This is a genomic window from Paraburkholderia caledonica (assembly GCF_000383275.1).
Lineage (GTDB): Bacteria > Pseudomonadota > Gammaproteobacteria > Burkholderiales > Burkholderiaceae > Paraburkholderia > Paraburkholderia caledonica.
The window spans coordinates 1-114901 of record NZ_KB911052.1 but is presented as its reverse complement, the minus strand read 5'-3'; the positions used below and the strand labels follow the sequence as shown (position 1 = coordinate 114901).

Sequence of the window (114901 nt, the reverse complement as noted above, 5' to 3'; positions counted from 1 at the left end):
ATGTCAGCTGCACCATTGCCCGAAATGTTGATCGAGCCGTTCGGATCGACGATCACGCCCGAACCATTGGTCGAGTTGCCGGAAATGTTCGCCGTGCCGTTATCCGTCACGTTCACGCTGCCGTCGATGACCGCACCGTTGCCGTTCGTCGAGGTGCCGTTAATGTCAGCTGCACCATTGCCCGAAATGTTGATCGAGCCGTTCGGATCGACGATCACGCCCGAACCATTGGCCGAGTCACCGCTGACGTTCAGCGTGCCGTTGTCCGTCACATTCAAGCTGCCGTCGATGACCGCACCGTTGCCGTTCGTCGAGCTACCGCCGATGTCAGCCGCGCCGTTACCCGAGATGTTGATTGAGCCGTTCGGATTGACGATCACACCCGAACCGTTCGTCGACTGCCCCGAAATGTTGACGGCGCCGTCGGCCGCGACGTTCACGCTACCGTTGATAACCGTCGCATCGCCGCTGTTCGAGTTACCGGAGATGATCGCTGCGCCGTTGCCCGACACGTTCAGACTAGACGAATCCGATACCCCGGTTCCCGTGTTGGAGTCGCCGTTGATCGTCAGCGTGCCATTGCCAGACACCGAGTTGGGCGCAGTAATCGTCACTCCAGGCCCGCTGTCCGAGGTGCCCATAACGTTGACCGCTGAATTGCCCGAGACATTCGCGCCGTAACGTTCCCATACGCCGTCCTGCGTGCCGGTTCCGACCACGTTGACCGTGCCGTTGTCCGTTGTCGTGGTGTTCGGCATGATCACGCCGTGGCCTGCGGTGCCCGTACCCGTCATATTGATGACGCCGTCGCCCGACGCCGTTGCCGCGCCCTGGTACCACAGACCCGACGTTCCATGCCCGTTCATATTGATGTGGGCAGTGTCCGTGGCCGTCGACTGCCAGGCACCTTGCGCACCCCAGCTCGTATTGGAGTTGGCGTCGAGGTTGATCGTCGCATTTTGCGACGCGAGAAGAGCACCGTCGTAGTCAACGAAACCGACGCCTGTGTTCGAAGATGCCTGGATGTTGACGGTGGCGTTGTCCGAAGACTTGATCTTGGCACTGAAAGTATAGCCGGATGCGATAGCCGTGGAATCGATGCCAACCCCCGGCCCTGTTTGGGATGTACCGGAGATGTTGAGCGTTGACGACTTGTCGGCGACCGCATTGCCAGACACGTACACGCCGAGGCCACTGTTGCTCACGCCGGTGATTGCCAGCGTACCGTTATCCGTAACGGACACACTGGAGGCTGTGGACATACCGGGCCGCCCAATCGAGACACCGTAACCAGCAGTCGAGGAGCCCGTAATGCTCATCAAACCGCTGCCCGTCTTCGTGAGGCTTGCGCCCGGAGTCAGGCTTACGCCCGTACCAGCGTTAGACGTGCCGGTCACTGTGAGCGTGTTGCTGCCAGTCGCGGTGAAGTCTTTCGCGAACGTAACGCCGGCACCTGCGTTGGCTGCGCCGGTAATGGAGCCACCGCTCACATTCGTCCAATTACCTTGCAGATACACCGCATTCGCACCGGCCAGACCGTTACCTGCGGTCGAGTTGCCGCTGATGGTCAGCGAACCGCCGTTTAGGTCGTAGCTGGCATTCGCGTTGTCATGCACCGTGCCGTTGCCGAGATGACCTGCGTCGGCAGTTGCATTCAGGCTCAGCTTGCCCGAGGTAGAAGAGATCGCGCCTTGCAGCGAAATACTGCCGTTGGCGATCAGCGTGAGGGTGGCATTACCGCCTGCGCTCTTGGTGATGTCCGCACCCGACTCCTGCACGATGTTGCCGGTGGCCGTGCCCGAACTCAGCGTCGTGATCGTCACGTCCGTGCCGCCGTTCAGCGCACTGTTGATCGCACCGTTATTGACCTTTGCGGTGTTCGTCGAGGGCGTGAACGTACCGCCCGCCACCGCCTCATTGGCGTTTGCCGCCGTGGTGATGTTCACGTCCGTCGGATCGATCAGCCACTCGCCTGCCTTGCCTTCCGGCGCGGCCGCGCTCACCTGACCTTGCACGTCGAGGCTATGACCCGACGTTTCCACGAAGCCGCCGTTGCCATGCGCCGAACCCGCGTCGATCTTCGCGCCCGCATCCACTTGCGTGAAGTTCGCGAACTGCACGCCGTCCTGCAGCATGGCCGCCGCTTGCGTGCCGTCGAGCTTATGCAGGCTGTCGCCGCCGACAATCACCTTACCGCCTTGCGTCGCGCCGCTCGCATCGATCGACGCATTGCCGAACACGCCCACGCGGTCACCCGACAGCACCACCGTGCCGCCCTGGCCCGCTGCGTTCGACGCGTCGATCTTGCCCGTTACCGCGACATCGCCCGTGTTACCGGCATCCGCGACAACCGTACCCGCGCGCACCACACCCGACAGGTTCACCACCGTGTTGAGCAGCGTGTTGCTACCACGCGCGGTCAGCAGCACCGTGCCGTTCTCTGCCTTGATGTTGCCGCTGTTTTCCACCAGCGCGTTCGCCGACGCGTTCGTCAGCGTCAACTGGATGCCCTGGCCGTTCGGCAGCGCAACCATCGCGCTGTCACCAGCGGCGAGCGCGACCTGGCCGCCTTGTGCGGTGGTGATAGCGCCGCTGTTGCGCACCTGGTCGCCCATCAGGACGACGTAGCCTTGCGCATTGATCGCGCCGTCGTTTACGACGCTGCCATTCGTTCCCGTGGACTTCAGCGAGAGCGGGCCGCCTGCCATGAACGCGTTCGAATCGACCGACTTGGTCGTGGCCAGCAGCGAGCCGACGTTGACCACCGAGCCTTTGCTGAACAACACGCCGTTCGCGTTCTGAATCAGCACCTGGCCGTTGGCGAGGAGCGAGCCTTGAATGTTGGAAGCACCACCGCCCGTCACGCGGTTCAACGCCTGTGCTTGCGCGTTCGGCTGATTGAATTGCACGGTATTGCCCGTGCCAACGTTGAACGAATTCCAGTCGATCACAGTACGTTGCGTACCTTGATTGACGGTCATCGTGTTGGTGTTTTGCGAAATGCTCGCCTGACCTGCCATCACCTGGCCGTTGGTGGGCAGCGACTGCGCGCGGCTCACCGACGGTTGAAATGCGACGAGCGCGACGGCCATGGCGGTCATCGTGGAAACGACGCCCAGTTCGCGGCCCGAAGGCCCCACGCCGGCGCTTTCACCTGCTTGCTTACCTTGACTCGCGACGTTTTCCGCAACAGCGACGAGCATGCCGAGACGTTTGCTAAATACCCGGCGGAACCGATTCTTGTTCATGAAAGACTCATAATTAAGTTGGACACACGACAACCGCGCACTGCGGCTCGACATTGAGCGAAGCTGGGCTATGGCCGTCGTGCTTTGCTAATGTTCGACGTTGAGAATATGAGATGCGTCCAACAGACAGAATCAGACGAGGACTAAAAGCGTCTCTTGCGGCGGCAGGCGTTTGCAGACAAACGTGGAGACAATGCGGCGCGCTTCGGCCGTATAGGCGGGCTTGCCGTCTAGCAGCCTGGCGGCGAGAGAATGGAAGAGCCCGTGGGGCGCTTGCGCGATGGACGCAAGCAAGAGATTCGATGAGAAGCGAGTCCGCCGATATTAGCGGCGAAGGATGCCGCGCACGGACAAGCGCGGCAAACCTGCCGCACCACAATTCAGAAAAGTCTTAACCAACGCGGCAGGGTTCAGCGCCTGAAATCGATGAGGAAGCGGAAATTTAGGATGCCCACAGAGTGTGCGGACCGCTTCCAGGGAGCGCGCTTCACGCATTCATTCTTGCAGCCGAGCGGCGGGGAATGTCGCGTCGCTGAAGTCAAGCCACTACGTTACTTGTCACGCCGCGAGCGACACTACCCGCAGCGAGACATGCGAACAATAAGTCATCCGACACGCTACGCGTGTGACTCACATCAGAACGGCTTGATGACCACCAGCGCGACCGCAGCCAGCATCCCAAGCACGGGCAGTTCGTTGAACATCCGATACCACTTGTGCGTGCGGCGGTTCTGCCCGCGCTCGAATGTCCGCAGCAACACGCCGCAGTACGCGTGGTAAATCACCAGCAGCGCGACGACGCCGACCTTCGCATGAATCCAGCCCTGTCCTTGTCCGATTCCCACGACGAGCCAGAGCCATAACCCGCAAATGAGCGCCGGCACGGCGATAAACGACATGAAGCGAAACAGCTTGCGCGCCATGATCAGGAGACGCTTCACCGCCGCCGGCTCGGTTTCCATCGCAAGGTTGACGAAAATGCGCGGCAAATAGAACAGACCGGCGAACCAGGAAGCGACCAGAACGATATGAAACGTCTTGATCCAGAGCATCGGATGTCCTTGGGTGCGTGTTGAGTGTTGTAACCAGCGTGTCGTGGTCAGCCTGTGGTGACAGCCTGTTGTGACCAGCGGCGGCAATCATGGCGGCCATCCGTCGCGACGCACAGTGACCGACGGTCGCGGCAACGCCAGGAGGTGTAGACAGGCGGACAAACGTGGCCGCGTTGCACGGCCACGCTTACCATTGAATAGCGCTTATTGGCGCCCTTCGCCATGTCCGAGCACGACGTACTTCAGCGACGTCAAACCTTCCAGCCCCACCGGGCCGCGCGCATGAAGCTTGTCATTTGAGATGCCGATTTCGGCGCCAAGACCAAACTCGAAGCCGTCGGCGAAACGGGTCGATGCATTCACCATCACGCTTGCCGAATCCACTTCGCGCAGGAAACGCATGGCGCGGTCGTGGTCTTCGGTGACGATCGCGTCGGTGTGTTGCGAGCTATAGGTATTGATGTGCTCGATCGCCGCGTCCAGATCGTCGACCACCTTGATCGCCAGCACCGGCGCGAGATATTCGGTGCGCCAGTCATCTTCCGTTGCATCGACCAGCGGGCCCACGCCCGCGCCGGCCAGCACCGCACGCGCCGCCGCGTCCACGCGCAACTCGACTTCTTTCTCGCGATACAGCTTGCCAAGAGGCGGCAGCACCGTCGATGCGATACCACGCGCGACGAGCAGCGTCTCCATTGTGTTGCAGGTGCCATAACGGTGCGTCTTGGCGTTGTCGCAGACCGTCAGCGCCTTCGCGAGATCCGCGCGGTCGTCCACGTACACGTGACAAATGCCGTCGAGGTGCTTGATCATCGGCACTCGCGCTTCGTTCATCAGCCGCTCGATCAGACTCTTGCCACCGCGCGGAACGATCACGTCGACGTACTCGGTCATTGTGATCAGCTTGCCGACCGCGGCGCGGTCCGCGGTCGCGACAACCTGCACGGCGTCCTGCGGCAAACCGGCAGCTTCGAGCCCCTCGCCGATCAGCTTCGCGAGCGCCGTGTTGCACTCCAACGCTTCCGAACCGCCGCGCAGGATCGTGGCGTTGCCCGACTTCAGGCAGAGTGCGGCGGCGTCGATCGTCACGTTCGGACGCGATTCGTAGATGATGCCGATCACCCCGAGCGGCACGCGCATCTGCCCGACCTGAATGCCGCTTGGCCGGTACTTCAGATTGCTGATCTCGCCGATCGGGTCGGCGAGCGCCGCGACCTGGCGCAGGCCTTCGACCATCGTTTTCAGCGCTTTGTCCGACAAAGTCAGCCGGTCGATGAAAGCCGCGTCGTGGCCTTTGTCGCGTGCCCGCGCGAGGTCACGCGCGTTGGCTTCCTTGAGCAACGCGGCGTCGCGCTCGATACCCGCTGCGACCGCCGCGAGTGCCGCGTTCTTCGCGGCCGTCGACGCCCGCGCCATCGCACGCGAGGCCTGGCGGGCGCGGCGGCCGAGGTCGGTCATGTACTGGTCGATATCCATGTGATTCTCGTGATGGCGCGCACGTCGACGTGCGGCGCAAAGGCTGATTAGCGAATGATTCAACGATTGTAAGTCGGGGCAACGCGCTCTGCTTGCGATGGTGGCCAGCGCTATCTATGCCGCGGAAGCCGCCAATCTTCAGCACGCGAAGCCAGGCAGGGTAAAGCGAACTCGTGGTCCGGACGGTTTAGCCGTCCGCCAGAGCCGCGGCGCTCGTCACCCCTGCTTGTGCCCACACCGAATGTGACCACGGCCTGGCCCGCATGACCGGATCACGCCGGCCTGCGTGCGCCCGCTGCGGCCCCGGCTGCGCCCCGAGGTCGCGGCGGCGGAACAGGCGCCGTTTTCGGCGACGCGACCGTCATCGCGAGTTCAAACAAGCCGTGCCAAGGATCGGGCGGCGGGTCATTGCGATGATTGCCAGGCGTGCCACCCGACAAACCCTTGACCTGGCGATCGAGCCGCGCCGCCAGCGCCAGCGCTTTTTCCAGCGAGGCCTCGGTAACGCGTGACAAAGCCGGCCCGATCAACCGCTCGCGCGGACCCCACACGCGGTTTTCGCGCACCAGCATCGCGAGCGGTTTGCCGGCCGCGACGCCGCGTTTGATGCGCAAAAGCGTACGCAATTCTTCGACGACCGCCCACAGCACGAGGACCGCCGCTTCGCCTTCGCCGCGCAGTCCGTCGAGCATGCGCGACAGACGGCCGACGTCGCCCGCGAGCATCGCCTCGTTCAGCTTGAACACGTCGTAGCGCGCGACGTTGAGCACGGCGTCGTGAATCTGCTCGAAACTCAGCGAGCCGGCCGGATAAAGCAAGCCGAGCTTCTGAATTTCCTGATGCGCCGCGAGCAGGTTGCCTTCGACACGCTCGGCGATAAACGCGAGCGCGCGCCGCCCTTCTTCCCCAGCGGCGACCCGCTGGCCTTGCGCCGCGAGCCGCTGGCCGACCCAGTTCGGCAACTGCGCGCGCTCGACCGGATCGATTTTCAACGCGACGCCCGCGTCGGCAAGCGCCGTGAACCAGGCGGATTTCTGCGTGGCCGCGTCGAGCCGCGGCAGCGTGATCATGGTCAACACGTCGTCATTGACGGCGGCCGCCAGCGCTTTCAGCGCATCTGCGCCTTCCTTGCCGGGCTTGCCCGAGGGAATGCGCAGTTCGACCAGTTGACGGTCACCGAACAGCGACATCGACTGGCTCGCGCCCAACAGCGAACTCCAGTCGAAACCGCGCTCCACGGTGAACACCGAGCGATCGGTGAAGCCGGCCGCGCGCGCCGCCGCGCGAATCCGGTCGCACGCTTCCTGCGCGAGCAGATGCTCGTCGCCGTACACGACGTACAGTCCGGCGAGTCCCTTGGCGAGATGCGCTTCGAGCGCGTCAAGTCGCAGTTGCATGGCTATGTATTTCTCAGATCCCGTCGACGCCCGCGCTCACAGCGGCGGCGGCGGCAAAGGCGCGCGCGGCACGACGGCCGGCACCTGCTCGCCCGGCGCCGGATGCAGCGAGCGCACGCTCGACAGACGGCGCGTGAGCTGGTCGATCGCGTCGTTTTCCATATCGGCGAAGAGGATGTCCGACTCGGCGGCTTTCGCTTGCGAGTACTTGTCGCTATAGGTCATCGCGCGGTTCAGTGCGATCACGCTCGGCGGAATCAGCACCGTGCCGTCCTTGCCGATCAGCGAGTAGTTCATGGAGAGATTCAATTGATACTCTTCCACGACGCCCAGCGAGTTCAGCGTCAGCGTGCTGTAGCCGCGGCCTTCGGTAATCTGCAGCGTAGCGTCCGCGCTGGTCACCGAGTTCACCACGACCGTGTCGCTGCCGCCTTGCACCATGCGCGCGAGCCGCGCGTTCGCCGATGCCGAACCGCCGGCGACGAACAGGCGCTTGAACGCATAGTCCTGCTGGCCGCGCAATTGGAAGCCGCACGCGGACAACATCAATACGCTGCAAGCCAGCGTCAAAAAAAACGATCTGCGAGTCACATTGGCTCCTGGTTCGCAGTGGGTTCCCGGCGAGAGGCACGCGCCGCCGCACGCGACGGCGCCATGCCTGTTGACAGATGCTGCTGGATCGTCAAACGACCACGTTCACGAGGCGGCCCGGCACCACGACAATCTTCTTGGGCGCCTTGCCTTCGCTGAATTTCGCGACCATTTCGTGGGCGGCCGCCAACTGCTCGATCGATTCGCGCGACGCGTCTTTCGACACCGTCAGCGCGCCGCGCACCTTGCCGTTCACCTGCAGCACGAGTTCGATCTCCGATTGCTCGAGCGCCTTCTCGTCGACCTTCGGCCACGGCGCGTCGAGCAGCGAACCGAACTCGTCGGCGTAACCGAGTTCCTGCCACAGCTGAAACGTGAGGTGCGGCACGACCGGATACAGCACGCGCAGCATCACACCATAAGTTTCGCGCAGCACAGCAGGCTGCGCGCCCTTTGCGCTGTCGAGCGCGTTGAGCATTTTCATCGCGGCCGACACGACCGTGTTGTACTGCAAACGCTGGTAGTCGAAGTCAGCCTGTTTGAGCACGCTGTAGATTTCGCGACGCAGCAGTTTGTCAGCGTCGGCGAGTTGCGCGGCGTCGAACTGGCCGCCTGCGCGCAGCGCAGCTTCGTTCGCGTGACCGAAGCTCCACACGCGACGCAGGAAGCGGCTCGCGCCTTCGACGCCCGAGCCCGACCACTCCAGCTGCTGCTCGGGCGGTGCGGCGAACATGACGAACAGACGCGCGGTGTCCGCGCCGTGCTGATCGATCAGCGATTGCGGATCGACGCCATTGTTCTTCGACTTCGACATCTTCTCGACGCCGCCCAGCACGACCGGCAGGCCGTCCGAGTTCAGCACGGCACCGACCGGGCGGCCTTTGTCGTCGAACGAAACGGTGACGTCGGCCGGGTTGTACCAGGTTTTCTTGCCCGTGGCGTCTTCCCGATAGTAGGTTTCGTTGAGCACCATGCCCTGCGTGAGCAGGTTTTTCGCCGGCTCGCCGAACTTGACGAGACCGAGGTCGCGCATCACTTTCGCCCAGAAGCGCGAGTACAACAGGTGCAGAATCGCGTGCTCGATGCCGCCGATGTACTGGTCCATCGGCGCCCAGTAGTCGGTGCGCTCATCGACCATGGTCGGTGCGCCCGGCGATGCGTAGCGGTAGAAGTACCACGACGAATCGACGAACGTGTCCATCGTGTCCGTCTCGCGTTTGGCCGCGCTGCCACAGGTCGGGCAGGTGCAGTTCACGAACGCTTCGGACTTCGCGAGGGGATTGCCCGTGCCGTCCGGCACGAGGTCCTCGGGCAGCACGACGGGCAGGTCTTTTTCCGGCACCGGCACGTCCCCGCACTCCGGGCAGTGGATGATCGGAATCGGCGTGCCCCAGTAACGCTGACGCGACACGCCCCAATCACGCAGACGCCACGTGATCTGCTTGTCGCCCAGACCCAGCGCCTTCAGGTCGGCGGCGATCGCGTCTACTGCCTGTTCGTAGTTCAGGCCGTCGTACTTGCCGCTGTTGACGAGCGTTCCGCCCTTCTCGCCGTACCACTCTTCCCAGGCCTGCGTCGAAAACTCCTTGCCTTCGACCGCCACCACCTGCTTGATCGGCAGACCGTATTTCTTCGCGAACGCGAAATCGCGCTCGTCGTGCGCCGGCACGCCCATCACCGCGCCTTCGCCATAAGTCATCAGCACGTAGTTGCCGATCCACACTTCGACCGGTTCCTGCGTGAGCGGATGCTTGACGAAAAAGCCGGTGCGCATGCCCTTCTTTTCCATGGTCGCGACGTCGGCTTCGGCCACGCCGCCGCGCTTGCATTCGTCGATGAAAGCCTGCAGTTCCGGCTTGTCTTGCGCGAGACGCGTGGCAAGCGGGTGCTCAGCGGCGACCGCGGCGAAGGTCACGCCCATGATCGTGTCGGCGCGCGTGGTGAACACACGCAACAGCTTCTGTTCGCCGTCGATTTCATACGGGAAACCGAAGTTCACGCCGAAGCTCTTGCCGATCCAGTTCTGCTGCATGATCTTCACGCGCTCGGGCCAGCCGAGGCCTTCCAGATCGTTCAGCAACTCGTCTGCGTACTGCGTGATGCGCATGTAGTACATCGGGATTTCGCGCTTCTCGACGAGCGCGCCCGAGCGCCAGCCGCGACCGTCGATCACCTGCTCGTTCGCGAGCACCGTTTGATCGACCGGGTCCCAGTTCACGGTGCCGGTTTTCTTGTACGCGATGCCCTTTTCCAGCATCTTCAGGAACAACCACTGGTTCCACCTGTAGTAATCGGGGCTGCAGGTGGCGACTTCGCGCGACCAGTCGATCGCGAGGCCCATGGACTGCATCTGCTTCTTCATGTAAGCGATGTTGTCGTAGGTCCACTTTGCCGGCGGCACGTTGTTGGCCATCGCGGCGTTTTCCGCCGGCATGCCGAACGCGTCCCAACCCATTGGCATCAGCACGTTGTAGCCGTTCATCCGCAGATAGCGGTACATCACGTCGTTGATCGTGTAGTTGCGCACGTGCCCCATGTGCAGCTTGCCCGACGGATACGGCAGCATCGAGACGCAGTAGAACTTGGGCTTGTCGGTGGTTTCCGATGTCTTGTACGCGTCGATGGCGCGCCATTGCCCTTGCGCGGCGGATTCGACGTCGGAGGGAACGTATTTTTCGTGCATGGTGTGATGGGATCGCTGGGTTCGGTGCTTCCGCACCGGCCGCTTGGTGCTTTTGCTGGATGAAATGGCGTCGTTTCCCGTACTGCGGGGAAAGGGCTGATTATACCGTTCGCGGACGGCTGCGCCGCGTGGCGAGCGCCCGCGCGCCTACTGCTGCGCGCCTGGTGGCGGTGGGTCGGTCACGAACCCGATGCGCTCAAGACCGGCCTGCTGCGCGGCGCCCATGACCTGCGCGATCGCCTCGTAGCGCGTATTGCGCTCGGCGTGCAGATGAATTTCGGACTGGTCGGCCTGCTTGCCGGCTTGCGCGAAGCGCCCGCGCATCTGGTCGAGCGTGATGACGCTGCCGTCCCAATAGAGCTTGCCCGCGGCGTCGATTGAAAGAGAAATGGTTTGCGGCGTTTCGCGCGCCGGCGCCGACGCGACCTTCGGCAGATCGAGCCGGATCGCGTGCGTGAATAAAGGCGCGGTAATGATGAAAATCACCAGCAGCACCAGCATCACGTCGATCAGCGGCGTCATGTTGATCTCGGCCATCGGTGCAGCCGTCTGCCTTTTCTCCAGTCCGCCGAACGCCATGCCGCCTCCTATGTCGTGACGCGCGCCTAGTGCCGATTGCGCTTATTGCCCTTAGTGAGTCGTGGCCTGCGGACCGCGCACCGGCGCTTGCGGCTGGCCCACGGGCGCGCACACGTACGAGTGCAGGTCGTGCGCGAATCCGTCGAGTTCTTCCGACAGCTGCCGCACGAGGCGCCCCAGCACGTTGTAGGCGAGCACTGCGGGAATCGCCACCACGAGACCGAAGGCCGTCATGATGAGCGCCTCGCCGACCGGCCCGGCGACGTTCTCGATCTGCGCCTGACCGCTCGCGGCAATGCTGCCGAGCGCGTGATAAATGCCCCAAACGGTGCCGAGCAGGCCGACGAAAGGCGCCGTGCTGCCCACCGAAGCCAGCAGCACCTGGCCGAATTCGAGCCTGCGCTGCGACGCATTGAGCGCCTGACGCAGCGCGCGAACCACACGCTCGCTGCGCTCGACGCGCGCAAGCAGTGCGCCGGGAATATCGACTTCGGCTGCATGGAGCGCCGCTTCTGCGAGCGGCGCGAAAACGCGCTCGCGGTCGGCGCGCTTCAATTCGGCGACACCTTCCGCGAGGGTCGGCGCCTGCCAGAAGCGCGCGACAGCGCGCGTCGCCTGACGTTTGGCCCGCACCAGCACCCAGGCCTTGACGATCAGGAAGCACCAGCTCGCAATCGACATCGCCAGCAGCACATAAGCGACGCCATGCGTGATCGCGTCGCTCGTTTGCAGGTAATGGATGATGCCGCTGCCGCCTGCCATTTGATTTCGCCGGGGAAAAGTGAGTTCGTGCGGATAAATAAGCCGCGCGCGCCGCGTTTAGCGCAGGCCGAGCACGTCTTGCATGTCGAAGAAGCCGGTCTGGTGGCCTTCGAGGAAGCGCACGGCACGCAGCGCGCCCTGCGCGTACGACAGGCGGCTCGCCGATTTGTGCGTGATTTCAATGCGTTCGCCTATACCGGCGAACAGCACCGTATGGTCGCCGACGATATCGCCGCCGCGGATCGCCGAAAATCCGATCGTGGACGGATCGCGCTCGCCGGTCACGCCTTCGCGGCTATAGACCGCGCAGTCGTCGAGATTGCGCCCGAGAGCGTTGGCGATCACTTCGCCCATTGTCAGCGCGGTGCCCGACGGCGCATCGACCTTGTGACGATGATGCGCCTCGATGATCTCGATGTCGTAGCCGGTCGCGAAATGCTTCGCGGCGTACTCGAGCAGCTTGAGCGTAACGTTCACGCCCACGCTCATATTCGACGCGAACATGATCGCGATGTTGTCCGCCGCGGCGCGCAGTTGCGCCTTCTGCTCATTGTCGAAGCCGGTCGTGCCGATCACCATTTTCACATTGTGACGCTGCGCGGCTTCCAGATGCATCAGCGTGCCTTCAGGGCGCGTGAAGTCGATCAGGTAATCCGATTCCGCGAACACACGTTCAATGTCGTCGGTCAGCATCACGCCCGTCTGTTTGCCGAGAAAGGCGCCGGCGTCCTGACCGAGTTGCGGAGAACCCGCACGGTCGAGCGCGCCCGACAGCGTGGCGTCGGAATCGTTGAGAACGGTTTCGATGAGCATGCGGCCCATACGGCCCGATGCGCCAGCAATCGCAATTTTCATGGCTACGAGGGTTCGAATGACACAGCCCGGCAGAGGCGGGCAAAAGCGGCGGCGGGCAGCACGCCCTCGCACCGCGCGGGACTGGAACAGCAGAGAATCCGACGGCGCCGCGCGAAGCCCGAAGCGACTTTGGAGTGACACTCCACGGCGGGCGAATGCGCAGCGGCCGTCTTAAAACAAGGACAGCGCTATTACTGGCTCGTTCCCGAAGTGGACGGCGTGCCAACCGGCGCGTTCTGCGTCGGGCCGCTGCTTTGCGAGCTCGTCGGCCCGACCGGATTGTCCTGCGACGACGGCGATTGCGGCGGCGGTGGACGGTGGAACTGGAACTGCGGCTGACCACCGGACGTCGGGCCTTGCGGCGGGATGCCGCCGGCATTCGCGGTCGGAGCGGTTGAGCGCACCGACGACGGCGTGTTACGCGACGGCGCTTGCACCGCATTCGTCGCACGATTCGCGGCTTGAGCGGCTTCAGCGTTCGCGTCGGTAGACGGCGCGGCCGCTGCGGCAGCACCTTCGACGGACGGCGAACGCGCGGTGTCGACCGTGACCGGCGCCGTGGCTACCGGCGCGCTTGCCTCGCCCGTGCTGCTCGCTACGTTCGCCGCAGCGGCCTTCTTACCGCGCTTGTCACCGTCGATCTCAGCGAGCAGTTCGAGGTTGGACGGCAGATCTTCGCCGCCGCTCCAGCTGGCGACGCGATCGCCGGCGAAATTGACCACGAAGTCGCGCTGCTGCACGACGTTAGTCGAGCCGCGCTTGAAATAGAACACGTAGTCCCAGCGATCTGCGTGGAACATGTCGGCGAGGAGCGGCGTGCCCAGCAACTGACGCACCTGTGCGCGCGACAGGCCCACCTGCATTTGCGCAGCGGCTTCTTTCGAAACGAAGTTGCCTTGCACAACGGTAATCCGGTACGGCGTGATGCTTTGAGCAACCCGCTGGGTGAGGCTGTCGTACGTGGAACATCCTGCAAGAATCGCGACAGCCGCAACAGCGGTCAAGGTACCCCGCATGCGGCTCCCCCGGTAGATCAGTTGAGATTTTGAAATCATTTCACTCACCGTGCGGGCCCGCTGACGAGCCGCGCGAGTTTCATTCCATCGAAGATGACCAGAACGGCAAAAACACATTACTATGAGAGCCCAGCATTGTACTCTAGGGATCCCTTGTCATGACCAATCCAACCGATCTCAAGAACATCGGGCTCAAGGCGACCCTTCCGCGCCTCAAAATCCTCGAGATTTTCCAGCACAGCCCGGTGCGTCACCTGACGGCCGAAGACGTGTACCGCAACCTCCTGCACGAGGAGCTCGATATCGGTCTTGCCACCGTCTATCGTGTGCTGACGCAATTCGAGCAGGCCGGCCTGCTCTCGCGCAGTAATTTCGAATCGGGCAAGGCTGTCTTCGAGCTGAACGAAGGGTCGCACCACGACCATCTGGTGTGCCTCGATTGCGGCCTCGTCGAAGAATTTTTCGACTCCGAAATCGAGAGTCGTCAGCAGTCCATCGCGAAGGAACGCGGCTTCAAGCTGCAGGAACACGCACTGGCGCTCTACGGCGCCTGCACCAAGGAAAACTGTCCACATCGCAAGCATTGACGCGGTGCCGGCCGTGTCGGGGGGCGCGGTCGAACAATCAGCAATCAGCAGAAAAATGGCCCGACCGGGTTGAATCGGCCGGGCCATTTTTTTTGGTCGGGCGAATTTCTTTGCCTGAAACGCGGCGGCGTCCGGCGTCTATTTCGACACTCGGCAGGCGTAAAAAAGCCGCTCCGAAGAGCGGCTTTTTTTGCGAACCGCGCTAAACCGAACCGCCGACGTTACAACGACGGCGTCCGGAAAAGCATAGAACGGCTTACTTCGCGTTAGCGAGCGCCACGGCCGTGTCCAGCATGCGGTTCGAGAAGCCCCACTCGTTGTCATACCAGCTCGACACCTTCACCAGGCGGCCCGACACCTTGGTCAGCGTTGCGTCGAACGTCGACGAAGCCGGGTTGTGGTTGAAGTCGATCGACACCAGCGGCGCGTCGTTGTAGCCGAGGATGCCCTTCAGCGCGCCTTGCGACGCTTCCTTCATGATCGAGTTGACTTCCTCGACCGTGGTGTCGCGTGCGGCGATGAACGACAGATCGACCACCGACACGTTGATGGTCGGCACGCGAATCGCGTAGCCGTCCAGCTTGCCGTTCAGTTCCGGCAGCACCAGGCCGACAGCCGACGCAGCGCCCGTCTTGGTCGGGATCTGGCTATGCGTGGCCGAGCGCGCGCGGCGCAGGTCTTCGTGGTACACGTCCGTCAGAACCTGGTCGTTCGTGTACGCGTGAATGGTCGTCATCAGGCCGTTCACGAGGCCGATCTTGTCGTTCAGCGGCTTGACGAGCGGCGCGAGGCAGTTCGTCGTGCACGATGCGTTCGAGATCACCGTGTCCGATGCCTTCAGCACGTTGTGGTTCACGCCGTAGACGATCGTTGCGTCGACGTCCTTACCGCCCGGTGCCGAAATGATGACCTTCTTCGCGCCGCCCTTGATGTGCGCGCTTGCTTTTTCCTTCGTCGTGAAAAAGCCCGTGCATTCCATTACGACGTCGACGTTCAGCTCGCCCCACGGCAGCTCAGCCGGGTTGCGGTTGGCCAGCACGCGGATCTTGTCGCCGTTCACAACCAGGTAGTCGCCGTCCACCGACACTTCGCCGGGGAACTTGCCGTGCGCGGTGTCGTATTGCGTCAGGTGAGCATTGGTCTTGGCATCGCCCAGATCGTTGATGGCGACGATTTCGATATCGTGCTTCTTGCCGTTTTCATAGAAGGCGCGCAGCGTGTTGCGGCCGATCCGGCCGTAGCCGTTGATTGCAACGCGAATCGTCATGATCTATCTCCTGATGACTAAAAAAATACGTTGATATTCGTCTGACCGGCTGCGTTGCCGCGCGTTCGTGCTCCTGCTTCAGCCGTGCGGCAACGCTTTGCTTCAGATCAGCCGAGTGCGGCTTTGGCCGTCTCTACCACGTGTTCGACGGTGAAGCCGAAATGCTTGAACAGCACGCCAGCCGGGGCCGATTCGCCGAACGTGTCGATGCCGACCACGCCGCCTTCCAGACCCACGTACTTGCGCCAGAAATCCGTCACGCCCGCTTCGATCGCGACACGGCGGACGCCTTGCGGCAGCACGCGTTCGCGGTATTCCGCATCCTGCTTGTCGAACACCGTGGTGGACGGCATGGAGACGACGCGCGCCGCGATGCCCTCGCGCGCCAGCGGCTCGACCGCCTTGAGCGCCAGTTCGACTTCCGAACCGGTGGCCATCAGGATGATTTTGCGCGCAACGATCTCGTCGTTCCAGTCGCGCAGCACATAACCGCCCTTCTCAATGTTAGCGATCTGCGCGTCCGTGCGCTCCGAGAACTGCAGGTTCTGACGGCTGAAAATCAGGCACGACGGGCCATGGTGTTCGACCGCGTGAGTCCACGCCACCGCCGTTTCGACGGTATCCGCGGGACGCCACACCTGCAGATGCGGAATCAGACGCAAGCTCGCTACGTGTTCGACCGACTGGTGAGTCGGGCCGTCTTCGCCGAGACCGATCGAGTCGTGCGTGAACACGAAGATGGACGGCGCCTTCATCAGCGCGGCGACACGCAGCGCGTTGCGGCTGTAGTCGGAGAACGTCAGGAACGTGCCGCCGAAAGCCTTGAAGCCGCCGTGCAGCGCAACGCCGTTGATCGCGGCGCTCATGCCGAACTCGCGCACGCCGTAGTTAACGTAATTGCCTGCCGCGCGGCCTTCGCCGTTCACGCGAACGGGCTTCGCGGCCTTCCAGTTGGTCAGGTTCGAGCCGGTCAGGTCGGCCGAGCCGCCGAGCAGTTCCGGCAGCACTGCGGACAACGCCTCGATGGCCTGCTGCGATGCCTTGCGCGTCGCGACCGTTTCGGCACGCTCGTTCGCGCCGGCGATGATCGCCTTCGCCTTTTCCTTCCAGTCAGCGGGCAGTTGCTTGCCCATACGACGCGTGAACTCAGCCGCTTCTTGCGGATATTTCGCCGCATAAGCCGCGAACGCCTTATCCCAATCGGATTCGAAACGCGCGCCCGCTTCCTTCGCGTCCCACGCTGCGTAGACTTCCTGCGGAATCACAAACGGCTCCCACTTCCAGCCGATGGCCTCGCGCGTGGCCGCAATTTCCTTGTCGCCGAGCGGCGCGCCGTGCGAGCCGTGGCTGCCGGCTTTGGTCGGCGCACCTTCGCCGATCACGGTCTTGCAGCAGATCAGCGTGGGTTTGTCCGATTGCTTGGCCTTCTTGATGGCGGCGTCGACTGCGTCGACATCGTGGCCGACCACGTTCGGAATCACGTTCCAGCCGTACGCTTCAAAGCGCTTCGGCGTGTCGTCGTGGAACCAGTGCACCACTTCGCCGTCGATGGAGATGCCGTTGTCGTCGTAGAACGCGATCAGCTTGTTCAGCTTCAGCACGCCCGCAAGCGAACACGCTTCATGCGAAATGCCTTCCATCAGGCAGCCGTCGCCGACGAACACATACGTGTGGTGGTCGACGATCTTCGCGTCGGGCTTGTTGAATTCGGTGGCGAGCAGCGACTCCGCGAGCGCCATGCCGACCGCGTTCGCCAGACCCTGGCCGAGCGGGCCGGTGGTCGTTTCGACGCCCGGCGTAATGCCGTATTCCGGGTGGCCCGGCGTCTTCGAATGCATCTGGCGGAAGTTCTTCAGTTCGCTGATCGGCAGGTCGTAGCCGGTCAGATGAAGCAGCGAGTACAGCAGCATCGAACCGTGGCCGTTCGACAGAACGAAGCGGTCGCGGTCCGCCCATTGCGGGTTCTTCGGATTGTGGCGCAGATGGCGCGACCACAGGGCCACGCCGATTTCGGCCATGCCCATTGGCATGCCGGGGTGCCCGGAATTCGCTTGTTGAACGGCGTCCATGGACAGCGCGCGGATTGCGTTGGCCATCAAGGAAGTGGGTGCGGGAGACGGGGTCGTCATGTCGAGTCCGGAGACAGAGTCAGAAAGCGGTGCGCGCTTGAGGCCCGGAAGCTCGGCGGCCAGTCCGCTTCGGCGCACGGTGCGGCGCCGGAAGACGCGAAACGGGCAGAGCAAACGGACAAGGCTGAAAGCGTGCCATTCTAACAGAACGTTGTCTCCCTCCCTGTGCGCAAAGCCGCATGGCGGGCGCCGCCCGGTGCCTCCAAAGAGCCGCTGACTCGTTCCGCATCGTGGGGCGCGCGCGAGACCGTGCCGCGCGTCGCCCTTACAATCGGGCAGCGGAAACCAACCCGTTCACACTGGGCAAACCATCTTGAGCGCTACTTTGCTGTTCCACCCGAGTCCGGACGCTGTCTACGGATTCCCGGACGCGTCGTTGATCGCACGCGTCGATTCGCCGTATCAGCGCATCGAGGTGTGGGATACGCGCCAGCTCGGCCGGATCTTCACGCTCGATGGCCGTCCCATGACGTCCACCGGCGACGAGTTCATCTATCACGAGTGCATGGTGCATCCGGCGGCGTTGGCGCATCCGGCACCGAAAGCCGCGCTGGTGCTGGGTGGAGGCGACGGGGGCGCCGCGCGGCAACTGCTGGCGCATCCGGGCATTGAAAGGATCGTGGTCGCCGAACTCGACGAACAGGTGGTTCGCCTGACCCACGAGCACATGCCCGAAGTACACGGCGGCGCGTTCGACGATCCGCGCGTCGAACTCGTGATCGGCGATGCCGCGCATTTCGTGACCGCGGCCGCGCAGGCACGGTCTGCGCAGTACGATCTGGTCGTATTCGATCTGACGCCGCCGGACTCGCCAGCGGCCGGCCTGTACACGACCGCCTTCTACAGTCAGCTCAAGCGGGTGATGAGCGCGAACGCCGTGTTGTCCGTCCATCTGGGCTCGCCCTATTTCCACGCCGAACGCATTTCCGGCCTGCTGGGCGATCTGCGCAGCGCGTTCGCGGTCGTGCGCACCATGAACACGTTCGTTCCGCTATACGGCTCGTTGTGGATGATGGCGACCGCCAGCGACACGCTCGATCCTGCCGCGCTGACGGCGGATATCGTGGCCGAGCGCCTCGCCGTGCGAGGAATCGACGCACGGAAGCACTACAGCCCTGCCGCGCATGCCGGACTCTTTACGGCATCGCCGTCGGTGCAAGATAAACTAGGTCAATTCTTAAAGCCGTCGCACTGACGCACGGGCAAAATGCACGGCTTCGCCGGATTGCGCTATCTCTTTGCCGATGCGCAATCCATTGCCGGAGGCCCGGCATGCGCCCAATAACCCTAGATCTGGAGAACCCCATGACCGCCTCCCGCCCAGCCGGTGTGCCCTGGTTGACCCCCTATCTGACGGTACGGGACGCGCGAGCCGCGAGTGCCTTTTACACCGCGGCATTCGGCTTCGAATTGCGGGATAGCGTGCAGGACGACGGCGTCGTCATGCATGTCGAAATGACCTATCAAGGTCAGTTGATCGTGATGTTCGCGCCGGAAGGCGCGTTCGGCTCCACCGCAAAAACACCCCGCAGCGCGGGCGCGATCGCGCCGCAATCATTCTATGTCTACGTCGACGATGTCGACACGGTTTACGCCCGGGCGCTTGCCGCCGGCGCCAAATCGTTGAGCGAGCCACAGGACCAGTTCTGGGGCGACCGCTTCGCCCAGGTCGAGGATCTGGACGGCTACCGTTGGGCGCTCGCTCGCCACCTTTCGTGAACTAATGAGTATTTTTCTGATGCCTCGCTTCTTCGTCGGTACGCCTCTTTCGCCCGACGACATCATGCAACTTCCCGATGACGTCGTACGGCACGTCCTCGTGCTGCGCTTGCAGACCGGTGACTCCATAGTGCTTTTCAACGGTGAGGGCGGCGAATACAGCGCCGAACTCGTCGCGATCGAACGCCGCACGGTCACCGTGAAGGTCGGCGAATTCCGCAATATCGAAGTCGAGCCGCCGTATCGGCTCACGCTCGCTCAGGGCATAGCAAGCGGCGACAAGATGGACTGGCTGATCGAAAAAGCCGTCGAACTCGGCGCGTCGACCTTCGTCCCGTTGACCACCACGCGCAGCGTCGTGCGTCTGAACGGCGATCGTGCGCTTCGGCGGCATGCGCACTGGGAAGGCATCGTGCGGGCGTCGTGTGAGCAATGTGGACGCAACCGCCTGCCGACAGTCATGCCGGTACGTGAAATCGCCACCTGGCTCGCCGCAATGCCGCGCGTTCCCGCAGAAGACGAACTGCGCATTCTGTTGTCGCCACGCGCGAGCATCCATTTTTCAGCGCTGCCCACAATTCCGCCGAAGGGGCCTGTCACCGTGCTGGTCGGCCCCGAAGGCGGCTTTTCCGCCGCGGAAGAAGCCGCCGCGACGGACCACGGATTTCAGGCGGTTGGGCTCGGACCGCGCGTCTTGCGCACCGAGACCGCTGGGATGGCGGTTCTGTCCGCACTCGCGGCGGCGTGGGGCGGCTGGTGAGGCGGTGATTGAGTTGGTGCTCGTGGGCTCTATGGCGTAGGCAGCCGCAACGGCAGTGATCGAAGGCGACGCCGGCGCGACCGGCACAGCACCACCAATGCCACTGACACCGGGCTCAAGCCCAATCCGCCAAAAGCAAAGGCCCGCCAGTTGGCGGGCCTTTGCGATTCCGGCTATGGCTGAACTCAGGCGTTCGGCTCAAAGCATTCAGGCGAACGAATAAAAGACGCGGAACGCAACCTTGCGCTCGGCCCAGAATTCGGCCGCTTCGCGAAACACGTCGAGCAGCGTCTCTCGCCCTTCCTTGTCGAATTTCTGCGCGACGGGCAATTGCTCGAGCACGATGACGAAGCCGGGCTGGGCTCCGGCCTTATGAACCAGGTCGGTCAGGCAATCGTAGAGCGCGTCATAATTCTTGCCGAAATGTTTCGGAAACAGGAACGATGTAGCGATGGTTTCCAGGACTTCCTGCTTGGACTGCGCGTTTGCGCAATACGCGTAGAGAAAGTGCTGTCCGAGTCGATTCGCCTCGTCGGCGAGATCCTGAACGCGAAACGCGCGGATCGACTGTACGATGTTCGGTCGTACGGTCTTGAAAAGACTCATGGGCTCCTCGTTCGATGAAACCACACTGTCAGCTTCGCTCCGGTTCTCACGGCCCTGCTCGCCGGCGCGCATCTTCATGACGCGCTGGAAAAGATTGCCGTCGCCGGCCGCGAAAAGATCCGTCGCGACTCCGGTGTCGTGCGCGTAGACGTTGTCGCTCATGCCGTTCATCCCGATGTCATTCAACAATACGATTAAAACTGGTGTAATGGTCGTCCGAGTAGTAACAATTGTCGGTTCGCTTCAGCGGACCTCCGCAGACGATGCGACGCGCCCCGCGACTACGTGAACGAGGCGTGGGAACGGTGTATTCGTGGTAAAAGCCGCGCCGGTTGGGCGGCAGCAACCGTTCGCGGTTGCCGAACACGACGCCGTCCTTTTCATACGGGTAAGGCCCGCCAGCGGCAATCAAGTTCAATGTATTGACCGCCTCGCGGGGCAGCTGCGCCGCCGCAATGGTGCCTTGGCCCTGTGCATTCGTGCCGGTGGGTGCCGGGTAATTGCGCGCGATGGCGTGAGGCACGGGGCCGCAGAAAACGCACAGCGCAATAGCACTGATCAGCACGCCCTTGATGCGCTGCCATCTGCGTGCCATTACCAAGTTTCCCGGCTGTTAGATCACGAGTTTTACGACCATGAAAGTCGTAAGGGTATCGCTAATGGTCCCCGGAATCAACGTTCGCCGGAGTCGCAAAATGATCCGATTCGACGCGAAAGCCCCACCAGCAGTGCTTTGACGACTTTTGACACAAAATTTATCCAATGCGCGCTAACATTAGCTCAACCAAGCAAAAGAAGCAGCAACACCGGCTTTTCCACACGGAAGGCCGGGCGCTGAGTTCTTGCAAGGAAGTCTGTTGTTTGCCGTTTTGGGCGGCTATCCCCTGTTCGCCCTAAGGCGTGCCCGTTGCGGGCACGCCTTTTTTTTCGTTGGACGAGGCCGGCAGGAGCCGCCGGCAAGTTTCTACGCCAACTGCGCTGGCGGAAGCCGGCGCCGGTCAGCGTAGACAGACCCTCAGCGGGCCGCGATCACATCCGCAACCAGCAGCGCCGTCATGTTGACGATGCGTCGAACCGTCGCGGAGGCCGTCAGCACGTGCACGGGTTTTGCCGCGCCCAGCAGCATCGGGCCAATGGCGATGTTGTTGCCCGCCGCAGTCTTCAGCAGGTTGTACGAGATGTTGGCGGCGTCGATGTTCGGCAGCACCAGCAGGTTGGCATCGCCTTCGAGCGTCGAGTCGGGCAGCACTTCGCGTCGCAAATTGGCATCGAGCGCGACGTCGCCGTGCATTTCACCATCAACCTGCAATTCGGGCGCGCGTTCTTGCAGGATCGCGAGCGTATCGCGCATTTTCTGCGCGGTCGGCGCATTGCTCGAACCGAAATTCGAGTGCGACACCAGCGCGACCTTCGGCTCGATACCGAAGCGGCGCACTTCCTCGGCGGCCATGATCGTGATCTCGGCCAACTGCTCCGGCGTCGGGTCCACGTTCACGTGCGTATCGACCAGGAAAATCTGGCGATTCGGCAGCACCAGCGCGTTCATCGCGGCATACACGGCGCAGCCTTCGCGCTTGCCGATCACCTGGTCGATAAAGTGCAGGTGGCGGTGCGTCGTGCTGATCGTGCCGCAGATCATGCCGTCCGCCTCGCCTTTTCTGACCAGCATCGCGCCGATCAGCGTGGTGCGGCGGCGCATTTCGAGCTTGGCCATCTGCGCGGTGATGCCCTTGCGGGACATCATCTTGTAATACTCCTGCCAGAAGTCGCGATAACGCTCGTCATGGTCCGTATTGACGACCGTGTAGTCCTGACCCGCGACGAGACGCAGACCGTAGCGCGCAATGCGCTGCTCGATCACGGCCGGACGGCCAATCAGGATCGGCTTGGCCAGCTTTTCGTCGACGATGATCTGCATGGCGCGCAACACGCGCTCTTCTTCGCCTTCCGCGAACACAATGCGCTTCTTCTCCGGCTCGACGCCGCGCGCCAGCTGGAAAATCGGCTTCATCGTCGTGCCGCTGTGATACACGAACTGCTGCAGATGCTGCTCGTATGCGTCCATGTCCTCGATCGGACGCTCGGCGACGCCCGAATCCATCGCGGCCTTCGCCACCGCGGGCGCGACTTTGACGATCAGACGCGGGTCGAACGGCTTCGGAATCAGGTACTCCGGACCGAACGAAAGATCCTGAATGCCGTAAGCCGTCGCGACGATGTCGCTCTGCTCCTGGCGCGCCAGTTCGGCAATCGCATTGACCGCGGCGATTTCCATTTCCCGCGTGACCGTGGTCGCGCCCGCGTCCAGTGCGCCGCGGAACAGGAACGGGAACACCAGCACGTTGTTCACCTGGTTCGGGTAGTCGGTGCGGCCCGTGCACAGCACGGCGTCCGGACGCACTTCGAGCGCCAGTTCCGGCAGGATTTCCGGCGTCGGGTTAGCGAGCGCCAGAATCAGCGGCCGTTCTGCCATCTGCTTGACCATCTCCTGCTTGAGCACGCCGCCCGCCGACAGGCCGAGGAACACGTCCGCGCCGCCAATTGCCTCTGCGAGCGTGCGTGCCTCGGTGTCACGCGCGAAGCGTTCCTTGTCCGGGTCCATCAGTTCGACGCGGCCCTTGTAGACCACGCCGGCCAGATCCGTGACCGTGATGTTTTCGAGCGGCAGCCCGATATCGACCAGCAGATCCAGACAGGCCAGCGCCGCTGCGCCCGCGCCGGAGGAGACCAGCTTGACGTCCTTGATGTCCTTGCCGACGACCTTCAAGCCGTTCGTGATCGCCGCCGCAACGACGATGGCCGTGCCGTGCTGATCGTCGTGGAAGACCGGAATCTTCATGCGCTTGCGACATTCGCGTTCCACGATGAAGCAGTCCGGCGCCTTGATGTCTTCGAGATTGATACCGCCGAACGTCGGCTCGAGCGCCGCGATCACGTCGACGAGCTTGTGCGGATCGGACTCGTTCAACTCGATATCGAACACGTCGATGCCGGCGAACTTTTTGAACAGCACCGCCTTACCTTCCATGACCGGCTTGGATGCGAGCGGGCCGATATTGCCCAGGCCGAGCACCGCCGTGCCGTTCGTCACGACGCCGACCAGGTTGCTGCGCGCCGTAAAGCGCGCGGCATTCAGCGGGTTCTCGACGATTTCTTCACACGCGAACGCGACACCTGGCGAGTACGCCAGCGCGAGGTCGCGCTGGTTGATCATCTGCTTGGTGGGGGCGATTGCGATCTTCCCGGGGGTCGGGAATTCGTGGTAATCGAGGGCGGCTTCGCGGAGTTTGCTATTGACGGGAGTCGACATAAGGCGGGCTTCGAAGTGCGGATTAGAATAGATGTTCGACGGCATTGTAGCCCCAATTGCCGGCCCGATTCCTTCAATACGGGTACAACTGCCGAGACTGAAACGTAGCGAAAGGCAGTCGTCCCTTCACTTTTCCTCACAATGCTTTCAGAGTTTTCGCTGATTGAACGTTTCTTCGCGCGCCGCGCAGCGGGCGAGGCGTCGGCGGCCCCGAGCGGTTCGCTCGGCATCGGCGACGACTGCGCGCTGCTCGCGCCGCGCGCGGGCGAAATGCTGGCGATTTCGACAGACATGCTCGTGGAAGGCCGCCACTTCTTCGCGGATGTCGATCCCGAGGCGCTCGGTCACAAGGCGCTCGCCGTCAATCTGTCGGACCTGGCCGCGATGGGCGCGCAACCGCAGGCGTTCACGCTCGCGTTCTCCTTGCCCAGGGCCGATGAAACGTGGCTCGCCGCATTTAGCGAAGGACTCTTCGCGCTCGCCGAGCGTCATGGCTGCGCGCTGATCGGCGGCGACACGACCGGCGGCCCGCTGAACCTGTGCATCACCGTGTTCGGCAGCGTGCCGCCGCAAGCCGCGCTGCGCCGCGACGCCGCTCGGGCAGGCGACGACATCTGGGTGTCGGGCACCCTCGGCGACGCGCGCGCAGGCCTCGGCATCCAGCGCGGCGAGTGGACCGCCGATGCCGACGACGCCGCGGCGTTTCGCCGCGCGCTCGAGCGCCCGGAGCCGCGCATCGCGCTCGGGTTGGCGCTGCGCGGCGTCGCCCATGCGGCGCTGGATATCTCGGACGGGCTCGCCGGCGACCTGAAGCACATTCTCGATCGTTCGAATATGCGGGCCATTGTCGACGCCGACGCAGTGCCGCGTTCGTCCGCATTGCGCAGGCTGCCGCTCGACGCGCAGCGGCGCTGCACGCTCGCGGGCGGCGACGACTACGAGTTGTGCTTTACCGCGCCGCCGGCCGCGCGCGACGCCGTTCAGGCCGCCGGCCACAAGGCGGGCGTGCCCGTCACGCGCATCGGTACAATAAGCGCTCTCCGAACGGCGGCCGACCGCCCGGCGATCGACTGGCGCGACTCTGCCGGCGCGCCGCTCTCCCTGACGTTGCAAGGCTTCGACCACTTTCATGCAGACTGATCGCCCGCTCACGCCCGCCGACAATCTTGTCGGCGGTCAGCCGCCCAAGCCGCAGCGCCCTCAGCCGCGCCGCGCGACCGCGCGCTTCATGCTGTCGCACCCGCTGCACATTCTGTCGCTCGGTTTCGGCAGCGGCTTGTCGCCGATCGCGCCTGGCACAATCGGCACGTTGTTCGCGTGGGCCTCGTTTGCCGTGTTCAGCCGCTATCTGACCGTGATCGAGTGGGGGGTGCTGATCGGCGTCGGCTTCGTGGGCGGCATTGCGATTTGCGGCTTTACCGCCAGGAAGCTCGGCACTGACGACCCATCGCCGGTCGTGTGGGACGAAATCGTCGCCTTCTGGCTCGTGCTGCTGATGGTCACGCCGGTCACGCTGACAGGCCAGTTCTGGGCGTTCATCGTGTTCCGTTTTTTCGACATGGTGAAGCCGCCGCCCATCAGCTATTTCGATCGCCGGCTGAAAGGCGGTTTTGGCATCATGTTCGACGATCTCGTTGCCGCGTTTTTCACCTTGCTCGTGATTGCGCTCTGGCGCATGTCCGTTTAACCGCTCCGCCCCGTTCCGGATTGACGCCATGCCTACCGATTCCGTCGTTCACCAGCTCGCGATCCGCGTGAGCAACCGCCTGCGCGACGAGCGTCTGATGCTCGTCACCGCCGAGTCGTGCACGGGCGGCATGGTCGCGACCGCGATCACCGACATCTCAGGCAGCAGCGGCTGGTTCGAGCGCGGCTTCGTCACGTATTCGAATCAGGCCAAGAGTGAAATGATCGGCGTGCCCGCGGACATGATCGAAAAGTACGGCGCGGTCAGCGAGCAGGTGGCGCGCGCGATGGCGGAAGGCGCGCTGCGCAACAGCCGCGCCCAGGTATCGTTGTCGATCACGGGCGTCGCCGGGCCGGGCGGCGGCACAGAGACCAAGCCGGTCGGCATGGTGTCGTTCGGCTGGAGCAACCGGCTGCATACGTCGGTCGAAACGAAGATTTTCAAGGGCGACCGCGAACAGATTCGCGTGCAGGCCGCGGCGCACGCGCTGCGCGGCGTGCTCGCGCTGCTCGACGAGCGCGAACATTGAGTTTGGTTGAAGGCGGGAAGACGATGTCCGATTCGCACGCAGCCAGAGACGAACTGATCCGTCGCTTCGATCTGAAGCCGCATCCGGAAGGCGGATTTTTCAGCGAGACCTACCGGTCGGCGGAGCGCGTGAGCCGCGCGGGCGGGTCGGCCGAAACGCGTTCGGCGTCGACGGCGATCTACTATCTGTTATGCGATGGTGCGCATTCGGCGTGGCACCGGATCAAGTCCGACGAGGTCTGGCATTTCTATGCGGGCGAACCGCTGCACGTTCACGTGCTGGACGAGTCGGGCGCCCTCGTTACACATCGGCTCGGCAACGCGTTGACTCATCGCGGCACGGTGTTTCAGGCTGTGGTGCCCGCCGGTTTGTGGTTCGCCGCCGAATGCGCGGATCCGGCGACGTTCGCGCTCGTGGGCTGCACGGTAGCGCCCGGTTTCGAGTTCACTGAATTCGAACTTGCGGATGTGGATGCGTTGAAAGCGCAATACCCGCAGCATGCCGCGCACATCGAGCGGCTTGGGCCGGCTGCGGACTAAGCCAGCCCATGCACCAACTCACTCCGTGATTCAACGGAATGCGTTGATCCGGTCGCGCGTCTCCATGGCGGCCTTCGCTGCCGCTTGAGCGAAATCCTCGCCCTTGCCTGCATAGATGATCGCGCGCGACGAGTTGATCAGCATGCCCGTGCCGTTGGCGGTGCGGCCCGCGTTCACGGTCGCCTGCACGTCGCCGCCCTGCGCGCCGATGCCGGGAATCAGCAGCGGCATATCGCCGACAATTCCGCGCACCACTTCGATTTCCTTCGGGAAAGTCGCGCCGACCACCAGCGCCAACTGGCCGCTCGCATTCCACTTTTCCGCCGCCAGTTGCGCGACGACCTGATACAGCGGACGGCCCCCCGTTTCCAGGAATTGCAGGTCTGAGCCGCCCGCGTTCGACGTGCGGCACAGTACGATCACGCCTTTGCCTTCATGCTGCAGATACGGCTCGATCGAATCGAAGCCCATGTACGGATTCACCGTCACCGCGTCCGCCTGGTAGCGTTCGAACGCCTCGCGCGCATATTGCTCCGCAGTGCTGCCGATGTCGCCGCGCTTCGCGTCGAGAATGACCGGCAAGCCCGGGTGATGTGCGTGAATGTGCGCAATCAGCTGCTCGAGCTGGTCTTCCGCGCGATGCGCCGCGAAGTAGGCGATTTGCGGTTTGAACGACGACGCGTACGGTGCAGTCGCGTCGACGATCTCGCGGCAGAAGTCGAAGATCGCGTCGGCGCGGCCGGCAAGCGCGCCCGGAAACTTGCTGGGCTCCGGATCGAGGCCGACGCACAGCAGCGAGTTAGTGCGCTGCCACGCGTCGTTGAGTGTCTGGATGAAGTTGGACATGGTGGGTCTCGCGGCGAGCCGGTAGTCGGAAGAGGCGCGTATTTTACCTGTCCGGCGTGGGCGGCGCGGCTCGCCTCGCTTCACTCGCTTCACTGTCCATCGCTCCGTCCAGCGCGAGCCCCTCGAGACTTCGCGAGCGACCGGACCGCGCTCTATTGCCGACGCCGCGATCCTCGCGCGCCCGGCATCGAACGCAAACCGGTACGTTCAACGGTAAAGCGGAACGTCCGCACGAGTTGCTCGCCACACCCAAGCAACGTCATGCCGTTTTCGCATGCGCCGCCGGCAAGATTCATCGCGTTGATCGGATGATCGACGGGCTCGAAACAGAAGAAATCCTCGCCAGGAGGCGTGTACAGCACATAGTAATCGGTGTCGGCGGCAATGTTCAGCGACAGCCGGCGCTTGGGCCACACCACGGCCGCCTGTCCGCTCCACCCAGTGAATGCATGATTGACGATGGTTTCTGGCAGCGGATAAGCGACGCCGAACTGCCAAGCCGGCGGCGCCTGCACGTGGCGGACCGGCAGCCAGTCATCGCCGGCGAGCCATAGACCGCCTGCTGCAGCCGACAACTCGGTGTCGCCGTCGCGCACGAAAAACGGATGCACGCCGAGCCCGAAAGGCAACGCCTCGCGGCCCGCGTTCTCGATTTCGAGCGTGATGACGAGCGACGGGCCGTCCAGCTTGTAGGTCTGAGCCGCGCGAAACGCGTACGGCTTGCCGTCACGGCGATCGAGCGTGAGCCGCACGTTCTCCCGGTCTGAATCGACGACATGCCACGCCGACTGCCAGCCGTCGCCGTGGATTGGAAACGGCTCGTCCGCACGATTGCACGCCACGTCGACGCGCCGCCCTGCGAAATTGAAGTGCCCGCCGCCGATCCGGTTCGAATACGGCAGCAGCGGATAACAGGCGAGTTCGTTCGGTTGCGTGTCGGCGGCAACATGGCGGCAGCGACGAAAAATCGGCGTGAGCGCGCCGTCGTCGCGCCAGTCAAAGCGAGTGATTCCGCCACCCAGCGTCGGTGCAACGTCGAGACGCAAATGCGCATTGGCGAGCGTGATGCATGCGACGTCGCCGGCCGAGGTCTCACCGACCGCTACCGCCGACGTGCTTGGCCCCGGCAACACCGGATTGGCCGCCGCCGCGAGTCGCGAGCGCCGGCTCTGAGCGCTTTGTGATGTTTGGGACGAGGCGGAAACAGGATTCGCAACAGTCATATCTGCTCCTTCGAGAGGCTGGGACGTTGCCGTCGTGGCTGACGGGTGCTGTCGGGCGATTTTCTTGAACAGGTCGCCTCTGGTCCAAACTGCTTGCTGCCGTTTTGCGCGGAATGCCCGGTTGTTGCTGGTTTCTGTCAAGCACGGCTCGTCACTGCAGCCGCGCGCTTCCGGTCACTGCATCGACTGCGAAGCTGCGTCATTCTGCGCTACGCTGGCGCGCCCTGGAACACCGGCTCCGGCAAACCGCGCCGCGCAGGTGTCACGATGAACACGCCGCCCGCCCGCAAATCGCCGGCGAGCGCCGCTGCGTCGAGACCGACGCGCGCACTCGTGATGTACAGCGTGCCCAGTTGCGCGCCGCCGAGCGCGACGCAACTCGGCTGCGCCGTGGGTACTTCCACGCGCTCCGTTTCGACACCGTCGGCGCCGTAACGCACGACGCGTCTGCCGCCCCATTGCGCGTTCCACAAGCCGCCATCGCGATCGACAGTCGAGCCGTCGGGCTCGCCAGTGGCGTCGGCGAGGCGCACGAACAGCCGGTCGTTGGCGATGCCGCCGTCCGCACGATAGTCGCACGCGCGGATCTCACGCGTGGGCGAGTCGCAGAAATACATCGTCGCGCCGTCGGGACTGAACGCGATGCTGTTGGAAATGGCCGGCGCGGGCAGCGGCAGACGCTCCAGCGACAGGTCGTGATTGAGCCGGTAGAACCCGCCGATCGCCTGCAACGGCGAGCCTTCGTCTTTCGTGCCGAACACAAAACGCCCCTGACGGTCGCAGCGGCCGTCGTTCACCCGCGTATTCATACCCGCTTCCACATCGACGATGTGCCGCGTCTGTCCCGTCGCAATGTCGAAAAAGGCCAGCTGCGAGGCAAGGCCAAGCAACAGGTAATGCGGATCGGCACACAGCGCGAACGTGGCGAGACGTTCGGGCATCGGCCAGAAAGTGCTCCGGCCGTCGCTCGGGTCGTAGCGCCACAAACGCGCGCCTTCGATATCCGTCCAGTAGAAGCGGCCGGTTCTCGCGCACCATGTCGCGCCTTCGCCCAACGTGCACTTGGTGTCGAGCAGCAGCGCCGCGCTTTTCGCAGGTTGCGCACCGGCGTCAGGGCGCACGCTTGCCGTCATGCCCAGCCTCCGTCCACGACGATGTCCTGCGCGGTGATCATTCTGCTGTCGTCGGCGGCGAGGAACAGCGCCATGCGGGCGAGGTCGTCCGGCATGAGTTCCGCGTCGATGCACTGCCCTTCCTTGATCGCACGGCGGCCCGCGTCGTCGAGCCAGAGGCGTTTCTGCTTTTCCGTCATCACCCAGCCCGGCACCAGCGTGTTCACGCGAATGTTGAAGTGCCCCAGGTCACGCGCGAGACCGCGGGTCAAACCCTGCACCGCCGATTTCGACATCACGTACACCGGATAACCGCCGTTCTTCAACATCCAGCTAATCGAGCCGAGATTGATGATCGAACCGCTGTTCGCCGCTTTCATGTCTTCCATCACCGCTTGCGCGGCAAAGAACTGGTGACGGATGTTCACCGCGATGCCCGCGTCGAAAGATTCGCGCGTGACTTCGCCGATCGTGTGACGCTTGTCGTTCGCTGCATTGTTCACGAGCGCCTGGATCGGGCCGAGGGCCGCTTTCACGTCGGCGATCGCTTTTTGCAGCGCGTCGACGTCGGTCAGATCGCAGGGCAGGAAAAGCGGCTTGTGCTTCGAGTCGCCGAGTTCATCCGCCAGCGCTTCGCCCGCGGTTGCGTCGATATCGAAGAACGCAACGCGCGCGCCCTGCGCCGCGAAATGCTCGACAAACGATGCGCCGATACCGGTCGCGCCGCCCGTAATCAACACCGTGCGGTCGACAAGACTAGGGTAGCGCGCGAATGCGCTGTTCGCGAGACGCTCGTTTGCATTGGCCGGAGACGACATCGTTCGATTCCTTTTTGAGCGAGATGGTTAAGCCGCGATTAGTCGCGCGAACCGCGGTTCTTCAACTGGTCGAGCAGCACGGCTGCGAGCAGGATCGCGCCACGCACGAGGTACTGATAGAACGCATCGATGTTCATCAGGTTCATCACGTTCTCGACGGTGCCCATGATCAGCACGCCGATCACGACGCCGGAGATCGTCGCACGCCCGCCGAGCAGCGACACGCCGCCGAGCACGCATGCCGAGATCACGTTCAGTTCGAAGCCTTGCGCGGCATTCGGCTGTCCCGACGTGATCCGCGACGCCAGGATCACACCTGCGAGCGCGGTGACGGCACCCTGAATCAGGAAGATGTACACGCGCGTGCGCTCGACGTTGATACCCGCGAGCCGCGACGCTTCCGGATTGCCGCCGATCGCAAGCGTGTTGCGGCCATACACGGTCTGATTCAGCATCACGCCGAACACGATAAAGCACAGCAGCGTGCCCCAGATCGGCAACGACACGCCGAAGAAGCTCAAGCCGCCCAGCGCAATGAACGTATCCGACGACACACCCACCGCCTGACCGTGCGACACGATAAAGCCGAGGCCACGCACGATTTCCATCGTTGCGAGCGTGGTGATCAGAGCGTTGATGCGCAGATACGCGATCACCGCGCCGTTGACGAAGCCGATCACCGCGCCGGCCGCCACTGCGGCAACGATCGCGATAAACGTATTGTCGGTCGCGTTGAGCACCATCGCGCACAACACGCCGGCGAACGCGACGGTCGATCCGATCGACAAGTCGAAATCTCGCGACGCGAGACAGAACATCATCGTGCACGCGACCATGCCGATCTGCGAAATGGACAGCGCGAGGCCGAGCATGTTCTCGATCGAGAAGAAGTGGTCGACGGTCAGCGACATCGTCACGAACATCACCACGAAGATCAGGATCAGGCTGTACTCGGTGATTTGCTGCCACCACTTCGCCTTGTCGCTCGTCTGCGGGATCAGCGCCTCAGCCGCGCTCTTGGCGGCCTGTTGCGCGAGGTTTTCTCTAGCTTGCATGATGAAGACTCCTCCCGTTCCCCACGGGTTGCCGGACTTTCGTCCAATGATGTTCAGGCCGCCTGTTGAGCGGCAGTTCCGGTTGCGGGCAGTGCGGTCGAGCTTTGCGGCAACGCGAGGCTCAGCACCGCTTGTTCCGTTGCATCCTTGCGCGACAGTTCGCCGGCAATTCGGCCCTGGCGCATCACGACGATGCGGTCGGACACGCCCAGCACTTCGGGCAGTTCCGACGAAATCATCACGATCGCGCAGCCGCGTTCGGCAAGCTGGTAAATCACGTTATAAATTTCGTGCTTCGCGCCCACGTCGATGCCGCGAGTCGGTTCGTCGAGAATCACGACCTTCAGATCGGGTTCGGCGAGCCAGCGCGACAGAATCGCCTTCTGCTGATTACCGCCCGAAAGAAAGCGGATCTTCTGGCGGCGGCTCGGCGTCTTGATCTTCAGCAGCTTGATGAAGCGGTCCGCGGTTTCCGCTTCTTTCTTGCGATCGAGGAAGACGCCCGCGCGCAGATAGTGACGGCGGCAACTGATGTTGATGTTCTCCGACACCGTCGCCATCGCGACAATGCCTTCTTCCTTGCGGTCTTCCGGACACAGCACGATGCCGTGGCGAATCGCTTCGCCGGCGCTTTTTACCCGGATCGTCTTGCCGTCGAGCACTAGTTCGCCGCCCTTCTTATGCTCGGTGCCGTAGACGAGATGCATCAGTTCGCTGCGGCCCGCGCCCACGAGGCCGAAGAAGCCGACAATTTCGCCGCGCCGCACTTCGAAGCTGGCCGGCTGCGAAAGCGCATGGCCTTCGATCGCCTTCGCCGCGAAACGCACTTCGCCGAGCGGCCGCTCCGAATAGTTGTAAATGTCCGAGATCTCACGCCCGACCATTTCGCTGACGATGGTGTCGCGCGACACGCCTTCGAGCGTGGGATGCGAAGCGATCTTGCGACCGTCACGGAAAATCGTGCACGCGTCGCAGAGTTCGTAAATTTCGTCCATGCGATGCGAGATGTAGATCATCGCGCGGTTGTCGGCGCGCAGATCGCGCACCAGCTTGAACAGCACTTCGGTTTCACGATGCGACAGCGAACTCGTCGGTTCGTCGAGCGCGATCACGCGAGCGTTGCGCAGCAATGCCTTGCAGATTTCCACCATCTGCCGCTGCGCGATGGAGAGCTTGCGCAGCTTCGCGTTCGGATCGAGCGCGACGCCCATTGCTTCGAGACGCTCACGCACGAAGCGCTTCGCGTCGCGCTTGTTGACCCAGCCGAACGAATTCGGCAACTGGCCGAGCAGCAGATTTTCCGCGACGGTCAGATCGGGCACGTACTGCAATTCCTGGTGAATCACCGCGATACCCGCCGCGATCGACGAAGCCGCGCTCGTAAAGCGCACTTCTTTTCCGTCGATCATCACGCGGCCCGAGTCGGGCTGATATTCACCGCCGAGTATCTTCAGCAGGGTCGATTTCCCTGCGCCGTTTTCGCCCATCAGGCCGTGCACCTGGCCGACGTTGACGTCGAAGGACACACCGTCGAGCGCGCGCACGCCTGGAAAGACTTTGCCGATATTGTCAAAACGTAGCGTCGCTGACACTTCGCCTCCTCGCTGTTTCATCTCGACCGCGCCTCGCTGGGCGTCGTACTTCGACACCTGCAACGCACGGCCTATGTCCTGTTGCTCATGTTCCGTTTCAGTTGCCGGCGCGCGCACCGTAAGCGACGCGCCGGCAATCCTTCATTGCAGCGCGCGTTACTTCGAAGCAAGCCCCATCTTCTCGCGCACTTCACCGACGTTCTCACGCGTGGCCAGCATGCCGGTCGTCAACGTGAGCGGGGGCGGCGCCTTGCCTTGCGTGATCCAGTCGTACATCAGCGTCGCTGTTTCTTCGCCGTGGCGCTTCGGGCTGATGATGACCGTGCCGAAGAAGCCCGTCGGGTTCGGCTTCTTGAACTCGTTCAACGCCGAATCCGAACCGCCGATACCGATGCCGATCATGTTGTCGGCCTTGAAGCCGCGCCCTTCCGCTGCGCGCACCGCGCCGAGCACGCCTTCGTCGTTCAGCGCGTACGCGACCCAGTGCTTGAACTGCGGGTTCTTCGTCAGCGCAATGTTGGCGGCGTTGAACGCGTTTTCCGTGTCGGTTTTCGCTTGCGGCGCGGCGATCACGTTCGCTTTCGGGAAGCCGGCGGCGAGCAGCGCGTCGGTCGCGCCGCTCGTGCGGTCATGCGCGGTCGGCAGTTGTTCGTAGGTCACGTCGATCGCGCCCACGTCCTTCATGTCCCAGCCGCGCTTCTTGATTTCTGCGGCCAGACCGTCGCCGACCTGCTTGCCGATGTTGTACGCCGAGATGCCCATGTGCGGCACCGACGCGATCGGCTTGCCCGCGCCGTCGACCAGGCGGTCGTCCACCGTCATCATCTTCAGGCCGTCGGCTTTCGCTTTGGCGACGATGCCCGGTCCGAGCTTCACGTCAGGCGTGCAGATCACGAAGCCTTGCGCCTTTTGCGCCGACAGGTTGTCGATCGCGCTCATCACTTTCTCGCCCGACGGCGCGCCGATCTTCACCAGCGTGAAGCCCTTCTCCTTGGCGGCAATTTCGGCGAACTTCCACTCGTCCTGGAACCACGGTTCTTCCGGCTGCTTGACGAGGAAACCGATCTTGACCGGATCGGCGGCTTGCGCGACCGGCGCGTTGAAGACCACACCCGCCGCCGCTGCTGCCAGCGTGAGGAAAATTCTACGTTTCATGTTGCGTGTCTCCTGACTAATTGATAACGAGAAGGTATCGGCCGCGTCTTCTTGTACCGGTTGCGACACACGCGGCCAGCGCGTCGTCCGGTGAAACGGTGCTACGTTTTTCTGGTTCGCTTTGTACTGCGTTTCTTTTTTTCTTTACTGCTTGTTTGTTGGCAGGTTGCTGCCCCCGGTCGCCGGCTCAATCGTGATAAAGCACGGAGCGGCCGCCGTCGACGGTGATACACGTGGCGTTGATGAACGGCGCTTCATCCGACGCGAGAAACACCGCCGTCATCGCTACTTCTTCCGGGCGGCCGATGCGTTTCATCGGCTGCAAATCCATCGTCGCCTGCCGCGCGGCGGCCGGGTCCGGCTGTTCGTTCCACCAGTCATGCGTCAACTGGGTTTCGATGTAGCCAGGCGCGATTGCGTTGACCCGCACGTTGCGCGGCGCGTACTCGATGCCTAGCGCGCGCGTGAGGCCAATCACACCGTGCTTCGCGACCGGGTACGGAAAACAGCCCGGAATGATCTTGAACGCATGCGTCGACGCGATGTTCAGGATGCTGCCCGCGCCGCGTTCGACCATGCCCGGTAATACTGCGCGGCAGCCGTTCCAGACGCCGTCGAGATCGACCGCAAAGCAGCGGCGCCAGTCGTCGTCGGTCATGGTCAGCGGGTCGCAAAACACGTTGATGCCCGCGTTGTTCACCAGCACGTCGAGCGGTCCAAGCTTTTTTTCCGCTTCGCTCACCGCGTGCTGGACCGAAGCCGATTGCGTGACGTCCGTATGCACCGCCAACACGCGCGCCCCGGTTTCCGAACTGATCTGCTGCGCCGTCTGCCGCGCCGTGTCGATGTCGAGTTCGGCAAGCGCCACCGCTGCGCCTTCGCGCGCAAACGCAAGGGCAATCGCCGCGCCGATGCCGCGCCCTGCGCCGGTGACCAATGCGACTTTGCCCGCCAGGCGTGTCATTTCTTCACACCCGCGCGCGCAACGCGCAATCCGTTGATAAAGGCTTTCGCGTGCGAAGCCGTCACCGCCGCGCTCTGGCCCGGCTTATAGAGCGCAGAGCCGAGACCGAAGCCGTTCGCTCCGGCGCTCAGAAACGGTCCCATGTTGTCAGGTGCGATGCCACCGACTGGTACGAGCGGCACCTGCGCCGCGATCACCGCGCGCCAGGCCTTCACCACATGACAGCCGAGTTGTTCAGCCGGGAACATCTTCAATACGTCCGCGCCGTTTTTTAGCGCGATGAACGCTTCAGTCGGCGTGGCGACACCGGGCGCGCAGGCCATGCCTTGCGCTTTGGCGGCAACGACCACGTCCGGATCGCTGTGCGGCATCACGATCAGTTCACCGCCGGCCGACTTCACGTCCTTGACGAAACTCGGATGCAACACCGTGCCCGCACCGACGATCGCATCGGCGGGCAGCGCCTTGCGGATTGCCGCAATGCTGTCGAACGGCTGCGGCGAATTCAGCGGCACTTCGACGATGCGAAAGCCGGCTTCGTACAGCGCCTGTCCGTGCTCCGCCGCATCGGCGGGCGTCACGCCGCGCATGATCGCGATCAGCGGACATGCCTCGAACGCCGCGATCAAACCCGCGTGCGGCATGTACGGAGCGGGCAGATTGATGTGAGGTTGCATGTCGGTTCCTTGTTTCGTGGATGGCGGCGCGCTGCCTAACCGGCCTGCGCTGCACGGGCGGCCGGATTGACGAGCCCCGCCTGCGACGCGACGCGCCACAGGCCGCGCTCGGTCGCCTGCTTGACGAGTTCGGCCTGCGTGCAGCCGAACCGCGCGAGCGCGACGCGATAGCGCTCGCACAACGCTTCGTTGCCGATCAGGCGCAGGCTTTGACCCGCGAGCGAGCTTTGCTGCTGCTTCAGTACGGTTTCGAGGCCGGCCAGTTCATGCCCGATCAGCAGACCCGATAGGTAGTCCGGCTGCTGCTCGGGCGAAAGTTGTCCTGTTAGACCGAGCGTGCGCGAGCTGAAGACCGTCGCGAGCACGCCCGCCTGTCCCTTGTCGCGCGCGATGTTCACGCCGCGCAGAAACGCTTCGGAATCCGGACGGTCGGGCGTGACCATCGTGCGGCCGAGAATCGTGTGTTCGCGCAATGCGCCGAATACTTCGCCCGTCATGAACGTATGGAAACGTTCGATACGCCCGGCCTGCACCACCGCCCACTTCGCGTGCGTGCCGGGCAAGCCGATCAGCGCGCGATTGCTGCTGTCCGCGTCGCGGGAATCCTCGCTTAATGCGCCGAAGATCTGCGTTTCTTCGCCGCGCATCACGTTGGGCAGCTCGCCGCGTTGCAGCACGCCGGGGATGATATGCAGTGTCGCGCCGCAAGCCGCCTTCACGCGGACGATACCCGCCGCGAGCGCATCCGCATTCGCGGGCGCATCGACGTAGGGCGCTTCGAGCCAGCCTTGCGCGCTGCCGACCATGCCCGCAGCAATCACGGGCGCGCCGGGCGCGGCTTTGAGCCAGGCGCCGCAGGCGTCCTCGAATGCGGCGTCGAAACCGCCCTGCTCCGCGCTGCGAGGCAGGTTCATGATGCCGGCCGTCGATGCGCGCGTCGCGAGCACCTTGCCGGACGCGTCGTAAAGATACGCGCGCAGCGATGTGGTGCCCCAGTCGAGCGCGATCAACGCTGCGTGACTATTCGCTTCGGCGTTTGCTTCGGCGTTTGCTTCGGCGTTTGCTTCTGCGTTTATTCCGGCGTTTGCTGGCACGCCGGCCGCGGCGGCGCCGACCGCCACCTGCGCGTCCGACGGGGTGGGAGAACCCGCGTGTTTCATCGCTTGATCCTGCGGGTTGTGGGTTGCGGGGCGCGCCAGCCGAGTTCTTCGGAGATCGCGCGCGCTTCGCGCTGCACGACCGGAATCAGCTCGTCCATGCGCTCGAGCGACATATAAGGGATCGTGCTGGCCACCGACAGCGCCGCGACAATCGCGCCCGACGCATCGCGCACCGGGGCCGCGACGCAGCGAATCGACGCTTCGTTTTCCTCGAGGTCGAACGTGTAGCCGCCGGCGGCGTAGTTCGTCATGCGCTGCATGAAAGTCTGCGCGTCGGGACGGTTGTCGGGCTTAAAGGTAACGCTGGCGAGCGCGCGTCGCGATGCGTCAAATAGCGACTGCCAGTGCTCCGGCGTGAGATCGAGCATCATGGCCTTGCCGATACCCGTCGACGCAAGCGGCATCCGGTGACCGACGCGTGAGCGCATCTCGAGTCCGCGCGTGCCGGGAATCTTGTCGATGTAAAGCACGTCGTCGCCATCGCGCACGCCGAGGTGAATTGTGTCGAGCGTCTGTTCCGCGAGCGATTCGAGATGCGGGCGAGCGACCGCGGTGAGCGGCATCTGTTCGAGCGCGATGGTGCCCAGTTCGATCAGCTTGGGGCCCAGCAGATAACCGCCTTGCACCTGACGCAGGTAGCGCGCCTGCACGAGGCTGCTGACCAGCCGATGCGTGGTGCTGCGCGTCGTGCCGAGCGCGGCGCCGAAGGTGCGCAGATCGCGCACGCCGGCGGCGGCGGCTTCGAGAATCGCGAGGCCGCGCAGAAGCGTCTGCGTGCCGGCCTGTTGCGGCGTGATGTCGAGCAGCGTGCTCGGCAACGCAATTCCATTGACCACGGCGGCGGGCTGAGGCGTGGCGCGCGGCGCTTTGGCTGCGGGCGCCGTGCGCGGCGTGGCGCTAGACGCGTCATGGTCGGCGTGTGGCGCCAGTTCGGCTTCGGCTGCGCTTTCGGCGTGGTTGGGCATCGCTTTGTTCATGGCGATTCGCTTTTCGGTGGATTCTGCGCTTACAGCGCGGGGCCGGAGAGCGGGCCTTGGGTGTGCGCGGCGGCGTGGGCGCGGGGGTGCTGCCTGAGGGCTTTGGTAGGCATGGTTTGGCTTGTCTCCGGTTTTTTTCGCTGTCGCAGAATTTTGGGTTTCTGCTGTTGGAGTGGATTGTAGGGGGGTTTTTGAGAAAGCTCCAATATGTGATTTGTGTGGTCAGATAATGGGATTTGGTGTTGCCGCGGCTGGTGGGGTGGTGTTGGGTCTGGTGTTGAGGACCTTTGGCCTTTCCTTGATTTCGCGGCGGTCTATTGGCGTTGCCCCTGTGCGGGGCGGCACTTACTTTCTTTGCACGCCGCAAAGAAAGTAAGCAAAGAAAGCGGCTTCACACCGCTAGCTCATAAGTGGGTCCCCTGGATTGGAGGGGGCAGTGGTGCATCTGGAATCTGTGCTCTCGCACACTCCGCGCCGGTGACAAGGCAGTCATACCTCCCGCCTTGCACTACGTGCTCGTCGGATACGTCCGCTTAACATCAACGGCTCGCGATTGGCGCAGTCGCCGAGCGCAGGCAGTGACGTGGCGAGACAGACGGCAAGATGGGAAATGGAGAAAGGGAGAAAGAAGTTTGAGCGGTCGGCGGTTCTAAGAACGACCGCTGCGGCGCGCGAAGCGTCGCCGGAAGAATGACTGCCTTGTCACGGGGCGGAGTGCGCGAGGGCACGGACTCCAGATGCACCACTGCCCCCTCCAAGCCAGGGGACCCACTTATGAGCTGGCGGTTTGAAGCCGCTTTCTTTGCTTACTTTCTTTGCGGCATGCAAAGAAAGTAAGTGCCGCCCCGCACAGGGGCAACGCCAATAGACCACCGCGCATTCAAGGAGAGGCCAACGGGGTCAAAAACAAAACACCGCAAACAAAAACCTACTCGGGCAACTCAGCCGCCCCCATCCTCCGGGCAATCACCCGAGACCTCTGCGCCAGATACGCCGACCCGCGATGCTCGTCGTAATACTTCGGCTGCTGCAGCATGACCGCGAGCCGCGCCGACTGCGCCGCTGTCAACCCGCTCGCCGGCGTCTTGTAGTAATAACGCGCCGCCGCCTCGGCGCCATAAACGCCATTGGCCCACTCAACAGAATTCAGGTAAATCTCGAAGATGCGCTCCTTGTTCATCAAGGTGTCCAGCATCCACGTGATGATCAGCTCCTGCGCTTTGCGTATATAACTCTTCTCGCGCGACAGGAAGAGATTGCGCGCAAGTTGCTGCGTGATCGTCGAGCCGCCTCGAACGATTTTGCCCTTCGCCTTGTTGCGCTCCCACGCCTGCAGGATCGCATCGGTTTCGTAGCCGTTGTTGTTGACGAAGTTCGCGTCTTCGGAGGCAATGATCGCCCGCTTCAGATTGCGCGAAATCTGGTCGTACGGCACCCACGTGTGCTGCATCGAAAGGCCAGGTTTTTCCTGCGACAAGCGCCACGCGTCGGAGCGCATGTAAGCCGTCGAGCGCGGGTTCACATAGTTCCACACCGCAATCTGCGCGAAGTAAAAGACCTGCGTCGCGAGCCACGCAAAGACGACCACGGCGACAAGATAAACGATCCATCGCGCCGGACCTGGCCGGCTCGTGCGTCGCGTGGCTGTCATCGTAGTGTCGGTCCTCGAGTTCGTGGGGCGTCTGACGAAAGCTGTCTAAGAATGCTGTCTCAAGCGTGCGACGGCGCCGTCAGCAACGCGCGCAATTCGGCCAGCACAGGAACGCTGTCAGGCCGCACGCCGCGCCACACGTAAAACGATTCTGCCGCCTGCTCGACCAGCATGCCGAGGCCGTCAGCCCCGCGTGCTCCGAGCTTTTGCGCGTGCTCCATGAACACCGTCGGATGCGCGCCGTACATCATGTCGTACGCAAGCGTGCCGTTGCCGAACGCGCCGTCGTCGCATTCCGGCAACGATGCCTCCAGACTGCCCGCAGTGGCATTCACGATCACGTCGTATGCGCCCGGCTCTATCGCTCGCGCGTTGCCGCCGCTCAGACGGCATGCGACGCCGCTCGCGGCTTGTGCAAACTGATCGACCAGCGCCTCGGCCTTCGCGGCCGTCCGGTTGACGATGGTCAGCGTATGCGGCGCGCGCTCCAGCATGGGCAGCACGACGCCGCGCGCGGCGCCGCCTGCGCCGAGCAACAGAATGCGCGCCCCTTTCAACGACACGCCGAGATTCACCTCGATGTCGCGCACGAGACCGAAGCCGTCGGTATTGTCGCCATACACGCCGTTCGGATCGATACGCAAGGTATTCACCGCGCCCGCAGCGGCCGCACGCGGCGACAGACTGCTGGCGAATGCATGCGCGTCGAGCTTGAACGGCACGGTCACGTTCAGCCCGCGCCCGCCTGCTTCGATGAAGGCGCGCACGTGCGGCACGAAAGCGTCCACCGGCGCGAGCAACGCGCTGTACTCGACCGGCTCGCCCGTTTGCGCGGCAAACCGGCTGTGAATGAACGGCGACTTGCTATGGCCGACCGGATTTCCGATCACCGCATAACGGTCTTTCATTTCGACCCCGCTCATCGACCCGGTTCCGTGATGCGCTGCTCGGCGGCGGCATCGCTCGAACCATTGTCGTTATCGGCGCTGTCCGCCGAGCTTGCGCCGCTTTCCGCGCCGTCGACATCGGCTTCCGCTTGCGCCTCGGCTTCGCTTTCGGCGCTTTCATCGGACGCTTCGACGAGCTCCTCTTCGCCCTCTTCCGCTTCGTCCGTGTCGTCGGCCTCATCAGCTTCGGCGCCGCTCGTGACGGTCGGCGCGTCGAGCACATGCAGAAGACGCACGGACGCCTCGACGGTCAACTCGTCGATCGACATCACCTCCATCTGGAGACGCGTGCCGCGCGCATGCACGCCGAGCCCCGGCACATGCAGCAGCAGCGGAATCTCTTCCAGCCGCACGAGGTCGCCCTTTACGACGGACGCCACCACCTGCTTGCGGTTTTCCTGCTTCAGCCAGCGCAGGCACCAGAAATATTCCATGCGACGCTGATGATCGGCGTACGCGCTGTACGTGTCGTCGAAACCTTGCACGACGGCGAACAGGTCGGCATCTTTGGGCTTGAACGGGGCGGCCAGCTTCGCCGTTACGCCGTGTTGGACGCAGGCGAGCAACTGCCACTGGTTCACCAGGTCGACGTAACGGCGCAGCGGCGACGTGCTCCACGCATATTGCGTGACGCCGAGCCCTTCGTGCGGCGCGGCGTTCGTCTGCATGCGGGTGCGCTTCGGGCCGGTGGGCGCGCCGAACGCGCGCTGTGTGCGATAGATGCCCGGCACGCCGTGGTCATGCAGAAACGCGCCCCATGACGAATTCGCCAGGATCGCCAGTTCGGCGACGATCGTGTCGAGCGGCGAACCGCGCCGCCGCGGCGTGATCGTGATGTGCTCGCCTTCGACGTAGAAGTTGAAGTCGGTATTCCTCTGCACCTCGCGGCGCAGACCATAACCTGCGCGCGCAGCCTGACGCTTCTCGAACAGCGCCTGCGCGAACGGCCACAAAACGGCGATATCTTCCTTGTGCGGATAGTCGCCCGTGCCCGCGGCGAGCGCCTCTTCGGTGACCAGTTCGTCGAGCGTGTTGTGACGCAGATTGTTCTTCACGAACACGCGCTCCGCACGCGTTTCGCTCGCCACGATCTCCTGCGTCTCGCGATTGACGATCACATACAGTGAAAGCGCCGGACGCAAGCCGCCTTCGGCCAGCGTGAACGCTTCCACCACGCTATCGGGCAGCATCGTGATCTTGTCGCCCGGCATGTAGACGGTCGACAAACGCGTGCGCGCTATGGCGTCCACCTCGTCGCCACGTTGAATGCCGAGCGCCGGCGCCGCGATGTGCACGCCGATCCGCACGCGACCGTCCGCGAGATGCTCGACGGAAAACGCGTCGTCGATCTCGGTGGTCGTAATGTCGTCGATGGAGAACGCCTGCACGTTGGCTTCGGGCAGATCGTCGGGCACGCTGCCGGGCGTGACAGGCGGAAAGCCGGTGCCGTGCGGGAAAAACTCCGACAGGAATCTGGCCTCGTGCAAAGCTCGCGCCGACGGGATAGCGCCGCATTCGAGCATCAGACGCGCTTGCGAAATGCCGCGCGCGGCCGCAGCGGCTTCGAGCGCCTTGTATTCGATCGTGTTCTTGTCGGGCTTGGTGAGCAACGCGAGCGCCGTCTTGCCGGTGAACGCCTCCGGCAAGCGGCCGGCCTTCAGTTCCTCTTCATAGCCTTGCTGCACGAGCGCCTGCTGACGCTTACGCTCGAGGCCCGCGAGCGCCATTTTCAGCTGCTCCTGCGGCGCGCGTTGATACATGCCGCGGCCCTTGCGGCGGAAATACACGGGCGCACCGTGCATGCGCAGCACCAGCGCCGCGCGTTCGATTGCGCCGAAGCGCTCGCCGAAATATTCCGCGCCAAGCGTGGCGAACGGAAATTCGTCGTCGGGCGCGCATTCCCACAGGAAGTCCAGGTCAATCTCCTGCGCAACGGCGTCGGCCTGCTGCATCAGTTCGACCGCACCCGGCTTTTCGAACTCGATCAGCACGTCCTTCGCGCGCACCTTCGCGCGCCGGCCGCCCGGCAACTCGACCTGAAACGCATCGCCTTGGCGCGACAGCACACTGCCTGCCTTGAAACTTCCCGATTCCTCGAAGAAAACGTTCACTCAATACTCTCGTCTGACTTGCATCCGCCGGCGTGCACGGCACGGCAACGTATTCGTGATAATGGATCCGCTGCGCACGAGGCGCGCGCTGGCGGCATGAATCTAATAGTTGGCTGCGCTCCTGCTGATGGGGCGGTGCCATTTCGTCGGCGGCTTCGGTTTCGGGCCGGTTCTGCGAGCTTTCAAGCCCGCTCGCAACCGCACTCAGCGCTCAACTTCACTCCCCGCTCCGCACGCCTACTGACCGTCAAGCAGCCTCGCGTGGCGCCGGCGGCTCGACGTCTTCTGCGTCGCAAAACGCCAGTACGTCGTCGACATAGTCGGCGAACTCGCTGATCGCGTGGTCGCTCCCTTCGATCAGCGTAGTGCGCGCGCCGCGATAGTGCGCGAGCATTTCACGATAGTCGAGGACTTCGTCGCCGGTCGCAGCCAACAAATAATAACGTTCGGGGCGCGTGATGGACGTCACACTGAGCGAGCGCAGTTCGTCAAGATGATGCGGTTCGACGACGATGCTGCCGCCGCCGTGCCACAACGGCTGTTCGCCGAGATAGGCGCTCAAATCGCGCTGCGGCACGACCGCCGGATTCAGCAGCACGGCCGGCCAGCCGTGCTTTTCCGCCAGATACGTGGCGAAGTAGCCGCCAAGCGAACTGCCGATCACCGTCACGCGCTTTGTACCGGCGGCGGCCACGAGCGCCTCCGCGAGCGCGACCGTCTCAAACGGCGAGACGGGCAGCATCGGGCAGCACCATTCGTCGCTGCGGCCGAGCTCCACGAGCCGTGCCGCGAGCACGCGCGCCTTGAACGAATTGGGCGAAGAACGAAAACCGTGCAGATAAAGGATCACGAAGCGCCTCTCGCGGACAGGGCGTCGAGCAGTTTCTGATGCACGCCGCCAAAGCCGCCGTTGCTCATCACCAGAATCTGATCGCCGGGGCGCGCTGCGTGGACCACGGCTTTGACGAGCGCGTCGAGATTGTCGAAGGCTTGCGCCTTGCCGCCGAGCGGCGCCAGTGCTTCGCCCAAATTCCAGCCCAGCGCGTCACGGCCGCTCGGTGCGCCGTAGCCGAACACGAGATCGGCGTCTGCGAGACTTGCCGGAAGTTGCGCCTTCATCACGCCGAGCTTCATCGTGTTCGAGCGCGGCTCCAGCACGGCGAGAATCCGCGTATTGTCGCGGCCCACACGCGCCCGCAGGCCAGCCACCGTGGTGTCGATCGCGGTTGGGTGATGAGCGAAGTCGTCGTACACCGTCACGCCGTCTACGCTGCCGCGCACTTCCATGCGCCGCTTCACGTTGCGAAAGCTCGACAGTGACTTTGCGGCCTGCGCCGGCGGCACGCCGACATGGCGCGCGGCGGCAATCGCGGCGAGTGCGTTCATGCGGTTGTGCTCACCCTGCACCTGCCACTCGACCACGCCGACGCGCTCGGCGTTGTGATACACCGCAAACCGTTCGTCGACGGGCACACCGTCTTCCGCGGGCAGCGTTTCCCAGCCGCCCTGCACGCCGAAACGCTCCACTTCGCTCCAGCAGCCGCGCGTCAGCACGCGTTCGAGCGGGTCTTCCCGGCCGTTCGTCACGACACGGCCGATGCGCGGCACCGTGCGGATCAGGTGATGAAACTGCGTCTCGATAGCCGCCAGATCCGGGAAGATGTCGGCGTGATCGAATTCGAGGTTATTCAGAACCGCGGTCTTGGGCCGGTAGTGCACGAACTTGGACCGCTTGTCGAAGAAGGCCGTGTCGTACTCGTCGGCTTCGATCACGAAGAAGCTGGAATCGGTGAGCCGCGCGGAGACGCCGAAATTCAGCGGCACACCGCCAATCAGAAAACCGGGATTGAGACCCGCGTCTTCGAGCAGCCATGTGAGCATGGAACTGGTCGTCGTCTTGCCGTGCGTACCGGCCACCGCGAGCACCCATTTGCCGTTCAGCACGTGTTCGCCGAGCCACTGCGGGCCGGACACATACGGCAGGCCACGGTCGAGAATCGCTTCCATTAGCGGGTTACCGCGGGATACCACGTTGCCGATCACGAACAGGTCGGCGTTCAAACCGTTCAACTGGTCCGCGTCGTAGCCCTCGATCAGACGGATGCCTTGCGCCTCGAGCTGCGTGCTCATTGGCGGATATACGCCGGCGTCGCAGCCCGTCACCGTGTGGCCCGCGCCGCGCGCGAGGACCGCGAGACCGCCCATGAACGTGCCGCAGATACCGAGGATGTGGATATGCATAAGCCTGTCGTGCCGCGCGGGCGTTTTTTCCTGAAGGGCCCTTACCTGGCGGTTCGTGCCAGGCCCCCGAAGGGGCAAGAAAACTTGTGGGGCGGCCCGGCGTTTTCCTGAGAGGGATGGGAGAGCGGCGAGCGGCCAAAAGAGCCGTCCGCGAAGGACGTCATTGTAACCGACGCCTCCCGAACCCCTAAGCGGACTCGCCCGCTTTGGCGACGCCCGGCAGCCGGCCAGCGCCGCCGGAAAGGGCTGTCATCAATCTCTAGTATGATTGACGCATGGTTCGCAAATCACATTTTGATCCGCAGCGCGTGCGCGAGGAAATCGCCATTGCGGCTGCGCGCCTGATCGCCGAAGACGGTCTCGACTATGCAACGGCCAAGCGCAAAGCGGCTCGACAAGTCATTGGAGAAAGCCGGATTGCCGGCGAATGGCTGCCTGATAACGATCAGATCGAGGAAGAAATCCGCGAATATCAGTCGCTCTTTCAGGGCGACAGCCAGCCGGCGCTGCTGCGGCGCCTGCGCGGCATCGCTGTCGAATGGATGGAGCGGCTCGCACCTTTTAACCCTTATTTGACGGGCGCAGTGCTCGGCGGCACGGCCGGCGAGCATTCGGACATTCATCTTCAGGCGTTCTGCGACAACCCGAAAGAAGTAGCCATCTACTTCCTCAACGCGAACATTCAATACGACGTCTCGGAAACGCGCCACTTTGCGGGCCGCGGCTACGTCGAGACGCTGAGCTTTCTGTGGCGGCCGGCGAGCGAAGGGCGCGACTCGGAGCCCGTAGGCGTTCATGTCGCGCTTTATGAGGCGGACGACCTGCGCGGCGCAGTCAAAGCCGACGCTCGTGGACGCACGGCGCGCGCGAATCTCCAGACCGTCCAGTCGCTGCTTGCAGCAGGCGGCGTAGCGCCTTCACCGAACTAAACACATGATGAACAGCAGACGCATTTTGATGGCGGCGCTCGTCGCCGGTGTCGCGGCAGGAAGCGGCGTCCTCGCCAATTACTGGCTGAACGGCGACGACGGTTTGACCGCGACCGCTCACGCCGCCGGTTCGGCGTCGAAAGAAGGCGCTGTTGCCCAGCTTTGGGCGGCCCCGGTGACTACCGCCGACGGCAAGCCCGGCTCACTTTCCGTGCTGAAAGGTCGCCCGATCGTCGTCAATTTCTGGGCTTCGTGGTGCGGGCCGTGTGTCGAGGAAATGCCCGCGCTCTCGCAACTTCAGCGCGATTACGCGAAGAAAGGCATCCAGTTCGTCGGACTTGGCGTCGATTCCGAGAAAAATGTGCAGGCTTTCCTGCAAAAAGTGAAGGTGGCCTACCCGGTCTATGTGACGGGGTTCGGCGGTGCCGACCTCGCGCGATCGTTCGGCAATACGGCGGGTGGCCTGCCGTTCACCGTGGTGATTGACGCAAAGGGCAACATCCGCTCGACAAAATTAGGCCAGATCGATCCTGTCGCCTTAAAACAGACCCTCGACGCGCTGTAAATTTCTCAATCTTTTGACGGCGGTTTTGCGGAGAAAGGCACAAAATTCGGAGCAAATCCGCTGGAATTGCGAGAAATTAGGCGACCGGCGCCCTACTCCGATCGGCTCCCGAACGCTTCGTCCGTGCAGGAAACTAGACAAGTTTCTCTAATCAGCGCTAAAGTGCGCCCAATTCCACGGAAAAAGAAGCGACCATGACGCGACTGCTGGTACTGCACGGCCCCAACCTCAACCTTCTCAGTACGCGGGAACCCGAGGTTTATGGCCGCGTGACCTTGCCGCAGATCGATCAGGCACTATCCGACCGCGCCGCCGACGCCGGCGTAGAACTCGCGTCGTTCCAGAGCAACCATGAAGGCGCTCTGGTTGATCGCATCCAATCCGCCCGGACAGAAAAAACCGATTTCATCCTGATCAATCCGGCTGCGTACACGCACACGAGTGTCGCCATCCGGGACGCTCTGGCGGGCGTCGGCATTCCGTTCGTCGAGATTCATCTGTCGAACGTGCATCGTCGTGAACCGTTCCGGCATCACTCGTATTTTTCCGACCAGGCTGAGGGCGTGATCTGCGGCCTCGGCTGGAAGGGTTATCTGTACGCACTCGAATTCGCGCTCGACCGGCTGGCCGCCGGTTCGTCGCGGGGCTGAAATACAAACACGTCTAATTTGCGCCGGCCGCACACGCGCCGGCACTCCACGCATTGAAAAAAGGGGCTTCCTGATGGATCTACGCAAACTGAAAACTCTGATCGATCTCGTGTCGGAGTCCGGCATCTCGGAACTCGAAGTGACCGAGGGCGAGGGCAAGGTTCGCATCGTCAAGAACGCGCCGCCGGTTTATGTGCAGCCGTCCGCTTCGTACGCGCCGCAATACTCACAGCCGGCCCCGATGGCAGGCGGTGAAGCGCCCGCCGTCACGGCGGCAGGTGCTCCGGCCACGCCGGCAGCCGCCGCGCCGCAAGGTCATGTCGTGACCTCGCCGATGGTCGGAACGTTCTACCGTGCTCCGTCGCCGGGCGCCGACCCGTTTGTCCAGGTCGGTGACACGGTCAAGGAAGGCCAGACGATCTGCATCATCGAAGCAATGAAGCTGCTCAACGAAATCGAGTCGGACAAGTCCGGCGTCGTGAAGGAAATTCTCGTCGAAAACGGTCAGGCGGTCGAATACGGCCAACCGCTGTTCGTGGTCGGCTAACGCGGCGCCCATTGCGCCCCCGCTGTGCGCATGCCGCCCCGCGCGCCCGTTGCATTCGGCGCGCGCCCGATCCTCTGAGGCAGCCGGTGTTCTGAGCAACCCGGCGCCCATTGATGAGTCGAAAACCCGCTATGTTTGAAAAAATCCTTATTGCCAATCGTGGCGAGATCGCGCTTCGCATCCAGCGCGCCTGCCGCGAACTGGGCGTCAAGACGGTCGTCGTCTATTCCGAAGCTGACAAGGAAGCCAAATACGTCAAGCTCGCCGACGAAGCCGTCTGTATCGGCCCGGCACCTTCCAATCTGAGCTACCTGAATATGCCGGCGCTGATCAGCGCGGCGGAAGTCACGGACGCCGAGGCGATTCACCCCGGTTACGGCTTTCTGTCGGAGAACGCCGACTTCGCCGAACGTGTCGAGCAATCCGGCTTCACTTTTATCGGTCCGCGTCCGGAAACCATCCGGATGATGGGCGACAAGGTGACCGCCAAGCAGACCATGATCAAGACCGGCGTGCCGTGCGTGCCGGGTTCTGAAGGCGCATTGCCGGAAGATCCGAAAGAGATCGTGAAAATTGCGCGGCAAGTCGGCTATCCGGTCATCATCAAGGCCGCCGGCGGCGGCGGTGGCCGCGGCATGCGCGTCGTTCACACCGAAGCGGCGCTCGTCAACGCGGTCAACATGACGCGCGAAGAAGCCGGCCGTGCGTTCGGCAACCCGCAGGTCTACATGGAAAAATTCCTGGAGAACCCGCGGCACATCGAAATCCAGGTGCTGTCCGATTCGTTCAAGAACGCAGTCTGGCTCGGCGAGCGCGATTGCTCGATGCAGCGCCGTCACCAGAAAGTGATCGAAGAAGCGCCGGCACCCGGCATTGCGCGCCGTCTGATCGACCGCATTGGCGACCGTTGCGCGGATGCGTGCAAGAAGATGGGTTATCTTGGCGCCGGTACGTTCGAATTCCTGTACGAAAACGGCGAGTTCTACTTCATTGAAATGAACACGCGCGTGCAGGTCGAACACCCCGTGACCGAACTGATCACGGGCGTCGACATCGTCCAGGAACAGATCCGCATTGCGGCAGGTGAAAAGCTCGCGTTCCGTCAGCGCGACATCGTGTTCAAGGGCCATGCGATCGAATGCCGGATCAACGCTGAAGATCCGTTCAAGTTCATTCCGTCGCCGGGACGCCTTACGTCGTGGCACATGCCGGGCGGTCCCGGCATTCGCGTCGACTCGCATGCCTACAATGGCTATTTCGTGCCGCCGAACTATGATTCGATGATCGGCAAGCTGATCGCTTATGGCGCCACACGCGAGCAGGCAATCAAGCGGATGCGCATCGCGCTGTCGGAAATGGTCGTCGAAGGAATCCAGACGAACATTCCGTTGCATCGCGAGCTGATGCTGGACGCGAAGTTCGTCGAAGGCGGCACGAGCATTCATTACCTCGAAAACCGGTTGGCCGCGAAGCTGCAGGCCGCGCCGGAAGAAGCGTAAGTCATGAGTTACCGGGAACTGGTCGCTGAATTGGCTCGCGAGCATGCGGAGGAATTTTCCGACGCGCTGCTCGAGTTGGGCGCGTTGTCCGTATCGGTCGAAGATGCGGACGCCGACACGCCCGACGAGCAGCCGCTTTTCGGCGAGCCCGGTCTCACGCCCGACCGCACCGCCTGGCAGCGTTCGCGCGTGATCGCGCTGCTCGCGGCGGAACATGAACCGGCGGTGCTGCTTGCCGCCGCTGCGAACGAGGTCGGCCTTCCGGCGGCGCCGTCGTTCACTGTGCGTGACGTCGAAGAACAGGATTGGGTGCGTCTCACGCAGTCGCAGTTCGATCCGATCCCGATCGGCGAGCGCATCTGGGTCGTGCCTTCGTGGCACGACGCGCCGGACCCCAACGCGCTGGTGCTCGAACTCGATCCGGGCCTAGCGTTCGGCACCGGCAGCCATCCCACCACGCGTCTGTGCATGGAGTGGCTGGAGCAATCGGTGAAGCCCGGACAATCCGTGCTCGACTACGGTTGCGGCTCCGGCATTCTCGCGATTCTCGCGAAAAAATGCGGCGCCGATCCGGTGTACGGCATCGACATCGATCCGCAAGCGGTCGAGTCGGCGCGTCATAACAGCGAGCGCAACCGCGCCGAAGTCACCTACGGTCTGCCCAACGAATGCCCCGCCGGCGAGTTCGACATCGTCGTTGCCAATATTCTGTCCAATCCGCTCAAGCTGATGGCCTCGATGCTCTCGTCGAAGGTCAAGCCGGGCGGCCGCATCGCACTGTCGGGCATTCTGGCGCGCCAAGCCGATGAAGTCGCGCAGGTGTACGCGCGATGGATCGACATCGGCGTATGGCGCGAACACGAAGGGTGGGTATGTCTGACGGGAACACGCCGCGAAAGCCATTAGAATAAGGCGTATTGTCCAACCAACGGCCCCTCGGCTAACCGGCTCAATATGCTTCTGGCGACGCGCTGTCCCTTCTGTGAAACCGTCTTCCGCCTGCAACCGACGCAGTTGGCGCTGCGCCGCGGCCTCGTGCGTTGCGGGCAATGCCATGAAGTGTTCGACGCATCCGGCAGCCTCTTCGACATAAGCGAGGGCGGCGACTTCTCCACCGCCAGACAGGTCTCCGCAGCCGCGGCAATCGAAGCGCTCTCCGGCGTGCGCCCGAGCGGCGCAGACTTCAGCCCCGCCGCCTGGGATCCCTGGGCGCCGCGCCCCACGCCGCTCTTCGAGGAACGCTTCCGTCATAACGCACAGAACGTCGCGGCCCAGCCCGGCTACACCGGCGCAGGCACCGCTGGCGCGCCTGGCCATGCCGCGACGGAGCCCACGTTGCCACCCGGCGCATCCGGCACGGCGACGCCGGCCGACCACGAACCGCTGCTCGCGGACGCGCCGCTCGAACCCTTCGCCTATGAAGCGGAGCCGCCCGCAGAAGAAGCACCTAGCGTGTGGCACAAGACCGAACGCCCTTCCGATTTTCCGATCGACGAACCGGTGCTCAACGAGTCGGCTGCGTTCCATGGATTCTCCGATAACGAACCGCATTTCGGAACGACCGGCGTAGGCGCGGCCGGCCTCGGCGCAACGCATCCGCATCCCTATTCCGCCAATCCCGCCGATGCCGATCTGCGCGGGCCGACCCGCGCGGCTGCGACGCCGAGCGGTGAGCCGTTCTCGGTACAGCCGCCGCTCGGCGACGACATGGATCCGTTTCCGGTCACGCGGGAGACGCGTGCCGCAGAACCACGGCGCCTCGCATGGATCGTCGGCGGATCGGTGGCGGCGGTCCTGCTCATCGTCGCGTTGCTCGCGCAACTCGCGTGGTGGCAGCGTGAGACGGTACTCGTCTATCTGCCGGGTACCCAGGCGCTGTACGCGAAGGTGTGCGCGTCGCTCGGCTGTCAGCTCACCGCGCCGCACGACATCGACGGCTTGCAGGTAGAGCCGTCCGATTTGCGGCAAATCGACGGGCCGCACAAGCTCGAATTGCGGATGCCGCTGCGCAACCGCTTCAACGTCGCGCTGGCCTATCCGGCGATCGAACTCACGCTTCTCGACGATCAGAACAACGTGGCGTTGCGCCGCGTGCTGTTCCCGCAAGACTACGTTGCGCCGGGTACGCCGATCGCAGCCGGCCTGCCGCCGCACATGACGCAAACCATGATCGTGCACCTCGATACCGGCAACGCTGTCGCCTCCAATTTCCGCGTACAGATCTTCTATCCGTAACGCATCCTTGCGCGCCCCGCGTCGAGCGGGCGCGTTCACCGTCATCACAGACGAACTTTCGGAGCACAACAACATGAGTCAAGTCACGCTGGGTGGTAACCCGATCGATGTAGCCGGCACTTTCCCGTCGGTGGGTCAGAGCGCTCCCGCTTTCTCGCTGGTCGGCAAGGATCTCAAGCCGCTGTCGCTCGCCGATTTCGCCGGCAAACGCAAAGTGTTGAACATTGTCCCGAGCCTCGACACGCCGACCTGCGCGACGTCGACCCGCAAGTTCAACGAAGCCGCTGCGAAGCTGAGCAACACGGCAGTGATCGTCGTGTCGGGCGACCTGCCGTTCGCCGCGTCGCGCTTTTGCACGACGGAAGGCATTGAAAACGTCGTGACGGCGTCGACCTTCCGCGGCCACGAATTCGCGCAGGCGTACGGCGTCGACGTGACGAGCGGTCCGCTCACGGGTCTCACGGCGCGCGCGGTTGTCGTGATCGACGAGAACGACAAGGTGGTTCATGCGGAACTGGTCGACGAAATCAAGAACGAACCGAACTACGACGCAGCACTTGCCGCGCTGAAGTAAAACCTCAGCACCCGAAGACTCCGGCGCCGCGCTTCACGCGCGGCGCTGTCACGTCCTCACTACCTATTCTTCATTTTTTACAGGACGCTCGCCTTGGCTACGCTGATTTGCGGCTCGCTCGCCTACGACAACATCATGACCTTCGAAGGCCGCTTCCGGGAGCACATCCTGCCGGAGCAGGTCCACATCCTGAACGTGAGCTTTCTCGTGCCGACGATGCGCCGCGAGTTCGGCGGCTGCGCGGGCAATATCGCGTATTCGCTGAACCTGCTGGGCGGCGACGCGCGCATCATGGGCACGCTCGGCGCGGTCGACGCCCAGTTGTACATGGACCGGTTCGCGCAACTCGGGCTATCGACGGAAAACGTGCTGGTCGTGCCGGGCACCTATTCGGCGCAGGCCATGATCACCACCGACCTCGAAAACAATCAGATCACCGCGTTCCATCCGGGCGCGATGATGCAGTCGCACCTGAACCGCGCGGACGAAGCGAAAGGCATCACGCTCGGCATCGTCGCGCCCGACGGCTACGACGGCATGGTTCAGCATTCGGAGCACCTGGCCGCGGCGGGCGTGCCGTTCATCTTCGATCCAGGTCAAGGATTGCCCCTCTTCGACGGTGCTGCACTGCGGCGCATGATTGAACTTGCGACTTACGTAGCTGTCAACGATTACGAAGCCAAACTTGTGAGCAACAAGACAGGTTGGTCGATCGAAGAGATCGCCGGCAAGGTCGAAGCGCTCATCGTCACGCTCGGCGAACACGGTGCGCAGATTCATCACGCGGGCGGCGTCGAAGAGATTCCGGCCGTCAAGGCACAGCAGGTGCTGGACCCCACAGGATGCGGCGACGCGTTTCGCGGCGGCTTGCTGTACGGCATCGAGAACAAGCTCGGCTGGGCGACCACCGGCCGTCTCGCGAGCCTGATGGGCGCGCTGAAGATCGAGCATCAGGGTCCGCAAAACTATGCGCCTACCCGGGCGCAGATCAACGAACGGTTCAAGCAGGCGTTCGGGTACGACCTGCCGTAATACCGAAGCTATTGGAGTTAGGGAATGAGAATAACGAGTCGCCTGATAGTGGCCACCTTGATCGCCGGTTCGCTGGCCATGTCGGGGTGCGCATACAACAGCAGCTCTGCCGACGTTTACACGGCGTCGCAGGCACAGCGCGAAGAAACGGTCCGCATGGGCACGGTCGACAGCGTGCGCGCAGTCAAGATCAGCTCGAACAACGGTCAGCCGAGCGGCATTGGCGCAATCGGCGGCGGCGCTCTCGGTGCAGTGGCGGGCAGCACTATCGGCGGCGGCACGGGCTCGATCATCACCGGGATTATTGGCGGTCTGGCGGGTGCGGTGGCCGGCAACTCGGTCGAGAACCGGGTGGCCGTGCACGACGGTCTGGAAGTTACCGTGCGACTCGATAACGGCGACATCCGCGCAATCACGCAAAGCTCAACCGGCGAGATCTTCCGTGCTGGCGAGCGCGTTCGGCTTCTTTCCAGCGGCGGCGTTACGCGCGTCACGCATTAAGGTTCCCCTCTCGAACGGCCAGGCATAACGCGGCCGCGTCGACCTCACACGCATGCCCTCCCCTGTGCATGCGTTTTTTTTCGCCTGCGCGCAGTGATTGCATCCGGGCGTGCCAACGCTCCCCGTTATGCACCGACGAAAAAAAATCCCGTCGCCGGAAACCGGCAACGGGACCCTGACCGAGTAGCACTCGCGAAGCTACGTTGAGCGCCACTCAATCATTGGACGCATCGTGCGATGCGTCCATGCACTCCTACTTCTTACTGACCTGCTAACTGCCCGAGTTACGGACGGCTGCCCGTCGGGAACGGCCATGCCGCTGCCGGGTTCAGCGCGGTCTTCACCGTCGCCGCCGGTGCGCTCGAAACAGAAGTCGCAGCGGGTGCAGGCGCAGCCTTCTTGGCGACAGCCTTCTTCGCAGGGGCAGCCTTCTTCGCAGGAGCAGCGGCCTTCTTCGCAGGAGCAGCCTTCTTGGCAGGCGCAGCCTTTTTAGCAGCAGCCTTTTTCGCAGGCGCAGCCTTCTTGGCGGCAGCCTTCTTAGCAGGCGCGGCTTTCTTCGCAGCAGCCTTCTTCGCAGGCGCGGCCTTCTTGGCTGCGGCCTTCTTAGCCGGTGCAGCCTTCTTCGCTGCGGCCTTCTTCGCCGGTGCTGCCTTCTTCGCTGCGGCCTTCTTAGCCGGCGCTGCCTTCTTCGCTGCTACCTTCTTTGCCGGTGCGGCTTTCTTGGCTGCAACCTTCTTAGCCGGTGCAGCTTTCTTCGCTGCTACCTTCTTAGCCGGTGCTGCTTTCTTTGCCGCGACCTTCTTGGCCGGCGCTGCCTTCTTCGCTGCTACTTTCTTTGCCGGTGCTGCCTTCTTCGCCGGAGCTGCCTTCTTTGCTGCGACCTTCTTTGCTGCAGGCTTCTTAGCGGCGGCTTTCTTTGCAGTTGCCATCATTTTCTCCTTCAGGTTTTCAGATGAGAGTCAGTTCAAACTACACCCTTCGTCAAAACCCGCTTCCCGCGGACGCTTCTCAGGGCGCGCGCTACGAAGCGGGCTATTCATCGGCGTACGCAGGTGCCGCGCGCTTACGCTAATGAATGCGGTAAGGCGCGCCGTGCCCGAAGGCACCGCGCGCCAAATGTCATCGGTGTTGGGTTTCAACACCGGTAATTGCTTGATCGAGCCACCGGCGATAACGCCGGCGACTTTTTCCGGGGGGAAGTTTGCCCATCCCACTGAAGGGTTCGCAAAGTGCCTGTCATGTTTGTGGGCCGCGAAGGCACGCGGCGCACCGGGCACGCTTTGCATCAGGCGGTTCAGCTCCTAAACATAATTGCCGCGGCCGAGGCCCACGGCATCCCCATCGATGAATGCATCTACGACACGAACCCGGATCACTCCCAGGTCAGCGCGCCGCCAGTCTGATATTCGATCACACGCGTCTCGAAGAAGTTGCGCTCCTTCTTCAGGTCGATCATCTCGCTCATCCACGGGAACGGGTTTTCCTCGTTCGGGTACAGCGGATCGAGACCGATCTGCTGGCAACGGCGGTTGCAGATGAAGCGCAGATAACTCTTGAACATCGACGCATTGAGGCCGAGCACCCCGCGCGGCATCGTGTCTTCTGCGTAACGATATTCAAGTTCGACCGCTTGCTGGAAGATCTCGCGGATTTCCGCGCGGAACTCAGCCGTCCAGAGTTGCGGGTTCTCAAGTTTGATCTGGTTGATCAGGTCGATGCCGAAGTTGCAGTGCATCGACTCGTCGCGCAGGATGTACTGGTACTGTTCCGCGGCGCCCGTCATCTTGTTCTGACGGCCGAGCGCCAGGATTTGCGTGAAGCCGACGTAGAAGAACAAGCCTTCCATCACGCAGGCGAACACGATCAGGGAGCGCAGCAGCGTCTGGTCAGTCTCGAGCGTGCCGGTCTGGAAACCCGGATCGGTCAGCACGTTGATGTACGGAATGAGGAATTCGTCTTTCGCGCGGATCGAGGAGACCTCGTGATACGCGTTGAAGATTTCGCCCTCGTCGAGGCCGAGCGATTCGACGATGTACTGATAGGCGTGTGTGTGGATCGCTTCTTCGAACGCCTGGCGCAGCAGGAACTGGCGGCATTCGGGAGCCGTGATGTGGCGGTAGGTGCCCAGCACGATGTTGTTGGCGGCGAGGGAGTCGGCCGTGACGAAGAAGCCCAGGTTGCGCTTGACGATGCGGCGCTCGTCTTCGGTCAGCCCGTTCGGGTCTTTCCAGAGGGCGATGTCGCGCGACATGTTCACTTCTTGCGGCATCCAGTGGTTGGCGCAACCAGCCAGATACTTTTCCCAAGCCCACTTGTACTTGAACGGCACCAACTGATTCACGTCAGTCTGGCCGTTGATGATGCGCTTGTCGGCGACATTCACTCGCGCTTCTGAAACTGCAGCAGTTCCAGCAGCATGAGCAACGGTAGCAGCGGGAGCGACAGCGATGTCGTTCGCGAAGATGTCTTGAGCCGAGGGAGCATGAGGAGCGGAACGCGTTCCGACTTGCGAACCGACAGCCGGTCCCGCAGCGTTGCGCAACACGTTCGGTTGCGTAGCGCTCGAGGGAGTTACGGCAGTGATCTCGTCATCCCAGTTGAGCATAAATGTCACCATCAATTTAGAACGGTTTGTACCATCTTTTCACGAGCGATAAAAGAGTCCACTCGCGAAAAATCCTGTTTTCGATTCGCGTTGCTACGTTCATACAACACTTTGTTCAACAGACTGTGTGCGTTGCCTCGTATGAAGCAAGTTGAACGTGTGTCGTCGAGGTGCTTCGCGAGTTCGAAGAGCAACGCGTTGAAGCGTCGTTTCGCTGCTCTATCTATCTGTATTGCGGAGTGCGTTTGCTGTGTCTTGCACTTCTCTGCGAGTTGCCGGTTCGTCAGCGCTAGCGAGATGAAGTTCAATGCAATGCGTGGCGATGCGTGTGGCCGACTGCGTTGTTCGCCCTATCGGTCGAAGCGTTGGGTCGCGCGCTCGGATGTTGTCTCGCGCGCTTCGTGAAGTGCCGACTCGTTGCTTCGTTGCCTGGCTTCGTTGCTTCGTCGCCCGACTTCGTGCCTAAGCTTCGTTGCGTGGATGCTTCGCTTCGTTGCGTCGATGAGCGGTGCGGCCTCGCTGACTTCGTCTATCTTGCTTGCCGCACCGCTCGTCGGTTTATATCTGCTTCATCTCTATCAGGTTCGTTGATCGCTGCATGCGGGTCTTTACCTGGAACCCGTCAGCAAGCAACGAACCCGCTTGCTGCTCGACGCTTACTGGCAAGCCTCGCATTCGTCGAAGCCAGGGTCGCCCGGACGCATCATGCAGACGGGACCGTCTGCTTCGGGCGCCGCTTCGACTGCGACTGCCGACGCTGCCGCTGTTGCTGCCGTTGCTGCCTGAAGGCCACCGCCATTGCCGAGTGCACCACCGGCACCGCCGCTCGCGCCGAAACCGCCTGCCGCGCCACCGCCGACACCACCCGTGCCTTCACCGCCGCCCGAGCTCACTGCGTTGAGCGCGCCGTGAGCGACCGTCGACTTCTCGACGTGCGTTGCCGCCATCGTGCGGAGGTAGTACGTGGTCTTCAGACCGCGCACCCATGCAAGCTTGTAGATCTCGTCGAGCTTCTTACCCGATGCGCCGCCCATGTAGATGTTCAGCGACTGCGCCTGGTCGATCCACTTCTGACGGCGCGACGCCGCTTCGACGAGCCACTTCGGATCGACTTCGAACGCGGTCGCGTAGATCGCGCGCAGGTCGGCCGGGATACGGTCGATGCGCGAGAGCGTGCCGTCGAAGTACTTCAGGTCGGCGACCATCACTTCGTCCCACAGGCCGCGCGCCTTCAGGTCACGCACCAGGTAGTCGTTGACTACCGTGAACTCGCCCGACAGGTTCGACTTCACATACAGGTTCTGGAACGTCGGTTCGATACAAGCCGACACGCCGATGATGTTCGAGATCGTCGCCGTCGGCGCGATCGCGATGCAGTTCGAGTTGCGCATGCCGTAAGTGGCGATGCGCTCGCGCAGTTCCGTCCAGTCCATCGACTCGCTGGAATCGACTTCGACATAGCCGCCACGCGCGTCGGCCAGCAGCTTGACCGAGTCTTGCGGGAGGATGCCGCGATCCCACAGCGAGCCGCGGTAGCTGGAGTAACGGCCGCGTTCTTGCGCCAGTTCGGTCGACGCGTAGTAAGCGTAGTAGCAGACCGCTTCCATCGACGTGTCGGCGAACTTGACCGCTTCTTCCGACGCGTACGGCGTGCGCAGCAGATGCAGGCAGTCCTGGAAGCCCATGATGCCCATGCCGACCGGTCGGTGCTTCAGGTTCGAGTTACGCGCCTTGGCAACTGCGTAATAGTTGATGTCGATCACGTTGTCGAGCATGCGCATTGCAACGCTGACAGTGCGCTTGAGCTTGTCGTGGTCGAGTGCGAGCGTGCCGTCGGCCTGTTCCTTCAGATGCGCGACGAGGTTCACTGAGCCCAGGTTGCAGACCGCGATTTCCGAGTCGCTCGTGTTCAGCGTGATTTCCGTGCAAAGGTTCGACGAGTGGACGACGCCGACGTGCTGTTGCGGCGAGCGCACATTGCACGGATCCTTGAACGTGATCCACGGGTGGCCGGTTTCGAACAGCATGCCGAGCATCTTGCGCCACAGTTGCGCCGCGGGCACCTTCTTGAACAGCTTGATCTCGCCGCGCGCGACCTTGTCTTCGTAAGCCGTGTAAGCCGCTTCGAACTCGGCGCCGAACTTGTCGTGCAGGTCCGGGCAGGTGGACGGCGAGAACAGCGTCCAGTCGCCGCCTTCCATCACGCGCTTCATGAACAGGTCGGGAATCCAGTTCGCCGTGTTCATGTCGTGCGTGCGACGACGGTCGTCACCGGTGTTCTTGCGCAGCTCGAGGAACTCTTCAATGTCCAGGTGCCACGTTTCCAGGTACGCGCACACTGCGCCCTTGCGCTTGCCGCCCTGGTTCACGGCGACAGCCGTGTCGTTGACGACCTTCAGGAATGGCACCACGCCTTGCGACTTGCCATTCGTGCCCTTGATGTGCGAGCCGAGCGCACGCACACGCGTCCAGTCGTTGCCGAGACCGCCGGCAAACTTCGAGAGCAGCGCGTTTTCCTTCAGTGCTTCGTAGATGCCGTCCAGGTCGTCGTCGACCGTGGTCAGGTAGCACGACGACAGCTGCGAGCGGCGCGTGCCCGAGTTGAACAGCGTCGGCGTGGACGACATGAAGTCAAAGCTCGACAGCACGTTGTAAAACTCGATCGCCCGCGCTTCGCGGTCGATCTCGTTCAGCGACAGGCCCATTGCGACACGCATAAAGAATGCCTGAGGCATTTCGATACGCACGCCGTCGTGGTGCAGGAAGTAACGGTCATACAGCGTCTGCAGACCGAGATAGCCGAATTGCAGATCGCGGTTGTTGTCGAGCGCGGCACCCAGGCGCTTCAGGTCGAACTGCAGCAGCTTGTCGTCGAGCAGCTCGGCTTGCACGCCGCGCTTGATGAACTGCGGAAAGTACTCGGCGTAACGCTCGCCCATTTCGGCTTGCGTGACTTCTTCTTCGAGAATCTCGCGGCGGATGGTGTGCAGCAGGATGCGAGCGGTGACCTGGCTGTAGGCCGGATCTTTTTCGATCATCGTACGTGCAGCCAGAATCGCCGAGTCGTAGACCTGGCTCATCGGCACGCCGTCGTACAGATTCTTCACCGTTTCCGCGACGATCGGCTCCGCGCTCACCGCGTCACCCAGGTTCGCGCAAGCGGACTCGATAATGCCGCGCAGTGCAGCGAGGTCGAGCGGACGCGTGACGCCGTTGTCCGTGACCGTGAGGCCCGGCGTGCCGGCGGCAGCGTGATCGTCATGAGCGCGCGCCTGCGTGCGCTTCTCGCGATACAGCACGTACGCACGTGCGACGTTGTGCTCGCCGCCGCGCATCAGCGCGAGTTCGACCTGATCCTGAATGTCTTCAATATGGAACGTGCCGCCGTTCGGACGGCTGCGCAGCAGCGCGCGCACCACGTTCTGCGTCAGTTGCTCGACCAGTTCACGCACACGCGCCGACGCCGCGCCTTGACCACCGTTGACGGCGAGAAATGCCTTCGTCACGGCGATGGCGATCTTCGACGGTTCGAACGACACCACGCTGCCATTACGACGGATCACCTTGTAGTCGGCGTACGTCGCTTGCGGCGCGAGCGCTTGAGTGCCTTGTGCCTGGCCGAACGCCTGGCCAGTCGGTGATCCCTCATACCGGGTCGTCACGTTGTCGGTGGTTTGCATGTGCAAAGCTCCTGGTCCTGGAAATGTTGCGGCGAGTGCCGCGGATTAAAACGAACGCTGCGCCGCCGCGTGCGCAAGCGAGGAGGTGCAGGAAAAAGACCGGCCTGGGCGGCTGGCGGGATGCGACTGCGATGAAGCCTGATTCGAATTGAAAACGGTCTTCGTCGTATGTGTCGCGATCACTCTCAGCCCCTTTCCTGATGCTTTTGGTTGCCGCCGGCTGGTCAGGTCCGGCTGCGCTGCAGGATTATTTTTCGCTGCCTGGAATGCTTGCGGCGCCGTGCTCAGAGAGCGGGGCGCCGCGACTTGTGCACGTAGTTATGCACTCGGTTATTCACACAGTTATACACAGGACACACAATATCTAGTGCGTAACTGAATTTGTGGCACCAAGTATAGTGGAGATTCGAGACAGGTCAAACGGTTTTATTTGCTTTTGAAGTCTTGACTTTTGCACCGCGCGGCGCGAAGCGCTCCACCTGCAGAAGCAGGCAGAGCCTCGCTCTGCGGCTCACGCGCGACGTCGCGCAAAGTGCCGTTACAGCGCTCTGGAAAACTTGAGATAGGGGAAATACCGATCCGCCAGCAACGTATCGCGTTGCAGACGCGCCCACTCGAAATGTGGTCCTGGATCAGTCTTGCGACCAGGCGCAATGTCGGAGTGCCCGGCAAGCGCTTCGATCGGATAACGAGCCGTCAGCGCACTGACGAGCGAGCCGAGCGTGCGGTATTGCGCCGCCTCGAAAGGAGTCGTGTCACTGCCTTCCAGTTCGATGCCGATCGAGAAATCATTGCAACGCTCACGGCCGAAAAAGTTCGATGGGCCCGCGTGCCACGCGCGCTCATTGCACGACACGAACTGCTCGAGCGCGCCGTCGCGATGAATCACGAAGTGCGCGGACACCCGCACGCCGCGCAGATGCGCGTCGTAATAAGGATGCGCGTCACAATCGAGCGTATTGAGAAACAGTTCGGCGATCGCCGTGCCGCCGAACTGGTTAGGCGGCAGGCTGATGTTGTGGACCACGATCAGAGTCGGCACCGCGCCTTGCGGCCGTGCTTCGAAATTCGGCGATGGCAGCCTGCGCGCTTGTGCGACCCAACCGTCTGCGTCGACGGCGAACGCGATGCTCATCGGGCGTCGCGGCCCGTGGGTCGTGCGCCGTGCCGCCGCGCGTGAGCGGCGCTGCAGAACGGCTGCCCGGCGACGACCACCGAGTCGCTCTTAGGCGCATGCACGCCGCACTCGACGCAACGGATCATCGGCTCAGCGAGTTGAGGCGGTTGTGCGGGACGCGCGGCACCGTTGCCATTGCCGGCGGCGCCCGATGCGCCTCGCGCGCCGCCGGCGCCGGTGCGTTGTGCTGTGTGCGCGTCATGACGGCGCAGCGCCTTCACAAGCCACTGGCCGACGAAGAACAATATGATGAGCAGAAAGATTTGTCGCATGGGGCACGCTCACACTACAGCACGGTGCAACAGCACCTCGAAAACAAAACGGCTTCCGACGTACGCCAGCAGCAACGCGACGAACGACGCCAGCACCCAGCGCAATGCAGCACGGCCGCGCCAGCCGGACACCTTGCGCGCAGTCAGAAGCGCGCCGAACATGACCCACGAAAGAATCGCAAACACGGTCTTGTGATCGAGACGCAGCGCGCGGTCGACCAGTTGCTCGCTGAACAGGATCCCCGACACGAGCGTCAGCGTGAGCAGCACGAAACCGGCGCCGATCAGACGGAACAGCAGCTTCTCGAGCGTGAGCAACGGCGGCAGCGTGTCGAGCCAGCTGGAGAGCCAACCGTTGCCTGCCGCAGCCACGTTCCGTTGCGCGATTCCGCCGCGCATTGCATGAAGACGCCGCTCGACGAGCAGCATCAGAATGGCGTGCAGCGCTGCGATCGCGAACAGACCATAGGCGATGTTGGCGATCAGAAAGTGCAGCTTGAACATGGGTGCGGCCGAATACGGCAGCACACGCACGCCGTTGAACGCGAGCGGCAATAACGAGGCGACGCAGGCGAGCGGCAACACCAGCAGACGCAGTCCGTCGAGCGGAAAAAAGAAGCTTTCTATCCAGTAGATGCCCGCGCCGAGCCAGAACATGGCGGACAGCGCAAACGCAAAGCCGAACACCATGGCGTTCTGCGGGAAGATCGTGGTGTGCAGCAGCACGCCGTGCGCGAGCAGCGCGACGAACAGCAACGCGCGGCCGGACGAACTCATGCCCGAAGCCGCCGAGCCGGCGAACCCGGACTGTGCCTGCGTGTTCGCGCCGGTGGTCGCGGCAGCCGGCATTGGCGGAACGCTTTCCAGCATGGGGCGCGACCCGGCGTGCCGGTGCGAGCGCCAGCCGGCTACGGCGAGTCCGCCGTACAGGAGCGCAGTGAGGGCATACAGTACAATATCCATATTCGAAGTTTACACTAGGCCCCTGATCCGCGACGTCTTCCACTTCGCGCTCGCCCGGGGCCGCACTGTTCATCGCTCCCCATGCTCGACAATCTGACTCAACGGATGGCGCGCGTCGTCAAGACGCTGCGCGGCGAAGCCCGGCTCACCGAGGCGAACACCCAGGAAATGCTGCGCGAGGTGCGTCTGGCGCTGCTCGAGGCGGACGTGGCGCTGCCCGTCGTGCGCGAGTTCATCGCCAAGGTGAAAGAGAAGGCGCTCGGCGAAGAAGTGATTAGCAGCCTGTCGCCAGGTCAGGCGCTCGTCGGCGTCGTGCAGCGCGAGCTGACCGCCGTGATCGGCGGCGACTACGAAGGCAAAGCCGCTGAACTGAATCTCGCCGTCACGCCGCCGGCCGTCATTCTGATGGCGGGTCTGCAAGGCGCGGGTAAAACGACCACGGTCGGCAAGCTCGCCAAGCTGCTGCGCGAGAAGTACAAGAAAAAGGTTCTGACTGTTTCGTGCGACGTCTATCGCCCCGCTGCTATCGCGCAGTTGAAGACGGTAACCGAGCAGGTCGGCGCGGACTTCTTCCCGTCGGAACCGGATCAGAAGCCGGTGGATATCGCGCGTGCCGCGGTCGACTGGGCGAGGCGTCATTATCACGACGTGCTGCTGGTCGACACGGCCGGCCGTCTAGGTATCGACGAAGCGATGATGCAGGAAATCACCGCGCTGCACACCACGTTGAAGCCGGCGGAAACGCTGTTCGTCGTCGATGCAATGCTCGGCCAGGACGCGGTCAACACCGCCAAAGCATTTAGCGACGCGCTGCCGCTCACCGGCGTGGTGCTCACCAAGCTCGACGGCGACTCGCGCGGTGGCGCCGCACTCTCGGTGCGTCACGTCACGGGCAAGCCGATCAAGTTCGTCGGCGTCGCGGAAAAGCTCGACGGCCTTGAAGTCTTCTACCCGGATCGTATGGCGAACCGGATTCTCGGCATGGGCGACATTCTCGCCCTCGTCGAGGAAGCGCAACGCGGCGTGGACGTTCAGGCCGCGCAGAAGCTCGCCGATAAGGTCAAGAAAGGCGGCGACTTCGATCTCAACGATTTCCGCGCGCAACTGACGCAAATGAAGGGCATGGGCGGCCTCTCGTCGCTGATGGACAAGCTGCCCGCGCAATTCCAGCAGGCCGCCGCCGGCGCCGACATGAGCCAGGCTGAAAAGCAGATGCGCCGCATGGAAGGCATCATCAATTCCATGACGCCGCTCGAGCGCGCCAAGCCGGATCTCATCAAGGCCACGCGCAAGCGCCGCATCGCCGCGGGTGCGGGCGTGCAGGTGCAGGAAGTCAACCGCATGCTGAACCAGTACGATCAGATGCGCACCATGATGAAAAAGCTGAAAGGCGGCAATCTGCAAAAGATGATGCGCGGCATGAAGGGCATGTTGCCCGGCATGCGCTAAGCTTTAGCAAGACGGCGGCGCGCGGGTTGCCGACCCGGCCCGCAGCCACCGTCACCATGGGAACTTCCTTCAGGGCGTTCCCACTCACACTATGTATACAGTTACCGCCCGCCAGACGTCATGAACCGCGAAGAAGCTCTCCACATTTTTAGCCACTCCGAAGAAATCGTTTCGGCCGACGAGGTCAACGCGTCGATCAGCGGCATGGCGACCTCCATCCGCAACGAAATGAGCGAGGACTTTCCGCTCGTGCTGTCGGTGATGGGCGGCGCCGCGGTCTTCACCGGCATGCTGTTGCCGCACCTCGATTTCCCGCTCGAGTTCGACTACATCCACCTCACCCGCTATCGCAACACCACGAAGGGCGGCAACGAGATGCAATGGCGCGTGGCGCCGGCCGAGTCGGTGAAGGATCGCGTGGTGCTGGTGCTCGACGACATCCTCGACGAAGGCGAGACGATGGCCGCGATCCGCGACCGCATCCTTGCAATGGGCGCCAAGCGCTTCCTGAGCGCCGTGCTGTGCGAAAAGATCATTCCGAAGGCGAAGCCGCTGCGGCCCGATTACTGCGGCTTCGAAGTGCCGGACCGCTATGTTTTCGGCTGCGGCATGGACGCCAAAGGCTACTGGCGCAATCTGCCCACTATTCGCGCGTTGACCGAAGGCGCTTGAATCGCCCGGCGCGCAAATCACGAGATAAAAAAAGCGGCCCACTGGGCCGCTTTTTGTTGCATCGAACGTTGCTTGCGGGTTTCACTCAGCTAAATCGGCTAGAGATCCGTCCAGGTGTTGCCAATTGCCGCTTCGACAGACACCGCACGTTACTTACAGTTGATGCACGAACGCGCGGATACCGCCAAGCATCATCTCCACCGAAATCGCCACCAGCACGAGTCCCATTAGCCGTTCGAATGCCATCATGGTTCGCTCGCCGAGCCAGGCCTGAATACGCTCGGCCAGCATCAGCACCACTGCGCAGACGATCATGGTGACGGTCAGCGCGCCGATCCACTCGAACATCTTGCCGGGCGCCTGCGACGTCAGCAGCATCACGGTTGCCAGCGCCGACGGTCCTGCCAGCGCGGGAATGGCAAGCGGCACGATCAACGGCTCGCCGCCGCGCACGTCGCCGCCGAAAGGGCCGTCCGGATGCGGGAACACCATACGCAGCGCAATCAGGAACAACACGATGCCGCCGCCGATGCGCAACGACTGGTCGGTGAGACTCATCATGCGCAAAAACGCGTCGCCGACGACCATGAACACCAGCAGGATCGCAAACGCGATCGCGACTTCTCGCAGAATCACCGCGGTGCGCCGCTTCGGCGACACACCGCGCAGACAACTGATGAAGAGCGGAATGTTGCCGAGCGGGTCAGTGATCAGGATCAGCAGCACGGTCGCGGACAGGAAGGTGTACTCCACCGTCCGCCCCGCTTAACGCGCCAGCGCCGCGCGAACCTTCCCGATGACCGTTTGCGCGGCTTCATCGACCGGCAGCAAGGTCGCCTCCGCGTCGCGGCGGCCCTGATATTCGAGCTTGCCTTCCTTCAGGCCACGATCGCCGATCACGAGACGGTGCGGCACGCCGATCAGCTCCCAGTCGGCGAACATCACGCCGGGGCGCTCGCCGCGATCGTCGAGAATCACGTCGATGCCCGCTTCGACCAGTTCGGCGTAGAGCTTGTCGGCCTGCTCGCGCACGGCTTCGCTGCGGTCATAGCCCATCGGGCACAGCACGACTTCGAACGGCGCGATCGATTCCGGCCAGATGATGCCCTTGTCGTCGAAATTCTGTTCGATCGCGGCGCCAAGAATACGCGTGACGCCGATGCCGTAACAGCCCATTTCCATAGGCTGCGGCTTGCCGTTTTCGTCGAGGCACGTTGCGTTCATTGCTTCCGAATACTTGGTGCCGAGCTGGAAGACGTGGCCGACTTCGATGCCGCGGCAAATGTCGATCACGCCTTTGCCGTCCGGCGACGGATCGCCCTTCTTCACGTTGCGAATATCGGCAACGACCGGTTCCGGCAGATCGCGACCCCAGTTCACGCCCGTCGTGTGGTAGTCCACCTCGTTCGATCCCACCACGAAGTCGCTCATGTTCGCGACCGTGCGGTCCGCGACGACTTTCACCGGCTTCTTTGTGTTGAGGGGACCGAGATAGCCCGGCGGCGTGCCGAACGTCTCGATGATCTCGGCCTCGGTCGCCATGCGGAAATCGGCGAGGCCCGGCAACTTGCTTGCCTTGATCTCGTTCAGGTCGTGATCGCCGCGAAGCATCAGCAACCAGATGGTCGGCTCGGCGCCTTCGTTTTCGGTAGCGAGCACGATCGACTTGATGGTGCGCTCGAGCGGAATGTTCAGCAGCTCGGCGACGGCCTCGCACTTTGCCTTGCCCGGCGTCGGCGTCTTTTTCATCTGCTCGGTGGGCGCCGCGCGCTGTGCGTAGAGCGGCAAAGCTTCGGCCGCTTCGACGTTCGCAGCGAAGTCGGACGTCGGGCAGTAGGCGATTGCGTCCTCACCCGTATCGGCGATCACGTGGAATTCATGCGAGCCGCTGCCGCCGATCGAACCGTTGTCCGCCGCGACCGCGCGGAAATCGAGACCGAGGCGCGTGAAAATGCGCACGTACGCGTCGTACATCTTGCGATATGACTCGCGCAGGCCTGCCGCGTCCTTGTCGAACGAGTACGCGTCTTTCATGATGAACTCGCGGCCGCGCATTACGCCGAAACGCGGACGGATTTCGTCGCGGAACTTCGTCTGGATCTGATAGAAGTTGACCGGCAGCTGACGGTAGCTCTTGATCTGCCCACGCGCGATGTCTGTCACCACTTCTTCGTGGGTCGGTCCGATCACGAAGTCGGATTGCTTGCGGTCTTTGAAGCGAAGGAGTTCGGGGCCGTATTTTTCCCAGCGACCCGACTCCTGCCATAGCTCGGCCGGCTGCACGGCCGGCATCAGCAGCTCGATCGCGCCTGCCCGGTTCATTTCCTCACGCACGATCGCTTCTACCTTGCGGATCGAGCGCAAGCCGATCGGCAGGTAGTTATAGATGCCGCCGGCGACGCGGCGGATCATGCCGGCACGCACCATGAGCTTGTGACTGACGATCTCGGCGTCGGCCGGAGCTTCTTTCAGGGTGCCGATAAAGAAACGGGAAGCTTTCATTCAGATTTTCCAAAAGCGGCGGCTCCGGAGGGACCGCCCGAAAGGGTAAAAACAGGGAAATCGATACGGCTGCCTGGCTGGGGCCGCCCGGTTCGCCGCTCCGGCGCAAGGGCCGCCGCCGGGGCGCTCAAGCCGCCGCGCAAAGTCTTTCGCACAAGGGATCAGGCACGCAAAGACGGACAGGCTACCGCAAAGCAGGCCTTTTGCGGCGAATCGTTCCAATCTGGTGCGAATCGGTGCGTCGGGTCCGTTATCTGTTTATAATCAAAGCAATTTTAAAGGATTCGAAGGTGGTTGTATGCTGGATCGTGAAGGCTTTCGCCCGAACGTCGGCATCATCCTCTTGAACGCGCACAACGAGGTGTTTTGGGGCAAACGGCTCCGTGAACATTCCTGGCAGTTTCCGCAGGGGGGCATCAAGTACGGAGAGACCCCCGTGCAAGCGATGTATCGGGAGTTACACGAAGAAACCGGTCTGCTTCCGGAGCACGTCAAGGTGATTGGTCGCACGCGCGACTGGTTGCGTTACGAGGTGCCTGACAAGTTCATCAAGCGCGAGGTACGCGGTCACTACCGCGGCCAGAAACAAATCTGGTTCTTGCTCCGAATGGTAGGGCGCGATTGCGACATCTGCTTGCGCGCCACAGACCACCCGGAGTTCGATGCCTGGCGCTGGAACGAGTATTGGGTACCGCTCGACTGTGTGATCGAGTTCAAGCGGGATGTTTATCAGTTGGCGCTGACGGAGCTATCCCGTTTCATGCGCCGCACTGCGCCGCGTGCGGAAAAACCCAGCGGGCACCACGGGCCGCGTTATCCCCGGATAGCGTCGTCAATGGAAAGTCCGCCGGATTCCACGGTAATGACGGTGACCACGGTTACGTCCGTCAGAATCGAAACTTCGGTTCACACGACAAGCGTGTCCGATTGCGGCGAAGCTGCCGGCTCGGGGAACGAGGCCGGCACCGTATCGGAACTCGACGACGACTCGGCTCGCGAGGCTGCGGGTTCGATGTTCCGTCATCACGGCGTGCGCAACTGACCTTCTGCACGGCCGTCTACGTCGCCTATGTCGTCTATGCGGGCGCGGCTTCTTGAGCCGCGCCCGCTTTTTCGAGGAAACCATATTGAAAGCACTTGCTCTCGTCGTGGCGTGCGTCGCCACCGGCGCCCTGCTGACTGGCTGTTCGAGCGCCGGCAAAACCACCAACAAGGACGACAGCGCCTTTGCCTATCTGCTGGACCGGCCGAGCAATTGGGTCGAAAACAAGGTCGAGACTTTGCCACCGCTGCCGCAGGACTCGAACCTGCTGCCTTTCGAGGTGTCAGGCAATACGCCGCTACATTTCGCTATCGACAAGAACTCGCTGACCGTCGGCTCCGACGGCGTTGTGCGCTATACCGTGGTGGTGACGAGCCCGAGCGGCGCCCGCAACGTGAACTACGAAGGCATTCGCTGCGACACCTATGAATGGCGCCTGTATGCCGGCCTGAACGCGGATCACGACGATTGGGACAGGACGGTCGCGAACGACTTCACGCGTATCGAGAATGGCGCGCTGAACGCGTATCACGCGGCGCTGTACCAGGATTATCTGTGCGCGAACAAGATCCCGACGGGGAGCGCAAAGACGATTGTGGAAAACATCCGCTATAAGCGCACGGCGACTTCGTTGATTCACTGACGCTTCGCCGACGCGCCAGAAGAAAAGCCGTTCCTGCACTTCGCCGGAACGGCTTTTTTACATGTTGCGCGTGAGCCGGTTAGCTACTCAAACCAGCACCAGGTTGTCGCGATGAATCAGTTCGGGCTCCAGCATATAGCCGAGCACTGATTCGATCTCGCCGCTCGGACGCCGCTGGATCAGTTTTGTCTCCGCACTGCTGTAGTTGGTGAGGCCGCGCGCTACTTCCCGGCCGGCTGCGTTGAGGCACGCGATCACCTCGCCGCGAGCAAAGGCTCCCTGCACGCCGACAATGCCGATGGGCAGCAAGCTCTTTCCGCCTGCCGTCAGTTTCTCCACGGCTCCGTCGTCGATCACGACATGGCCGCGCACCTGCAAGTGATCGGCCATCCATTGCTTGCGCGCCGCCATGCGCGCGGTGCGAGCGATCAACTGCGTGCCGATCGCCTCGCCAGACGCGAGCCGCGACAGCACGTCCGCTTCGCGCCCGCTCGCGATCACCGTGTTTGCGCCGCTGTGAGCGGCGCGCTTGGCGGCGAGAATCTTGGTGAGCATGCCGCCGCGACCGAGGCTTGAGCCAGCGCCGCCAGCCATGGCTTCCAGGTCTGGCGCCCCGGCATCTGCCTGCTGAACGAGCGTAGCGTTCGGGTCCTTCCGGGGATCGGCGGTAAAAAGCCCTTGCTGATCAGTGAGGATAATGAGCGCGTCACCCTCAATGAGATTCGCGACCAGTGCGCCCAGCGTGTCGTTGTCGCCGAACTTGATTTCGTCGGTGACGACCGTGTCGTTCTCGTTGATGATCGGCACCACGCCGAGCCGCAGCAGCGTCAGCAACGTGGAACGCGCGTTCAGATAGCGCTCGCGGTCTGCAAGGTCGGCATGAGTCAGCAGGATTTGTGCGGTTTGAATCGAATGTTCGGCGAAGCGGCTTTCGTAGACCTGCGCGAGGCCCATTTGGCCGACAGCGGCGGCGGCCTGCAATTCGTCGATCTCGCGCGGGCGCTTGCTCCAACCGAGCCGCTGCATTCCTTCGGCGATGGCGCCGGAACTGACTAGCACCACTTCCTTGCTCTGCGCGCGCAGTGCGGCAATCTGCGCAGCCCAACGGCCGATCGCAGCATGATCGAGGCCGCGCCCGTCATTCGTGACGAGGCTCGAGCCGACTTTCACTACCAATCGCCGTGAATCTGCGATGACGGAACGCATTGTGCGCAGCTCCCAAGATGACGCCTGACGCGCGCCGCCAACCCGCAAAGGCCCGGCGCCCCAATTGTTCAGCCCTGCGGGTCGGCGCTGGATTCGCCAGCGGCGGCAGGTGCTTCCGGCTTCTCGCGAAAGCGTACGTCGGCGGCGAGATCTTCGGCTTCGGCCGCGCGCTGCGCTTCCGAATGGGCCGCGATGTAGTCGAACACCGCATAGCAGAGGTTCTCGCAACCTTGACCAGTTAGAGCCGAGATTTCGAACACCGGGCCGTCCCAGCCGAAGCCCTCGATAAACGCAGAAACACGCGCTTCACGCTCGTCTTCAGGCACCATATCGAGCTTGTTGAGCACGAGCCAGCGCGGCTTCTGATACAACAGCTCGTCGTACTTGCGCAGTTCGTTCACGATCGCCTTGGCTTCCGCGACTGGATCGACCGCTTCGTCGAACGGTGCCAGGTCGACGATGTGCAGCAGCAAGCCCGTGCGCTGCAAATGCCGCAGGAACTGGTGGCCGAGGCCCGCGCCTTCCGCGGCGCCTTCGATCAGACCTGGAATGTCGGCGATCACAAAGCTGCGGCTCGGACCAACGCGAACCACGCCGAGATTCGGCGCAAGCGTAGTGAACGGATAGTCGGCGATCTTCGGCTTCGCGTTCGACACTGAAGAGATGAACGTGGACTTGCCCGCGTTCGGCATGCCGAGCAAGCCGACGTCGGCCAGCACCTTCAACTCGAGGCGCACCATGCGTCGCTCGCCCGGCTTGCCGTCGGTTTTCTGACGCGGAGCGCGGTTGGTGCTGGATTTGAAATGCAGATTGCCGAGACCGCCCGCACCGCCCTGCGCGATCTGCACGCTCTGATTGTGCTCGGTCAGATCGGCGATCAGTTCGCCGGTTTCCATGTCGGTAATCGTGGTGCCGACCGGCATGCGCAGCGTGATGTCGTCGCCGCCCTTGCCGTAGCAGTCCGCGCCGCGGCCGTTCTCGCCGTTTCGCGCCATATGTTTTTTCGCGTAGCGGTAGTCGATCAGCGTGTTGATGTTGCGGTCTGCTACCGCAATGACGCTGCCGCCCCGGCCGCCGTCGCCGCCATCCGGGCCGCCGAACGGAACGAACTTCTCGCGGCGCATCGACGCGCTGCCATCCCCTCCGTCGCCGGCGATGACTTCAATCCTCGCTTCGTCAATGAACTTCATGCGTAACTCCGTCCCGTGGTGTACTGCCAGATGGTGCTGCTGAATACTACTGGATGCTGCTATTTTGCCGCGCCCGCCGCGCGATGATCAATCGACCGAACGGCATAGGCGCAGCGCCGGAATTGCAGCGCCAACGTGCCTTGCCGCAATAAAAAAAGCCCCGCTAACTTCGCGGGGCCTTTTTCCGGTCCTGAAGCCCGTGCCTGAGTGAACTCAGACTGCTGCCGGGACGACGTTGACCATGTGCTTCTTCGCGGCGCCTTTCGTCGAGAACTGAACGTGGCCGTCCGTCAGCGCGAACAAGGTGTGATCCTTGCCGATGCCGACGTTCTCGCCAGCGTGCATACGCGTGCCACGTTGACGAACGATGATGCCGCCAGCGTTGATAGCCTGACCGCCGTACACTTTCACGCCAAGTCGCTTCGACTCGGAGTCGCGGCCGTTCCGGGACGATCCGCCTGCCTTTTTGTGTGCCATTTGATTTGCTCCTTAACCGGTGCGCTTACGCGTTGATCGCGTCGATGCGCAGTTCGGTATAGTTCTGGCGGTGGCCGCCATGCTTCTGGTAGTGCTTCCGGCGACGCATCTTGAAGATGGTCACTTTCTTGTGACGACCTTGCGACACGACGGTAGCCTTGACGGAAGCCCCACTGACCAGCGGCGCACCGAACTTAATCGATTCGCCTTCGCCCACTGCGAGAACCTGGTCGAGCGTGATTTCAGCGTCAATGTCTGCCGGTATCTGTTCTACTTTAAGTTTTTCGCCGACGGCAACTTTATACTGCTTGCCACCGGTTTTTATGACCGCGTACATTGAGAACCTCACTCTGTGTTCATTTTTTCCACGCACCGCGCGCGGAAACCCGTGATTATACATAGAGTTAGCTGCTCGGTCAAAACTCATTCAGAGCGGCCCTGCGTTCCGCCCGCGTGACGCGCAGCCCAGCGCGTGGCGGTGTCCACGAGCGCGCCGCGCGGCAGTCCGCGACCCGGAACAACCGCGATTCGCCTTATAATTCGCGGCACTACCCAATTCAGCCATCATGTCGTCGACTGCCACCACCTCCTCCAACGCCGCCAGCCTGCTCGCTCCGATCGCCGAAGACATGCAGCAGGTGAATCGCGTCATCCGGCACCGTCTTGCGTCCGAGGTGATGCTGATCAACCAGATTTCCGAGTACATCATCAGTGCCGGCGGCAAACGGCTGCGGCCGGCGCTTCTGCTCCTGGTGGCCGGCGCGCTCGGCGAAACCACGGGGCACCGGCACGAACTGGCGGCGGTCGTCGAATTCATCCACACAGCAACCCTGCTGCACGACGACGTGGTCGACGAATCGGATCTGCGGCGCGGCCGCCAGACCGCCAACGCGCTGTTCGGCAATGCGGCGAGCGTGCTGGTCGGCGACTTTCTCTATTCGCGCTCGTTCCAGATGATGGTGGGCGTGGGCAAGATGCGTGTCATGGAGATTTTGTCGGAAGCCACCAATATCATCTCCGAAGGTGAAGTGCTGCAACTGCTGAACATGCACGACGCTGACGTGGACCAAGCCCGCTACATGCAGGTGATCCGCTACAAGACTGCCAAGCTCTTCGAGGCTGCGGCTCAGCTCGGCGCGGTGCTGGCCGGCGCAGATGCCAGAACCGAAGCAGCGGCGGCGGAATTCGGCCGGCGCATCGGTACGGCTTTCCAGATTATGGACGACTGGCTCGACTACACGGGCACGGCGGAGTCGATGGGGAAAAATGCCGGCGACGATCTGCGCGAGGGCAAGCCCACGCTGCCGCTCATCTATTTGATAGAGCGCGGCACGCCCGAGCAGTCGGCTCTCGCTCGCGAGGCCATCGAGCAAGGCGGCACCGACCGTTTCGACACGATCTTCGAGGCGATCACACGTTCCGGAGCGCTGGATCACACGCTCGAATGCGCGAAACAGGAAGCACAAGCTGCGGCAGCCGCGATTTGTTCGTTTCCTGATTCCATTTACAAAGAAAGCCTGCTAGAATTATGTTCTTACTCGACGGCGAGACAGTCTTAAACAAGACTCAAACGCCGGTTTAGTCTGAATCGAGTCCGCAGTACACATCGGGGTGTAGCTTAGCCTGGTAGAGCGCTACGTTCGGGACGTAGAGGCCGGAGGTTCGAATCCTCTCACCCCGACCAGATTCGCCTTGTTAGTTCAAGGCTCGAAAAACCGCCCAGCTTGCTCGGCGGTTTTTTGTTTTTGCGGCCGGATCTCGCCGCCCTGCTCGCCGCGCCCGCACGCAGTTCTGGCTGAAGCCGCCCGGCTCGCAACTTCCCTGGTGGCGGGTTGCGCCGCCCCCTCTGCTATATTCTCCCCATCCTTTTCCCCTCTTCTATCCTTCACGACGCGTGGAACAACTTCCCTTATGGGCGCAGATTGGCGCCGTCTTTCTGCTGCTTATCTGCTCGAGCTTTTTCTCCATTTCTGAAACGGCGATGATGGCGCTCAACCGCCATCGCCTGAAGCACCTTGCCAGCAAGAATGCGCTCGGCGCGAAGACCACTCAGGGTCTTCTGGCGCACACGGATCAACTGCTGAGCGTCGTGCTGATCGGCAACAATCTGTTCAACACCATCATTCCGGTGCTGACCACTTCGATCGCGCTGCATACGTTCGGTCGTAACAACGTGGTGCTGTCTATCGCGACCGGCATCGTCGCGTTTCTGATTATCGTTTTCGCCGAGATCACGCCGAAAATCGTCGGCGCGACGTTTCCCGAAAAGATCGCACTGCCCGCCAGCCTGCTCATTGCGCCGATGATGCGCATCGCCAGGCCGCTCGTCTGGTTCGTCAATCTGTTCGCCACCGGCATCCTGCGGGTACTGCACATCAACACACAAGACGCGCGCGATCAGCGCCTCTCCACTGAAGAACTGCGCACCATCGTGCTCGAGTCCGGCAGCTTCATGCCGACCAAGCACCGCAGCATTCTGCTCAACCTGTTCGACCTCGAAAACATTTCCGTCGACGATGTGATGATCCCGCGCCGACGCATCGAGGCGCTCGACTTCGACGCGCCGTTCGAGCAGATTCTGCATCAGCTCGAAACCTGCTATCACAACAAGCTGGTCGTCTATCAAGGCGATATTGACCGCGTGCTCGGCGTGCTGCACGTTCGCAAGACACTGGCCGCCCTGCACAACCAGGAACTGGAGCGCGAGACGCTGCGCGAACTGCTCGCCGAGCCGTACTTCGTGCCGACCGGCACGCCGGTGTTCCAGCAATTGCAGTACTTCCAGGAGAGCCGCCATCGCATCGCGCTGGTCGTCAATGAATACGGCGAGTTGCAAGGGCTCGTGACGCCGGAAGACATCATCGAGGAACTGATCGGCGAGTTCACTACGTCGATCCCGCGCGGCGCCAATTCGCGCGGGGGCTGGAACGAGCTCGGCGAATGCATCGTCGCGGGCAGCATGCCGCTGCGTGAACTGAACCGCTGGTTGCAACTCTCGCTGCCCACCGACGGCCCGAAAACGCTTAACGGGCTGATCCTGGAAATTCTCGAAGACATTCCCGATGGCGACGTCTGTGTGCAGATCGGCGACGTAAAGCTCGAAGTGATGCGCAGCGACGACCAGGCGATCCGCACCGTCAAGCTGTTCAAGCCGCCAGCACGCGTGAAGGGCGGCAAGGCGCTGCTGGGTTAAAGCCTACCGGTTGAGATCGAGGTAGAGGCCGGGCGCACATCCCAGCATCGCATAAGCCCGTGCCGGGTGCCATTAGCCGAATGGCCGAGTGGCGGCCCCGCCCGCCTTGCTCGAAGATGAAGCCGTCGTGTTCTACAGGCGGCTAGTCGCCGGCTCTTCATGCAAGCTTCTTTTCAACCCGCGGCCTTGCTGCGGCCACTACCGGCAGGCAGCGAAAGCGCCTCTCGCAATAAGCCAAACGCGCGCACCGGCGAAACCGACGGCGTTGCCGCACTGGCCCACGATCCCGACAACGCCCCAGCCGTGCGTCTGCTCACTGACACGCTGCGGGAAGCGACACGCCGCAACGCATCGGATCTGCACATCGAACCAGCGGAAAACGGCTGGCGGGTGCGCTTGCGCATCGACGGCGTGTTGCATGAAATAGCGACGCCGCCCGCCCATCTGCGGGACGCCTTTATCACGCGCGTGAAGGTTCTGGCGCGCATGGACATCGCCGAGCGGCGTGTTCCACAGGACGGCCGGCTGCGGCTGGCCACGTCGCCGGGACGGATCGAGGACTACCGCGTCAACTCGCTGCCCACACTGTTCGGGGAAAAGCTCGTATTGCGCAGGCTCGACGCGCTGCCAACCGATCTTTCGCTCGACTCGCTCGGGCTCGATGCACGGCAGCGCGATGCCGTCGATTCTGCAATTCGCGCGCCGCACGGCCTCGTGCTCGTCACGGGGCCGACGGGCAGCGGCAAGACGCTGTCGTTGTACTGCTTCCTGAATCTGCTCAACAGCGAGTCGCGCAATCTGTGTTCAGTCGAAGATCCGGCGGAAATCCAGTTGGCCGGCATCAATCAGGTCAGCGTGCGTGAAAAGGCCGGGCTCACTTTCGCTGTCGCGCTGCGCGCCTTTCTGCGCCAGGATCCGGACGTCGTCATGGTTGGCGAAATACGCGACGAGGAAACCGCCGATGTCGCCGTTAAGGCCGCGCAAACCGGCCACCTGGTGCTGTCCACGTTGCACACGAACGACGCGCCAGCCGCTGCCGCGCGTCTGATCGACATTGGCGTGGCGCCGTACAACCTGGCGGCCGCCCTGCGCATGGTGACGGCGCAGCGGCTGGTGCGCCGCCTGTGCACAGCTTGCCGGACGCCCGCGCCGCACTCTGCCGCGGCACTTCGTTCAGCGGGCTTTGCCGAAGAACAGATCGACGGTTGGCAGCCCTACGCTGCGAAGGGCTGTGCGGCTTGTCACGGCATTGGCTATCGGGGCCGCGTCGGCGTCCATCAGGTTATGCCCGTGTCCGATGCCATGCGTGAGTTGATCGTCGCTCGAGCGGGAACGCACGAACTCGCGCGGCAGGCGCGCAGCGAACGCATCGGCACGCTTCGCGACGCCGCTTTGGCTCGCGTGCGCGACGGCACGACGAGCCTCGCCGAAGCACTCGCCGCCACCGAGGTCGCGTGACTAATACCGTTACACGTCGCCCTGCGTCGACCGACACGCGCTTCCGATGGCACGGTGTCGATCCCGACGGCAACCATAGAACGGGCTTGCTCATTGCGCCGGATGCGGGCACCGCTCGCGCTCTGCTCAAGCGCGACAAACTGTTCGTGGTCGATCTGAAAGCCGACGGACCGGCGCCGCGCCCGAAAGCGAATACTGCAGACGTCACGCTGTTCACACGCCAGCTCGCAAGCCTGTTGCGCGCCGGCTTGCCGCTCGCTCCGGCACTGGACCTACTGGGGCAGGCGCAAAGTTCGCGCCGTCCCGGCATGCCGCGGATCGTCGGCGCATTGGCTCGCGACATCACTGCCGGCCTGCGATTTTCGGCTGCCTTGCAACAGCATCCCTTGCAGTTCAACGCTCTGTATTGTCAACTCGTCGAAGTGGGCGAGGCCGCTGGCGCTCTGCCCGCGGTTCTAGCGCGTATCGCCGACGACCGCGAGCGCGCCGCCGCGCAACGGGCGAAAGTGCGCGCGGCATTGACCTATCCTGTCGTAATCCTGCTGCTGGCTCTGGCGATCACCGCCGCTTTGCTCGTCTGGGTGGTGCCGACTTTCAAACAGATCTTCGACGGATTTGGCGCGCGTTTGCCCGCGCCAACACAGTTCGTACTAGCGCTGTCGTCGGGTGCCGCGCAATGGAGTGTGCCCGCCATCGCGGTCATCGTAGCGGCGTATTTCGCGGCGACGTTTCTTCTGCGGCGTTCCGAAACGGCGCGCATCCGCTTCGCGCGTTTATCGCTGAAAATACCGGTTGCCGGTTCACTGCTGGCCACGCTCTGCGCCGCTCGGTGGAGCCGCGCGCTCGGCACCTTGCTGTCGGCCGGCACGCCGCTCGCCGACGCATTCGATTCGCTGACTCACGCTACGGGCAACGCCTTTTTCGATCGCGCAACTGTGGACATCGCGGCGCGCCTGCGGCGCGGCGAACGGCTTGCAGCGGCCATGCGTTCGGCAAGCTGCTTCCCGCAAGATGTCGTGCAGCCGGTCGCCGTTGCCGAGGAGTCCGGAGCACTCGACACCATGCTTCTCGACGTGGCGTCGCTGGCCGATCGTCAAGTAGACGAAAAGATCGGCACGCTGTCGAGTCTGTGCGAACCGCTCGTCATCGTTGTGCTGGGGGCGCTGGTCGGCGGGCTTGTCATCGCGATGTATCTTCCCATTATTCAACTCGGCAACGTGGTGTAGCATCGCAGCCGAATCCACCGTATCGTCCATGCAGGCAGCTCACTCACTCGTGCCAGAAACCTCCTCCAACCTGATTTCGGGCTCGCTTTCGAACCTGCTGCCAGATCATTTCGCAGCGGGTCTCGGTCAGGCATTCGGCAGCCTGCCGCCCGCCTTGCAGTTTGCTTTTGCGATCGTATTCGGGCTCGTCATCGGCAGCTTCCTGAACGTCGTCGTGCATAGGGTGCCGATCATGCTTGAACGCGCATGGCGTCTGGAAGTGAGCGAGGCGACTAACCAACCTCTCGAAGAAGACGGCCTGCCGGCGCGCTACAACCTGTGGGTGCCACGCAGCGCCTGTCCTCACTGCGGGCATGTGTTGCACGCATGGGAGAACCTGCCGTTGATCAGCTATCTGCTGCTGCGCGGGCGCTGTTCCTCATGCGGGGCGCGCGTGAGCCCGCGTTATCCGCTACTCGAACTCTGCACTGCGGCCCTCGCCGCCGGCGCTCTCGCGCTGTTCGGTCCGACGCTCGCCGCGCTCGCCGCGTTCGGACTGTGCGCCGCCCTGCTCGCGATGAGCGCCATCGACATCGACACGCATCTGCTACCGGACTCGATGACGTTGCCCCTGCTTTGGGCAGGCATCATCGTCAACTTCTACGGCGTGTTCGCGAGTCTCCAGGATGCCGTGCTCGGCGCCATTTTCGGCTATCTCGTGCTGTGGGCCGTGCATTGGCTATTCAGGCTCGTGCGAGGTATCGACGGCATGGGTTACGGCGACTTCAAACTGCTCGCGGCGCTCGGCGCGTGGCTTGGCTGGGCGGCGCTCCCTCAGATCGTGCTGGTCGCCGCCGTCGCGGGCGCGGTCGTCGGTCTCGCGGCAACGTGGCGCGGCCGCATGCGCTTCGAAGAGCCGCTGCCTTTCGGGCCGTTTCTTGCGGCGGGCGGCGTTCTCACCTTGTTTTTCGGCACACCGCTTTACCTGGCTCTCGGAGGTTGAAGCATGTTCGTTGTGGGACTCACAGGCGGCATCGGCAGCGGCAAATCGACTGTTGCCGATCTGTTCGCGGCGCATGGCGTGCCGCTCGTCGACACCGATCTGATCGCGCATCGCATCACCGCGCCGCACGGCATGGCGATGCCCCAGATCGCCGCCGAGTTCGGCAACGAGTTCGTCGCCGCGGACGGCTCGCTCGACCGCGCACGCATGCGCACGCTTGTATTCAGCGACGACGCGGCGCGCAAACGACTCGAAAACATCACCCATCCGCTGATTCGCGCAGAAACGGAACGCGAGCAACGCGAGGCCACCGGCCCCTATGTGATCGTTGTGGTCCCGCTGCTGGTGGAGTCAGGCAGTTGGAAAACCCGCGTGAATCGCGTACTCGCCGTGGACTGCAGCGTGGAGACGCAAATCTCGCGGGTAATGAACCGCAATGGTTTCAGCCGCGAACAGGTGCTCGCGATCATCGCCCGGCAAGCTACGCGCGAAGCGCGGCTCGCCGCGGCAGATGACGTGATCGTCAACGACAATGCGCCGCTCAGTGCGCTCGAAGCGCAGGTCGACGCGCAGCATCGCGCATACCTGGCGCTGGCGCGCGCAGAGCCTGTGTGACCGATTGGCGCGAAACGTTGAACTTTGGCTTGAGCTGTATGCCGAAGCAGCGGAAAACCATCAAAAACGCGCCCGAAAATGTGCAAAAACTCGCAGGAAAAGCGCGTGATTGCTAGGGTAGTCCCACGGCATTAGAATGTCCTGCATTCCCGTCACCGACCACGCCCGAGGCGAGCCCGCTTGATCCTTTACGAGTACCCCTTCAACGAGCGAATCCGGACGCTATTGCGCCTCGAAGACCTGTTCGAGCGCTTCACGTTTTTTCTGACGCAAGAAGACGCCAGGGAACATCATGTCGCACTGACCACGCTGTTCGAAATCACAGAGGTGGCGGGTCGCGCGGATCTCAAGTCCGATCTGATGAAGGAACTCGAACGGCAGCGGCAAACGCTCGCACCGTTTCGCGGCAATCCGGGAATCGAGCAGAGCGCGCTTGAAGCAGTGCTCGGCGAAATCGAGCACACGTTGGCGGGACTTTCGCAGATGCAGGGCAAGACGGGCCAGCATCTTGCGGAGAACGAATGGCTCGCGAGCATCCGCAGCCGGGCGATCATTCCGGGCGGCACGTGCAAATTCGACCTGCCCTCTTATTACGCGTGGCAGCAACTGCATCCGGATCAGCGGCGTCAGGACATTGCCAAGTGGGTCACACCGCTGCTGCCTTTGCGCGATGCAGCCACCATTGTGCTGAGGCTTGCACGGGAGTCGGGGCAGGCGTCGAAGGTTATGGCCATGGCAGGCAGCTATCAGCAAATGCTGTCGGGCCGCTCGTATCAGTTGATGCAGGTGCGCGTGGCGCCGGAATTGCGCGTGATTCCCGAGGCCAGCGCCAACAAATACATGCTGTGGGTGCGCTTCACGGTGCAGGACGGCGATTTGCGTCCGCGTGCCGTCGATGTGGATGTGCCCTTTCAGCTCACGCTTTGCAGCCTGTAAGCAAGCCCTTCGCGAGCGCTGCACGGACTCAATAAAGCGGTCGGCTTGCTCGCCGCGCCTTTAAAGCGGCAGCAAAAGCCCCTATATTCGTTACTTGTTCCATTTGTACTGACCGCCTGACCGTATGCCAACCGTCGTCAAATGCCCCACTTGCGGAAAGGACGTCCGCTGGACACCCGAAAACCGCTTCCGCCCGTTCTGCTCGGACCGCTGCAAACAGATCGATCTCGGCGCGTGGGCCGCCGAGAAGTACAAAATCGGCGGGACCGATCAGGAAGCGCCGTCAGACGAGACGCCTGGCGGCGACTACAACCCGCATTGAGCGCGCGGGGCGCGTCGTCCGCTTGAACCTGTCAGCGTTTCTCCGACGCGAGCCATTCCAGCACGGGAATGGTCGCCGGCAGGAGCGGCGCAACCTCGGCCGGCAGCGCCTGCCACACGAACGCCTGGCCTTCGCGGCCGTGCGGCTCGCCCTTCCACTGCGTCACCTTGCAGAAAAAGAGCCGCACATAAGCATGCGGATAATCGTGTTCGAGCGTATGCCAAAGGTGGCACGCTTCCACTTCGATGCCCAGCTCTTCGTGTAACTCGCGGGCAAGCGCCGCCTCGACCGATTCGCCCGTTTCCAGCTTACCGCCCGGGAATTCCCAGTAGCCCTCGTACGGCTTGCCCGCCGGACGCTGCGCGAGCAGATAGCGCCCGTCCGGCTGCACCAGCACGCCGACGGCGACTTCCGTCACCGGACGACCGGCCGAGTTCGTCTGCGCGTCGCTCATGCTTCGGATTTCCGGCCTGACCAATCGCGCGCAAACTGCCACGCGACGCGCCCTGAGCGCGAGCCGCGCTCGAGTGCCCACACCAGCGCGTCGCCGCGCGCGGCTTCGACTTCAGCGTCATTGCAGCCAAAATGCCGCAGCCAGTGGCCGATGATCGACAGGTAGTCGTCCTGCTTGAACGGATAGAAGCTGACCCACAGGCCGAAACGTTCCGACAGCGAGATCTTTTCTTCGACCAGTTCGCCGGGATGAATCTCACCGTCTGACGTGTGCTTATAGGTCTCGTTGTCGCTCATGTACTCCGGCAACAGATGGCGGCGGTTCGACGTCGCGTAAATGAGCACGTTGTCCGATTGCGCGGCAACCGAGCCGTCGAGCGCAACTTTCAGCGCCTTGTAGCCCGACTCGCCGTCTTCGAACGAGAGGTCGTCGCAGAACACCACGAAGCGCTCCGGCCGCTTCGCAATCAAATCGACGATGTCGCCCAGATCGTGCAAATCGTCCTTGTCCACTTCGATCAGGCGCAAGCCGTCTTTCGCATACGCGTTCAGGCACGCCTTGATCAGCGACGACTTGCCGGTGCCCCGCGCGCCCGTCAACAGCACGTTATTGGCCGGCAGCTTGTGGACGAATTGGCGCGTGTTCTGCTCGATCAGCGCTTTCTGACGGTCGATGTTTTGCAGATCGTCGAGCGTGATGTCGGAGATGGCCGGCACCGGCTGCAGGTAGCCGCGCCCCTGGCGTTTGCGCCAGCGGAAAGCGACCGCCGCCGCCCAGTCGATCTCAGGCGCGGCGGGCGGAAGCATCGCTTCCAGGCGGACGAGCACGGCTTCGGCCCGTGTCAGAAACTGTTCGAGTTTGTCCATAACAATGAGTGAGCAGCCAGAAGCCGCATGATGAACCTGGTTACGAGCGGTAGTCGGCGTTGATGCTCACGTAGTCGTGCGACAGATCGCAAGTCCAGATCGTGGCTTGCGCATTGCCGCGGCCGAGCACGACGCGAATGCCGATCTCGCTCTTTTTCATGACGCGCTGGCCGTCTTCTTCGCGGTACGCCGGATTGCGGCCGCCGGCAGTCGCGACCAGCACGTCGTCCAGATACAGATCGATCTTGCCGACGTCGAGATCGTCGATGCCGGCATAGCCGATAGCCGCGAGAATGCGGCCGAGGTTCGGGTCCGATGCATAAAAGGCTGTCTTCACGAGCGGCGAGTGGCCGATCGCGTACGCGATCTGCCGGCATTCGCCGACGCTCGAACCGCCTTCTACGTGCACCGTCATGAATTTGGTCGCACCTTCGCCGTCGCGCACGATCAGCTGCGCGAGCGTCTGTGCGACTTCGGTCACCGCGTCGCGCAACGCTGCGTAAGCGGGCGAGTCGGTGGACGTGATCGCCGGCAGGCTCGATTTGCCCGACGCGATCAGGATGAACGAATCGTTCGTCGACGTATCGCCGTCAATCGTGATGCAGTTGAACGACCGGTCTGCAACGTGTTTGACCAGCGCGTCGAGCACCGGCTGAGCAACCGCCGCGTCGAACGCGAGGAAGCCGAGCATGGTCGCCATGTTCGGCTTGATCATGCCGGCGCCCTTGCTGATGCCGGTCAGCGTGACCGTGTGGCCGTCGATCGTGACCTGGCGCGAGGTCGCCTTCGGCAACGTGTCGGTGGTCATGATCGCCTGTGCGGCGTCATACCAGTTGGCTTCCTTGCGGTTCGCGAGCGCGGCCGGCAAACCCGCCTTCAGACGATCCACCGGCAACGGCTCCAGAATCACGCCCGTTGAAAACGGCAGCACCTGCTCCGGCGCGATGTCGGCGAGGCGCGCAAGTTCCACGCAGGTTTCGCGCGCCGCGACGAGACCCGGCTCGCCGGTGCCCGCGTTCGCGTTTCCGGTGTTGATCACCAAGGCCCGAATCGGCTTGCCGCCGGCGCGCACGCGCTCCAGATTCTCGCGGCACACCGTGACCGGCGCCGCGCAGAAGCGGTTCTGCGTGAAGACGCCGCCTACCGTCGCGCCTTCGTCGACGGAAATGACGAGCACGTCCTTGCGGTTCGGCTTGCGAATGTTCGCCTCCGCCCAACCGAGCGTGACGCCGGCGACGGGATGCAGTTGAGCGGGATCGATCGAGGGGAAATTGACAGCCATGGTCGCGACCTGTCGAAGAAAATGCCGGCGAGTGCCGGCATTGAGGGAAACGGAACTGGTAGCTCGGCCAGATGCCGGACCACCGCGAAATCAGCAACACAACACGGTGAGGAAAGACTGCGCCATGCGACGCGGCGCGCTTGTCAGCGCGCCGCCCAAGGCATTATGCGATCTTGCCGTGACACTGCTTGTACTTCTTGCCGCTGCCGCACGGGCACGGATCATTGCGGCCGACCTTCGGCACATTGTCCGTGCCAACGGGCGACGCCGTTTGCGGCGAGGAGCCGTGGCTCATCGCGTCGCCGATCATCGCGGCAGTTGCGGCCTCCGCCGCAGCGGGTGCCGCGGACGAAGCTTCGGCAAATTCGGCGTGACGGAACTCGACGTTCTCGAGGTGGCCGCCCTGCTCTTCCATCTGTTCGGCCGCCTGCTCCAACTGCTCGGGCGACTGGATCTGCACGTTCATCACCACGCGAGTGACTTCGAGCTTCACCGCGTCGAGCATGGCGGCGAACAGTTCGAACGCCTCGCGCTTGTATTCCTGCTTCGGGTTTTTCTGCGCATAGCCACGCAGATGGATGCCCTGACGCAAGTGGTCGAGCGCGGCGAGATGTTCGCGCCAGCTGCGGTCGAGCGTTTGCAGCATGATCGAACGTTCGAACGCGCTGAACGACTCGCGGCCGACCAGTTCGACCTTGGCTTCGTATGCTTCGTCTGCGGCGGCTTGCACCGCTTCGAGAATTTCGTCGGACGTGATCGAGTTCGACTCGTTGATCATTTCCTGGATCGCGAGGTCGAGCTGCCATTCGTTGCGCAGCACTTCCTCCAGTTCCGGCACGTCCCACTGTTCTTCAATGCTGCCCGCCGGCACGACCTGGTGAACGATCTCCGCGATCACGCCATGACGCATCGCGCCGATGGTTTCGGTAATGTCGTTCGCCTCGAGCAGTTCGTTGCGCTGCTGGTAGATCACCTTGCGCTGATCGTTCGAGACGTCGTCGTATTCGAGCAGTTGCTTGCGGATGTCGAAGTTGCGCGCCTCGACCTTGCGCTGCGCCGATTCGATGGAACGCGAGACGATGCCCGCTTCGATCGCCTCGCCTTCCGGCATCTTCAGGCGGTCCATGATCGCGCGCACACGGTCGCCCGCGAAAATGCGCAGCAGCGGATCTTCCAGCGACAGGTAAAAGCGCGACGAACCCGGGTCGCCCTGACGGCCCGCACGGCCGCGCAACTGGTTGTCGATCCGCCGCGATTCGTGGCGCTCCGTGCCGATGATGTGCAGACCGCCCGCGGCCTTCACCTGATCGTGCAACGCCTGCCATTCGTCATGCAGCTTCTGGATGCGGCGCTGCTTTTCGTCGTCGGGGATTGTCTCGTCGAGTTCAATGAACGACGCCTGTTTTTCCGCATTGCCGCCGAGCACGATGTCAGTGCCGCGACCGGCCATGTTCGTGGCGATCGTAATGCGCTTCGGCCGGCCCGCTTCCGCCACGATCTCCGCTTCACGCGCGTGCTGCTTCGCGTTGAGCACCTCGTGCGGCAAACCGGCCTGCTTCAGCAGATGCGAGAGCAGTTCCGAATTTTCAATCGACGTGGTGCCGACCAGCACCGGCTGACCGCGCTCGTAGCAGTCACGGATGTCGCGGATCACCGCGTCGTAACGTTCCTTGGCGGTCTTGTAGATCTGATCCTGCTTGTCGATCCGCTTCGGCGGACGGTTAGTCGGGATCACGACCGTTTCGAGACCGTAGATCTCGTTGAATTCATACGCTTCGGTGTCGGCCGTGCCGGTCATGCCGGACAGCTTGGCGTACATACGGAAGTAGTTCTGGAACGTGATGGAAGCGAGCGTCTGGTTCTCGCTCTGAATCTTCACGTGCTCCTTCGCCTCGACAGCCTGGTGCAAGCCGTCCGACCAGCGGCGGCCGGCCATCAGACGGCCGGTGAATTCGTCGACGATGATCACCTCGCCGTTTTGCACCACGTAGTGCTGATCCTTGTAGAACAGCGTGTGTGCGCGCAGTGCGGCGTACACATGGTGCATCAGCGTGATGTTCTGCGGCGCGTACAGGCTTTCGCCCTCGCCGATCAGGCCCCACTCGGCGAGCAGACGCTCCGCTTTCTCGTGGCCCGATTCGGTCAGGAAGACCTGGCGGCCTTTCTCGTCGAGCGTGTAGTCGCCCGGCTTTTCCACGCCTGTGCCGTCAGCCTTTTCTTCGCCAATCTGACGCTCGAGCAGCGGCGGCAGCGCGTTCATGCGCACGTAGAGTTCGGTGTGATCTTCTGCCTGACCGGAGATGATCAGCGGGGTACGCGCTTCGTCGATCAGGATCGAGTCCACTTCGTCGACCACGGCGAAGTTCAGCGCTCGCTGCACGCGGGCTTCCGGCTCGTACACCATGTTATCGCGCAGGTAGTCGAAGCCGAACTCGTTGTTCGTACCGTACGTGATGTCGGCCGCGTATGCCTGCTGCTTCATCTCGTGGTCCATCTGCGACAGATTGATGCCGACGGACATACCGAGGAAGTTGTAGAGGCGCGCCATCCACTCGGCGTCGCGCTGGGCCAGATAGTCGTTCACCGTGACGACGTGAACACCGCGACCTGACAACGCATTCAGATACACCGGCAGCGTGGCGACGAGCGTCTTGCCTTCGCCCGTGCGCATTTCGCCGATCTTGCCGTAGTGCAGAACCATGCCGCCGATCAGCTGCACGTCGAAGTGGCGCATTTTCAGCACCCGCTTGCTCGCCTCGCGGCAGACCGCGAACGCTTCCGGCAGCAGTTTATCCAGCGACTCGCCGCTCGCGACGCGTTGGCGGAACTCGTCCGTTTTCGCGCGCAGTTGATCGTCCGTCAATTGCTCGATCTGCGGTTCGAGCGCATTGATCGCCGCGACGGTCTTTTGATATTGCTTGACTAGCCGCTGGTTGCGGCTGCCAAAAATCTTCTGTAGAAAACCGGTGGTCATCGGATCGGTGTCTGCGTCGCGGCTTCGGCTGGGTTGCGGCGTGCGATTAAAGCACGCGCGCTCCGGGGTCGGAGTGGCCTCGGCGGCTTAGTCCAAGAGTGAATTCGAATCGGGCATTTTAGCACGCGCCCCCGCCTGCGCTGATGTCGCCAGCGCGACGCCGGCAAGGCAGCGGAGCCCGCCGCGCCGCCCTTCGACGGCGTACACACGGGCGGGTCTGCGTGCATCCCGCGCGGTACAATCGGGGCGTGTTCGCGCATTGGGTGCGAACGCGCCGCCACTGTCAAACATGAGCCGTTTCCCCTCGTTTTCAAGGCCGCCGCCAAAGCAGTTCAACGTGCGCCGGCCCCAGCCGGTAGCCGAAGTGCTCAATCGCACCGACGCGTTTGCCGCGCTGCGGGCAGGCGTCGAGCAGATCGCCGCGTTGGAGAAAGACCTGCGGGACCTGCTGCCCGATTATCTGGCGACGAGCGTGGAACCCAGTTTTATCAAGGAAGGCGTGCTGGCGCTTTTCGCCGCTCACAACGCGCTGGCGGCGCGACTGCGGCATCTGGAGCCGCGGTTGCTGTCGGACCTCCAGCAGCGCGGCTGGCCGGTCAACGCGCTGCGTATCCGTGTGCGGCCGCAGCCCGCTAAGGAGCCGCCGCCGGTCAAGCAGGCGCGCATGACGCCCGTCGGCGCCGAGGCGCTACACGCACTCAGCGAGTCGCTTGCGCCCTCGCCGCTGCAGGAAGCGTTGGCGAAAATGGCGGCGCGGCATCGGAGAAATCGCTGAACAAAAGAAAAAGCGGCTCGTTTGAGCCGCTTATTTTTCGTGTGTTCGCTTCGGAGATTTCACCGAAGAGGTGAAGTTAATTCGTTACGCAAAAGCCGTCTGCGTCTCATAAGCGAAGCCGCGCGGCGCCTTGCGCGTGTCGTCGAAAGTGACGATCTCGTACGAATCTTCATGCGCGAGCAGTTCCCGCAGCAGTGCGTTGTTCAAGCCGTGGCCCGATTTGTACGCGTTGTACGAAGCCAGCAAAGGATGGCCCACCACGTACAGGTCGCCGATCGCGTCCAACATCTTGTGTTTGACGAACTCGTCGTCGTAACGCAAACCGTCGTTGTTCAGAATGCGGTACTCGTCGAGCACGATCGCGTTGTCCATGCTGCCGCCGCGTGCGAGGCCCAACTCACGCATCATTTCCACTTCGTGGGCAAAACCGAACGTGCGTGCGCGAGCGATTTCGCGTACGTACGACGTATTGGCGAAATCGACTTCCAGCGCCTGGCCGGTTTTATCGACAGCCGGGTGACGGAAATCAATCGTGAATTTGAGCTTGAAACCGAAATACGGATCGAGCCGGGCGAATTTATCGCCGTCACGAATCTCGACCGGCTTGGTGACCTTGATGAATTTCTTCGCTGCGTTCTGCTCTTCGATTCCCGCGGATTGAATCAGAAACACGAACGATCCGGCGCTGCCGTCCATGATCGGAATTTCTTCAGCGGTGACGTCGACATAAAGGTTGTCGATGCCGAGTCCGGCGCAGGCGGACATCAAATGCTCGATGGTCGAGACGCGCGCGCCGTCTTTCTGCAACACGGAAGCGAGACGTGTATCGCCGATCGCCATTGCCGACGCGGGAATGTCCACCGGCGTGGGCAAATCCACGCGCGAAAACACGATGCCCGTGTCCGGCGCTGCCGGGCGAAGCGTCAGGTCGACCTTACGGCCGGAGTGCAAGCCGATGCCGACCGTCTTGACGATTGATTTGATGGTGCGCTGCTTCAACATGGTGATCTTTTATTCGATTGAAAATCCCAATCGGGACTTTTTGTTCCATAGCACGAATTATACTCCATAACCCTAAGAAGCGTCTTCGCACGGAACGTATCAATCTGTTTCGCTGCGTTACCCACATTATTCATTGGGCGCCCGTGAGGGAAAGCGTGACGGGCCGACGTCCGGAACGGAGGCGTTTCCGGTCGTCGGCCCGCGTAACGGCCTGTCACAAAAGCGTCGCATTCACTGTTGCCGCGGTACAACGCGGTTTCCCGCGTGCCGCGTCAGCGTGATGACGCCGCCATAACTAGCTCAACGTAGCGAGGATACTCCTTGCATCGCTCACTTCGAATTTGCCCGCAGCCTCGACGTTCAGCGTCTTGACCACGCCGTCGTCGACAACCATCGCGTAGCGCTGGGAACGGATTCCCATGCCGCGCGCCGACAAATCCTGCTCGAGACCAAGCGCTCGTGTGAAAGCCGCACTGCCATCCGCCATCATGCGCACCTTGCCCGAGGCGTGCAGATCGCGTCCCCACGCGCCCATCACGAACGCGTCGTTCACGGACACACACCAGATTTCGTCGACGCCGAGCGCGTGCAACTGCTCGGCGTATTCGACATAACCCGGTACGTGCTTGGCAGAACAGGTCGGCGTGAACGCGCCAGGCAATCCGAAGATCACCACACGCTTGCCCGCCGTCTGCTCGCGCACGTCGAAGCTATTAGGCCCGATCGTGCAGCCCGCGCGCTCGTCTTCGACATACTCGAAGAGCGTTGCGTCGGGCAGCTTGTCACCAGCTTGAATCATGCTCAGTCCTTTGCATCGATGCGAAGCGTCTCTCGCACGTCATCGTGTCGCAGTGAATCGGCGACAGTTGCCCAAACCGCTTCGTTTTCCGAAGAGGGCACTTGTCCTTGCCGCGAATCCGACGATACGCGGCTTGTTTGCCGTTCACCCGCCACGCTCGTGCATTCGTCCGCCAACGCCCAGGAACAGGCGCGGCAGCGAAAGCCTGCCCGTGCGCTCAGTCCGCCTGCTTACGCAGGAATGCCGGAATGTCGTACGTGTCGACGCCCTTTTCCTGCAGCGCCTGCACGTGCGAAGCCGCGGTGTCGCGCGACGTGCGCCACACAGCCGGCGTGTCCAGCGCGCCGTAGTCGGCCGTGCTCGCGTGCGACGGCGTTGCGTAGGCCGCGTGTTGCGTGCTGATCGGCTGATTGTCGGTGCCGGTGCGCAGCAGCGTCATAGGTGCCGATTGCTGCTTCTTCGCCGCACGGCCGAGACCCGTTGCCACGACCGTCACGCGCAGCGCGTCGCCCATTGCATCGTCGTACACCGCGCCGAAAATCACGGTCGCGTCTTCTGCAGCATAGCTCTTGATGGTGTTCATCACTTCGCGCGTTTCAGACAGACGCAGCGAACGGCTCGACGTGATGTTCACCAGCACGCCACGCGCGCCCGACAGATCCACACCTTCCAGCAGCGGGCTGGCAACAGCCTGCTCGGCAGCGAGACGCGCGCGATCGACGCCGGCAACCGTCGCCGTGCCCATCATCGCCTTGCCCTGCTCGCCCATCACCGTCTTCACGTCTTCGAAGTCGACGTTCACCAGACCGTCGACGTTGATGATTTCCGCGATGCCGGCAACTGCGTTGTTCAGAACGTCGTCTGCGCACTGGAAGCACTTGTCCATCTCGGCGTCATCGCCCATCACCTCGAACAGCTTGTCGTTCAGAACGACGATCAGCGAGTCGACGTGATCCTCCAGTTGCTGCGAACCGGCTTCTGCCACACGCATGCGCTTGCCGCCTTCGAATTCGAACGGCTTGCTGACCACGCCTACGGTCAAGATCCCCATTTCCTTCGCGATCTGCGCGACCACCGGCGCTGCGCCCGTGCCCGTGCCGCCGCCCATGCCGGCCGTGATGAAGACCATGTGCGCGCCGCGCAATGCGTCGGCGATGCGCTCACGTGCTTCCTGCGCTGCGGCGTGGCCCATCTCCGGCTTGGCGCCGGCGCCCAAACCCGTGTTGCCCAACTGGATCACCGCGGTGGCGCGCGAACGCGACAAAGCCTGTGCGTCCGTGTTCATCACGATGAAGTCGACGCCTTGCACGCCCTTGTTGATCATGTGCTGAACGGCATTGCCGCCAGCGCCACCTACTCCGACCACCTTGATGATGGTGCCGTTCGTTTCGGTTTCCAGCATCTGGAATTCCATGTTGCCTCCGTCAAGATAAAAAATTCAGCCACTCGGCCGTTATTCGGCAAGAGATCGGGCAACCCCCTGTCGCGCGCCGGCCGCCGGCACCAGCGCGTATTTCTGAAACTGTCGAAAACCCGTTGAAACCTGCTCGGTAAAACAAATTCTTAAAAGTTGCCGAGGAACCAGTCCTTCATGCGCGTGAACACTTGCCCCATCGAACCCGACTGCACCGCCACCTTGCGGCCGCGCATGCGTTGCGAGCGTCCTTCGACAAGCAGGCCCATCGCCGTCGAATAGCGCGGGTTGCGCACCACGTCGGCAAGACCGCCCGCGTATTCCGGCACGCCGATACGCACGGGCTTCAGGAAAATGTCTTCGCCCAGTTCGACCATGCCGAGCATCATCGACGCGCCGCCGGTCAGCACCACGCCGGAACTCAGCAGTTCCTCGTAACCCGACTCGCGCACCACCTGCTGCACGAGCGAAAACAGTTCTTCGACACGCGGCTCGACGACCGCCGCCAGCGCCTGGCGCGACAGCGTGCGCGGGCCGCGCTCGCCGAGACCCGGCACTTCGATCATTTCGTCCGGATCGGCCAGCGCCTGTTTGGCGATGCCGTAGTCGACCTTGATGTCTTCAGCATCCGGCGTCGGCGTGCGCAAAGCCATGGCGATGTCGCTCGTGATCTGGTCGCCGGCGATCGGAATCACCGCCGTATGACGGATCGCGCCTTCGCTGAAAATCGCAATGTCCGTCGTGCCGCCGCCGATGTCGACCAGCACCACGCCCAGTTCCTTTTCGTCTTCCGTCAGCACTGCGAGCGACGACGCGAGCGGCTGCAGAATCAGATCGTTCACTTCGAGCCCGCAGCGGCGCACGCACTTCACGATGTTCTGCGCCGCGCTCACCGCGCCCGTGACGATATGCACCTTCACTTCGAGCCGGATGCCGCTCATGCCGATCGGCTCGCGCACATCTTCCTGACCGTCGATGATGAATTCCTGCGTGAGGATATGCAGCACCTGCTGGTCAGTCGGAATGTTGATCGCCTTCGCCGTTTCGATCACGCGCGCCACATCGGCCTGCGTGACTTCCTTTTCCTTGATCGCCACCATGCCGCTCGAATTGAAGCTGCGGATATGGCTGCCGGCAATGCCGGTGAAGACGTTCGTGATCTTGCAGTCGGCCATCAGCTCGGCTTCTTCGAGCGCGCGCTGAATGGACTGCACGGTGGCTTCGATATTCACCACCACGCCTTTCTTGAGCCCCTTCGATTCGCTCTGGCCGAGGCCGATCACCTCGTAGTGACCTTCGCCCTTCAGCTCGGCGACGATGGCCACCACCTTCGACGTCCCGATGTCGAGGGCGACCAGCAGATCTTTATAGTCTTTACTCATAGCGTGCTCATTGCGTGTGATGTCCGTTTACTTCTTGCCCTTGTCGGGTTCGCTGATAAAGCGCATGCCAGCGGCACGAATCGCGAAACCGTTCGGATAGCGCAAGTCCGCATACTCGATATCCTTTCCCCAACGTTGCGTCACCGCGTTCCAGGCCGCGGTTAGGCGCTTGCTCCGATCGAGCAGCGTGTCCTGATTGCGCTCGCGCCCCAACTCCACCTGCATGCCGTTCGACAGCTTGACGGTCCACGCGTAACGCGGCGACAACGTCACTTCTTCGGGCGTGGCGCCAAGCGGCGCGAACCACTTCTGAAAGTCGTGATAACGCGCGACCACTTCTTTCGCCGTACCGTCCGGGCCGTCGAACGCGGGCAGGTCCTGCTCCAGCTCGCCCTGGTTCGCGGTGAACAGATCGCCGTCGACGCTCACCAGTTGATCGCTGCCCCACGTGCCAAGCGGTTTGTACTCTTCGAGCGTGACAGCGAGCGCATTCGGCCAGACGCGCCGCACGCTCGCGTGACGCACCCACGGCATCTGCTCGAACGCCTGGCGCGCGACGTCGAGATCGACCGTGAAGAAGTTGCCCTTCAGCCGCCCGACCACGCCTGCGCGCACCGTCGGCGAATTGATATGCTCGGTATCGCCGTCGATCTGGATTTCGCGCAGCGCGAAATTCGGGCGCTGGATCAGCCAGTAACCGCCCGCCGCCAGCAGCACGAGCACCAGCAACGCATGCAATGCGTTGGCGGCGAAATTGAGCTGGCGAACGTTGTTCCACATGGTGTTGCTTTCGGGTTGCCCCGGTTAGTGCTTCGGTTAGTGCTGCCCGTTAATCCTTGAGCGTCAGCGCCAATACGCCGACAACCAGTTCCTGATAGCTGATGCCCACCGCGCGCGCCGCTTTCGGCGGCAGCGAGTGATCGGTCATGCCGGGCGCCGTGTTCACTTCCAGAAAATACGGGTTGCCGTCGGCGTCCAGCATGAAGTCGGCGCGGCCCCAATCGGTGCAGCCGAGCACGTCGAACGCACGTCGCGCCAGCACTTTCAGGCGCGCTTCGTCGTCTGCCGCCAGACCGCACGGAATCAGATACTGCGTGTCGTTCGCGATGTACTTCGCGTGATAGTCGTAAAACTCGCCGGCCGGCACGATGTGGATCACCGGCAAATCCAAGTCGCCCGCGATGCACGCCGTGTATTCGCCGCCGCCTTCAATACTCTTTTCGACCACCACGATCTTGTCGTACTTGACGGCTTCGACGAGCGCAGCCGGCAATGCGTCGGCGCTTTTCACCTTGATGACCGCGACGCTCGAGCCTTCGCTTGCCGGCTTCACGAAAAGCGGCAATCCGAGCTTCGCGACGATGTCTTTCGCGCGCGCTTCGTAGTCGTCGCCGCGCAGTACGGCTTCGAACGGCGGCGTCGGAATACCGAGTTGCTGCCACACGAGCTTGGTGCGGAATTTATCGAGCCCGAGCGCCGAGCCAAGCACGCCGCTGCCCGTGTACTTGATGCCGTAAAAGTCGAGCGCGCCCTGAATCTGGCCGTTTTCGCCATAGCCGCCGTGCAGCGCATTGAACGCGCGCACGAAGCCTTCTTCCTTCAACGCGGCAAGCGGACGCTCGGCCGGATCGAACGGATGTGCGTCGACGCCGGCATCGCGCAGACCTTGCAGCACGAGGCGCCCGGAATTGAGCGACACCTCGCGCTCGGCGGAATTTCCACCGAGCAGCACGGCCACTTTGCCGAATTGTTTAGCGAGTTGATCTGACTGGATACTGCTCATCTCACACCTTCGTTTCGAGAGCGAGACGACCCGGCACACTGCCGATCGAACCCGCGCCCATCGTGATCACTACATCGCCGTCGCGCACGAGTGCTGCAAGCGCGTCCGGCACTTCGTCCACCGTATCGACGAACACGGGCTCCACCTTGCCCGCCACGCGCAACGCACGCGCGAGCGCGCGGCCGTCCGCCGCGACGATCGGCGCTTCGCCCGCCGAATAGACTTCGGTCAGCACGAGCGCGTCCACCGTGGACAGCACCTTTACGAAATCCTCGAAACAGTCGCGCGTACGCGTGAAGCGGTGAGGCTGGAATGCGAGTACCAGACGCCGCCCCGGGAATGCACCGCGCGCCGCCGCAACCGTTGCCGCCATTTCGACAGGGTGATGACCGTAGTCGTCGACCAGCGTGTAGGCGCCCGACGTGTTGCCTTCCCCGACCACGGGCACTTCGCCATAGCGCTGAAAACGCCGGCCCACGCCGTTGAAATCGGCCAGCGCCCGCTGAATGTCGGCATCTTTCACTTCGAGTTCAGTCGCGATGGCGATCGCGGCCAACGCGTTCTGCACGTTGTGCTCGCCGGGCAGGTTCAACACGATGTCGATCGGCGGCGCGTCTTCGCGCATTGCCGTGAAATGCATCTTGCCGTCGCGTGCCTGAACGTTCACCGCCCGCACCTGTGCATCCGGAGCGAAGCCGTAGCGGATGATCGGCTTCGACACGAACGGCAGAATTTCCTTCACGTTCGGATCGTCGACGCACAGTACTGCGATGCCGTAAAACGGCAAACGGTGCGTGAATTCGATGAACGCCTGCTTGAGCCGCGCGAAGTCGTGGCCGTAGGTGTCCATGTGATCGGCGTCAATGTTCGTAATGACTTCGATCACCGGAAACAGATTCAGGAACGACGCGTCCGACTCGTCCGCTTCCGCCACGATGAAGTCGCCGGTGCCGAGGCGCGCATTCGCGCCCGCGCTGATCAGCCTGCCGCCAATCACGAAGGTCGGATCGAGCCCGCCCGCGGCGAGCACGCTTGCCACCAGCGACGTGGTCGTGGTCTTGCCGTGCGTGCCGGCAATCGCAATGCCCTGTTTCAGGCGCATCAGTTCCGCGAGCATCACCGCGCGCGGCACGATCGGAATACGGCGATGACGCGCCGCCAGCACTTCGGGGTTGTCGCTGCGTACGGCGGTCGAGACGACCACAGCGTTAGCGCCTTCTATGTTCTCCGCGGCATGACCGATCGCAATGCGCGCGCCGAGCGCGGCGAGTCGATCGGTCACCGCATTGCTCGACAGATCCGAGCCGCTCACCTGATAGCCGAGGTTGACCAGCACCTCCGCGATGCCGCTCATGCCGACACCGCCGATGCCGACAAAGTGAATATGTTTGACGATGTGTTTCATTGCTTTCCTTCTGGGCTCGCGCCCGAAATCGAACCCGCCACAGTCGCGCAAATCTTCGCGACCTGTTCCGTGGCGTCGGGTTTCGCGAGCGAGCGCGAACGCTCTGCCATCTCCGCGAGACTTTCCCGCGTCTGGCTGCGCAACCAGTCGGCGAGTTTTTCCGCCGACAGATCGCGTTGCTGCACGACCAGCGCTGCGCCGTTATCGGCGAGAAACGCTGCATTAGTGGTCTGATGATCGTCCACCGCATACGGGAACGGCACGAACAACGCGGCCACACCTACTGCTGAAATTTCGGACACCGTCATTGCGCCCGAGCGGCAAATCACGAGATCGGCTTTCGCATAGGCGCTCGTCATGTCGTCGATGAACGGCACGAGTTGCACGTCCGCGCCCGCTTGCAAGCCAGCCGCCGCGTAGTTCTCGCGCAGCGCGTCGATATGCTTGGCGCCAGCCTGATGCACGATGCGCGGCCGTTCGTTCGCACCGAGCAGCGCGACTGCGCGCGGCACCACTTCGTTGAGCGCCGCAGCGCCGAGACTGCCACCGACCACCAGCACGTTCAGCGGACCGTTGCGTTCTGCATAGCGTGCTTTGGGCGCAATCGCGCGCGCAAGTTCCGCACGAATCGGATTACCGGTCCATTCGCCGTGCGGCAACGCATTCGGAAACGCAACCAGCACGCGCCTGGCAAGCTTCGCCAGGACCTTGTTCGCGAGGCCTGCAATCGAATTCTGCTCATGCAGCACGAGAGGACGCCCGCTCAATGCGGTCATCAGTCCGGCCGGAAACGTGATGTAACCGCCCATGCCGAGCACGACATCCGGCTTCACGCGACGCAGCACGCTCAGACTCTGCGTGCATGCGCGCAGCAGATTCAGCGGCAACATCAACTTGGTCTTCAGGCCCTTGCCGCGCAGTCCGCCAAAGCGCACGTATTCCATGGGAATGCCGTGCTTCGGCACGAGCGTGGCTTCCATGCCGGCAGGGTTGCCGAGCCATACGACTTTCCAGCCCCACGCCTGCATCAGATGCGCGACCGCGAGCCCGGGGAACACGTGTCCCCCGGTGCCGCCGGCCATCACCATCAGCGTGCGTTGCTGCATGGGGGTCATACCTTCCCTCCACGCATCAACATGAATGAAAACCGGTTGTGGCTGCGGCCGCTTCGCTTAACTTCGCGCGCCTTGCGCACGAAGTTAGCCTTCGCCGAAATCGTGCGTTGCTGCGTGAGGGTCATACCTTCCCCCCACGCATCAACACACGGTTTTCGTAATCGACGCGCATCAACACCGCGACGGCGACGCAGTTCAGCAAGATGCCGGAACCGCCATAGCTGACGAGCGGCAACGTCAGACCTTTAGTCGGCAGCAAGCCGAGGTTCACGCCCATGTTGATAAACGTCTGCGCGCCGAACCAGATGCCGACGCCCTTCGCGACCAGGCCCGCGAACGTGCGGTCGAGCGCGAGCGCCTGGCGGCCGATCTCGAACGCGCGGCGCACAATCCAGTAAAACATCAGGATCACGACGAGCACGCCGACGAAGCCGAGTTCCTCGCCGATCACCGCGAGAATGAAGTCGGTATGCGCTTCGGGCAGATAGTTGAGCTTCTCGACGCTGCCGCCGAGACCTACGCCGAACCACTCGCCGCGGCCGAACGCGATCAGCGAGTGCGTCAATTGATAGGCTTTGCCCTGCGCGTAACGGTCGTCCCACGGATCCAGGTAAGCAAAGATCCGCTCGCGCCGCCACGGCGATGCCCACACCAGCAAACTGAACGTGCCGACCGCGGTCGCGACCAGCCCACCGAACAGCTTGCCGTTCACGCCGCCGAGGAACAACAGGCCCATCGCGATCGCCGCGATCACCATGAATGCGCCCATGTCCGGCTCGAGTAGCAGCAACGCGCCGACGAAACCCACCGCCATTGCCATCGGCAGAAAGCCTTTGGCGAAGCTGTGCATATATTCCTGCTTGCGTACCGTGTAGTTCGCCGCGTAGATCGTCACCGCGAGCTTCATGATTTCGGACGGCTGCATGTTCGTGATGCCGAGCGGAATCCAGCGGCGCGCGCCGTTCACGCCTTTGCCGACGTGCGGAATCAGCACGATCACCAGGGCGACGAGCGAAATCAGGAATAGCTTTGGCGCGTATTTGTCCCACGTCGAAATCGGAACGCGGAACGCCACGACGCCGACCACCGCGCCCATGACCACGAAAATGATCTGACGCACCAGGAACGCGTAATCGCGGTACGACGCGTACTTCGGCGAGTCGGGCATTGCGATCGACGCGGAGTACACCATCACCACGCCAAGCCCGAGCAGCGCGACGACCACCCACAGCAGCGAATGATCGTAGTCGAGCATGCGCGAGCGCAACGGCCGCACACCGTTGACGGCGCTCGCGAGACCGCTGCCGCCCGTGCGGCCGGCAGCGCGCGTGGCGCTTGCCGGGTCGCCATTGGCGGCGGCGCGTGAACCGAATCGTTCGGACCAGCTCATATCATCGTCCCCCGTTCGGCCGCGATTTCTTCTACCGTGCTGCGGAACACCGCCGCACGATGCGCATAACCCTTGAACATGTCGAAGCTCGCGCAAGCCGGTGACAACAGGATGGCGTCGCCCGGTTGCGCGAGCGCCGTTGCCGCACGCGTCGCTTCTTCGAGCGTGGCGTGGTCAGTCATCGCGATGCCGGTCTCTTCGAGCGCCGCGCGAATCTGCGGCGCGTCACGGCCAATCAGCATTACTGCGCGGCACCAGCGCATGACCGGCGCGGCAAGCGGCTCGAAGTCCTGGCCCTTGCCGTCGCCGCCTGCAATCAGCACGACGCGCTGCGCGAGACCGTCGAGTGCGGCAACCGTCGCGCCCACGTTAGTGCCTTTGCTGTCGTCGACATAATCAATGCCGTCGATCGATGCAATCAGTTCCACGCGATGCGGCTCGCCGTGATACTCGCGCAAGCCATGCAAAAGACGCGCGCCCGGCAGGCCGATGGCGCGCGCGAGCGCATAGGCGGCAAGCGCGTTGGCCGCGTTATGCAGGCCGCGAATGCGCAAGGCGTCCGCCGGCATCAGGCGCTTCAGCGCAATGTTCGGCGGCGTAACCGCTTCGTTCTTGCGACGACGCTTCGGTGCGGGTTCGTCGCTCGCGTCGAGATCGTGTGCTTCGACGAGCCAGATCATGCCGTTGTCGCGCAACAGACCGTAGTCGCCGTCGCTCTTCGGTTCGGTTACGCCGAAGGTCACGACTTCGATGTCGCTAGCGTCGGAAGGCGCGAGCGCCATCACGCGCGCGTCGTCGCGATTAAGCACGCGCACCGTTTGTGTACCGAAGATCCGGCCCTTCGCGGCGGCGTACGCGTCGAGGCCGCCATGCCAGTCGAGGTGATCCTGCGTGATGTTGAGAATTGCCGCGGCGTCCGGCTCGAACGTATGCGCTGTTTCAAGCTGGAAGCTCGACAGTTCGAGCACCCACACGTCGGGCAGCGCGGTGTTGTCGATCGCTTCGCTCAGTTTGTCGAGCAGCGCGGGGCTGATGTTGCCCGCCACCGCGACCTTCTTGCCCGCACGTTCGCACAGCAGGCCCGTCAGGCTGGTAGTCGTGGTCTTGCCGTTGGTGCCGGTGATCGCGATGACTTTCGGTGCGTAGCCGCTCTCGCCGAGCGTTTTCAGCGCTTGGGAGAACAGTTCGAGCTCGCCCCACACGGGGATGCCCTGCTCGCGGGCCGCGGTGATCAGCGGCAGCAGGTCGGCGGCGAGCGGCGACAAACCCGGGCTGATCGCAACGAGCTCCACGCCTTCGAGCAACACAGGCGAAAACGGGCCGCCGACAAAAGCAGCGTCCACGCCATGCGCTTCCAGTGCGGACAGATTCGGCGGTACTTCGCGCGTATCGGCCACACGCAGCCGACAGCCGTGCCGCGCGCACCAGCGCGCCATCGCGAGACCGGATTCACCCAGTCCCAGCACGAGCACCATCGGCTTTTGCCGATCCCGAAACTTCTCGCCGAACATCGCCTGCTTCCCCTAATACCTGCTTAACGCAACTTGAGCGTGGACAATCCGAACAGACACAACATCAACGTGATGATCCAGAAGCGCACGACCACTTGCGTCTCCTTCCAACCCGACAATTCGAAGTGGTGATGCAGCGGCGCCATCTTGAAGAGACGCCGGCCTTCGCCGAAACGCCGCTTGGTGAATTTGAACCACGCCACCTGCAACATCACGGAAAGCGTTTCCGCGACGAAAATGCCGCCCATGATGAAAAGCACGATTTCCTGGCGCACGATTACCGCGACCGTGCCGAGCGCGCCGCCGAGCGCGAGCGCGCCGACATCGCCCATGAACATTTGCGCCGGATGCGTGTTGAACCAGAGAAACGCGAGCCCCGCGCCGCCCATTGCCGAGCAGAAAATCAGTAATTCGCCCGCGCCGGCGATATGCGGAAACAACAGGTATTTCGAGTAGACCGAGCTGCCCATCACGTAAGCGAACACGCCGAGCGATGCGCCGACCAGCACTACCGGCATGATCACGAGGCCGTCGAGACCATCAGTGAGATTGACCGCATTGCTCGCGCCGACGATGACCAGATACGTCAGCACGATGAAGCCCCACACGCCGAGCGGATAGCTGATCGATTTGACGAACGGCAACATCAGGTCGGCACGCGCGGGCAAGCCCATCGACAAGCCGCTGCGCACCCACGCCATGAACAGGTCGAACACGCGCACGTTGCTCGCCTCCGACACGCTGAACGCGAGGTACACCGCGGCGAACAGACCGATCACCGACTGCCAGAAATACTTTTCGCGCGACGACATGCCGCGCGGGTCCTTGTAGACGACCTTGCGGTAATCGTCGACCCAACCGATCACGCCGAAGCCGAACGTAACGAGAATCACGATCCAGATGAACCGATTGGTCAGGTCCGCCCACAACAGCGTGGCCACGGCGATGCCGAGCAGAATCAGCACACCGCCCATGGTCGGCGTGCCGGATTTCACGAGGTGCGTTTGCGGACCGTCTTTACGAACAGCCTGACCGACCTTCATGGCGGTCAGCTTGCGAATCACCGCCGGGCCGCAGACGAGCCCGATCAGCAGCGCGGTGATGGTCGCCATCACCGCGCGGAAAGTGAGATAACTGAACACGCGCAAGAAGCTTGCGTCATTCTGCAGCCATTGCGCCAGCGCCAGTAGCATGCTTCGGTCCTTCTATTTCAGTGTGCGGCGGGCGTACTGCCCGCTGCGTTGGGTTGTGGACTCGTAACGGCGTCCACCACGCGCTCCATCTGCATGAAGCGCGAGCCTTTCACGAGAAGCGTTGCAGCGGCGCCGAAGCCGGCCTGCTGCAATTGCGCGACCAGCGTGCCGATGTCGGCCACGTGATGCGCGCCCGCGCCATACGCGGTGCAGGCGTCGCGCGAGGCGTCGCCCATTGCGTACAGCGCGTCGATACCGCGTTCCTTCGCGTATGCGCCGATTTCGCGGTGGAACTCGGGACCGTTGTCGCCGACTTCGCCCATGTCGCCCATCACGAGCACCCGCGGCGAAGCGTGCGACGCGAGGACGTCGATCGCGGCGCGCATCGAATCGGGATTCGCGTTGTACGTGTCGTCGATCACCGTTGCACCGGCTAGCGTGCCGAGCGCGGCATGCTTGACCTGCAAGCGGCCTTTCACCGCGCCGAACGATTCGAGGCCGCGCTTGATCGCATCGAGCGAAACGCCCGCGGCGAGGGCGGCCGATGTCGCGGCCAATGCGTTGTGCGCGTTGTGATTGCCGAGCACTTGCAGCGTGATTTCGACATGGCCTTGCGGTGTGTCGACGCTGAGCAGCTTGCCGTCGAACCTGCCGGTGACGGCGGCTTCGGTCGTGCGTTCGTCGCTGTTCAGCGCGAAGTCGACGATCCGGTTGCCGGTGGCGGCCACGCGCCAGATGCTGGCGAAAGCGTCGTCCGCCGGGAACACGGCGACGCCATCCGGATTCAGCGCATGAATCACGCTCGCATGCTCGAGCGCGACCGCTTCGACGGTCGCCATGAACTCCTGATGCTCGCGCTGCGCGTTGTTCACGACCGCAACCGTCGGCTCGGCGATCTTCGCGAGCAACGACGTTTCGCCGGGATGATTCATGCCGAGTTCGACCACGGCCAGCCGATGCGCCGCATTCAGACGGAACAGCGTGAGCGGCAGGCCAATATCGTTGTTGAAGTTGCCGGCGGTAGCGAGCCGCGCATCCGCTCCGACGGCGGCAGCGAAGATCGACGCGATCATTTCTTTGACCGTGGTCTTGCCATTGCTGCCCGTCACGGCGACGAGCGGCATGCCGAACTTGCGACGCCAGCCGCGAGCCAGCGCGCCCAAACCGACGCGCGTATCGGTCACGCGCAGCGCCGGCACGCTCCAGTCTTGCGGCGTGCGCGAAACGAGCGCCGCCGTCACGTTGCGCGCTGCAACGTCGCCGAGAAAGTCGTGCGCGTCGAAACGCTCGCCCTTGATCGCGACGAAGAGATCGCTCGGACCCGCGCTGCGGCTATCGGTCGACACGCGTTCGAAGGTGACGCTGTCGTCGCCGATCACGGTCGCGCCGGGAATCAGCGCCGCGGCTTCACGCAGCGAGAACATTGCATTTCCTTGCCCGCTCATTCGCCACCTCCGCGTGCCTGCGTCGCCCGCGCGGCGAGCGCGAGACGGGCGTGGTCCTGATCGGAGAAAGCGCGCTTCTTGCCCATGATTTCCTGTGTGGCTTCGTGCCCTTTTCCAGCCAGCACGATGACGTCTTCCCGCGCGGCGCTGCGGATCGCCTGAAGGATCGCGCTCGCGCGGTCTTCGATGCGGCGCGCTTTCGACGAGTCTTTCATTCCCGCTACGATCTGCTCGATGATCGATTGCGGATCTTCGCTGCGCGGGTTGTCGCTCGTAACCACGACGCCGTCCGCGATCTTCTCGGCGATTGCGCCCATCAGCGGACGCTTGGTCGCGTCGCGGTCGCCGCCGCAGCCGAACATGCAAATCAGTTCGCCGCCGCGCGCGGTTGCCATCGGGCGTAGCGCTTCCAGCGTTTTTTCAAGCGCGTCTGGCGTGTGCGCGTAGTCGATCACGACGAGCGGCTCGTCGTTCTGCAAGCGGCCGCCGAGGCGTTCCATGCGGCCGTTCACCGATTCGAGCTTCGCCAGTTGGGCAAGCGCGGCGTCGAACGGCACGTCGGCGGCAAGCAATGCGCCGAGCACGCCGAGCAGATTGCTCACGTTGAACGCGCCGAGCGTTTGTACTTCGACGTCGGCCTTGCCCCAGTCGGACGTGTTCAGATGGAACGCGGTGCCGGTTGCGGTGGCGCGCACGTTCGACGCGAGCAACCACGCGTCCGCTTGCGGCGCGCTTTGCCCTGCACTTTGCGAAGCGTCGTTCTGCGCGGAGTCGAGGCCGTAAGCGATGGTGCGCGCGTGACCTCGAGTGCTGGCAAGCAGACGGCGGCCGGCCGCGTCGTCGTGATTGATCACCGCCGCACGCAGTTCAGGCCACGCGAAAAGGCGCGCCTTCGCCGCTTCATACGCTTCGAAAGTGCGGTGATAGTCGAGGTGGTCTTGCGTGAGATTCGTGAACACGGCGATGTCGAACGCCGTGCCGTTCACGCGCCCTTGATGCAGCGCATGCGACGACACTTCCATTGCGACTGCGCGCGCGCCGGCGTCGCGCAGTTGCGCAAGACTGCGCTGCAATTGCGGCGCGTCGGGTGTCGTGAAGCCGGTGTGCACCAGTTGTCCCGGCAAACCGGTGCCAAGCGTGCCGATGATCGCGCAACGTGTGCCGAGCGCGGTGAGCGCCGCCGAAATCCACTGACTGCACGAAGTCTTGCCGTTCGTGCCCGTCACGCCGACCGTCAGCATGCTGTCGCTCGGATCGTTGTACCAGGCACTCGCGATTGAACCGGCGAGGTCGTTCAACGCCGGTACCGCAAGCGTCGTAGATGCATCGATCGCGCCGTTGAATCCTTCGGCCTGAACGAGCACGGCGGCAGCACCGCGTTCAATTGCACTGTCGATGAACGGACGGTTGTCCGCGCCATCCACTGCGTAGGCGAAGAATGCGTCGCCGGCGGCGAGCGAACGCGTGTCGGCGTGCAGATGCGCGTCTGGCTGCACGCGTGCGCGCAGCCAGCTCAGCGCTTCGGCGATCTCCCGATGCGCCGGATGATTGTTGCGCAGCGCGCTCATCGAACGACTCCCGGATGGCTCTTCGCGTTCGCGGAAATCGTCATCTTCTTTGCGCCGGCGCTGGTCGAGATCTTTTTCGCAGCCGACTGCGCTGGCGTTGCAGACGGCGCGGCAGATGCGGAATCGTCCGATACCACCATCTGCTTGACCGGCATTTGCGGCGGCACATTCAGCGAACGCAGCGTATCGCCGACGATGCCCGAGAACACGGGGCCGGACACCTGACCACCGAAGTGGCTACCCGCGGTCGGCTCGTCGACCGACACCGCGACGACGATACGCGGGTTCGGCATGGGCGCCATGCCGACAAACGACGCGCGATATTTCGAGTGGTCGTAACCATGCGGACCGTGCTTATACGCCGTACCGCTCTTGCCGCCGACGCGATAACCCGGCACCGCTGCATCCGGCGACGTGCCGCCCGGCGAGACGACCGTTTCGAGCATCGCGCGCACTTCGCGGGCGGTGGTCGGCGAGAAGATCTGCGGCCCCGTTGCCGGCTGGTCGCCAGGCGTGCGGAAAATCGACACCGGCATGATCTGACCGTCGTGTGCGATGGCCGAATACGCGCGACCCAACTGGAACAGCGACACCGACAGACCATAGCCGTACGACATGGTCGCCTGCTCGATACGGCGCCAGCTTTTCCACGGACGCAGACGCCCCGCCGCCGCGCCGGGGAAACCGACCTTCGGCGCCTGACCGAGACCGATGCTCGTGTACATATTCCACATCTCTTCGGGCTTGAGCTGCATCGCAATCTTCGTCGCGCCAATGTTGCTCGACTTCTGGATCACGCCGCCGACGGTCAGGACACCGAACGCGCTGTCGTCGGTAATCGGCGCACCGTCAAGCACGAAGCGGCCGCCGCCTGTATCAACCAGTGTAGTCGGCGAGACGCGGTGCAGATCTAGCGCGAGCGACACCGTGAACGGTTTCATGATCGAGCCCGGCTCGAACGTATCGGTCAGGATGCGATTGCGCAACTGGTCGCCGGTCATGTGCGACCGGTCGTTCGGGTTGTAGGTCGGGTAATTGACGAGCGCCAGCACTTCGCCGGTCCGCACGTCGATCACCATTGCCGCGCCGGCCTTCGCCTTGAATTTTTCGACGGCCGCTTTCAGATTCGTGTACGCGATGTACTGGATCTTGCTGTCGATCGACAGATCTACGTCCTGGCCGTTGTGCGGTACGACCTGCTCGTCCACGTCCTCGATGATGTGGCCCATGCGGTCCTTGATCACGCGGCGGCTGCCCGACATGCCCGCCAGCAGCTTCTGATCGCCGAGTTCGACGCCTTCCTGGCCTTCGTCTTCGACGTTGGTGAAGCCGATCAGGTGAGCGGTGATCTCGCCTTCCGGATAGAAACGCTTGTACTCGTCGCGCGCGTAAATGCCGGGGATGTCCAGCGCCTTCACCTTCTCGGCGATGTCGACCGGCACCTGACGTTTGACGTACACAAAGTTCTTGTCTTCCGAGAGCTTCCTGCGCAATTCCTTATCGGTCATGCCGAGCAGCTTGCCGAGCGCGCCCAGCTTTTCCGCCCCGAGATCGTCCGGCACCGATTCCGGAATTGCCCAGATCGCGCGCACCGGCAGGCTCGTGGCCAGCACGAGACCGTTGCGGTCGAGAATCTTGCCGCGCGTGGCGGGCAATTCCAGCCGGCGCTGATAACGGATTTCGCCCTGCTTCAGATAGAACGCGTTGCCGGGGCCCTGAATCCAGAAGGCGCGCGCCGTCAGCGCGACGAACGCCATGAAAAGCAGGAACACGACGAGCTTGGAGCGCCACATAGGCAAGCGCACCGACAAAATCGGGTTCGCCGAGAAGGCGACGCTCTTGCGAGCCGACGATTTTTTCATCGCACGCCTCCGCTGCGGCTCGTTGCAGGCGCGGACGCCGGACCGGACGTCGGGATCGGCGCGTCTTCAGCCTTCGCCGAGCCCGGATCGAGCGTCAGATATTGCGTGCGGCCGGTCGTGACCGATTGCATTTTTAGCGACGCGGTGGCGATCTGCTCGATGCGCGACGTTTTCGACAGCGCGCTCTGCTGATATTGAAGTTGCGAATAGTCCTGTTGCAGCTGACGCTCCTGAGATTGCGCGCGCTGCAACTGGATGAAGATCTGGCGCTGCTGATTGGTTGCGTTGACGACAGACAAGGCACAGCCCATCACGATCATCAGCAGGAAAATGTTGAGACGATTCATGGTGCGATTCGCTCCGCCACGCGCATCACGGCAGAACGGGCGCGCGGGTTGGCGGCGACTTCAGCGTCGCTTGCAAACACACGGCCGATGATTTTGAGCGGGGGACTCGGCAGGTCGACGGCGCGAATCGGCAGGCGACGATCCACCGTAGGCGTACTTGCGTGCGCCTGCATGAATCGCTTGACGATCCGGTCCTCGAGCGAATGAAAGCTGATGACCACCAGCCGCCCCCCTTGCTCCAACAGCGCTAACGCTGCTTCTAAAACGACTTGCAGCTCCGCAAGCTCTTGATTGATGTGAATCCGTATAGCCTGAAAGGTGCGGGTTGCCGGATCCTTGCCCTTCTCACGGGTTTTGACGACGTTAGCCACGATTTGGGCAAGCTCGCCCGTGCTGACGAGAGGCCCAAGACGGTCGGACTCTGCCCGGCGAGCAACAAGCGCCTTTGCAATCTGAAAAGCAAACCGTTCTTCCCCATAATCTCGTATCACCTCCGTCAGTTCCTGCACCGTGGCCCGCGCCAGCCATTCAGCGGCAGATTCGCCGCGCGTCGGGTCCATCCGCATGTCGAGCGGGCCGTCGGCGCGGAAACTGAAACCCCGCTCCGGGTCGTCGACTTGCGGCGACGACACGCCCAGATCCAGCAAAACGCCCGACACCCGTTCAATCCCGCGCTCCGCAATCGCGGTGCGCAGTGAAGCAAAACTCTCATGCACGATGCCAAAGCGCGGATCGGCGATCTGCTGCGCCGTGGCGATCGCGAGCGGGTCTTTGTCGAAAGCGATCAGACGCCCCGACTCGCTCAGCTTTTCCAGCACCAGCCGGCTGTGACCGCCACGCCCAAACGTGCCGTCCACATAAACGCCGTCCGCGCGGGTGACCAGCGCGTTGACCGCTTCTTCCAGCAGCACCGTGCGATGCTGCAATTCGTTTCTCATCGCAGATGCCATATATGTATGCCGCGATCAGAACGTGAAATTCTTTAACGCTTCGGGCATGCCCTCGGCGATCGCCGCCTGTTCCTTCGCGGCGTAAATTTGTGCGTCCCACAACTCGAAGTGGCGGCCCATGCCGAGCAGCGTCACTTCTTTTTCCAGCGTGCCGGCCGCGCGCAATTCCGGCGACACGAGCACGCGGCCCGCGCCGTCCATGTCCACGTCCATTGCGTTGCCGAGAAAGATGCGCTTCCACCAGGCGGCGTTCATGGGCAGCTTGTCGACTTTGTCGCGGAAGATTTCCCATTCCGGGCGCGGAAAGAGCAACAGGCAGCCGTCCGGGTGCTTGGTGATCGTCACCCGGCCCTCTGCCTGTGTTTGCAGCGCATCCCGATAGCGGGACGGAATTGACATCCGTCCTTTCGCATCGAGAGTCAGCGCCGACGCCCCTTGGAACACTTAGCTCTCCCTCTTGACCGGCGCTTTTGCGCCGGCTGCCCGATTCGTAAAAATCTACCCGAAACCGCGTGTCAGATCACACAAAAATACACTTTCTCACACTGTCTCCCACTTTAGAGGAACGCTAAACGGGGGTCAAGGGAGACAGACGGTTTTTCAGCGAAATTTGTTTGTTAGAACAAGGACTTAGCGCGACTCGTTCATGTCAGACATAAAACGGAAAATCGTTATAAAAGAAAGAGCTACTGCGGCTTCTGAAGGTGATACGTGAAAAGTACGAGGGAAAGGCGCGGACTGTAAGCGATCGCGGCAGGCGGCTGGAAGGTGTGAGGCGGGGATTCGGGGATCGAGCACGGACGACGCCTTGAGCGTCGTCCCACTTACGGTAATTTGAGGCGGTTGCGGGGAGAAAACCGACGTCTGCTGTCTCTTATATGTAGTAGGCGGTACGGGTCATCACTTTGGACATTGCACGCATCAACGCGCGCGCCGGGAATGGCAGCTCGATGCCGCCAGCGTCCATGGCGGCCTTGCCGTGCTCGGCCTCGTCGGCCCGCATCTGGTCGACAATGGCGCGCGACTCACGGTCGGCGGCAGGCAAACGGTCCATGTGGCTATCCAGATGCTGTTCGACCTGACGCTCCGTCTCCGCCATGAAGCCGAGACTGACGCGGTCGCCTAGCCGTCCGGCTGCAAGGCCGATAGCGAGGGCGCCTGCATACCAGACCGGATTCAGCAGACTCGGGCGCGAGTCCAGTGCATCGAGACGCTTGGCCGTCCACGCGAGGTGATCTTCTTCTTCGACTGCGGCCCGATCGAACACGGTCCGCAGCGATGGCGACCTCGTCGCGAGCTTCTGCGCCTGGTAGAGCGCCTGTGCGCAGACTTCGCCCACGTGGTTCACGCGCATGAGACCTGCGGAGTGGGCGCGCTCGGCCGGCGACAGTTCGGGCACCTCAGCGTGTGCAGCCGATTCTTGCGGAAGCGGCAACGGACGACTCATGCGCGAGACGCCAGTCATTGAGCGTAAACCCCGATCAAATTCAGTAATCAACTCGTCCAGAAACATTCGGCACTCCCTGATTTCACAACCGGCTCCCCACTCTGCGCTGCCCATGCAGCAAGCCTTTGCGGAGAAAAACGCAGTCTCCGGCGAGGCCGGATTTGGCCTTCGGAGACATCAGAATTTGGATTTTAGATCATGTTGCGTAAACGAAACAGGAGCCTTCCAGACGCCCTCCTTTTTCTTTGTGCCATGTAGCCGTTTTGTTACATTACGTGCAACTTCTCGCGAAGTTGGACAAGCAAGGCCTCAACGCTACATAAATATTCGCCTTGTACAAAAGATTCGTATTCCTTGGAGATCATTCGATGAAAAAGTCGCTTCTCGCTCTCGCAGCACTGGGCGCATTCGCAGGCGTCGCACATGCTCAGAGCAGCGTGACCCTGTACGGTATCATTGACGAAGGCTTCAACATCAACACCAACTCGGGTGGCAAGCACCTGTACAACCTGTCCAGCGGTGTTATGCAAGGCTCGCGTTTCGGCCTGCGCGGCACGGAAGATCTGGGCGGCGGTCTGAAGGCGCTGTTCGTGTTGGAAAACGGCTTTGACGTGAACAACGGCAGGCTGGGTCAAGGCGGCCTGATGTTCGGTCGTCAAGCATACGTCGGTCTGTCGAGCCAGTTCGGCACGGTCACGCTGGGTCGTCAGTACGACTCCGTCGTCGACTACGTTGGTCCGCTGGAAGCCGGCGACCAGTGGGGCGGCTACATCGCTGCTCACCCGGGCGACATCGACAACTTCAACAACGCATACCGTACGAACAACACGGTCAAGTACACCAGCGCGGATTACGGCGGCCTGAAGTTCGGCGGCACGTACAGCTTCGGCGGTGTTGCGGGCAACTTTACTTCGAACCAGATCTGGTCGTTGGGCGCTGGCTACAACAACGGTCCGCTGGTCTTGGGCGTCGGTTACTTGAACGCACGTACGCCGGCAGCTTCGGGCGGCCTGTTCAACAACGGTGGCACGGCGGCTACGCCGGCGACCGCAGTGTCCTCGCCGGTCTATGGTGCCTACACGTCTGCCAACACGTACCAGGTAATCGGTGCGGGTGGTGCATACACGTTCGGTGCCGCAACGGTTGGCCTGACGTACTCGAACATCCGTTTCGCAAACTTGGGCGCGGCGTTCGCACAGCCGAATGTCAGAGGTCAATCGGCTACGTTCAACAACGCGGAAATCAACTTCAAGTATCAGTTGACCCCGGCGCTGCTGGTCGGCGCGGCATATGACTACACGCGCGGCGCGAGCATCGAAGGTGCATCGCGTGCCCAGTACCACCAAGGCGCGGTCGGCGTGGACTACTTCCTGTCCAAGCGTACAGACGTGTACGTGATTGGTGTGTACCAACACGCGTCGGGTGAAGTACTGAATGCAGCAGGTACTGGTGTGACCGAAGCACATGCTGGCATCAACGGTCTGTCGGGCTCGTCGAACCAGAACCAACTCGCGGCTCGCGTCGGTATCCGCCACAAGTTCTAATAAGTCGTAAATACGCAGTTTTGCCTTAAAGGCGCCTTCGGGCGCCTTTTTTTATGGGTCCGGCGAGCCGCGATGCTTGCCGGCTTTGCGTTTGCGACAGCACAAACAAAAAGCCCGGCAGACTGTTCGTCTGTCAGGCTTTCTGGTCTTGCTACCGGAACTCATTGAGAGCCCCGATCTACATTAGTGCCTCACGTTCATGCACGCCCGTCGCGTAGCTCGCGGCGCAAGATCTTGCCGACATTGCTCTTCGGTAGCTCGGTGCGGAATTCGACGATCTTCGGCCGCTTGTAGCCAGTTAGCTGCTGCTTGCAGTACGCGAAAATATCCGCGTCGGTGAGCGCGTCATCCTTCCTGACGACGAACAACTTAACGGCCTCACCTGAATGCTGATCGGGCACGCCGACCGCGGCCACCTCGAACACGCCGGGCAGCCTGGCCACTACGTCCTCGATCTCGTTCGGATAAACGTTGAAGCCCGAAACCAGAATCATGTCCTTCTTGCGGTCGACGATCTTCACAAAGCCCTGCTCGTTCATGAAGCCGACATCGCCCGATCTGAAGAAGCCGTCCGACGTCATGACCTTGGCTGTTTCGTCTGGCCGGTTCCAATAGCCGGCCATGACCTGCGGGCCGCGAATGCAAATTTCGCCGGGCTGCCCAAGTGGGACCTCGTTGCCCTCGTCGTCCCGAATCGAGACTTCGGTCGACGGCAGCGGCAAACCGATCGTGCCGCTATATTCCGTTACCGTCACCGGGTTGCAAGTCACACACGGCGACGTCTCCGACAAACCATAGCCCTCGATAATGGGCGTATGCGTGTTTTCAAACCACCGTTTGGCGACCGCTTCCTGAACCGCCATTCCACCACCGTTGGCCGCGATCAGTTTGGAAAAGTCGAGCTTATGGAAGTCCGGGTTGTTCAACAGCGCGTTGTAAAGCGTGTTGACCGCTGGGATCGTCGTGATCGCATAGCCTTGCAAGGCTTTGATCATCCCGGGGATATCGCGCGGGTTCGGGATCAGAACGCCCAAACCGCCCGTTCGAATGGTCAGCAGCCCACACACTGTCAGCGCGAAGACGTGATAAAGCGGCAGCGCGACAACGGTGATGAACTGCTCGATGTCCGTACGATCCGTGCGAACCGGGTTGAGCCAGATTTCCGATTGCAGCACGTTGGCAATCAGATTCCGGTGCAGCAGTGTCGCGCCCTTGGCCACGCCTGTGGTGCCGCCGGTGTACTGCAGGAACGCGACGTCGTCCGGGCCTTGCTGAACCGGCTTGAAAGTCTGCCGTTCGCCTTCCGCAATTGCAGTGTTGAATTTGACGTGGCCCGGCAAGCTCCAGGCCGGTACCATTTTCTTCACCTGACGCACGACGAAGTTCACAACCGCGCCTTTCACGCCCATCAGATCGCCCATTGCCGCGACCACGATATGCTTCACCGCGGTATTACGCACAACTGCCTGCAAAGTCACCGCGAAGTTTTCGAGCAGAACGATGGCTTCCGCGCCGCTATCCTTCAACTGATGCTCGAGCTCACGCGGCGTATAGAGCGGATTAACGTTCACGACCACGTAACCCGCGCGCAAGATGGCTGCGATCGCCACCGGATACTGGAGCACGTTCGGCATCATGATCGCGACGCGAGCGCCGCGCGCAAGACCCTTCGACTGAAACCAGGCGGCCAGCTTGCGCGAAAGCGCGTCCAGCTCGCCGTAGCTGATCTCTTTTCCCATGCAGACAAACGCAGGTTTGTTGCGGTGCTCGCGAAACGCCTCTTCGAGCAGTTCCGCAACGGACGAATAGCGGGTTGGGTCGATCTCTGCGGGAACGCCGGGCGGGTAAGATTTCAGCCAGATTTTATCCATGCAGCGTCTCCTTCTTTATTTTCGAATGGTCGTGCTAAAAACGCATCGTAGCATGGGCACCCCTGCGGTAATGGCGAGTGACGGCGTGGTTAGACTGCTGCCTCGAACCTTCTGAGGCTTCGGCGGCGCGGCTTGGCTGTGTGGAAGAAGATCGTCAGACGCGCTCGACCTGGACCAGACAGTCGTAGAAGGTTGCGGATCCACCGAGATCGGTCAGCGCCTGGCTCGTGACCTGATTTGCATTGCGGCCATCGGGCGCCAGTTTCTTCCACCAGATCGACAGGCCGACCACGAGGCCTTGACGCGCCCGGTCGGTGACACGGGCGCGCGCCTGCATTGAGCCGCGGTCGTTGAAGATACGCACCTGGTCACCGTCGACGATATCCCGCGATCCCGCATCTGACGGGTGAATGTCGAGATGTGGCTCACCTTCGGTAGACCGCAGGCTTTCAACGTTGACGAAGGTGCTGTTCAGGAAGTTGCGCGCGGGCGGCGAGATCATTGCAAGCGGGTAGCGAGCGGCGAGTTCGGGCGCCGACTCCGCGGATTCATACGGCGGCACGTAATCCGGAAGCGGATCGAGCCCCTGCTGCGCGAGCCGTTCACTGTAGAACTCGCACTTGCCCGAGGGCGTGCGAAAGCCGCCTTCGGCAAAAGGCGCATCGGGAAGGTTCAGCTTTGCCCAACCGACCCGTTTGAGCGATTCCCAATCGACGCCTTCGAGCGTCTTGTCTTGCCAACGCAAGGCGCTGCGCGCAACGGTTTCGTCGCTTTCGAACAGCGACGGCTCATCCAGCCCCATCTGACGGGCGAGGCCGCGAAAGATTTCAGTATTGGGACGTGCGTCGCCTACAGGAGGAATTGCCGGCAAGTTCACCATGACGTGCGTGTGGCCGTACGACTTGTGCACGTCGAGGTGCTCCAGTTGCGTGGTGGCCGGCAGGAGCAAATCCGCATAGTCGGCGGTGTCGGTCTGGAAGTGCTCGAGCACGATCGTGAACAGGTCTTCGCGTGCGAACCCCGCTGCAACGCGCTCTGAATCAGGTGCAACGGCAACAGGATTCGAGTTATAGACGACGATCGCCTCGATCTTCGGGCCGAATGTCGCGTCGCCCGGATGCAGCAACGCGTCGCCGATTGCGTTCATATTGATGACGCGGCTGGGCCTGGTCGGCCAGCCGGGCATCAGGTCCGGACGCTGCAATGCATGCGTGTCGACCGGCGCCCACCCGGACGACGACAACAAGGCGCCGCCGGCCCGCTCGCGCCACGCGCCGGTCAGCGACGGCAGGCACGCAATGGCGCGCACGGCGTTGCCGCCACCCCGCACTCTTTGCAGACCATAGTTCAGGCGAATCGCAGCCTTTTTCGTGCTGCCGTAAAGGCACGCCAGGTCGACGATAACCTGCTCGTCAATGCCGCAAATCTCGGCGACGCGGGACGGCGAATACTGGAGCGCCCGCGCTTTCAGCTCATCAAAACCCAGTGTGTGCGCCGCGATGTAAGCGTGATCGAGCAGATCTTCGGAGATCAGCACGTTCATCATGCCGAGGGCGAGTGCGCCGTCGGTCCCGGGTTTCAGCGCAATGTGTTGATGGCACTTCTCGGCGGTCAGCGAGCGATACGGGTCGATCGCAATGAGTCGGGCTCCGTGGCGCTTGGCCTGCTGCGCACGTGTCCAGAAGTGCAGGTTCGACGCAATCGGATTCGAGCCCCAGATCAGGATAACCTCGCTTTCGTCGAAAAACTCCGTGAGCATGCCGATGCCCGCGCCGTACGTATATTTCAAGCCCGCGGCACCGGCCGCTGCGCAGATCGTCCGATCCAGCTGAGATGCGCCGAGCTTATGAAAGAAACGTTGAGCAATGCTGTCGCCTTGCACCAGGCCCATGGTGCCGGCGTAGCTGTATGGCAGGATCGCCTCGGGCGCCCGCTGCGCTATCTCCGACAGATGCTTCGCGCCCAGTTCAAACGCCTCGCTCCAGCTGATGGGTTCGAAATGCCCCTCGCCTTTGCGGCCAATGCGCTTCATCGGCGTTGTCAGACGGTGCGGGTGGTGAACTCGCTCTGCATACCGACTGACTTTGGTACACAACGCGCCTTGGGTTGGTGGGTGGTCTGGGTCGCCGACCACTTTGATCGCCCGACCAGCCTCAACCGTTACACGCATCGCGCAGGTGTCGGGGCAGTCGTGTGGGCAAACTGCGCGAGCGAATTCAGTCGGAGCGTTCATGGGGTAACCATTCAGGGGACGGGAAGTGTGGCGTAACGCCGGATTTTATTACGTCCGTCGGCGCTTGCCTGCATGCTGCCGCCAAAAAGGCTTCGGCGTAGAATCGTTAGCACTGCGTCCGGGCGCAACTTGCCCGAGCGATTCCTTGCAAGTCAAAAGCTAAAGCGCATCGGCACTCTACTATTATGAAACTGATCCCCGAAATTCAAGCTGCTCACGGAGAAATTCAGAGTCTTCGACGAACGATCCATGCTCACCCTGAACTGCGTTACGAAGAGACTGCGACAGCTGATCTCGTCGCCAAGACGCTTGAGTCCTGGGGTATCGAAACTCACCGTGGATTGGGCAAGACGGGTGTAGTTGGCGTCCTCAAACGCGGAAACAGTACACGTTCTGTCGGTCTGCGAGCCGACATGGATGCGCTGCCAATCCAGGAACTGAACAGCTTCGAACACAAATCGAAAAACGACGGGAAAATGCACGCGTGCGGCCACGACGGCCACACAGCAATGCTGCTCGGCGCGGCGCGACATCTTGCGAAACACGGTGAGTTCGACGGCACCATCGTATTCATTTTCCAGCCTGCCGAAGAAGGCGGCGCGGGTGCGCAAGCGATGATCGACGATGGATTATTCGAGAAATTTCCGGTCGACGCCGTGTTCGGCATTCACAACTGGCCGGGCATGCCTGCTGGTAAATTTGGCGTGACTGAAGGTCCGATTATGGCCTCCAGCAATGAGTTTCGTATCGAGATCAAAGGCGTCGGCTCGCACGCAGCGCTACCGCACAATGGCCGTGACCCGGTCTTTACCGCCGTACAGATCGCTAACGGATTGCAGAGCATCATCACGCGAAACAAGAAGCCGCTTGATACGGCCGTGCTCTCAATCACCCAGATTCACGCCGGCGACGCGGTCAACGTCGTTCCTAACGATGCCTGGCTCGCGGGCACCGTGCGCACGTTCACGACAGAAACGCTCGACTTGATCGAAGCACGCATGCGCAAAATCGTTGAAAACACGGCGGAGGCCTATGATTGCTCGGCCAAGGTGCACTTTCACCGGAACTACCCACCCACGATCAACAGCGGTGACGAAGCGCGATTTGCGGCGTCCGTTATGAAGGAAATCGTCGGTGCAGAGAACGTCGACGACTCCGTGGAACCCACGATGGGTGCGGAGGACTTTTCCTTCATGTTGCTGGCGAAGCCAGGGTGTTACGCGTTTCTTGGTAACGGCGACGGCGGCCACCGTGATGCGGGCCACGGTGCGGGCCCGTGCATGCTGCACAATGCCAGTTACGACTTCAACGATGAACTGCTTCCTATCGGCTCTACGTACTGGGTGCGACTGGCGCAGCGCTTTCTGGCGGGAAACGATACGACGGATCGATGAAGTTTGGATGGCACGTCGCGCTGGCGTGCTCGTAGATCCGCTGATGGACGACCAGGAACTGGACTCGCGACAGTCTACTGGCGCGGTGTACCGGGAGGGCGCGGTGCGCGTGAGCCGCGATGGCGCCGATCTCGGGCGGGCTTATCTGGAACTGACCGGTTATGCGAACGCACTGCGGATCGGCAGGCAGTGAGGGACGGGACGAGCTGAATCCAGCCTGATTACGGCGTACTGCTGTCGTCGGTCTCGCTGTTTTACCGCCGCGTTTTTTCGCTGCGGTAAACGCAGAAACCCCACCTTTTGTGGGGTGGGGTTTCTGATGCTGCTGGGGAGCCTGACGATTACCTACTTTCACACGGGCAATCCGCACTATCATCGGCGTGGAGTCGTTTCACGGTCCTGTTCGGGATGGGAAGGGGTGGGACCGACTCG

General features: G+C 62.7%; 101 protein-coding genes, 1 tRNA gene, 1 rRNA gene and 1 pseudogene. 35 read left to right on the top strand and 69 right to left on the bottom strand.

Annotated features, from left to right (window positions below; translation table 11 throughout):
- From H281_RS0132505 to H281_RS0132460, 10 genes are all read right to left on the bottom strand, one after another.
- Positions 1–3248, bottom strand: a 3248-nt coding sequence (locus H281_RS0132505) for a beta strand repeat-containing protein (protein WP_020071307.1), incomplete at its 3' end; no start/stop codon positions are given.
- A gap of 635 nt (positions 3249–3883) precedes the next feature.
- The gene (locus tag H281_RS0132500) at positions 3884–4300 is read right to left on the bottom strand and encodes a CopD family protein (RefSeq protein ID WP_020071306.1); all 417 of its coding nucleotides are present in this window, start codon (positions 4298–4300) and stop codon (positions 3884–3886) included.
- Between the two features lie 204 nt (positions 4301–4504).
- Positions 4505–5776, bottom strand: a complete 1272-nt coding sequence (locus tag H281_RS0132495; RefSeq protein ID WP_020071305.1) for a glutamate-5-semialdehyde dehydrogenase — start codon at positions 5774–5776, stop codon at positions 4505–4507.
- Between the two features lie 272 nt (positions 5777–6048).
- Positions 6049–7173: a DNA polymerase III subunit delta gene (gene holA, locus H281_RS0132490; protein WP_020071304.1), complete on the bottom strand. Its 1125-nt coding sequence runs from the start codon at positions 7171–7173 to the stop codon at positions 6049–6051.
- Between the two features lie 36 nt (positions 7174–7209).
- Positions 7210–7764, bottom strand: coding sequence for an LPS-assembly lipoprotein LptE (locus H281_RS0132485; protein ID WP_020071303.1), 555 nt, complete (start codon positions 7762–7764; stop codon positions 7210–7212).
- 91 nt (positions 7765–7855) lie between these two features.
- Entirely contained in the window at positions 7856–10447 is a 2592-nt protein-coding gene (gene leuS, locus H281_RS0132480) for a leucine--tRNA ligase (protein ID WP_020071302.1), read from the bottom strand.
- 147 nt (positions 10448–10594) lie between these two features.
- Positions 10595–11026 carry an ExbD/TolR family protein gene (locus H281_RS0132475; RefSeq protein ID WP_020071301.1) on the bottom strand — a complete coding sequence of 144 codons (432 nt, stop codon included), beginning with the start codon at positions 11024–11026 and terminating at the stop codon, positions 10595–10597.
- A gap of 51 nt (positions 11027–11077) precedes the next feature.
- Positions 11078–11788 (bottom strand): MotA/TolQ/ExbB proton channel family protein, encoded by a 711-nt coding sequence (locus H281_RS0132470; RefSeq protein WP_020071300.1) that lies wholly within the window; start codon positions 11786–11788, stop codon positions 11078–11080.
- 57 nt (positions 11789–11845) lie between these two features.
- Entirely contained in the window at positions 11846–12643 is a 798-nt protein-coding gene (gene dapB / locus H281_RS0132465) for a 4-hydroxy-tetrahydrodipicolinate reductase (protein WP_020071299.1), read from the bottom strand.
- 191 nt (positions 12644–12834) lie between these two features.
- Positions 12835–13659: an outer membrane protein assembly factor BamE gene (locus H281_RS0132460; RefSeq protein WP_020071298.1), complete on the bottom strand. Its 825-nt coding sequence runs from the start codon at positions 13657–13659 to the stop codon at positions 12835–12837.
- Between the two features lie 158 nt (positions 13660–13817).
- Between H281_RS0132460 and fur the strand changes: the two genes are divergently transcribed.
- A complete protein-coding gene (fur, locus tag H281_RS0132455; RefSeq protein WP_012434340.1) occupies positions 13818–14246 on the top strand; it encodes a ferric iron uptake transcriptional regulator in 429 nt (142 codons plus the stop codon).
- Positions 14247–14502: 256 nt separating this feature from the next.
- Here fur and gap read toward each other — a convergent pair whose 3' ends face one another.
- Both gap and tkt read right to left on the bottom strand, forming a co-directional pair.
- Positions 14503–15513 carry a type I glyceraldehyde-3-phosphate dehydrogenase gene (gene gap / locus H281_RS0132450; protein ID WP_020071297.1) on the bottom strand — a complete coding sequence of 337 codons (1011 nt, stop codon included), beginning with the start codon at positions 15511–15513 and terminating at the stop codon, positions 14503–14505.
- A 107-nt stretch (positions 15514–15620) separates the two neighbouring features.
- On the bottom strand, positions 15621–17642 hold the full coding sequence (tkt, locus tag H281_RS0132445; protein ID WP_027805134.1) for a transketolase: 2022 nt from the start codon (positions 17640–17642) through the stop codon (positions 15621–15623).
- A gap of 313 nt (positions 17643–17955) precedes the next feature.
- Here tkt and speE point away from each other — a divergent pair, with 313 nt between their 5' ends.
- The 3 genes from speE to H281_RS0132430 all read left to right on the top strand — a co-directional run bounded on the left by speE (position 17956) and on the right by H281_RS0132430 (position 20121).
- The gene (gene speE, locus H281_RS0132440) at positions 17956–18837 is read left to right on the top strand and encodes a polyamine aminopropyltransferase (RefSeq protein ID WP_027805133.1); all 882 of its coding nucleotides are present in this window, start codon (positions 17956–17958) and stop codon (positions 18835–18837) included.
- A gap of 110 nt (positions 18838–18947) precedes the next feature.
- On the top strand, positions 18948–19361 hold the full coding sequence (locus tag H281_RS0132435; RefSeq protein WP_020071294.1) for a VOC family protein: 414 nt from the start codon (positions 18948–18950) through the stop codon (positions 19359–19361).
- Positions 19362–19380: 19 nt separating this feature from the next.
- Complete coding sequence (locus tag H281_RS0132430) at positions 19381–20121, top strand: 16S rRNA (uracil(1498)-N(3))-methyltransferase (protein WP_020071293.1); 741 nt, start codon at positions 19381–19383, stop codon at positions 20119–20121.
- Between the two features lie 207 nt (positions 20122–20328).
- Here the strand turns inward: H281_RS0132430 and H281_RS0132425 are convergent, their stop codons facing one another.
- From H281_RS0132425 to H281_RS0132415, 3 genes are all read right to left on the bottom strand, one after another.
- Complete coding sequence (locus H281_RS0132425) at positions 20329–20898, bottom strand: barstar family protein (protein ID WP_020071292.1); 570 nt, start codon at positions 20896–20898, stop codon at positions 20329–20331.
- 7 nt (positions 20899–20905) lie between these two features.
- Positions 20906–21322, bottom strand: coding sequence for a ribonuclease (locus H281_RS0132420; RefSeq protein WP_020071291.1), 417 nt, complete (start codon positions 21320–21322; stop codon positions 20906–20908).
- A gap of 420 nt (positions 21323–21742) precedes the next feature.
- Entirely contained in the window at positions 21743–24082 is a 2340-nt protein-coding gene (locus H281_RS0132415; protein WP_020071290.1) for an NADP-dependent malic enzyme, read from the bottom strand.
- 96 nt (positions 24083–24178) lie between these two features.
- Here H281_RS0132415 and thiL point away from each other — a divergent pair, with 96 nt between their 5' ends.
- From thiL to H281_RS0132395, 4 genes are read left to right on the top strand one after another with little or no spacing between them, the layout of a single operon-like run.
- On the top strand, positions 24179–25177 hold the full coding sequence (gene thiL / locus H281_RS0132410) for a thiamine-phosphate kinase (protein WP_020071289.1): 999 nt from the start codon (positions 24179–24181) through the stop codon (positions 25175–25177).
- A complete protein-coding gene (locus tag H281_RS0132405; protein WP_020071288.1) occupies positions 25167–25724 on the top strand; it encodes a phosphatidylglycerophosphatase A family protein in 558 nt (185 codons plus the stop codon). The genes thiL and H281_RS0132405 overlap by 11 nt, the downstream gene beginning before the upstream one ends.
- 28 nt (positions 25725–25752) lie before the next feature.
- Positions 25753–26253 carry a CinA family protein gene (locus H281_RS0132400; RefSeq protein ID WP_020071287.1) on the top strand — a complete coding sequence of 167 codons (501 nt, stop codon included), beginning with the start codon at positions 25753–25755 and terminating at the stop codon, positions 26251–26253.
- A 23-nt stretch (positions 26254–26276) separates the two neighbouring features.
- On the top strand, positions 26277–26792 hold the full coding sequence (locus H281_RS0132395; RefSeq protein WP_020071286.1) for a cupin domain-containing protein: 516 nt from the start codon (positions 26277–26279) through the stop codon (positions 26790–26792).
- Positions 26793–26822: 30 nt separating this feature from the next.
- Here H281_RS0132395 and pyrF read toward each other — a convergent pair whose 3' ends face one another.
- The 16 genes from pyrF to mpl form a co-directional block, all read right to left on the bottom strand.
- On the bottom strand, positions 26823–27638 hold the full coding sequence (gene pyrF / locus H281_RS0132390) for an orotidine-5'-phosphate decarboxylase (protein ID WP_020071285.1): 816 nt from the start codon (positions 27636–27638) through the stop codon (positions 26823–26825).
- A gap of 152 nt (positions 27639–27790) precedes the next feature.
- Entirely contained in the window at positions 27791–28861 is a 1071-nt protein-coding gene (locus H281_RS0132385; protein WP_020071284.1) for an aldose 1-epimerase, read from the bottom strand.
- Between the two features lie 209 nt (positions 28862–29070).
- Positions 29071–29994, bottom strand: a complete 924-nt coding sequence (locus tag H281_RS0132380; protein ID WP_020071283.1) for an SMP-30/gluconolactonase/LRE family protein — start codon at positions 29992–29994, stop codon at positions 29071–29073.
- On the bottom strand, positions 29991–30791 hold the full coding sequence (locus H281_RS0132375) for an SDR family NAD(P)-dependent oxidoreductase (protein WP_020071282.1): 801 nt from the start codon (positions 30789–30791) through the stop codon (positions 29991–29993). Before H281_RS0132375 ends, H281_RS0132380 begins: the two co-directional genes overlap by 4 nt.
- Before the next feature lie 38 nt (positions 30792–30829).
- Entirely contained in the window at positions 30830–31846 is a 1017-nt protein-coding gene (gene araH, locus H281_RS0132370; protein WP_020071281.1) for an L-arabinose ABC transporter permease AraH, read from the bottom strand.
- Between the two features lie 53 nt (positions 31847–31899).
- Positions 31900–33438, bottom strand: coding sequence for an L-arabinose ABC transporter ATP-binding protein AraG (araG, locus tag H281_RS0132365; protein WP_027805132.1), 1539 nt, complete (start codon positions 33436–33438; stop codon positions 31900–31902).
- Positions 33439–33594: 156 nt separating this feature from the next.
- Complete coding sequence (locus H281_RS0132360) at positions 33595–34593, bottom strand: arabinose ABC transporter substrate-binding protein (RefSeq protein WP_020071279.1); 999 nt, start codon at positions 34591–34593, stop codon at positions 33595–33597.
- 187 nt (positions 34594–34780) lie between these two features.
- A complete protein-coding gene (locus H281_RS0132355; RefSeq protein ID WP_020071278.1) occupies positions 34781–35557 on the bottom strand; it encodes an SDR family oxidoreductase in 777 nt (258 codons plus the stop codon).
- Positions 35554–36234: a 2-dehydro-3-deoxy-6-phosphogalactonate aldolase gene (locus tag H281_RS0132350; RefSeq protein WP_020071277.1), complete on the bottom strand. Its 681-nt coding sequence runs from the start codon at positions 36232–36234 to the stop codon at positions 35554–35556. The genes H281_RS0132355 and H281_RS0132350 overlap by 4 nt, the downstream gene beginning before the upstream one ends.
- 35 nt (positions 36235–36269) lie before the next feature.
- Positions 36270–37394 carry a 2-dehydro-3-deoxygalactonokinase gene (locus H281_RS0132345; protein WP_020071276.1) on the bottom strand — a complete coding sequence of 375 codons (1125 nt, stop codon included), beginning with the start codon at positions 37392–37394 and terminating at the stop codon, positions 36270–36272.
- Entirely contained in the window at positions 37391–38371 is a 981-nt protein-coding gene (locus H281_RS0132340) for an IclR family transcriptional regulator (protein ID WP_020071275.1), read from the bottom strand. The genes H281_RS0132345 and H281_RS0132340 overlap by 4 nt, the downstream gene beginning before the upstream one ends.
- A 928-nt stretch (positions 38372–39299) precedes the next feature.
- Positions 39300–40022: a monofunctional biosynthetic peptidoglycan transglycosylase gene (gene mtgA / locus H281_RS0132335; protein ID WP_020071274.1), complete on the bottom strand. Its 723-nt coding sequence runs from the start codon at positions 40020–40022 to the stop codon at positions 39300–39302.
- Positions 40023–40081: 59 nt separating this feature from the next.
- Positions 40082–40945 carry a shikimate dehydrogenase gene (gene aroE, locus H281_RS0132330; RefSeq protein ID WP_020071273.1) on the bottom strand — a complete coding sequence of 288 codons (864 nt, stop codon included), beginning with the start codon at positions 40943–40945 and terminating at the stop codon, positions 40082–40084.
- Complete coding sequence (locus H281_RS0132325; protein ID WP_020071272.1) at positions 40942–43080, bottom strand: ribonuclease catalytic domain-containing protein; 2139 nt, start codon at positions 43078–43080, stop codon at positions 40942–40944. Before H281_RS0132325 ends, aroE begins: the two co-directional genes overlap by 4 nt.
- A gap of 247 nt (positions 43081–43327) precedes the next feature.
- Positions 43328–43930: a YqiA/YcfP family alpha/beta fold hydrolase gene (locus H281_RS0132320; protein ID WP_020071271.1), complete on the bottom strand. Its 603-nt coding sequence runs from the start codon at positions 43928–43930 to the stop codon at positions 43328–43330.
- Positions 43927–45399 (bottom strand): UDP-N-acetylmuramate:L-alanyl-gamma-D-glutamyl-meso-diaminopimelate ligase, encoded by a 1473-nt coding sequence (gene mpl / locus H281_RS0132315; RefSeq protein WP_408735253.1) that lies wholly within the window; start codon positions 45397–45399, stop codon positions 43927–43929. Before mpl ends, H281_RS0132320 begins: the two co-directional genes overlap by 4 nt.
- Before the next feature lie 197 nt (positions 45400–45596).
- Between mpl and H281_RS0132310 the strand changes: the two genes are divergently transcribed.
- The 10 genes from H281_RS0132310 (at position 45597) to H281_RS0132265 (ending at position 53853) form a co-directional block, all read left to right on the top strand.
- Positions 45597–46250: a hypothetical protein gene (locus tag H281_RS0132310; protein ID WP_020071269.1), complete on the top strand. Its 654-nt coding sequence runs from the start codon at positions 45597–45599 to the stop codon at positions 46248–46250.
- A 7-nt stretch (positions 46251–46257) separates the two neighbouring features.
- A complete protein-coding gene (locus H281_RS0132305; protein ID WP_027805131.1) occupies positions 46258–46815 on the top strand; it encodes a TlpA family protein disulfide reductase in 558 nt (185 codons plus the stop codon).
- 194 nt (positions 46816–47009) lie between these two features.
- Positions 47010–47465 carry a type II 3-dehydroquinate dehydratase gene (gene aroQ, locus H281_RS0132300; protein WP_020071267.1) on the top strand — a complete coding sequence of 152 codons (456 nt, stop codon included), beginning with the start codon at positions 47010–47012 and terminating at the stop codon, positions 47463–47465.
- Between the two features lie 73 nt (positions 47466–47538).
- Positions 47539–48012, top strand: a complete 474-nt coding sequence (accB, locus tag H281_RS0132295; protein WP_020071266.1) for an acetyl-CoA carboxylase biotin carboxyl carrier protein — start codon at positions 47539–47541, stop codon at positions 48010–48012.
- A gap of 131 nt (positions 48013–48143) precedes the next feature.
- Positions 48144–49511, top strand: a complete 1368-nt coding sequence (gene accC / locus H281_RS0132290; RefSeq protein ID WP_020071265.1) for an acetyl-CoA carboxylase biotin carboxylase subunit — start codon at positions 48144–48146, stop codon at positions 49509–49511.
- A 3-nt stretch (positions 49512–49514) separates the two neighbouring features.
- Positions 49515–50417, top strand: a complete 903-nt coding sequence (gene prmA / locus H281_RS0132285; protein ID WP_020071264.1) for a 50S ribosomal protein L11 methyltransferase — start codon at positions 49515–49517, stop codon at positions 50415–50417.
- 48 nt (positions 50418–50465) lie between these two features.
- Entirely contained in the window at positions 50466–51746 is a 1281-nt protein-coding gene (locus H281_RS0132280; protein ID WP_020071263.1) for a DUF3426 domain-containing protein, read from the top strand.
- 73 nt (positions 51747–51819) lie between these two features.
- Entirely contained in the window at positions 51820–52320 is a 501-nt protein-coding gene (gene tpx / locus H281_RS0132275; protein WP_020071262.1) for a thiol peroxidase, read from the top strand.
- 93 nt (positions 52321–52413) lie between these two features.
- Positions 52414–53352 (top strand): carbohydrate kinase family protein, encoded by a 939-nt coding sequence (locus H281_RS0132270; protein ID WP_020071261.1) that lies wholly within the window; start codon positions 52414–52416, stop codon positions 53350–53352.
- Positions 53353–53376: 24 nt separating this feature from the next.
- The gene (locus H281_RS0132265; protein ID WP_027779656.1) at positions 53377–53853 is read left to right on the top strand and encodes an outer membrane lipoprotein; all 477 of its coding nucleotides are present in this window, start codon (positions 53377–53379) and stop codon (positions 53851–53853) included.
- 284 nt (positions 53854–54137) lie between these two features.
- Here H281_RS0132265 and H281_RS0132260 read toward each other — a convergent pair whose 3' ends face one another.
- The 7 genes from H281_RS0132260 to H281_RS0132225 all read right to left on the bottom strand — a co-directional run bounded on the left by H281_RS0132260 (position 54138) and on the right by H281_RS0132225 (position 62550).
- Positions 54138–54782: a histone H1-like DNA-binding protein gene (locus H281_RS0132260; RefSeq protein ID WP_020071259.1), complete on the bottom strand. Its 645-nt coding sequence runs from the start codon at positions 54780–54782 to the stop codon at positions 54138–54140.
- A gap of 30 nt (positions 54783–54812) precedes the next feature.
- A complete protein-coding gene (locus H281_RS0132255; protein WP_020071258.1) occupies positions 54813–55139 on the bottom strand; it encodes a hypothetical protein in 327 nt (108 codons plus the stop codon).
- 86 nt (positions 55140–55225) lie between these two features.
- A complete protein-coding gene (locus H281_RS0132250; RefSeq protein WP_027779653.1) occupies positions 55226–56458 on the bottom strand; it encodes a ribonucleotide-diphosphate reductase subunit beta in 1233 nt (410 codons plus the stop codon).
- Positions 56459–57114: 656 nt separating this feature from the next.
- Positions 57115–60138, bottom strand: a complete 3024-nt coding sequence (locus tag H281_RS0132240) for a ribonucleoside-diphosphate reductase subunit alpha (RefSeq protein WP_020071254.1) — start codon at positions 60136–60138, stop codon at positions 57115–57117.
- Positions 60139–60676: 538 nt separating this feature from the next.
- On the bottom strand, positions 60677–61273 hold the full coding sequence (ampD, locus tag H281_RS0132235; RefSeq protein ID WP_020071253.1) for a 1,6-anhydro-N-acetylmuramyl-L-alanine amidase AmpD: 597 nt from the start codon (positions 61271–61273) through the stop codon (positions 60677–60679).
- A complete protein-coding gene (locus tag H281_RS0132230; protein WP_020071252.1) occupies positions 61270–61587 on the bottom strand; it encodes a PP0621 family protein in 318 nt (105 codons plus the stop codon). The genes ampD and H281_RS0132230 overlap by 4 nt, the downstream gene beginning before the upstream one ends.
- Before the next feature lie 9 nt (positions 61588–61596).
- The gene (locus tag H281_RS0132225) at positions 61597–62550 is read right to left on the bottom strand and encodes a cytochrome C assembly family protein (RefSeq protein WP_020071251.1); all 954 of its coding nucleotides are present in this window, start codon (positions 62548–62550) and stop codon (positions 61597–61599) included.
- Positions 62551–62631: 81 nt separating this feature from the next.
- Between H281_RS0132225 and ffh the strand changes: the two genes are divergently transcribed.
- Together ffh and H281_RS0132215 are read left to right on the top strand one after the other, a co-directional pair.
- Positions 62632–63999: a signal recognition particle protein gene (gene ffh, locus H281_RS0132220; protein ID WP_020071250.1), complete on the top strand. Its 1368-nt coding sequence runs from the start codon at positions 62632–62634 to the stop codon at positions 63997–63999.
- A gap of 120 nt (positions 64000–64119) precedes the next feature.
- Positions 64120–64671: a hypoxanthine-guanine phosphoribosyltransferase gene (locus H281_RS0132215; RefSeq protein WP_020071249.1), complete on the top strand. Its 552-nt coding sequence runs from the start codon at positions 64120–64122 to the stop codon at positions 64669–64671.
- A 153-nt stretch (positions 64672–64824) separates the two neighbouring features.
- Here H281_RS0132215 and H281_RS0132210 read toward each other — a convergent pair whose 3' ends face one another.
- Positions 64825–65424 (bottom strand): MarC family protein, encoded by a 600-nt coding sequence (locus H281_RS0132210; protein WP_020071248.1) that lies wholly within the window; start codon positions 65422–65424, stop codon positions 64825–64827.
- Between the two features lie 12 nt (positions 65425–65436).
- Complete coding sequence (locus H281_RS0132205) at positions 65437–67173, bottom strand: proline--tRNA ligase (RefSeq protein ID WP_020071247.1); 1737 nt, start codon at positions 67171–67173, stop codon at positions 65437–65439.
- A 298-nt stretch (positions 67174–67471) separates the two neighbouring features.
- Between H281_RS0132205 and H281_RS0132200 the strand changes: the two genes are divergently transcribed.
- Positions 67472–68215 (top strand): RNA pyrophosphohydrolase, encoded by a 744-nt coding sequence (locus H281_RS0132200; RefSeq protein ID WP_020071246.1) that lies wholly within the window; start codon positions 67472–67474, stop codon positions 68213–68215.
- 85 nt (positions 68216–68300) lie between these two features.
- On the top strand, positions 68301–68858 hold the full coding sequence (locus H281_RS0132195) for a CNP1-like family protein (protein ID WP_020071245.1): 558 nt from the start codon (positions 68301–68303) through the stop codon (positions 68856–68858).
- An 87-nt stretch (positions 68859–68945) separates the two neighbouring features.
- On the opposite strand, the gene proB is transcribed toward H281_RS0132195, so the two are convergent.
- The 4 genes from proB to rplU all read right to left on the bottom strand — a co-directional run bounded on the left by proB (position 68946) and on the right by rplU (position 72068).
- The gene (proB, locus tag H281_RS0132190) at positions 68946–70064 is read right to left on the bottom strand and encodes a glutamate 5-kinase (RefSeq protein ID WP_027779645.1); all 1119 of its coding nucleotides are present in this window, start codon (positions 70062–70064) and stop codon (positions 68946–68948) included.
- Between the two features lie 68 nt (positions 70065–70132).
- Positions 70133–71254, bottom strand: a complete 1122-nt coding sequence (cgtA, locus tag H281_RS0132185) for an Obg family GTPase CgtA (protein ID WP_020071243.1) — start codon at positions 71252–71254, stop codon at positions 70133–70135.
- 213 nt (positions 71255–71467) lie between these two features.
- Complete coding sequence (gene rpmA, locus H281_RS0132180) at positions 71468–71731, bottom strand: 50S ribosomal protein L27 (protein WP_020071242.1); 264 nt, start codon at positions 71729–71731, stop codon at positions 71468–71470.
- Between the two features lie 25 nt (positions 71732–71756).
- Entirely contained in the window at positions 71757–72068 is a 312-nt protein-coding gene (rplU, locus tag H281_RS0132175) for a 50S ribosomal protein L21 (protein WP_006051835.1), read from the bottom strand.
- A gap of 229 nt (positions 72069–72297) precedes the next feature.
- Between rplU and H281_RS0132170 the strand changes: the two genes are divergently transcribed.
- The 9 genes from H281_RS0132170 to yacG all read left to right on the top strand — a co-directional run bounded on the left by H281_RS0132170 (position 72298) and on the right by yacG (position 80463).
- Complete coding sequence (locus tag H281_RS0132170) at positions 72298–73290, top strand: polyprenyl synthetase family protein (RefSeq protein ID WP_020071241.1); 993 nt, start codon at positions 72298–72300, stop codon at positions 73288–73290.
- Between the two features lie 48 nt (positions 73291–73338).
- Positions 73339–73415: transfer RNA gene (locus tag H281_RS0132165), tRNA-Pro, on the top strand.
- 210 nt (positions 73416–73625) lie between these two features.
- Positions 73626–74924, top strand: coding sequence for an HlyC/CorC family transporter (locus tag H281_RS0132160; protein ID WP_027805129.1), 1299 nt, complete (start codon positions 73626–73628; stop codon positions 74922–74924).
- Between the two features lie 159 nt (positions 74925–75083).
- A complete protein-coding gene (locus H281_RS0132155; RefSeq protein WP_020071239.1) occupies positions 75084–76382 on the top strand; it encodes a GspE/PulE family protein in 1299 nt (432 codons plus the stop codon).
- The gene (locus H281_RS0132150; protein ID WP_020071238.1) at positions 76379–77608 is read left to right on the top strand and encodes a type II secretion system F family protein; all 1230 of its coding nucleotides are present in this window, start codon (positions 76379–76381) and stop codon (positions 77606–77608) included. Before H281_RS0132155 ends, H281_RS0132150 begins: the two co-directional genes overlap by 4 nt.
- Positions 77609–77636: 28 nt before the next feature.
- Positions 77637–78590, top strand: coding sequence for a prepilin peptidase (locus tag H281_RS0132145; RefSeq protein ID WP_020071237.1), 954 nt, complete (start codon positions 77637–77639; stop codon positions 78588–78590).
- A gap of 3 nt (positions 78591–78593) precedes the next feature.
- Positions 78594–79205, top strand: coding sequence for a dephospho-CoA kinase (gene coaE, locus H281_RS0132140; RefSeq protein WP_020071236.1), 612 nt, complete (start codon positions 78594–78596; stop codon positions 79203–79205).
- 180 nt (positions 79206–79385) lie between these two features.
- Positions 79386–80141: a cell division protein ZapD gene (zapD, locus tag H281_RS0132130; RefSeq protein ID WP_020071234.1), complete on the top strand. Its 756-nt coding sequence runs from the start codon at positions 79386–79388 to the stop codon at positions 80139–80141.
- A 124-nt stretch (positions 80142–80265) separates the two neighbouring features.
- Positions 80266–80463, top strand: coding sequence for a DNA gyrase inhibitor YacG (yacG, locus tag H281_RS0132125; RefSeq protein ID WP_020071233.1), 198 nt, complete (start codon positions 80266–80268; stop codon positions 80461–80463).
- Positions 80464–80494: 31 nt separating this feature from the next.
- On the opposite strand, the gene H281_RS0132120 is transcribed toward yacG, so the two are convergent.
- The 4 genes from H281_RS0132120 to secA form a co-directional block, all read right to left on the bottom strand.
- Positions 80495–80917 carry an NUDIX domain-containing protein gene (locus tag H281_RS0132120; RefSeq protein ID WP_020071232.1) on the bottom strand — a complete coding sequence of 141 codons (423 nt, stop codon included), beginning with the start codon at positions 80915–80917 and terminating at the stop codon, positions 80495–80497.
- Positions 80914–81783, bottom strand: a complete 870-nt coding sequence (locus tag H281_RS0132115; RefSeq protein WP_020071231.1) for an ATP-binding protein — start codon at positions 81781–81783, stop codon at positions 80914–80916. Before H281_RS0132115 ends, H281_RS0132120 begins: the two co-directional genes overlap by 4 nt.
- 40 nt (positions 81784–81823) lie before the next feature.
- Entirely contained in the window at positions 81824–83065 is a 1242-nt protein-coding gene (gene argJ / locus H281_RS0132110; protein WP_020071230.1) for a bifunctional glutamate N-acetyltransferase/amino-acid acetyltransferase ArgJ, read from the bottom strand.
- Positions 83066–83228: 163 nt separating this feature from the next.
- A complete protein-coding gene (gene secA, locus H281_RS0132105; RefSeq protein WP_020071229.1) occupies positions 83229–86039 on the bottom strand; it encodes a preprotein translocase subunit SecA in 2811 nt (936 codons plus the stop codon).
- Positions 86040–86328: 289 nt separating this feature from the next.
- Between secA and H281_RS0132100 the strand changes: the two genes are divergently transcribed.
- A complete protein-coding gene (locus H281_RS0132100) occupies positions 86329–86814 on the top strand; it encodes a DciA family protein (RefSeq protein ID WP_020071228.1) in 486 nt (161 codons plus the stop codon).
- Positions 86815–86898: 84 nt separating this feature from the next.
- Here H281_RS0132100 and lpxC read toward each other — a convergent pair whose 3' ends face one another.
- The 18 genes from lpxC to coq7 form a co-directional block, all read right to left on the bottom strand.
- Entirely contained in the window at positions 86899–87816 is a 918-nt protein-coding gene (gene lpxC, locus H281_RS0132095) for a UDP-3-O-acyl-N-acetylglucosamine deacetylase (protein ID WP_020071227.1), read from the bottom strand.
- Positions 87817–88111: 295 nt separating this feature from the next.
- Positions 88112–88615: a peroxiredoxin gene (locus tag H281_RS0132090; protein WP_020071226.1), complete on the bottom strand. Its 504-nt coding sequence runs from the start codon at positions 88613–88615 to the stop codon at positions 88112–88114.
- Positions 88616–88832: 217 nt separating this feature from the next.
- A complete protein-coding gene (gene ftsZ / locus H281_RS0132085) occupies positions 88833–90029 on the bottom strand; it encodes a cell division protein FtsZ (RefSeq protein WP_020071225.1) in 1197 nt (398 codons plus the stop codon).
- Positions 90030–90178: 149 nt separating this feature from the next.
- Positions 90179–91411 carry a cell division protein FtsA gene (ftsA, locus tag H281_RS0132080; protein WP_012434417.1) on the bottom strand — a complete coding sequence of 411 codons (1233 nt, stop codon included), beginning with the start codon at positions 91409–91411 and terminating at the stop codon, positions 90179–90181.
- Positions 91412–91438: 27 nt separating this feature from the next.
- Positions 91439–92191, bottom strand: coding sequence for a cell division protein FtsQ/DivIB (locus H281_RS0132075; protein WP_020071224.1), 753 nt, complete (start codon positions 92189–92191; stop codon positions 91439–91441).
- 49 nt (positions 92192–92240) lie between these two features.
- Positions 92241–93194 carry a D-alanine--D-alanine ligase gene (locus H281_RS0132070; RefSeq protein ID WP_020071223.1) on the bottom strand — a complete coding sequence of 318 codons (954 nt, stop codon included), beginning with the start codon at positions 93192–93194 and terminating at the stop codon, positions 92241–92243.
- Between the two features lies 1 nt (position 93195).
- Positions 93196–94599, bottom strand: a complete 1404-nt coding sequence (gene murC, locus H281_RS0132065) for a UDP-N-acetylmuramate--L-alanine ligase (protein WP_020071222.1) — start codon at positions 94597–94599, stop codon at positions 93196–93198.
- A complete protein-coding gene (murG, locus tag H281_RS0132060) occupies positions 94596–95714 on the bottom strand; it encodes an undecaprenyldiphospho-muramoylpentapeptide beta-N-acetylglucosaminyltransferase (protein ID WP_020071221.1) in 1119 nt (372 codons plus the stop codon). The genes murC and murG overlap by 4 nt, the downstream gene beginning before the upstream one ends.
- 121 nt (positions 95715–95835) lie before the next feature.
- Positions 95836–97104, bottom strand: a complete 1269-nt coding sequence (gene ftsW / locus H281_RS0132050; protein WP_020071219.1) for a putative lipid II flippase FtsW — start codon at positions 97102–97104, stop codon at positions 95836–95838.
- A complete protein-coding gene (gene murD, locus H281_RS0132045; RefSeq protein WP_020071218.1) occupies positions 97101–98615 on the bottom strand; it encodes a UDP-N-acetylmuramoyl-L-alanine--D-glutamate ligase in 1515 nt (504 codons plus the stop codon). Before murD ends, ftsW begins: the two co-directional genes overlap by 4 nt.
- Positions 98616–98638: 23 nt before the next feature.
- Positions 98639–99808: a phospho-N-acetylmuramoyl-pentapeptide-transferase gene (mraY, locus tag H281_RS0132040; protein WP_020071217.1), complete on the bottom strand. Its 1170-nt coding sequence runs from the start codon at positions 99806–99808 to the stop codon at positions 98639–98641.
- Between the two features lie 17 nt (positions 99809–99825).
- Positions 99826–101253: a UDP-N-acetylmuramoyl-tripeptide--D-alanyl-D-alanine ligase gene (locus H281_RS0132035; RefSeq protein WP_027805128.1), complete on the bottom strand. Its 1428-nt coding sequence runs from the start codon at positions 101251–101253 to the stop codon at positions 99826–99828.
- The gene (locus H281_RS0132030; RefSeq protein WP_020071215.1) at positions 101250–102821 is read right to left on the bottom strand and encodes a UDP-N-acetylmuramoyl-L-alanyl-D-glutamate--2,6-diaminopimelate ligase; all 1572 of its coding nucleotides are present in this window, start codon (positions 102819–102821) and stop codon (positions 101250–101252) included. Before H281_RS0132030 ends, H281_RS0132035 begins: the two co-directional genes overlap by 4 nt.
- Entirely contained in the window at positions 102818–104683 is a 1866-nt protein-coding gene (locus tag H281_RS0132025; RefSeq protein ID WP_020071214.1) for a peptidoglycan D,D-transpeptidase FtsI family protein, read from the bottom strand. The genes H281_RS0132030 and H281_RS0132025 overlap by 4 nt, the downstream gene beginning before the upstream one ends.
- The gene (ftsL, locus tag H281_RS0132020) at positions 104680–105030 is read right to left on the bottom strand and encodes a cell division protein FtsL (RefSeq protein ID WP_020071213.1); all 351 of its coding nucleotides are present in this window, start codon (positions 105028–105030) and stop codon (positions 104680–104682) included. Before ftsL ends, H281_RS0132025 begins: the two co-directional genes overlap by 4 nt.
- Positions 105027–105980 carry a 16S rRNA (cytosine(1402)-N(4))-methyltransferase RsmH gene (gene rsmH, locus H281_RS0132015; protein ID WP_084166954.1) on the bottom strand — a complete coding sequence of 318 codons (954 nt, stop codon included), beginning with the start codon at positions 105978–105980 and terminating at the stop codon, positions 105027–105029. Before rsmH ends, ftsL begins: the two co-directional genes overlap by 4 nt.
- 15 nt (positions 105981–105995) lie before the next feature.
- Positions 105996–106424, bottom strand: coding sequence for a division/cell wall cluster transcriptional repressor MraZ (gene mraZ / locus H281_RS0132010; RefSeq protein ID WP_027802334.1), 429 nt, complete (start codon positions 106422–106424; stop codon positions 105996–105998).
- Positions 106425–106854: 430 nt separating this feature from the next.
- Entirely contained in the window at positions 106855–107493 is a 639-nt protein-coding gene (gene coq7, locus H281_RS0132005; protein ID WP_027805127.1) for a 2-polyprenyl-3-methyl-6-methoxy-1,4-benzoquinone monooxygenase, read from the bottom strand.
- A 302-nt stretch (positions 107494–107795) separates the two neighbouring features.
- Here coq7 and H281_RS0132000 point away from each other — a divergent pair, with 302 nt between their 5' ends.
- Positions 107796–108971, top strand: a complete 1176-nt coding sequence (locus H281_RS0132000; protein ID WP_020071209.1) for a porin — start codon at positions 107796–107798, stop codon at positions 108969–108971.
- A 197-nt stretch (positions 108972–109168) separates the two neighbouring features.
- On the opposite strand, the gene H281_RS0131995 is transcribed toward H281_RS0132000, so the two are convergent.
- Both H281_RS0131995 and H281_RS0131990 read right to left on the bottom strand, forming a co-directional pair.
- Entirely contained in the window at positions 109169–110842 is a 1674-nt protein-coding gene (locus tag H281_RS0131995; RefSeq protein ID WP_020071208.1) for a long-chain fatty acid--CoA ligase, read from the bottom strand.
- Positions 110843–110996: 154 nt separating this feature from the next.
- Positions 110997–113075 (bottom strand): molybdopterin-containing oxidoreductase family protein, encoded by a 2079-nt coding sequence (locus tag H281_RS0131990; protein WP_027805126.1) that lies wholly within the window; start codon positions 113073–113075, stop codon positions 110997–110999.
- Between the two features lie 185 nt (positions 113076–113260).
- On the opposite strand from H281_RS0131990, the gene H281_RS0131985 reads away from it, so the two are divergent.
- A complete protein-coding gene (locus tag H281_RS0131985; protein WP_027805125.1) occupies positions 113261–114469 on the top strand; it encodes a M20 aminoacylase family protein in 1209 nt (402 codons plus the stop codon).
- A gap of 1 nt (position 114470) precedes the next feature.
- Positions 114471–114662 (top strand): annotated as a pseudogene (locus H281_RS0131980) (lipocalin family protein); the annotation flags it as partial.
- 139 nt (positions 114663–114801) lie between these two features.
- Here H281_RS0131980 and rrf read toward each other — a convergent pair.
- Positions 114802–114901, bottom strand: a 5S ribosomal RNA gene (gene rrf / locus H281_RS37755); the annotation flags it as partial.

Bases quoted from the DNA above. Each gene is read 5' to 3' on its own strand.
- H281_RS0132355 (WP_020071278.1), bottom strand. From the start codon at position 35,557: ATGACACGCCTGGCGGGCAAAGTCGCATTGGTCACCGGCGCAGGGCGC.
- H281_RS0131990 (WP_027805126.1), bottom strand. From the start codon at position 113,075: ATGAACGCTCCGACTGAATTCGCTCGCGCAGTTTGCCCACACGACTGC.
- ftsZ (WP_020071225.1), bottom strand. From the start codon at position 90,029: ATGGAATTCCAGATGCTGGAAACCGAAACGAACGGCACCATCATCAAG.
- dapB (WP_020071299.1), bottom strand. From the start codon at position 12,643: ATGAAAATTGCGATTGCTGGCGCATCGGGCCGTATGGGCCGCATGCTC.
- H281_RS0132030 (WP_020071215.1), bottom strand. From the start codon at position 102,821: ATGAGCGCGCTGCGCAACAATCATCCGGCGCATCGGGAGATCGCCGAA.
- murG (WP_020071221.1), bottom strand. From the start codon at position 95,714: ATGACCCCCATGCAGCAACGCACGCTGATGGTGATGGCCGGCGGCACC.
- rpmA (WP_020071242.1), bottom strand. From the start codon at position 71,731: ATGGCACACAAAAAGGCAGGCGGATCGTCCCGGAACGGCCGCGACTCC.
- H281_RS0132120 (WP_020071232.1), bottom strand. From the start codon at position 80,917: ATGAGCGACGCGCAGACGAACTCGGCCGGTCGTCCGGTGACGGAAGTC.
- ffh (WP_020071250.1), top strand. From the start codon at position 62,632: ATGCTCGACAATCTGACTCAACGGATGGCGCGCGTCGTCAAGACGCTG.
- prmA (WP_020071264.1), top strand. From the start codon at position 49,515: ATGAGTTACCGGGAACTGGTCGCTGAATTGGCTCGCGAGCATGCGGAG.
- H281_RS0132495 (WP_020071305.1), bottom strand. From the start codon at position 5,776: ATGGATATCGACCAGTACATGACCGACCTCGGCCGCCGCGCCCGCCAG.
- H281_RS0132380 (WP_020071283.1), bottom strand. From the start codon at position 29,994: ATGACGGCAAGCGTGCGCCCTGACGCCGGTGCGCAACCTGCGAAAAGC.
- pyrF (WP_020071285.1), bottom strand. From the start codon at position 27,638: ATGTCCAACTTCATCCAGACACTCAACGACGCGTGGCAGCGCACTAAC.
- accC (WP_020071265.1), top strand. From the start codon at position 48,144: ATGTTTGAAAAAATCCTTATTGCCAATCGTGGCGAGATCGCGCTTCGC.
- H281_RS0132000 (WP_020071209.1), top strand. From the start codon at position 107,796: ATGAAAAAGTCGCTTCTCGCTCTCGCAGCACTGGGCGCATTCGCAGGC.
- gap (WP_020071297.1), bottom strand. From the start codon at position 15,513: ATGACGATTCGCGTTGCAATCAACGGCTACGGCCGGATCGGCCGCAAC.
- H281_RS0132215 (WP_020071249.1), top strand. From the start codon at position 64,120: ATGAACCGCGAAGAAGCTCTCCACATTTTTAGCCACTCCGAAGAAATC.
- ftsA (WP_012434417.1), bottom strand. From the start codon at position 91,411: ATGAGTAAAGACTATAAAGATCTGCTGGTCGCCCTCGACATCGGGACG.
- H281_RS0132340 (WP_020071275.1), bottom strand. From the start codon at position 38,371: ATGAACAAAGCGATGCCCAACCACGCCGAAAGCGCAGCCGAAGCCGAA.
- H281_RS0131995 (WP_020071208.1), bottom strand. From the start codon at position 110,842: ATGGATAAAATCTGGCTGAAATCTTACCCGCCCGGCGTTCCCGCAGAG.
- ftsL (WP_020071213.1), bottom strand. From the start codon at position 105,030: ATGAATCGTCTCAACATTTTCCTGCTGATGATCGTGATGGGCTGTGCC.
- H281_RS0132350 (WP_020071277.1), bottom strand. From the start codon at position 36,234: ATGCAACCTCACATCAATCTGCCCGCTCCGTACATGCCGCACGCGGGT.
- ftsW (WP_020071219.1), bottom strand. From the start codon at position 97,104: ATGAGCTGGTCCGAACGATTCGGTTCACGCGCCGCCGCCAATGGCGAC.
- H281_RS0132395 (WP_020071286.1), top strand. From the start codon at position 26,277: ATGTCCGATTCGCACGCAGCCAGAGACGAACTGATCCGTCGCTTCGAT.
- aroE (WP_020071273.1), bottom strand. From the start codon at position 40,945: ATGAGCGGGGTCGAAATGAAAGACCGTTATGCGGTGATCGGAAATCCG.
- H281_RS0132255 (WP_020071258.1), bottom strand. From the start codon at position 55,139: ATGCAAAGCGTGCCCGGTGCGCCGCGTGCCTTCGCGGCCCACAAACAT.
- H281_RS0132155 (WP_020071239.1), top strand. From the start codon at position 75,084: ATGCAAGCTTCTTTTCAACCCGCGGCCTTGCTGCGGCCACTACCGGCA.
- araH (WP_020071281.1), bottom strand. From the start codon at position 31,846: ATGCAAGCTAGAGAAAACCTCGCGCAACAGGCCGCCAAGAGCGCGGCT.
- H281_RS0132420 (WP_020071291.1), bottom strand. From the start codon at position 21,322: ATGGCACGCAGATGGCAGCGCATCAAGGGCGTGCTGATCAGTGCTATT.
- H281_RS0132280 (WP_020071263.1), top strand. From the start codon at position 50,466: ATGCTTCTGGCGACGCGCTGTCCCTTCTGTGAAACCGTCTTCCGCCTG.
- H281_RS0132260 (WP_020071259.1), bottom strand. From the start codon at position 54,782: ATGGCAACTGCAAAGAAAGCCGCCGCTAAGAAGCCTGCAGCAAAGAAG.
- lpxC (WP_020071227.1), bottom strand. From the start codon at position 87,816: ATGTTGAAGCAGCGCACCATCAAATCAATCGTCAAGACGGTCGGCATC.
- H281_RS0132500 (WP_020071306.1), bottom strand. From the start codon at position 4,300: ATGCTCTGGATCAAGACGTTTCATATCGTTCTGGTCGCTTCCTGGTTC.
- rplU (WP_006051835.1), bottom strand. From the start codon at position 72,068: ATGTACGCGGTCATAAAAACCGGTGGCAAGCAGTATAAAGTTGCCGTC.
- H281_RS0132170 (WP_020071241.1), top strand. From the start codon at position 72,298: ATGTCGTCGACTGCCACCACCTCCTCCAACGCCGCCAGCCTGCTCGCT.
- fur (WP_012434340.1), top strand. From the start codon at position 13,818: ATGACCAATCCAACCGATCTCAAGAACATCGGGCTCAAGGCGACCCTT.
- H281_RS0132090 (WP_020071226.1), bottom strand. From the start codon at position 88,615: ATGATTCAAGCTGGTGACAAGCTGCCCGACGCAACGCTCTTCGAGTAT.
- H281_RS0132425 (WP_020071292.1), bottom strand. From the start codon at position 20,898: ATGAACGGCATGAGCGACAACGTCTACGCGCACGACACCGGAGTCGCG.
- yacG (WP_020071233.1), top strand. From the start codon at position 80,266: ATGCCAACCGTCGTCAAATGCCCCACTTGCGGAAAGGACGTCCGCTGG.
- murC (WP_020071222.1), bottom strand. From the start codon at position 94,599: ATGAAACACATCGTCAAACATATTCACTTTGTCGGCATCGGCGGTGTC.
- H281_RS0132225 (WP_020071251.1), bottom strand. From the start codon at position 62,550: ATGGATATTGTACTGTATGCCCTCACTGCGCTCCTGTACGGCGGACTC.
- H281_RS0132400 (WP_020071287.1), top strand. From the start codon at position 25,753: ATGCCTACCGATTCCGTCGTTCACCAGCTCGCGATCCGCGTGAGCAAC.
- aroQ (WP_020071267.1), top strand. From the start codon at position 47,010: ATGACGCGACTGCTGGTACTGCACGGCCCCAACCTCAACCTTCTCAGT.
- H281_RS0132025 (WP_020071214.1), bottom strand. From the start codon at position 104,683: ATGAAAAAATCGTCGGCTCGCAAGAGCGTCGCCTTCTCGGCGAACCCG.
- rsmH (WP_084166954.1), bottom strand. From the start codon at position 105,980: ATGGCATCTGCGATGAGAAACGAATTGCAGCATCGCACGGTGCTGCTG.
- H281_RS0132035 (WP_027805128.1), bottom strand. From the start codon at position 101,253: ATGAGCGGGCAAGGAAATGCAATGTTCTCGCTGCGTGAAGCCGCGGCG.
- cgtA (WP_020071243.1), bottom strand. From the start codon at position 71,254: ATGAAGTTCATTGACGAAGCGAGGATTGAAGTCATCGCCGGCGACGGA.
- accB (WP_020071266.1), top strand. From the start codon at position 47,539: ATGGATCTACGCAAACTGAAAACTCTGATCGATCTCGTGTCGGAGTCC.
- H281_RS0132250 (WP_027779653.1), bottom strand. From the start codon at position 56,458: ATGCTCAACTGGGATGACGAGATCACTGCCGTAACTCCCTCGAGCGCT.
- H281_RS0132345 (WP_020071276.1), bottom strand. From the start codon at position 37,394: ATGAAACACGCGGGTTCTCCCACCCCGTCGGACGCGCAGGTGGCGGTC.
- thiL (WP_020071289.1), top strand. From the start codon at position 24,179: ATGCTTTCAGAGTTTTCGCTGATTGAACGTTTCTTCGCGCGCCGCGCA.
- H281_RS0132360 (WP_020071279.1), bottom strand. From the start codon at position 34,593: ATGAAACGTAGAATTTTCCTCACGCTGGCAGCAGCGGCGGCGGGTGTG.
- H281_RS0132115 (WP_020071231.1), bottom strand. From the start codon at position 81,783: ATGGACAAACTCGAACAGTTTCTGACACGGGCCGAAGCCGTGCTCGTC.
- H281_RS0132305 (WP_027805131.1), top strand. From the start codon at position 46,258: ATGAACAGCAGACGCATTTTGATGGCGGCGCTCGTCGCCGGTGTCGCG.
- H281_RS0132470 (WP_020071300.1), bottom strand. From the start codon at position 11,788: ATGGCAGGCGGCAGCGGCATCATCCATTACCTGCAAACGAGCGACGCG.
- H281_RS0132430 (WP_020071293.1), top strand. From the start codon at position 19,381: ATGCCTCGCTTCTTCGTCGGTACGCCTCTTTCGCCCGACGACATCATG.
- H281_RS0132435 (WP_020071294.1), top strand. From the start codon at position 18,948: ATGACCGCCTCCCGCCCAGCCGGTGTGCCCTGGTTGACCCCCTATCTG.
- tkt (WP_027805134.1), bottom strand. From the start codon at position 17,642: ATGACGACCCCGTCTCCCGCACCCACTTCCTTGATGGCCAACGCAATC.
- H281_RS0132385 (WP_020071284.1), bottom strand. From the start codon at position 28,861: ATGACTGTTGCGAATCCTGTTTCCGCCTCGTCCCAAACATCACAAAGC.
- H281_RS0132240 (WP_020071254.1), bottom strand. From the start codon at position 60,138: ATGCAAACCACCGACAACGTGACGACCCGGTATGAGGGATCACCGACT.
- mraY (WP_020071217.1), bottom strand. From the start codon at position 99,808: ATGCTACTGGCGCTGGCGCAATGGCTGCAGAATGACGCAAGCTTCTTG.
- secA (WP_020071229.1), bottom strand. From the start codon at position 86,039: ATGACCACCGGTTTTCTACAGAAGATTTTTGGCAGCCGCAACCAGCGG.
- H281_RS0132230 (WP_020071252.1), bottom strand. From the start codon at position 61,587: ATGCGACAAATCTTTCTGCTCATCATATTGTTCTTCGTCGGCCAGTGG.
- holA (WP_020071304.1), bottom strand. From the start codon at position 7,173: ATGCAACTGCGACTTGACGCGCTCGAAGCGCATCTCGCCAAGGGACTC.
- leuS (WP_020071302.1), bottom strand. From the start codon at position 10,447: ATGCACGAAAAATACGTTCCCTCCGACGTCGAATCCGCCGCGCAAGGG.
- H281_RS0132070 (WP_020071223.1), bottom strand. From the start codon at position 93,194: ATGAGCAGTATCCAGTCAGATCAACTCGCTAAACAATTCGGCAAAGTG.
- H281_RS0132375 (WP_020071282.1), bottom strand. From the start codon at position 30,791: ATGTCGTCTCCGGCCAATGCAAACGAGCGTCTCGCGAACAGCGCATTC.
- H281_RS0132200 (WP_020071246.1), top strand. From the start codon at position 67,472: ATGCTGGATCGTGAAGGCTTTCGCCCGAACGTCGGCATCATCCTCTTG.
- H281_RS0132145 (WP_020071237.1), top strand. From the start codon at position 77,637: ATGCAGGCAGCTCACTCACTCGTGCCAGAAACCTCCTCCAACCTGATT.
- H281_RS0132415 (WP_020071290.1), bottom strand. From the start codon at position 24,082: ATGCCGTCGAACATCTATTCTAATCCGCACTTCGAAGCCCGCCTTATG.
- H281_RS0132405 (WP_020071288.1), top strand. From the start codon at position 25,167: ATGCAGACTGATCGCCCGCTCACGCCCGCCGACAATCTTGTCGGCGGT.
- H281_RS0132075 (WP_020071224.1), bottom strand. From the start codon at position 92,191: ATGTGGAACAACGTTCGCCAGCTCAATTTCGCCGCCAACGCATTGCAT.
- mtgA (WP_020071274.1), bottom strand. From the start codon at position 40,022: ATGACAGCCACGCGACGCACGAGCCGGCCAGGTCCGGCGCGATGGATC.
- H281_RS0132475 (WP_020071301.1), bottom strand. From the start codon at position 11,026: ATGGCGTTCGGCGGACTGGAGAAAAGGCAGACGGCTGCACCGATGGCC.
- H281_RS0132205 (WP_020071247.1), bottom strand. From the start codon at position 67,173: ATGAAAGCTTCCCGTTTCTTTATCGGCACCCTGAAAGAAGCTCCGGCC.
- proB (WP_027779645.1), bottom strand. From the start codon at position 70,064: ATGCGTTCCGTCATCGCAGATTCACGGCGATTGGTAGTGAAAGTCGGC.
- H281_RS0132460 (WP_020071298.1), bottom strand. From the start codon at position 13,659: ATGCGGGGTACCTTGACCGCTGTTGCGGCTGTCGCGATTCTTGCAGGA.
- coaE (WP_020071236.1), top strand. From the start codon at position 78,594: ATGTTCGTTGTGGGACTCACAGGCGGCATCGGCAGCGGCAAATCGACT.
- tpx (WP_020071262.1), top strand. From the start codon at position 51,820: ATGAGTCAAGTCACGCTGGGTGGTAACCCGATCGATGTAGCCGGCACT.
- H281_RS0132100 (WP_020071228.1), top strand. From the start codon at position 86,329: ATGAGCCGTTTCCCCTCGTTTTCAAGGCCGCCGCCAAAGCAGTTCAAC.
- H281_RS0132310 (WP_020071269.1), top strand. From the start codon at position 45,597: ATGGTTCGCAAATCACATTTTGATCCGCAGCGCGTGCGCGAGGAAATC.
- ampD (WP_020071253.1), bottom strand. From the start codon at position 61,273: ATGAGCATCGCGTTCGCCGTCGACGCAGACGGTTGGGTCGCACAAGCG.
- H281_RS0131985 (WP_027805125.1), top strand. From the start codon at position 113,261: ATGAAACTGATCCCCGAAATTCAAGCTGCTCACGGAGAAATTCAGAGT.
- argJ (WP_020071230.1), bottom strand. From the start codon at position 83,065: ATGGCTGTCAATTTCCCCTCGATCGATCCCGCTCAACTGCATCCCGTC.
- murD (WP_020071218.1), bottom strand. From the start codon at position 98,615: ATGTTCGGCGAGAAGTTTCGGGATCGGCAAAAGCCGATGGTGCTCGTG.
- coq7 (WP_027805127.1), bottom strand. From the start codon at position 107,493: ATGTTTCTGGACGAGTTGATTACTGAATTTGATCGGGGTTTACGCTCA.
- H281_RS0132265 (WP_027779656.1), top strand. From the start codon at position 53,377: ATGAGAATAACGAGTCGCCTGATAGTGGCCACCTTGATCGCCGGTTCG.